Annotated in this window: 127 protein-coding genes, 3 pseudogenes and 4 riboswitches (1 of these 134 running past the window's edge); of the genes and pseudogenes, 39 read left to right on the forward strand and 91 right to left on the reverse strand. The window is 42.0% G+C overall.

Annotation, left to right across the window (positions count from 1 at the left end):
- Positions 1 to 108: 108 nt before the first annotated feature.
- Positions 109 to 525 carry a carboxymuconolactone decarboxylase family protein gene (locus tag PBF_RS09010; RefSeq protein WP_035329391.1) on the reverse strand — a complete coding sequence of 139 codons (417 nt, stop codon included), beginning with the start codon at positions 523 to 525 and terminating at the stop codon, positions 109 to 111.
- A gap of 121 nt (positions 526 to 646) precedes the next feature.
- Here PBF_RS09010 and PBF_RS09015 point away from each other — a divergent pair, with 121 nt between their 5' ends.
- A complete protein-coding gene (locus PBF_RS09015) occupies positions 647 to 1,084 on the forward strand; it encodes an Lrp/AsnC family transcriptional regulator (RefSeq protein ID WP_035329392.1) in 438 nt (145 codons plus the stop codon).
- A gap of 126 nt (positions 1,085 to 1,210) precedes the next feature.
- Here the strand turns inward: PBF_RS09015 and PBF_RS26105 are convergent, their stop codons facing one another.
- From PBF_RS26105 to PBF_RS09050, 8 genes are all read right to left on the reverse strand, one after another.
- Positions 1,211 to 1,363 (reverse strand): hypothetical protein, encoded by a 153-nt coding sequence (locus PBF_RS26105; protein ID WP_160169251.1) that lies wholly within the window; start codon positions 1,361 to 1,363, stop codon positions 1,211 to 1,213.
- 178 nt (positions 1,364 to 1,541) lie between these two features.
- Positions 1,542 to 1,961: a protein-tyrosine phosphatase family protein gene (locus PBF_RS09020; protein ID WP_035329393.1), complete on the reverse strand. Its 420-nt coding sequence runs from the start codon at positions 1,959 to 1,961 to the stop codon at positions 1,542 to 1,544.
- Between the two features lie 79 nt (positions 1,962 to 2,040).
- Entirely contained in the window at positions 2,041 to 3,810 is a 1,770-nt protein-coding gene (arsA, locus tag PBF_RS09025) for an arsenical pump-driving ATPase (RefSeq protein ID WP_035329394.1), read from the reverse strand.
- Positions 3,811 to 3,830: 20 nt separating this feature from the next.
- Positions 3,831 to 4,184, reverse strand: a complete 354-nt coding sequence (gene arsD, locus PBF_RS09030) for an arsenite efflux transporter metallochaperone ArsD (protein WP_035329395.1) — start codon at positions 4,182 to 4,184, stop codon at positions 3,831 to 3,833.
- Positions 4,185 to 4,274: 90 nt separating this feature from the next.
- Positions 4,275 to 4,694, reverse strand: coding sequence for an arsenate reductase (thioredoxin) (gene arsC, locus PBF_RS09035; protein ID WP_035329396.1), 420 nt, complete (start codon positions 4,692 to 4,694; stop codon positions 4,275 to 4,277).
- Positions 4,695 to 4,723: 29 nt separating this feature from the next.
- Positions 4,724 to 6,019, reverse strand: a complete 1,296-nt coding sequence (locus tag PBF_RS09040) for an arsenical efflux pump membrane protein ArsB (RefSeq protein WP_035329397.1) — start codon at positions 6,017 to 6,019, stop codon at positions 4,724 to 4,726.
- Between the two features lie 14 nt (positions 6,020 to 6,033).
- Positions 6,034 to 6,378 carry an ArsR/SmtB family transcription factor gene (locus tag PBF_RS09045; RefSeq protein ID WP_035329399.1) on the reverse strand — a complete coding sequence of 115 codons (345 nt, stop codon included), beginning with the start codon at positions 6,376 to 6,378 and terminating at the stop codon, positions 6,034 to 6,036.
- Between the two features lie 258 nt (positions 6,379 to 6,636).
- Entirely contained in the window at positions 6,637 to 7,755 is a 1,119-nt protein-coding gene (locus PBF_RS09050; RefSeq protein ID WP_051488849.1) for a DUF2515 family protein, read from the reverse strand.
- A 79-nt stretch (positions 7,756 to 7,834) separates the two neighbouring features.
- On the opposite strand from PBF_RS09050, the gene shc reads away from it, so the two are divergent.
- Positions 7,835 to 9,697: a squalene--hopene cyclase gene (gene shc / locus PBF_RS09055; RefSeq protein ID WP_035329644.1), complete on the forward strand. Its 1,863-nt coding sequence runs from the start codon at positions 7,835 to 7,837 to the stop codon at positions 9,695 to 9,697.
- 110 nt (positions 9,698 to 9,807) lie between these two features.
- Here the strand turns inward: shc and PBF_RS09060 are convergent, their stop codons facing one another.
- On the reverse strand, positions 9,808 to 10,230 hold the full coding sequence (locus tag PBF_RS09060; protein ID WP_035329400.1) for a VOC family protein: 423 nt from the start codon (positions 10,228 to 10,230) through the stop codon (positions 9,808 to 9,810).
- Between the two features lie 221 nt (positions 10,231 to 10,451).
- Here PBF_RS09060 and PBF_RS09065 point away from each other — a divergent pair, with 221 nt between their 5' ends.
- Positions 10,452 to 11,876, forward strand: coding sequence for a Na+/H+ antiporter NhaC family protein (locus tag PBF_RS09065; protein ID WP_081757256.1), 1,425 nt, complete (start codon positions 10,452 to 10,454; stop codon positions 11,874 to 11,876).
- Positions 11,877 to 12,316: 440 nt separating this feature from the next.
- On the opposite strand, the gene PBF_RS09070 is transcribed toward PBF_RS09065, so the two are convergent.
- The gene (locus PBF_RS09070; protein ID WP_035329401.1) at positions 12,317 to 14,221 is read right to left on the reverse strand and encodes an endonuclease MutS2; all 1,905 of its coding nucleotides are present in this window, start codon (positions 14,219 to 14,221) and stop codon (positions 12,317 to 12,319) included.
- A 436-nt stretch (positions 14,222 to 14,657) separates the two neighbouring features.
- Positions 14,658 to 14,807 (reverse strand): hypothetical protein, encoded by a 150-nt coding sequence (locus tag PBF_RS26745; protein WP_235192226.1) that lies wholly within the window; start codon positions 14,805 to 14,807, stop codon positions 14,658 to 14,660.
- 622 nt (positions 14,808 to 15,429) lie between these two features.
- Between PBF_RS26745 and PBF_RS09080 the strand changes: the two genes are divergently transcribed.
- Positions 15,430 to 15,618 carry a hypothetical protein gene (locus PBF_RS09080; protein ID WP_035329402.1) on the forward strand — a complete coding sequence of 63 codons (189 nt, stop codon included), beginning with the start codon at positions 15,430 to 15,432 and terminating at the stop codon, positions 15,616 to 15,618.
- Between the two features lie 50 nt (positions 15,619 to 15,668).
- Here the strand turns inward: PBF_RS09080 and PBF_RS09085 are convergent, their stop codons facing one another.
- The 15 genes and pseudogenes from PBF_RS09085 to PBF_RS09155 all read right to left on the reverse strand — a co-directional run bounded on the left by PBF_RS09085 (position 15,669) and on the right by PBF_RS09155 (position 28,705).
- On the reverse strand, positions 15,669 to 16,364 hold the full coding sequence (locus tag PBF_RS09085) for a copper homeostasis protein CutC (RefSeq protein ID WP_035329403.1): 696 nt from the start codon (positions 16,362 to 16,364) through the stop codon (positions 15,669 to 15,671).
- A gap of 219 nt (positions 16,365 to 16,583) precedes the next feature.
- Positions 16,584 to 17,441 carry a PhnE/PtxC family ABC transporter permease gene (locus tag PBF_RS09090; RefSeq protein ID WP_035329404.1) on the reverse strand — a complete coding sequence of 286 codons (858 nt, stop codon included), beginning with the start codon at positions 17,439 to 17,441 and terminating at the stop codon, positions 16,584 to 16,586.
- The gene (locus tag PBF_RS09095) at positions 17,441 to 18,226 is read right to left on the reverse strand and encodes a PhnE/PtxC family ABC transporter permease (protein WP_035329405.1); all 786 of its coding nucleotides are present in this window, start codon (positions 18,224 to 18,226) and stop codon (positions 17,441 to 17,443) included. The genes PBF_RS09090 and PBF_RS09095 overlap by 1 nt, the downstream gene beginning before the upstream one ends.
- Positions 18,216 to 19,004 (reverse strand): phosphonate ABC transporter ATP-binding protein, encoded by a 789-nt coding sequence (gene phnC / locus PBF_RS09100; RefSeq protein WP_035329406.1) that lies wholly within the window; start codon positions 19,002 to 19,004, stop codon positions 18,216 to 18,218. Before phnC ends, PBF_RS09095 begins: the two co-directional genes overlap by 11 nt.
- A 230-nt stretch (positions 19,005 to 19,234) precedes the next feature.
- Positions 19,235 to 20,269: pseudogene (gene phnD, locus PBF_RS09105) on the reverse strand (phosphate/phosphite/phosphonate ABC transporter substrate-binding protein).
- A gap of 118 nt (positions 20,270 to 20,387) precedes the next feature.
- Positions 20,388 to 21,092: a phosphonate C-P lyase system protein PhnL gene (locus PBF_RS09110; RefSeq protein ID WP_035329407.1), complete on the reverse strand. Its 705-nt coding sequence runs from the start codon at positions 21,090 to 21,092 to the stop codon at positions 20,388 to 20,390.
- 29 nt (positions 21,093 to 21,121) lie between these two features.
- Positions 21,122 to 22,300 (reverse strand): phosphonate metabolism protein PhnM, encoded by a 1,179-nt coding sequence (phnM, locus tag PBF_RS09115; protein WP_035329408.1) that lies wholly within the window; start codon positions 22,298 to 22,300, stop codon positions 21,122 to 21,124.
- A gap of 44 nt (positions 22,301 to 22,344) precedes the next feature.
- Positions 22,345 to 23,190 (reverse strand): ATP-binding cassette domain-containing protein, encoded by an 846-nt coding sequence (locus PBF_RS09120; protein WP_035329409.1) that lies wholly within the window; start codon positions 23,188 to 23,190, stop codon positions 22,345 to 22,347.
- Positions 23,191 to 24,045, reverse strand: coding sequence for an alpha-D-ribose 1-methylphosphonate 5-phosphate C-P-lyase PhnJ (locus PBF_RS09125; protein ID WP_035329410.1), 855 nt, complete (start codon positions 24,043 to 24,045; stop codon positions 23,191 to 23,193).
- The gene (locus PBF_RS09130; RefSeq protein ID WP_035329411.1) at positions 24,038 to 25,171 is read right to left on the reverse strand and encodes a carbon-phosphorus lyase complex subunit PhnI; all 1,134 of its coding nucleotides are present in this window, start codon (positions 25,169 to 25,171) and stop codon (positions 24,038 to 24,040) included. The genes PBF_RS09125 and PBF_RS09130 overlap by 8 nt, the downstream gene beginning before the upstream one ends.
- Entirely contained in the window at positions 25,159 to 25,779 is a 621-nt protein-coding gene (gene phnH, locus PBF_RS09135; protein WP_035329412.1) for a phosphonate C-P lyase system protein PhnH, read from the reverse strand. Before phnH ends, PBF_RS09130 begins: the two co-directional genes overlap by 13 nt.
- A gap of 18 nt (positions 25,780 to 25,797) precedes the next feature.
- The gene (gene phnG / locus PBF_RS09140; RefSeq protein ID WP_035329413.1) at positions 25,798 to 26,220 is read right to left on the reverse strand and encodes a phosphonate C-P lyase system protein PhnG; all 423 of its coding nucleotides are present in this window, start codon (positions 26,218 to 26,220) and stop codon (positions 25,798 to 25,800) included.
- 123 nt (positions 26,221 to 26,343) lie between these two features.
- Positions 26,344 to 27,045: a GntR family transcriptional regulator gene (locus PBF_RS09145; RefSeq protein ID WP_035329414.1), complete on the reverse strand. Its 702-nt coding sequence runs from the start codon at positions 27,043 to 27,045 to the stop codon at positions 26,344 to 26,346.
- A 125-nt stretch (positions 27,046 to 27,170) separates the two neighbouring features.
- Positions 27,171 to 27,806, reverse strand: a complete 636-nt coding sequence (locus PBF_RS09150) for a DapH/DapD/GlmU-related protein (protein WP_035329415.1) — start codon at positions 27,804 to 27,806, stop codon at positions 27,171 to 27,173.
- A 35-nt stretch (positions 27,807 to 27,841) separates the two neighbouring features.
- The gene (locus PBF_RS09155) at positions 27,842 to 28,705 is read right to left on the reverse strand and encodes a PHP domain-containing protein (RefSeq protein WP_035329416.1); all 864 of its coding nucleotides are present in this window, start codon (positions 28,703 to 28,705) and stop codon (positions 27,842 to 27,844) included.
- A gap of 378 nt (positions 28,706 to 29,083) precedes the next feature.
- Here PBF_RS09155 and PBF_RS26110 point away from each other — a divergent pair, with 378 nt between their 5' ends.
- The gene (locus PBF_RS26110; RefSeq protein WP_160169252.1) at positions 29,084 to 29,242 is read left to right on the forward strand and encodes a DUF1682 domain-containing protein; all 159 of its coding nucleotides are present in this window, start codon (positions 29,084 to 29,086) and stop codon (positions 29,240 to 29,242) included.
- A gap of 67 nt (positions 29,243 to 29,309) precedes the next feature.
- On the opposite strand, the gene PBF_RS09160 is transcribed toward PBF_RS26110, so the two are convergent.
- Together PBF_RS09160 and PBF_RS09165 are read right to left on the reverse strand one after the other, a co-directional pair.
- Positions 29,310 to 29,543 carry a hypothetical protein gene (locus PBF_RS09160; RefSeq protein WP_343299423.1) on the reverse strand — a complete coding sequence of 78 codons (234 nt, stop codon included), beginning with the start codon at positions 29,541 to 29,543 and terminating at the stop codon, positions 29,310 to 29,312.
- Positions 29,544 to 29,704: 161 nt separating this feature from the next.
- On the reverse strand, positions 29,705 to 30,547 hold the full coding sequence (locus PBF_RS09165; protein ID WP_035329417.1) for an STAS domain-containing protein: 843 nt from the start codon (positions 30,545 to 30,547) through the stop codon (positions 29,705 to 29,707).
- Between the two features lie 275 nt (positions 30,548 to 30,822).
- Between PBF_RS09165 and PBF_RS09170 the strand changes: the two genes are divergently transcribed.
- Positions 30,823 to 31,569: a YqcI/YcgG family protein gene (locus PBF_RS09170; RefSeq protein WP_081757257.1), complete on the forward strand. Its 747-nt coding sequence runs from the start codon at positions 30,823 to 30,825 to the stop codon at positions 31,567 to 31,569.
- 25 nt (positions 31,570 to 31,594) lie between these two features.
- On the opposite strand, the gene PBF_RS09175 is transcribed toward PBF_RS09170, so the two are convergent.
- From PBF_RS09175 to PBF_RS26750, 3 genes are all read right to left on the reverse strand, one after another.
- Positions 31,595 to 32,284, reverse strand: coding sequence for a YetF domain-containing protein (locus tag PBF_RS09175; protein WP_035329418.1), 690 nt, complete (start codon positions 32,282 to 32,284; stop codon positions 31,595 to 31,597).
- Between the two features lie 73 nt (positions 32,285 to 32,357).
- A complete protein-coding gene (locus PBF_RS09180) occupies positions 32,358 to 33,179 on the reverse strand; it encodes a manganese catalase family protein (protein WP_035329419.1) in 822 nt (273 codons plus the stop codon).
- 64 nt (positions 33,180 to 33,243) lie between these two features.
- Positions 33,244 to 33,441 (reverse strand): hypothetical protein, encoded by a 198-nt coding sequence (locus PBF_RS26750; RefSeq protein WP_235192227.1) that lies wholly within the window; start codon positions 33,439 to 33,441, stop codon positions 33,244 to 33,246.
- Between the two features lie 371 nt (positions 33,442 to 33,812).
- Here PBF_RS26750 and PBF_RS09190 point away from each other — a divergent pair, with 371 nt between their 5' ends.
- The 4 genes from PBF_RS09190 to PBF_RS09205 are packed head-to-tail and all read left to right on the forward strand — an operon-like array spanning position 33,813 to position 38,446.
- Entirely contained in the window at positions 33,813 to 35,939 is a 2,127-nt protein-coding gene (locus tag PBF_RS09190; protein WP_035329420.1) for an MMPL family transporter, read from the forward strand.
- Between the two features lie 40 nt (positions 35,940 to 35,979).
- Positions 35,980 to 36,651 carry a response regulator transcription factor gene (locus PBF_RS09195; protein WP_035329421.1) on the forward strand — a complete coding sequence of 224 codons (672 nt, stop codon included), beginning with the start codon at positions 35,980 to 35,982 and terminating at the stop codon, positions 36,649 to 36,651.
- Positions 36,648 to 38,042, forward strand: a complete 1,395-nt coding sequence (locus PBF_RS09200; RefSeq protein ID WP_035329422.1) for a sensor histidine kinase — start codon at positions 36,648 to 36,650, stop codon at positions 38,040 to 38,042. The genes PBF_RS09195 and PBF_RS09200 overlap by 4 nt, the downstream gene beginning before the upstream one ends.
- Positions 38,043 to 38,047: 5 nt before the next feature.
- Positions 38,048 to 38,446: a hypothetical protein gene (locus tag PBF_RS09205; protein ID WP_035329423.1), complete on the forward strand. Its 399-nt coding sequence runs from the start codon at positions 38,048 to 38,050 to the stop codon at positions 38,444 to 38,446.
- 154 nt (positions 38,447 to 38,600) lie between these two features.
- Here PBF_RS09205 and PBF_RS25805 read toward each other — a convergent pair whose 3' ends face one another.
- The 8 genes and pseudogenes from PBF_RS25805 to PBF_RS09240 form a co-directional block, all read right to left on the reverse strand.
- Positions 38,601 to 38,969, reverse strand: a complete 369-nt coding sequence (locus PBF_RS25805; protein ID WP_081757258.1) for a DUF5661 family protein — start codon at positions 38,967 to 38,969, stop codon at positions 38,601 to 38,603.
- Between the two features lie 418 nt (positions 38,970 to 39,387).
- Positions 39,388 to 39,582: pseudogene (locus tag PBF_RS25810) on the reverse strand (arsenate reductase); the annotation flags it as partial.
- Positions 39,531 to 39,680 (reverse strand): annotated as a pseudogene (locus PBF_RS25815) (ArsB/NhaD family transporter); the annotation flags it as partial. The pseudogenes PBF_RS25810 and PBF_RS25815, both read right to left, overlap by 52 nt.
- Positions 39,681 to 39,729: 49 nt before the next feature.
- Positions 39,730 to 40,227, reverse strand: coding sequence for an arsinothricin resistance N-acetyltransferase ArsN1 family A (locus tag PBF_RS09220; RefSeq protein WP_035329424.1), 498 nt, complete (start codon positions 40,225 to 40,227; stop codon positions 39,730 to 39,732).
- A gap of 14 nt (positions 40,228 to 40,241) precedes the next feature.
- Positions 40,242 to 41,492, reverse strand: coding sequence for an MFS transporter (locus tag PBF_RS09225; protein ID WP_035329425.1), 1,251 nt, complete (start codon positions 41,490 to 41,492; stop codon positions 40,242 to 40,244).
- A 26-nt stretch (positions 41,493 to 41,518) separates the two neighbouring features.
- A complete protein-coding gene (locus tag PBF_RS09230) occupies positions 41,519 to 41,728 on the reverse strand; it encodes a hypothetical protein (RefSeq protein WP_035329426.1) in 210 nt (69 codons plus the stop codon).
- A gap of 39 nt (positions 41,729 to 41,767) precedes the next feature.
- On the reverse strand, positions 41,768 to 43,141 hold the full coding sequence (locus PBF_RS09235; RefSeq protein ID WP_035329427.1) for an FAD-dependent oxidoreductase: 1,374 nt from the start codon (positions 43,139 to 43,141) through the stop codon (positions 41,768 to 41,770).
- A gap of 63 nt (positions 43,142 to 43,204) precedes the next feature.
- Positions 43,205 to 43,654 (reverse strand): MarR family winged helix-turn-helix transcriptional regulator, encoded by a 450-nt coding sequence (locus tag PBF_RS09240; RefSeq protein ID WP_035329428.1) that lies wholly within the window; start codon positions 43,652 to 43,654, stop codon positions 43,205 to 43,207.
- A 214-nt stretch (positions 43,655 to 43,868) separates the two neighbouring features.
- Here PBF_RS09240 and PBF_RS09245 point away from each other — a divergent pair, with 214 nt between their 5' ends.
- The 5 genes from PBF_RS09245 to PBF_RS09260 all read left to right on the forward strand — a co-directional run bounded on the left by PBF_RS09245 (position 43,869) and on the right by PBF_RS09260 (position 48,219).
- On the forward strand, positions 43,869 to 44,384 hold the full coding sequence (locus tag PBF_RS09245) for a PadR family transcriptional regulator (RefSeq protein ID WP_035329429.1): 516 nt from the start codon (positions 43,869 to 43,871) through the stop codon (positions 44,382 to 44,384).
- Positions 44,385 to 44,596: 212 nt separating this feature from the next.
- Positions 44,597 to 45,787: a CynX/NimT family MFS transporter gene (locus tag PBF_RS09250; RefSeq protein WP_051488859.1), complete on the forward strand. Its 1,191-nt coding sequence runs from the start codon at positions 44,597 to 44,599 to the stop codon at positions 45,785 to 45,787.
- 81 nt (positions 45,788 to 45,868) lie between these two features.
- Entirely contained in the window at positions 45,869 to 46,063 is a 195-nt protein-coding gene (locus PBF_RS25400; protein WP_235192228.1) for an EamA family transporter, read from the forward strand.
- Positions 46,064 to 46,228: 165 nt separating this feature from the next.
- Positions 46,229 to 47,272, forward strand: coding sequence for a YeiH family protein (locus tag PBF_RS09255; protein WP_051488851.1), 1,044 nt, complete (start codon positions 46,229 to 46,231; stop codon positions 47,270 to 47,272).
- A 59-nt stretch (positions 47,273 to 47,331) separates the two neighbouring features.
- A complete protein-coding gene (locus PBF_RS09260; protein WP_035329431.1) occupies positions 47,332 to 48,219 on the forward strand; it encodes a selenium metabolism-associated LysR family transcriptional regulator in 888 nt (295 codons plus the stop codon).
- A 159-nt stretch (positions 48,220 to 48,378) separates the two neighbouring features.
- Here the strand turns inward: PBF_RS09260 and PBF_RS09265 are convergent, their stop codons facing one another.
- The 4 genes from PBF_RS09265 to PBF_RS09280 all read right to left on the reverse strand — a co-directional run bounded on the left by PBF_RS09265 (position 48,379) and on the right by PBF_RS09280 (position 50,499).
- Positions 48,379 to 48,948 carry a hypothetical protein gene (locus PBF_RS09265; protein ID WP_035329432.1) on the reverse strand — a complete coding sequence of 190 codons (570 nt, stop codon included), beginning with the start codon at positions 48,946 to 48,948 and terminating at the stop codon, positions 48,379 to 48,381.
- A 36-nt stretch (positions 48,949 to 48,984) separates the two neighbouring features.
- Positions 48,985 to 49,476 carry a MarR family transcriptional regulator gene (locus PBF_RS09270; RefSeq protein WP_035329433.1) on the reverse strand — a complete coding sequence of 164 codons (492 nt, stop codon included), beginning with the start codon at positions 49,474 to 49,476 and terminating at the stop codon, positions 48,985 to 48,987.
- 98 nt (positions 49,477 to 49,574) lie between these two features.
- Positions 49,575 to 49,811 (reverse strand): hypothetical protein, encoded by a 237-nt coding sequence (locus PBF_RS09275; protein WP_035329434.1) that lies wholly within the window; start codon positions 49,809 to 49,811, stop codon positions 49,575 to 49,577.
- A 67-nt stretch (positions 49,812 to 49,878) separates the two neighbouring features.
- On the reverse strand, positions 49,879 to 50,499 hold the full coding sequence (locus PBF_RS09280; RefSeq protein ID WP_035329435.1) for a YitT family protein: 621 nt from the start codon (positions 50,497 to 50,499) through the stop codon (positions 49,879 to 49,881).
- 248 nt (positions 50,500 to 50,747) lie between these two features.
- Here PBF_RS09280 and PBF_RS09285 point away from each other — a divergent pair, with 248 nt between their 5' ends.
- A complete protein-coding gene (locus PBF_RS09285) occupies positions 50,748 to 51,392 on the forward strand; it encodes a 2OG-Fe(II) oxygenase (protein ID WP_035329436.1) in 645 nt (214 codons plus the stop codon).
- A 335-nt stretch (positions 51,393 to 51,727) separates the two neighbouring features.
- Here the strand turns inward: PBF_RS09285 and PBF_RS09290 are convergent, their stop codons facing one another.
- Positions 51,728 to 53,218 carry a flavin monoamine oxidase family protein gene (locus PBF_RS09290; protein ID WP_035329437.1) on the reverse strand — a complete coding sequence of 497 codons (1,491 nt, stop codon included), beginning with the start codon at positions 53,216 to 53,218 and terminating at the stop codon, positions 51,728 to 51,730.
- Positions 53,219 to 53,557: 339 nt separating this feature from the next.
- On the opposite strand from PBF_RS09290, the gene PBF_RS09295 reads away from it, so the two are divergent.
- Positions 53,558 to 54,256: a glycosyl hydrolase family 18 protein gene (locus tag PBF_RS09295; protein WP_035329438.1), complete on the forward strand. Its 699-nt coding sequence runs from the start codon at positions 53,558 to 53,560 to the stop codon at positions 54,254 to 54,256.
- 88 nt (positions 54,257 to 54,344) lie between these two features.
- Entirely contained in the window at positions 54,345 to 54,656 is a 312-nt protein-coding gene (locus tag PBF_RS09300) for a polysaccharide deacetylase family protein (protein WP_035329439.1), read from the forward strand.
- 30 nt (positions 54,657 to 54,686) lie between these two features.
- Here PBF_RS09300 and PBF_RS09305 read toward each other — a convergent pair whose 3' ends face one another.
- Positions 54,687 to 56,123 (reverse strand): glycoside hydrolase family 1 protein, encoded by a 1,437-nt coding sequence (locus tag PBF_RS09305; RefSeq protein WP_035329440.1) that lies wholly within the window; start codon positions 56,121 to 56,123, stop codon positions 54,687 to 54,689.
- A 231-nt stretch (positions 56,124 to 56,354) separates the two neighbouring features.
- Between PBF_RS09305 and PBF_RS09310 the strand changes: the two genes are divergently transcribed.
- From PBF_RS09310 to PBF_RS09320, 3 genes are all read left to right on the forward strand, one after another.
- Complete coding sequence (locus PBF_RS09310; protein WP_035329441.1) at positions 56,355 to 57,080, forward strand: MurR/RpiR family transcriptional regulator; 726 nt, start codon at positions 56,355 to 56,357, stop codon at positions 57,078 to 57,080.
- 63 nt (positions 57,081 to 57,143) lie between these two features.
- Positions 57,144 to 57,527, forward strand: coding sequence for a VOC family protein (locus tag PBF_RS09315; RefSeq protein WP_035329442.1), 384 nt, complete (start codon positions 57,144 to 57,146; stop codon positions 57,525 to 57,527).
- 136 nt (positions 57,528 to 57,663) lie between these two features.
- On the forward strand, positions 57,664 to 58,899 hold the full coding sequence (locus PBF_RS09320) for a Bcr/CflA family efflux MFS transporter (protein WP_035329443.1): 1,236 nt from the start codon (positions 57,664 to 57,666) through the stop codon (positions 58,897 to 58,899).
- 27 nt (positions 58,900 to 58,926) lie between these two features.
- Here PBF_RS09320 and PBF_RS09325 read toward each other — a convergent pair whose 3' ends face one another.
- Together PBF_RS09325 and PBF_RS09330 are read right to left on the reverse strand one after the other, a co-directional pair.
- Positions 58,927 to 59,268 (reverse strand): hypothetical protein, encoded by a 342-nt coding sequence (locus PBF_RS09325; protein ID WP_035329444.1) that lies wholly within the window; start codon positions 59,266 to 59,268, stop codon positions 58,927 to 58,929.
- Between the two features lie 27 nt (positions 59,269 to 59,295).
- Positions 59,296 to 59,838 carry a GNAT family N-acetyltransferase gene (locus tag PBF_RS09330; protein WP_035329445.1) on the reverse strand — a complete coding sequence of 181 codons (543 nt, stop codon included), beginning with the start codon at positions 59,836 to 59,838 and terminating at the stop codon, positions 59,296 to 59,298.
- Positions 59,839 to 59,983: 145 nt separating this feature from the next.
- Between PBF_RS09330 and PBF_RS09335 the strand changes: the two genes are divergently transcribed.
- Positions 59,984 to 61,393, forward strand: a complete 1,410-nt coding sequence (locus PBF_RS09335) for a vWA domain-containing protein (RefSeq protein ID WP_235192229.1) — start codon at positions 59,984 to 59,986, stop codon at positions 61,391 to 61,393.
- A gap of 47 nt (positions 61,394 to 61,440) precedes the next feature.
- Here the strand turns inward: PBF_RS09335 and PBF_RS09340 are convergent, their stop codons facing one another.
- The 3 genes from PBF_RS09340 to PBF_RS09350 all read right to left on the reverse strand — a co-directional run bounded on the left by PBF_RS09340 (position 61,441) and on the right by PBF_RS09350 (position 63,337).
- Positions 61,441 to 61,626 (reverse strand): hypothetical protein, encoded by a 186-nt coding sequence (locus PBF_RS09340; RefSeq protein ID WP_035329446.1) that lies wholly within the window; start codon positions 61,624 to 61,626, stop codon positions 61,441 to 61,443.
- Between the two features lie 7 nt (positions 61,627 to 61,633).
- Positions 61,634 to 61,825, reverse strand: a complete 192-nt coding sequence (locus PBF_RS09345) for a hypothetical protein (protein WP_035329447.1) — start codon at positions 61,823 to 61,825, stop codon at positions 61,634 to 61,636.
- Between the two features lie 549 nt (positions 61,826 to 62,374).
- Positions 62,375 to 63,337, reverse strand: a complete 963-nt coding sequence (locus tag PBF_RS09350) for a LacI family DNA-binding transcriptional regulator (RefSeq protein ID WP_035329448.1) — start codon at positions 63,335 to 63,337, stop codon at positions 62,375 to 62,377.
- Positions 63,338 to 63,424: 87 nt separating this feature from the next.
- Here PBF_RS09350 and PBF_RS26115 point away from each other — a divergent pair, with 87 nt between their 5' ends.
- The 3 genes from PBF_RS26115 to PBF_RS09360 all read left to right on the forward strand — a co-directional run bounded on the left by PBF_RS26115 (position 63,425) and on the right by PBF_RS09360 (position 64,584).
- A complete protein-coding gene (locus PBF_RS26115) occupies positions 63,425 to 63,586 on the forward strand; it encodes a hypothetical protein (protein WP_160169253.1) in 162 nt (53 codons plus the stop codon).
- Positions 63,587 to 63,681: 95 nt separating this feature from the next.
- Positions 63,682 to 63,924, forward strand: coding sequence for a DUF2164 domain-containing protein (locus tag PBF_RS09355; protein WP_035329449.1), 243 nt, complete (start codon positions 63,682 to 63,684; stop codon positions 63,922 to 63,924).
- A 171-nt stretch (positions 63,925 to 64,095) separates the two neighbouring features.
- Entirely contained in the window at positions 64,096 to 64,584 is a 489-nt protein-coding gene (locus PBF_RS09360) for a hypothetical protein (protein WP_035329450.1), read from the forward strand.
- Here PBF_RS09360 and PBF_RS09365 read toward each other — a convergent pair.
- Together PBF_RS09365 and PBF_RS09370 are read right to left on the reverse strand one after the other, a co-directional pair.
- Positions 64,581 to 65,090 (reverse strand): GNAT family N-acetyltransferase, encoded by a 510-nt coding sequence (locus tag PBF_RS09365; protein WP_035329451.1) that lies wholly within the window; start codon positions 65,088 to 65,090, stop codon positions 64,581 to 64,583. The two genes, PBF_RS09360 and PBF_RS09365, sit on opposite strands and share 4 nt — an antisense overlap.
- 16 nt (positions 65,091 to 65,106) lie before the next feature.
- Positions 65,107 to 65,847, reverse strand: coding sequence for a class I SAM-dependent methyltransferase (locus PBF_RS09370; RefSeq protein WP_035329452.1), 741 nt, complete (start codon positions 65,845 to 65,847; stop codon positions 65,107 to 65,109).
- A 155-nt stretch (positions 65,848 to 66,002) separates the two neighbouring features.
- Between PBF_RS09370 and PBF_RS09375 the strand changes: the two genes are divergently transcribed.
- Positions 66,003 to 67,223 carry an MFS transporter gene (locus PBF_RS09375; RefSeq protein ID WP_035329454.1) on the forward strand — a complete coding sequence of 407 codons (1,221 nt, stop codon included), beginning with the start codon at positions 66,003 to 66,005 and terminating at the stop codon, positions 67,221 to 67,223.
- A 37-nt stretch (positions 67,224 to 67,260) separates the two neighbouring features.
- Here the strand turns inward: PBF_RS09375 and PBF_RS09380 are convergent, their stop codons facing one another.
- The 6 genes from PBF_RS09380 to PBF_RS09405 form a co-directional block, all read right to left on the reverse strand.
- Positions 67,261 to 67,587, reverse strand: a complete 327-nt coding sequence (locus PBF_RS09380; RefSeq protein ID WP_035329456.1) for a YnfA family protein — start codon at positions 67,585 to 67,587, stop codon at positions 67,261 to 67,263.
- A 367-nt stretch (positions 67,588 to 67,954) separates the two neighbouring features.
- On the reverse strand, positions 67,955 to 68,164 hold the full coding sequence (locus tag PBF_RS09385; RefSeq protein WP_035329457.1) for a DUF2187 family protein: 210 nt from the start codon (positions 68,162 to 68,164) through the stop codon (positions 67,955 to 67,957).
- 77 nt (positions 68,165 to 68,241) lie between these two features.
- Positions 68,242 to 68,517 carry a YrhK family protein gene (locus PBF_RS09390; protein WP_035329458.1) on the reverse strand — a complete coding sequence of 92 codons (276 nt, stop codon included), beginning with the start codon at positions 68,515 to 68,517 and terminating at the stop codon, positions 68,242 to 68,244.
- Between the two features lie 67 nt (positions 68,518 to 68,584).
- Complete coding sequence (locus tag PBF_RS09395; protein ID WP_035329459.1) at positions 68,585 to 69,313, reverse strand: ZIP family metal transporter; 729 nt, start codon at positions 69,311 to 69,313, stop codon at positions 68,585 to 68,587.
- Between the two features lie 114 nt (positions 69,314 to 69,427).
- Positions 69,428 to 70,276: a VOC family protein gene (locus PBF_RS09400; protein WP_035329460.1), complete on the reverse strand. Its 849-nt coding sequence runs from the start codon at positions 70,274 to 70,276 to the stop codon at positions 69,428 to 69,430.
- 17 nt (positions 70,277 to 70,293) lie between these two features.
- A complete protein-coding gene (locus tag PBF_RS09405) occupies positions 70,294 to 70,698 on the reverse strand; it encodes a DoxX family protein (RefSeq protein WP_035329461.1) in 405 nt (134 codons plus the stop codon).
- Between the two features lie 161 nt (positions 70,699 to 70,859).
- On the opposite strand from PBF_RS09405, the gene PBF_RS09410 reads away from it, so the two are divergent.
- Positions 70,860 to 71,171 carry a winged helix-turn-helix transcriptional regulator gene (locus PBF_RS09410; protein WP_035329462.1) on the forward strand — a complete coding sequence of 104 codons (312 nt, stop codon included), beginning with the start codon at positions 70,860 to 70,862 and terminating at the stop codon, positions 71,169 to 71,171.
- A 371-nt stretch (positions 71,172 to 71,542) separates the two neighbouring features.
- Here the strand turns inward: PBF_RS09410 and PBF_RS09415 are convergent, their stop codons facing one another.
- Positions 71,543 to 72,412 carry a 5'-methylthioadenosine/S-adenosylhomocysteine nucleosidase gene (locus tag PBF_RS09415; RefSeq protein ID WP_035329463.1) on the reverse strand — a complete coding sequence of 290 codons (870 nt, stop codon included), beginning with the start codon at positions 72,410 to 72,412 and terminating at the stop codon, positions 71,543 to 71,545.
- Between the two features lie 125 nt (positions 72,413 to 72,537).
- Positions 72,538 to 72,641, reverse strand: a riboswitch (purine riboswitch).
- A 135-nt stretch (positions 72,642 to 72,776) separates the two neighbouring features.
- Positions 72,777 to 74,129, reverse strand: coding sequence for a branched-chain amino acid transport system II carrier protein (gene brnQ / locus PBF_RS09420; protein ID WP_035329464.1), 1,353 nt, complete (start codon positions 74,127 to 74,129; stop codon positions 72,777 to 72,779).
- 286 nt (positions 74,130 to 74,415) lie between these two features.
- Here brnQ and PBF_RS09425 point away from each other — a divergent pair, with 286 nt between their 5' ends.
- Positions 74,416 to 75,075 carry a GntR family transcriptional regulator gene (locus tag PBF_RS09425; protein WP_035329465.1) on the forward strand — a complete coding sequence of 220 codons (660 nt, stop codon included), beginning with the start codon at positions 74,416 to 74,418 and terminating at the stop codon, positions 75,073 to 75,075.
- A 43-nt stretch (positions 75,076 to 75,118) separates the two neighbouring features.
- Here the strand turns inward: PBF_RS09425 and clpP are convergent, their stop codons facing one another.
- The 8 genes from clpP to PBF_RS09470 form a co-directional block, all read right to left on the reverse strand.
- Positions 75,119 to 75,700, reverse strand: coding sequence for an ATP-dependent Clp endopeptidase proteolytic subunit ClpP (gene clpP, locus PBF_RS09430; RefSeq protein ID WP_035329466.1), 582 nt, complete (start codon positions 75,698 to 75,700; stop codon positions 75,119 to 75,121).
- Between the two features lie 26 nt (positions 75,701 to 75,726).
- Positions 75,727 to 76,401, reverse strand: coding sequence for a sigma-70 family RNA polymerase sigma factor (locus tag PBF_RS09435; RefSeq protein ID WP_035329467.1), 675 nt, complete (start codon positions 76,399 to 76,401; stop codon positions 75,727 to 75,729).
- Between the two features lie 193 nt (positions 76,402 to 76,594).
- Positions 76,595 to 77,794, reverse strand: a complete 1,200-nt coding sequence (locus PBF_RS09440) for a phosphoglycerate dehydrogenase (protein ID WP_035329468.1) — start codon at positions 77,792 to 77,794, stop codon at positions 76,595 to 76,597.
- A 68-nt stretch (positions 77,795 to 77,862) separates the two neighbouring features.
- Positions 77,863 to 77,941, reverse strand: a riboswitch (ZMP/ZTP riboswitch).
- A 346-nt stretch (positions 77,942 to 78,287) separates the two neighbouring features.
- Complete coding sequence (locus tag PBF_RS09445) at positions 78,288 to 79,001, reverse strand: polymer-forming cytoskeletal protein (RefSeq protein ID WP_035329656.1); 714 nt, start codon at positions 78,999 to 79,001, stop codon at positions 78,288 to 78,290.
- A 17-nt stretch (positions 79,002 to 79,018) separates the two neighbouring features.
- On the reverse strand, positions 79,019 to 79,642 hold the full coding sequence (locus tag PBF_RS09450) for a YhbD family protein (RefSeq protein ID WP_035329469.1): 624 nt from the start codon (positions 79,640 to 79,642) through the stop codon (positions 79,019 to 79,021).
- A gap of 198 nt (positions 79,643 to 79,840) precedes the next feature.
- Positions 79,841 to 80,599 carry a GNAT family N-acetyltransferase gene (locus PBF_RS09455; RefSeq protein WP_035329470.1) on the reverse strand — a complete coding sequence of 253 codons (759 nt, stop codon included), beginning with the start codon at positions 80,597 to 80,599 and terminating at the stop codon, positions 79,841 to 79,843.
- A gap of 20 nt (positions 80,600 to 80,619) precedes the next feature.
- On the reverse strand, positions 80,620 to 81,171 hold the full coding sequence (locus PBF_RS09460) for an MEDS domain-containing protein (RefSeq protein ID WP_035329471.1): 552 nt from the start codon (positions 81,169 to 81,171) through the stop codon (positions 80,620 to 80,622).
- Between the two features lie 181 nt (positions 81,172 to 81,352).
- Positions 81,353 to 81,691, reverse strand: a complete 339-nt coding sequence (locus PBF_RS09470; protein ID WP_035329473.1) for a YolD-like family protein — start codon at positions 81,689 to 81,691, stop codon at positions 81,353 to 81,355.
- Between the two features lie 144 nt (positions 81,692 to 81,835).
- Here PBF_RS09470 and PBF_RS09475 point away from each other — a divergent pair, with 144 nt between their 5' ends.
- The gene (locus PBF_RS09475; RefSeq protein WP_051488852.1) at positions 81,836 to 84,013 is read left to right on the forward strand and encodes an FUSC family protein; all 2,178 of its coding nucleotides are present in this window, start codon (positions 81,836 to 81,838) and stop codon (positions 84,011 to 84,013) included.
- A gap of 28 nt (positions 84,014 to 84,041) precedes the next feature.
- Here the strand turns inward: PBF_RS09475 and PBF_RS09480 are convergent, their stop codons facing one another.
- From PBF_RS09480 to PBF_RS09525, 10 genes are all read right to left on the reverse strand, one after another.
- The gene (locus tag PBF_RS09480; RefSeq protein WP_200870031.1) at positions 84,042 to 84,299 is read right to left on the reverse strand and encodes a hypothetical protein; all 258 of its coding nucleotides are present in this window, start codon (positions 84,297 to 84,299) and stop codon (positions 84,042 to 84,044) included.
- Between the two features lie 293 nt (positions 84,300 to 84,592).
- Positions 84,593 to 86,716: a heavy metal translocating P-type ATPase gene (locus PBF_RS09485; RefSeq protein WP_081757259.1), complete on the reverse strand. Its 2,124-nt coding sequence runs from the start codon at positions 86,714 to 86,716 to the stop codon at positions 84,593 to 84,595.
- Positions 86,709 to 87,077 carry an ArsR/SmtB family transcription factor gene (locus tag PBF_RS09490; RefSeq protein WP_035329474.1) on the reverse strand — a complete coding sequence of 123 codons (369 nt, stop codon included), beginning with the start codon at positions 87,075 to 87,077 and terminating at the stop codon, positions 86,709 to 86,711. The genes PBF_RS09485 and PBF_RS09490 overlap by 8 nt, the downstream gene beginning before the upstream one ends.
- 120 nt (positions 87,078 to 87,197) lie before the next feature.
- Positions 87,198 to 87,467 (reverse strand): DUF1450 domain-containing protein, encoded by a 270-nt coding sequence (locus PBF_RS09495; RefSeq protein WP_035329475.1) that lies wholly within the window; start codon positions 87,465 to 87,467, stop codon positions 87,198 to 87,200.
- 27 nt (positions 87,468 to 87,494) lie between these two features.
- Entirely contained in the window at positions 87,495 to 88,346 is an 852-nt protein-coding gene (locus PBF_RS09500) for a 2OG-Fe(II) oxygenase (protein WP_035329476.1), read from the reverse strand.
- Between the two features lie 293 nt (positions 88,347 to 88,639).
- The gene (locus PBF_RS09505; protein ID WP_035329477.1) at positions 88,640 to 90,010 is read right to left on the reverse strand and encodes a TrkH family potassium uptake protein; all 1,371 of its coding nucleotides are present in this window, start codon (positions 90,008 to 90,010) and stop codon (positions 88,640 to 88,642) included.
- 43 nt (positions 90,011 to 90,053) lie between these two features.
- Positions 90,054 to 90,710: a potassium channel family protein gene (locus PBF_RS09510; protein ID WP_035329659.1), complete on the reverse strand. Its 657-nt coding sequence runs from the start codon at positions 90,708 to 90,710 to the stop codon at positions 90,054 to 90,056.
- Positions 90,711 to 90,788: 78 nt separating this feature from the next.
- Positions 90,789 to 90,938, reverse strand: a riboswitch (cyclic di-AMP (ydaO/yuaA leader).
- 388 nt (positions 90,939 to 91,326) lie between these two features.
- The gene (locus PBF_RS09515; protein WP_035329478.1) at positions 91,327 to 92,490 is read right to left on the reverse strand and encodes an endonuclease; all 1,164 of its coding nucleotides are present in this window, start codon (positions 92,488 to 92,490) and stop codon (positions 91,327 to 91,329) included.
- A gap of 160 nt (positions 92,491 to 92,650) precedes the next feature.
- Entirely contained in the window at positions 92,651 to 93,175 is a 525-nt protein-coding gene (locus PBF_RS09520; protein ID WP_035329479.1) for a DinB family protein, read from the reverse strand.
- 31 nt (positions 93,176 to 93,206) lie between these two features.
- Complete coding sequence (locus PBF_RS09525) at positions 93,207 to 93,656, reverse strand: GNAT family N-acetyltransferase (RefSeq protein WP_035329480.1); 450 nt, start codon at positions 93,654 to 93,656, stop codon at positions 93,207 to 93,209.
- 116 nt (positions 93,657 to 93,772) lie between these two features.
- On the opposite strand from PBF_RS09525, the gene PBF_RS09530 reads away from it, so the two are divergent.
- The 6 genes from PBF_RS09530 (at position 93,773) to PBF_RS09555 (ending at position 98,933) form a co-directional block, all read left to right on the forward strand.
- Positions 93,773 to 94,297: a GNAT family N-acetyltransferase gene (locus PBF_RS09530; protein ID WP_035329481.1), complete on the forward strand. Its 525-nt coding sequence runs from the start codon at positions 93,773 to 93,775 to the stop codon at positions 94,295 to 94,297.
- A 106-nt stretch (positions 94,298 to 94,403) separates the two neighbouring features.
- Positions 94,404 to 94,589, forward strand: a complete 186-nt coding sequence (locus PBF_RS09535; protein ID WP_035329482.1) for a hypothetical protein — start codon at positions 94,404 to 94,406, stop codon at positions 94,587 to 94,589.
- 111 nt (positions 94,590 to 94,700) lie between these two features.
- A riboswitch (cyclic di-AMP (ydaO/yuaA leader) is annotated at positions 94,701 to 94,844 on the forward strand.
- 151 nt (positions 94,845 to 94,995) lie between these two features.
- Positions 94,996 to 96,219, forward strand: a complete 1,224-nt coding sequence (locus tag PBF_RS09540; protein WP_035329483.1) for a dicarboxylate/amino acid:cation symporter — start codon at positions 94,996 to 94,998, stop codon at positions 96,217 to 96,219.
- A gap of 168 nt (positions 96,220 to 96,387) precedes the next feature.
- Entirely contained in the window at positions 96,388 to 96,759 is a 372-nt protein-coding gene (locus tag PBF_RS09545) for a MerR family transcriptional regulator (RefSeq protein WP_035329484.1), read from the forward strand.
- Between the two features lie 123 nt (positions 96,760 to 96,882).
- Positions 96,883 to 98,193 carry a hemolysin family protein gene (locus PBF_RS09550; protein ID WP_035329485.1) on the forward strand — a complete coding sequence of 437 codons (1,311 nt, stop codon included), beginning with the start codon at positions 96,883 to 96,885 and terminating at the stop codon, positions 98,191 to 98,193.
- 137 nt (positions 98,194 to 98,330) lie between these two features.
- Positions 98,331 to 98,933, forward strand: coding sequence for a DedA family protein (locus tag PBF_RS09555; RefSeq protein WP_035329660.1), 603 nt, complete (start codon positions 98,331 to 98,333; stop codon positions 98,931 to 98,933).
- Between the two features lie 253 nt (positions 98,934 to 99,186).
- On the opposite strand, the gene PBF_RS09560 is transcribed toward PBF_RS09555, so the two are convergent.
- The 3 genes from PBF_RS09560 to PBF_RS09570 all read right to left on the reverse strand — a co-directional run bounded on the left by PBF_RS09560 (position 99,187) and on the right by PBF_RS09570 (position 101,123).
- Positions 99,187 to 99,951 carry an aminoglycoside adenylyltransferase domain-containing protein gene (locus PBF_RS09560; RefSeq protein ID WP_035329486.1) on the reverse strand — a complete coding sequence of 255 codons (765 nt, stop codon included), beginning with the start codon at positions 99,949 to 99,951 and terminating at the stop codon, positions 99,187 to 99,189.
- A 115-nt stretch (positions 99,952 to 100,066) separates the two neighbouring features.
- Complete coding sequence (locus PBF_RS09565; protein WP_035329487.1) at positions 100,067 to 100,420, reverse strand: VOC family protein; 354 nt, start codon at positions 100,418 to 100,420, stop codon at positions 100,067 to 100,069.
- 181 nt (positions 100,421 to 100,601) lie between these two features.
- Complete coding sequence (locus tag PBF_RS09570) at positions 100,602 to 101,123, reverse strand: hypothetical protein (RefSeq protein WP_035329488.1); 522 nt, start codon at positions 101,121 to 101,123, stop codon at positions 100,602 to 100,604.
- A gap of 243 nt (positions 101,124 to 101,366) precedes the next feature.
- Here PBF_RS09570 and PBF_RS09575 point away from each other — a divergent pair, with 243 nt between their 5' ends.
- Positions 101,367 to 101,756, forward strand: coding sequence for a DUF3231 family protein (locus PBF_RS09575; RefSeq protein WP_235192230.1), 390 nt, complete (start codon positions 101,367 to 101,369; stop codon positions 101,754 to 101,756).
- A 310-nt stretch (positions 101,757 to 102,066) separates the two neighbouring features.
- Here PBF_RS09575 and PBF_RS09585 read toward each other — a convergent pair whose 3' ends face one another.
- The 7 genes from PBF_RS09585 to PBF_RS09615 form a co-directional block, all read right to left on the reverse strand.
- The gene (locus PBF_RS09585; protein WP_035329490.1) at positions 102,067 to 102,504 is read right to left on the reverse strand and encodes a hypothetical protein; all 438 of its coding nucleotides are present in this window, start codon (positions 102,502 to 102,504) and stop codon (positions 102,067 to 102,069) included.
- 223 nt (positions 102,505 to 102,727) lie between these two features.
- Positions 102,728 to 103,228, reverse strand: coding sequence for an RNA polymerase sigma factor (locus PBF_RS09590; RefSeq protein WP_035329491.1), 501 nt, complete (start codon positions 103,226 to 103,228; stop codon positions 102,728 to 102,730).
- A gap of 15 nt (positions 103,229 to 103,243) precedes the next feature.
- Positions 103,244 to 105,463: a sensor histidine kinase gene (locus PBF_RS09595; protein ID WP_035329492.1), complete on the reverse strand. Its 2,220-nt coding sequence runs from the start codon at positions 105,461 to 105,463 to the stop codon at positions 103,244 to 103,246.
- A complete protein-coding gene (locus PBF_RS09600) occupies positions 105,441 to 106,133 on the reverse strand; it encodes a response regulator transcription factor (protein WP_035329493.1) in 693 nt (230 codons plus the stop codon). The genes PBF_RS09595 and PBF_RS09600 overlap by 23 nt, the downstream gene beginning before the upstream one ends.
- Positions 106,134 to 106,554: 421 nt before the next feature.
- On the reverse strand, positions 106,555 to 107,682 hold the full coding sequence (gene dnaN, locus PBF_RS09605; RefSeq protein WP_035329494.1) for a DNA polymerase III subunit beta: 1,128 nt from the start codon (positions 107,680 to 107,682) through the stop codon (positions 106,555 to 106,557).
- A 69-nt stretch (positions 107,683 to 107,751) separates the two neighbouring features.
- Positions 107,752 to 108,207, reverse strand: coding sequence for an NUDIX hydrolase (locus tag PBF_RS09610; protein WP_035329495.1), 456 nt, complete (start codon positions 108,205 to 108,207; stop codon positions 107,752 to 107,754).
- 20 nt (positions 108,208 to 108,227) lie between these two features.
- Positions 108,228 to 109,040 carry a pentapeptide repeat-containing protein gene (locus PBF_RS09615; RefSeq protein WP_035329496.1) on the reverse strand — a complete coding sequence of 271 codons (813 nt, stop codon included), beginning with the start codon at positions 109,038 to 109,040 and terminating at the stop codon, positions 108,228 to 108,230.
- Between the two features lie 149 nt (positions 109,041 to 109,189).
- Here PBF_RS09615 and PBF_RS09620 point away from each other — a divergent pair, with 149 nt between their 5' ends.
- The 3 genes from PBF_RS09620 (at position 109,190) to PBF_RS09630 (ending at position 111,882) form a co-directional block, all read left to right on the forward strand.
- A complete protein-coding gene (locus tag PBF_RS09620; RefSeq protein WP_035329497.1) occupies positions 109,190 to 109,531 on the forward strand; it encodes a hypothetical protein in 342 nt (113 codons plus the stop codon).
- A gap of 301 nt (positions 109,532 to 109,832) precedes the next feature.
- On the forward strand, positions 109,833 to 110,762 hold the full coding sequence (locus tag PBF_RS09625) for an ABC transporter ATP-binding protein (RefSeq protein WP_035329498.1): 930 nt from the start codon (positions 109,833 to 109,835) through the stop codon (positions 110,760 to 110,762).
- On the forward strand, positions 110,722 to 111,882 hold the full coding sequence (locus PBF_RS09630; RefSeq protein ID WP_235192231.1) for an ABC transporter permease: 1,161 nt from the start codon (positions 110,722 to 110,724) through the stop codon (positions 111,880 to 111,882). Before PBF_RS09625 ends, PBF_RS09630 begins: the two co-directional genes overlap by 41 nt.
- Positions 111,883 to 111,966: 84 nt before the next feature.
- On the opposite strand, the gene PBF_RS09635 is transcribed toward PBF_RS09630, so the two are convergent.
- Both PBF_RS09635 and PBF_RS09640 read right to left on the reverse strand, forming a co-directional pair.
- Positions 111,967 to 112,977 (reverse strand): DUF3231 family protein, encoded by a 1,011-nt coding sequence (locus tag PBF_RS09635; protein ID WP_035329500.1) that lies wholly within the window; start codon positions 112,975 to 112,977, stop codon positions 111,967 to 111,969.
- Between the two features lie 140 nt (positions 112,978 to 113,117).
- Positions 113,118 to 113,837: the 3' portion of a TraB/GumN family protein gene (locus PBF_RS09640; RefSeq protein ID WP_035329501.1), read on the reverse strand. The gene runs 447 nt beyond the window's last position; 720 of the gene's 1,167 nt are visible here — the last part of the coding sequence; its start codon lies off the right edge, out of view — the gene reads right to left on this strand; the stop codon is at positions 113,118 to 113,120.

Below are 113,837 nucleotides of genomic sequence, written 5' to 3' on the forward strand. Positions count from 1 at the left end.
GGGCACTTTTTTATCAGTGTCCGCTATCCGGGGTATAGTTCAGGAAAAAGGTCTTTTTAATTTGTATTTACTAAAAAATCATGTTTGGAAGGAGCTGTACCCTTTTTGTTATGTTGTTGCAGGCTCTAATTTCATAATTGCACCAAAATATTGTGAAGCAGTTGTGAACGTTATAAACGCACACAGTTCACTGATTTCATCATCAGATAAATAGTCTTTCAAAACATCAAAAGTGGCATCTGGTATATTGCCTTTTAATTTTAGGAATACCTCTGCGAATCCCACAGCAATTGAGATCTTTTCATCGAAAAGATGGGGTTCTGGTTTACCTTTAGCCTTACAATACTCACATCCATTGCCTTGTGCAAGCGTTCGCCTCACTTGCTCTTTTAACTTTTCTGTAAGTTTCCCGTCCTTCCCTAATTCATCTCCTAGCTGATTCCATAAATCCATTATTCCTTTGTTGTGCCCTAACAGTTTTTGAAAAGGGCTTTCCCCATTCGTAGATTCAGTAATTCTTGCCATATTTATCCCCTCCTTATAAAATTAATCTTATCGAATTATTTTGCTGATTCACATTAAGTTTCGAATTCAATTAACACTATTTATTTAGATAAATAACTAAAAAGGAGGATTCACTTTAAATATGAAAATTGACTCCATTGATAAGAAAATAATTGATGAATTAAATGAAAACAGTCGATTATCGATGAGTGAGCTTGGACGAAAGATCAGTTTATCTTCTCCGTCTGTTACAGAGCGTGTAAGGAGGATGGAATCCTTTGGAATAATAAAAAAATATACATTGGAAGTGGATTACGAAAAATTAGGGTATCCAATCCAATGTATCATTGAAGCAACAGTTAAAAATGGTGACTATAAATCTTTTAAAAGATTTATTGAAGCGTTACCTAATGTGGAATTTTGTTATCGAATAGCTGGTAATGCTTGTTTTATGCTTAAAATGCAGTTTGAAACTTTCTCAAAAGCAGAAGAGTTTATTGAAAAAGCGAATCCCTATGCCCATACCGTAACGCATTTTATTTTTTCGAGTGTGCCTACAAATCTTAAGATTAACTCTTAAACTCAGTTTTTTTCCTTGGAATTTTGATAAAAACCGATTTTAGTATAGTCCCGCCTTTTGTGGGAAAAGCAGTAATTCTAAATTATAGAAAAAAGGAGCTGGTTTTACCAAGCTCCTTTAAAGTAACTAGCAACAATCACTTTCATTTCCTACTAGAACAAGTCCATTTGCTTCTTTGCTGAAATCCAGTACAAGATCCTGTGTCACACTTTCAATGTTAGGATCAATCGCCACTGTGATTCCGTTAATCTCAAAAATATTATCCTCTTCACCTGGCACATCCAGAGCCAGTCCTACTTTGGGCTGTCCTCAGCCAAATCCTGCAAAATAAAAACGCACGTTTTTGGCATTGTGTTCTTCAAACAACTGTTTCAAGAAATCACGAGCCTGATCTGTGATATTCATGTTCTCCTCACCCCTGCTCTATATTTAAATGAAAACTCAAACTATTTTACCGTTAAGCATTAGGAAAAAGACGATGAAGAGAAGCTTTCATTTCTGGTTTTACATTGATTTTTGGACGTGCGGCCTTTGCCATCTCTTCCGCTTCTTCAATTGTGTTAGCTTTTCCTAGCGATAACAATGATCCAATTGCAACAGTCCCCGTGCGGTTGCTTCCTCCTGCGCAGTGGAAGTATACTTTTTTCCCCTCATTAAAGGCATTCACCACATGCTCAATAGACTGTTTAATGGATTCATCCTGATTTTCTGCATCATCCACAATGGGACTATGAATCCGATCATAGCCCGCTTCCGGAGCCTCTGCCCGCAAATCGAAAATCACATCCGCTTTTTCACTTTTCATCATCTCTTCTACATCATCTGCACCGCCAATGTAGATACGATCTTTAATTAATTCATGATAGTTTTTTGTCATGCTGCTCCCGCCTTTATTATGATTTGCTCGAATCGTGTGTTGCCGTTCTTTTTCCGTAACCCATCCTCTTTTAAACTCGCTATTGATTGATAAACTTCTTCAATTCCTTGTATCCAGTGCCTTCTTCACTCTGTAACGGAACGATGGCGCATTTTTCACTTAGCTCATTAGTCACTTTTTCAATCCAGTTGATCTCAGCACCTGCTCTTCCTTTTAGTACAGGATCTTTTGTTTCTGTTGCATATAGACTTTGATTAATCAGCCACCACTTAGGAATGATGTCTGCCCGCTTTAAGTCATCCTGCAAACGTCCAGCTTCCAGTACAGGAGTCGCTTCAGCCAATGTCACGATCACGACACCTGTTTCTTTTGGGTTTCTTAACCTTGGAAGCAGCATTTTTACACTTTCAGGCACCTCGCCCGTTGAGCGCGCAAGCTCTTTATGATAGGACTGGGCTGCATCCAGCAGCAAGAGGGTATGTCCTGATGGAGCGGTGTCAATGACCACCACTTCATCCTTCGATTTCTCAACTACTCCTGCAAATGCCCGAAATACCGCAATCTCCTCTGTACATGGGGAATTTAAATCCTCTTCTATATAAGCTAAAGACTCATCATCCAGTTCATCACTTACATTGGAAAGGACCTCGGCTTTATAAGCCTCAACTTCTTTTTTCGGATCGATGCGGCTGATGCTCAGGTTCTGATTCAGCTGGCTATTCTGGAAAACAAATTCGAGATGAGCTGCTGGATCCGTTGTGGTCAAATGGACTTTTTGACCTTTTTCTGCTAAGCCAACCGCGATAGCCGATGCCATTGTTGTTTTGCCGACTCCGCCCTTGCCCATTGTAAAGATAACTCTTGTATTAGTAGAAGAAAAATCTTCAATGACTTCACTTAGTCCAGGCAAACTGATCAATTTTTGCTCCATAGCCAATTCAGTCTGCGGAAGGATAAACTGCTTAAACAAATAGCGCAGATTTTTAATTCCTGTAAGGGAATAGGAGACGAATGGCAGTGAATAAGTCTCCACTTGCTTCAAATTGTCTGGCATCCGTTTTAAAGCGTTCCGCTGACGATGGAAGAATGACTCTGAAACCTCATCACCATGAATATGAGACTGCATTAATCCATTTATAATCAGACTCTGGTTTTTGATGCCAATCTCTTTTAATTCTTTAGAGGCACGGCTTGCTTCAACTAAAGAAGATTCATCTGGTCTTGCCACCAGAATTAATGTGGTTTGGGCCGAATCAGCAAGTGCTTCCATTGTAATGGAATAAATCTGTTTCTTTTCCGCAAGTCCTGAGAGTGGTCCAAGGCATGAAGCATGAGTGCTTTCTTCTAAAAATCCGCTCCAGGCGGTTGGCAGCTGAAGGAGACGAAGAGTATGGCCTGTTGGTGCGGTATCAAAAATAATGTGATCATAAGCCTCTACAACTGAGGTGTCAGAAAGCAAACTGGTGAATTCATCAAATGCGGCAATTTCAACCGTACAGGCACCTGATAGCTGTTCTTCCATTGTCGACACAACTGAATCTGGGAGTTTGCCGCGATAAGGTCCAATCGTCTTTTCGCGATAAGCGCGGGCTGCTTCCTCTGGGTCAAGGTTACACGCAGAAAGATTCGAAACCCCAGGCACAGGCATAGGTGTGTTTGTTAGCTCCACCTCTAAAACATCCTGCAAGTTGGAAGCAGGATCCGTACTGACGAGCAGAACCCGCTTTCCTTCATCCGCAAGCTTGACAGCCGAGGCACAAGCCGTTGACGTTTTCCCTACCCCTCCTTTTCCTGTAAAGAAAAGAAATTTCGTATTCGTTACCGCCCTTGTATCAAATGGTTGAAACATGCTTTTTCTCCTTCCAATTTTCAGATCAGCTTGAATTTTACGTTTGGCTTTTTAAGAGCGAGATCTTCGACGTTCACTTCAAACCATTGTGCAAGTTCATCGTTTGATGGATACTTGCCTTCCTTCACGACTGCTCCGTTTAATAACGTAACTGGCAGTGCATCTGGTCCCTTTTCATGAAGTACCTTATTTACCTCTTTATTGTCTGCAAACACAGCTGGTTCATTGGCCAGGTTGTATCGTTTAATATCAAAGCCTTTTTTCTCCAATGCGAAGACAGCCGATGCCATTCTGGTTAGTTCCGGGTCTACACTCGGACCGCACACACCCGTTGGACAGCATAGTGCAGGGTCAAAGATTTCAATTTTATTCATGATTTTCGCTCCCTTACAATTAAATAAGCATATACTTATATATAAAATGAAAGGATAGCCAAGAGAGTGATTTCTCTTGGCTATTTTCTTTTACTTCCCTGTTTCGGCAAACGTTTTAATACGGTCAGCTATTTCATCACGCACACGCTGGAAGAACGCCCATTTTTCTTCATCTGTTCCTTCTGCTTTTGCAGGATCATCAAATCCCCAGTGTTCGCGTTTTACATGAGGAGGAGTCAGCGGGCACTTATCTGCTGCATCACCGCAAAGTGTCACAACCAAATCAGCATTATTCAGAATTTCAGGATCAATAATATCAGAAGTCTGATTGGAAATATCAATGCCCGCTTCTTTCATTGCCTTTACCGCATTTGGGTTCAAACCATGTGCTTCGATTCCTGCACTATATACATTCCACTCATCCCCTAAATGCTGCTTTGCCCATCCTTCAGCCATCTGGCTGCGGCAAGAGTTACCTGTACATAGAAAGTAGATTGTTTTTTTAGTCATGTTGAGATTCTCCTTTTAGGTAAGTTTTTTTAAATGATCAGTAACCAAATATATAGACCAGCCAATGTAATGAACAATGTTGGAATGGTTAAAATAATGCCGGTTTTAAAGTAAGTTCCCCAGGAGATTTTAACTCCCTTTAAAGACAACACATGAAGCCATAGTAAGGTTGCGAGAGAACCAATCGGTGTAATCTTCGGACCTAAATCAGATCCAATGACATTCGCATAGATAAGTGCTTCCCGGATCACACCGCTAGTATTGGTGTCAGCAATAGCAAGCGCGTCAATCATAACAGTTGGCATATTATTCATCACAGATGAAAGAATAGCCGCAATGAATCCCATGCCGATTGTCGCTGCAAATAGTCCCTGGTCAGCAGTCAGCTGGATTAAATCAGCTAAAACATTGGTAAGACCTACGTTTCTCAGCCCGTAAACTACTACATACATTCCGATGGAGAAGAACACAATGGCCCAAGGTGCACCTTTTATTACGGTACGCGTATTGACTGCTGGGCTTCTGCGCGCCATGAGCAGGAAGAAAATCGCTACAATTCCTGCAATAATCGAAACCGGTACGCCAATAAATTCACTTGCAAAATAGCCGATTAATAAGATTCCCAACACGAGCCAGGACAAACGGAACATTTTGTTGTCACGAACAGCCTCTGTTGGCTTTTTCAAATGTGATAGATCATAACTCTTCGGTATGCTTTTTCTAAAGTATAAGTATAAGACGATGATGCTGGCTCCCAGTGAAAAGAAGTTGGGAATAATCATTCTGGATGCAAATTCCACAAACCCGATTCCAAAAAAGTCAGCCGAAACGATATTAACGAGGTTGCTGACAACCAAAGGCAGTGATGTCGTATCAGCAATAAACCCGCTAGCAATAATAAATGGAAAAACCATTTTTTCTTCAAACTTCAAGTTTCTTACCATCGCTAGGACAATTGGCGTCAGAATCAATGCTGCTCCATCATTCGCGAAAAATGCCGCAACCAAAGCTCCCAATATGGAAACATACACGAACATCCTTACTCCGTTTCCTTTTGCAGCTCTTGCCATATGAAGAGCTGCCCATTCAAAAAATCCAATCTCATCTAAAATGAGTGAAATGATGATGATGGCAATGAAAGCCAGCGTTGCATTCCAGACAATCGATGTAACATCTATCACATCATTGAAGTCAACTACACCTACAATCAAGGCAAGAATAGCGCCTCCACAGGCAGACCAACCAATCGATAAACCTTTTGGCTGCCATATTACTAAAATGAGGGTGATCAAAAATATCACCGATGCTAATACAATTTGAGTCAATGTGATACCCCCTCTTACTCACAAGAAATTCTTAGTCCCTGTTCTTCCAGTTCTGATAGTTTATAATCCTGGCTTGGAAGGTGACCCAGCAGGTTATGCACCATTGGATAGTAGTCACTGTCCTTATTCAGTGAATAGATAATCCATTGTCCTCTCCTGGCTTCCCTTACCACGCCTGCATCTTTTAACTTCCGAATATGCTGGCTGATGGCAGGCTGGCTCATTTTAAATATCTCCACAAATTCACAAACGCAACAATCGTTGTTGTCTAGAATTTTTACCATAGTTAATCGCGTTTTATCGCCCAATAATTTTAAGATGGCTGCTGCTTTATCGATTTCAACTGTGGTTAATCTCATCCTGTGTTCACCTCCGACTTTCCGGTATCAGTATATAATAATTCACTTATATAAGTAAATGCTTTTTTTCTTATTTACAAAACCTTTACATTTAGTTTGCTTTTATCATAGTAAATTATTAAGTGATTACCATCAAAATTGATTAGCAAACAAAAAAAGGCGGCTAAATAGCAGCCACACCTTTTATCAACAAATTGCCATTATATAATTAAAAATTTTTTCCATTGCGATGCCGGCAGCATGGCAGGCATACAAGCTTTAATTCCAGACTGCCTTTTTGGCAAGGGCTGCAAGCTCAAGCCTTTCAAGTGTTTCACAGTATACCTGCAGGATCTCTCCATTAATCAATTCGTCCAGCTTCAGAAAATACTCCAATACTTGATCATTTTCAAACCAATCTCCAGATTCTGCTTCATGCTGGTTCGCATTTTTCCAGGCATTTTCAAGGCTCGGGCTATAAATTCGCCGGCCGCCCGGCCGAATCCGGCACGACTTTAATTGAAATTGATATTTCCCCCCCGGAAGACCTTCATGGACATCATTAAAGATATGCGGCCAATAATCTTTCCTTGATCCAGTATGGGGCTGAGTATATGCCCATTGTTCGGTTAGGGTCAGCACCTCTTTGTCCTTAAACAGGACATCATACAGCTTTTTCCCTAAAAGGATCCGCTCCTGGAGCGATTCAAACTGATTCACAGTCTGGCCTTTCAAATGTATAGTTCCATTCTTCTCAAAGGGGAAAAGGATGTGATTCAAGGACAGAAGTTCCTGCAGCTTAAATTCAAGCTTATGAAACACCTCATGTTTATAAAAAGAGTTTTGTAGCACCCTTTTTTCTATATAGTTTTGTTCATTTATGATAAAAGCAGTTGTCAGTATATAATGATCTTGCCTTTTCCAGAAACAGCTCCAGACTGTTTCCATGAAGAAGGAAATATTAAGGTGAGAAAACAGGGTAAATAATGGCCGGTTCCTTTTCAGGCTTTCCCGGTAAATTAATAATTGCGGATAGGCATCTTGAAAAATGAGCCAGTTCCCTCTTTCCAGAAAAGAAAAAAAGGAGTGTTTTTCTCGATCAGATAATAATCGGGACAGGATCTCCCCTTTTAAATCGGTCATACTCCAGCCGCCATTGCGGGAAACCATATGGGCCAAAAACGCCCAATGGACTTCCGGATGCTGCCGGTAGAAATCCAGATAGGCTTTTGTCCGGGTGACATTATTTAGGTTACATTCTTTTGTCTCCTTTTTCACCTGATCCAAAATCCCTTTTTCTTCATCTGAAAGATTTACCGGCTTATGCACTGCTGCCCCTTTCTTTAATTCTTCTTTTAACCAGCCCAATGGGTGTTTCTTTTGAAAAAAGATAAGCATCCCTCCTCCATGAATTCTCTCTCTGTCATGTGAATATGTATTTATAGGAGCAATTTAACCGGAGAGGAATGTGCATGAAATGACCAATATCACCGCTGGCATGAAGCGTCTCATTGCCGCATTAAAAAGAGGCCAATCTTCTGATGGTTCATGGAATTATCCTTTTGAAACCGGCATCTCAACAGACGCTTATATGATCATTTTATTAAGGACACTGGAGATGCATGATGAAAAATTAATTCAGGGACTGGCAGCAAGAATTCTAAGCAAGCAGGAGGAAAATGGCGCCTGGAAGCTTTTCCGGGATGAACAGGATGGAAATGCAAATGCCACACTGGAGGCTTATTATGGACTTCTATATTCGGGCTATATTGAGAAGGAAGATCCCAGAATGAAAGCTGCCGGAAATTTTATAAGGGAGCACGGCGGATTGGAGAGCGCAAATGTTATTACCAAAATTATGCTATCCACTACGGGACAATATCCATGGCCTGAATCCTTTCCGATTCCCGTTGAGATTATGCTCCTGCCACTCTCCTTCCCTTTCAACTTTTATCAGTTTTCGGTGTATGGGCGTGTGAATCTGGCTCCGATTCTGATTCTTACAGAGAAAAAATTCAGCATCAAAACGGAAAACAGCCCAGACCTTTCTGACTTGCTGTTAACAAGAGCCCGGTGGGATATTCAGCCGGAATACCGATCATTCTTATCATTCATTAAAGAAGGTGTGGAAGATCTTTTGGGGCTGCCAGAACAGCTTCACTCATTGGCAATGGACCGGGCAAAGGATTATATGCTTGAGCGGATTGAGCCGGATGGAACATTCTATAGTTATTTCAGCTCAACCTTTTTAATGATTTTTGCACTCCTGTCTCTTGGCTATTCGAAGGATGAACCTGTTATAAAGAATGCGGTTGCGGGACTGAAATCGCTGCGTACTGATATAGACGGGCTCCCTCATATACAATACGCAAACTCCAGTATATGGAATACATCTCTCATAAACACAGCCCTCCAATTAGCCGGTGTTTCTCCCGATGACCCTGCAGTAAGGAAAGCAAACACCTATTTACTGATGCGTCAGCATGATCAGCTGGGGGACTGGGCTATCCATAACCCCCATGGAAAGCCCGGCGGATGGGGATTTTCCGATGTCAACACCCTCAACCCGGATGTCGATGATACCACCGCTTCATTGAGGGCGATCGCCAGAAGTGTCGAGGACAGTTCTGAATATCAGGATGCCTGGGATCGCGGCATTCAGTGGCTGGTATCCATGCAGAATGATGATGGCGGCTGGCCATCCTTTGAAAGAAATACCGAAAATCCATGGCTCGCCTTTCTTCCAATTGAAAAGGGTAAATATATGTTTGGAGACCCAGCCTCAGCCGACCTGACCGGGAGAACACTTGAGTTTTTAGGAAACTATACGAATCTCCCAGCTGCTGACCCTTTGATAAAAAATGCGGTTAACTGGCTGTTGGATCATCAGGAACAAGATGGGTCCTGGTATGGCAGATGGGGCATTTGCTATATATACGGGACATGGGCATCGGTAACAGGGCTTGTTGCGGCAGGCCATTCAAACCATCCTTCTGTCAGGAAGGCTTGTGGCTGGCTGAAGAAAATACAAAACGAGGATGGTGGCTGGGGAGAATCCTGCCTGAGTGACAGCCAAAATTCATATGTTCCCTTGAATGCAAGTACCCTTACAGACACGGCGTGGGCAGTTGATGCTCTAATTGCAGCGGAAGACCAGCCAAATGAACAGATTCAAAAAGGAATTCAGTACTTGCTGAACTCGATTGAAAAAGAGGATTGGACGACAGCCTATCCAAAAGGGCAGGCCATGGCCGGAAGCTTTTACATTCATTATCACAGCTACCGGTATATCTTCCCTCTTATGACTTTGGCTCATTATCGGGGGAAGTTTGGGGAATGACGCAAGTAGTTCAGATAGTGCGGACAAAATGCTAACTAAATTTCATATATATAAAAACGCTTGGATTTTATACCAAGCGTTCTTAGTTGAAAAGGAGGTTATATAAAACCTTATTCAGCAATTTCCCAAGCTGGATTATAAACTACTTCCCACAAATGTCCGTCAGGGTCCTGGAAGTATCCAGAGTACCCTCCCCAAAAGGTATCGTGTGCTGGAACTGTTATAACTGCTCCAGCTTTATATGCCTGTTCCATTACTATATCGACCTCTTCCTTACTCCCTACGTTATGACCAAGTGTAAATTCTGCAGGGCTTTTTGGTGACTGTTTTAAGTTTGTATCATGGGCTATATCCTTACGATTCCATATGGCAAGTTTTACTCCATATTGTAAATCAAAAAACGCAACAGCCCCATGCTCAAATTCTTGACCTACTATTCCTTCTGTTGATAGGCCAAGTCCATCCTGATAGAACTTCAATGACCTTTTCAAATCATCTACACCCAATGTTATTACTGAAATTCGCGGTTTCATTTAATCCCTCCTAAAAAATGTACTCTGTTCATTTTAAAATACGTGGGCTAACAAATCGAATATTTATTGAACTAACATTGGATGTCCCTGCAAAGTGAATAACCCTAGAACCTTTCACCGAAATATCAGGCTGACAGTACTCTTGTCAAAATTTCAGGAATTTACAGCCCTCCCCTGGAAATACTAAACAGGTAACGGCATTTTCATTGGAGGGCATTAACTTGAACAACACCTGGCTATCGCTCATACCATTTATTATCGTAATCGGAATGTCCATCTGGCTGAAGAATATCCTGCCAGGATTGGTGGCAGGCATCCTTGTTGGTTCCATAATAGTGTCCGCGGACCTGCTGTCGGGCACGGAACAGTCGGTCACATATATTGTAACCACGCTTTCCGATGAAACGAATATCAAGATAGTCGGATTTTTATATCTGTTCGGCGGGCTTGTGGGAATGATGAATATTGCGGGCGGCATTAAGGGCTTTTCCGAATGGGCCGGCAGACGGATCCGCTCTGAACGCAGTCTTCTTGTGTTCATCTGGATCACTCTCCCATTCACCTTCATGATGCCGATGTTTCGGATTATGATGATCGGGCCCATTATCAAATCCTTAATTAAAAAAATGAATCTCTCCAAACAGAAAGTCGGCATGACTCTCGATATCTCAACCGAATCAGTGATTGTGCTGCTTCCGGTTGCGACAGCTTTTGTAGGCTTCATGGTATCCCTTGTTGAAGGCGGTATCAGCGGGCTGGATCTGGATATGTCCGCATATGAGATTTTTTTATTAAGTATTCTGTTTAATTTTTACGCGATCATTATGCTTCTGATTGGGATTGTGCAGACTTTTTGGAGCCGGAAAAAGACAGGAGAGCAAAAAGCTGAAGTCCATACCGATTTGGAGGAAAAAGAGCATGAATTCCACCGGTTGGGAATTAAAAAAGAATTATCGCTCGTAAAAGCCCAGCCATGGCATTTAATTTTCCCCGTGGTTTTATTACTTTCCTTTTCTCTTTTTCTATTATGGCAGGACGGAATGTCGCAGGGTGCAAATACGATTTTCGAGGCTTTTTCCATGGCCGACGCTACATTTGTGATGCTGCTGGCTGTTTTTATTACCCTTGTCCTCACCTTTATTTTCTACATAATCAGACGGGAAAAAATGAACGAAATTCTTTATCACTTTTACGATGGAGGCAATCAGATGATGGAAGCGATCAGCTTGCTCATCCTGATTTGGGCTCTGACACTGGCGGCGGAGGATCTTGGTTTTTCGGATTTTATCGGGAGCTCACTCGGAAGCTTTCTGCCAGCATTCTTGACACCGGCTGCCATATTTGTGCTCGGTTCAGTGGTCGGCTATTTTATCGGAAGCTCCTGGGGAACCTGGGGATTATTCATGCCGCTCGGAATTACCCTCGCGGTTTCAACCGGCGCTTCCATTCCGCTTACCGTTGGAGCCGTGTTCGCAAGCGGGGCATTCGGAGCGCTGTCCTCACCGCTTGGAGATACGACCATTACCACTGCTTCGATTTTAGATATGGACCTTGTTGACTATGCACGATATAAATTGAAGATTTCAGCCATTGGGGCTATGCTTGCTGCCGCACTATTTATTGCTTCAGGATTGTTAATTTCATAGACAGTCTGTTCCTTTTGCTAAAAACTTAGGTCATCCAGCTTGGCGCTCATTTGGGATCCGTGAGATTGGGAGCAACTTCGGACACAGGAAGGGGAAATCCAGCTGGCGTCGTCGGAAACCGAGTCAACTTCGGACTCAGAAAACCGGCAACCCTGGGTCTGTGTCAGAACCCGAGGCTACTTCGGACTCAGAATGCAGGAAACCGCGGTTCTGTGTCAGAACCCGAAGCTACTTCTGACACACAAAGCTGGAAACCCTGGTTCTGTGTCAGAACCCGAGCCTACTTCGGACTCAGAATGCAGGAAACCCTGCTCCTGTGTCAGAACCCGAAACAACTTCGGACACAAAAAGCAGGAAACCACAAATCTGTGTCCGAACCTATAAACTTCAGAATGAGAAAACACTAAAAGGCGATCCTCCACCCGGAGAATCGCCTCATTTTATTCCTGTTTCCTATTCCTAATCTCCTTTTCAACCTTTCGCAGTGCCTTTTTCGATCCTCTCTCCAGATCATGCTGCAGCTTCCGTTCATGGTAACTGGTAAATAGGGTAGTCCTGTCATACCCTTCCGGATACAGCTCGCTTGCTTTAATGTCCAGTTCAATCCGCTTGCTGTTCACTTCCACTATTTCATCTTTATAGAACAGCTTGATGTTATTGAATTTATCTATTGGCTCATATACAATGGCGTAATCATCCTGGCTGATCAGTTTTACACGGTCACCGATTTCATAAGGATATTCGTCTATGTTCTGCTTCACTTCAATCACTGGCTTCTTTATTTTGTTCTCTCTTACTGCTTCCAGATTATAATCCTTGTTTTCAATATACATTTGCGCGCGCTTCAGGACATGTTCGCGGATATTCATTTTTCTGGAAATCCAAAGCGCATTGCTCTCTCCAGATTCACCTATTAAGAGCGTATACATCGGCTTCAATTCCGCGCTATCGAATAGCATGGCAGCGTTCATAAAATCATTATGCATTTCAGAATAACGTTTAATCTCACCGTAATGAGTAGTGGCAACTGTGATGCATCCCATATGATAAAACTCTTCAAGAATCGCAATGGCCAATGCAGCACCTTCATTCGGCTCTGTTCCGCTTCCAATTTCATCGAATAAAAGCAGCGTATTATTAATGGAAGCACTCATAATCTCTGAAATATTTTTCATATGGGAAGAAAACGTGCTTAGCGCGTTCTCGATGCTCTGATTATCGCCAATATCAACAAAGACATTGTCAAAGATGGCGATTTCACTTCCCGGCTTCGCCATAATATGAAACCCGGACATGACAGCCAGAGAGAGGATTCCGATTGTCTTTAAGACGACGGTTTTCCCGCCAGCATTTGGGCCGGTTATAACTAAGCTTCTATAGTCCTTCCCGATTTCAAAATCCAGCGGGACAACGTTTCCTTCCAATAAAGGATGCCTGCTGCTTACTAATTTGATGTACCCATGATTATTAATCCCCGGTTCTATGGCGTCCGTACTTTTGCTGTACTTCGCTTTCGCAAAAATCATGTCGTACTGGCTTATGCATTCAATATTGATGCAGATCTCATGAATGGACTCAAGAATCGCTCCGGAAAGTGTGGCTAAAATTTGATATTCCTCCACCGACTCCTCCGATTTCAGCATAGCCAATTCCACATTAAGCTTTGAAACGGCATCAGGTTCTATGAAGACAGTGGACCCTTTTGAAGATGTTTCGATTACTGTTCCGGCTACCTGATTCTTAAAGGATGCTTTAATGGGAATCGTAAAACGGTCATCCTTTTTGCTTATATAAAATTCTTGGATGTATTCCTTATTTGCACTGCTCCGCAGGAACTTATTCAATCGTTCTTCAATTTTCTCTTCGGTTTTGGCAATATGATTTCTAATCCGTTTCAGGTCTTTGCTGGCACCTGAGTCAACCATGTTTCCTTTGATTGCAAATAAGATCTCTTCTTCGATATTCCTGAATTCCGTCATAGATAAAGCATAGGTGTAGAGAACTGGCGCAAAAAATTCTTTATCTGCCATAAACTTTTTGATTTTCCGGCAGCCTCTTAGAAAATCGGATACAGCGTTTAACTCTGATGGAGTTAATATGATCCCTTTTTCCACTTTTTCAATAATACTGGTGATATTGGAAATGCCGGTTAATGGCAAATGCTTTTCGGCGTCCAGCAGCCTTCTCGCCTCGCTTGTTTCATTTAAGCGATTTCGGACGGCTTTTATATTTGAGCTCGGCTCCAGCTTATCGATCAGCGCTTTCCCTAAACTGCTGACGCAATGCTGCTTTACTTTATTCTTCAATTCATGGTATTGCAATTTATCAAAGGTCATTCCATTCATTATCTCTGCCTCATTCCAAATAAAATAGCCCGCGTAAGCCTTCTCCTACTCCAATGTAAATTGGGCAGAAAGCTTCCGCGGGCGTTCTACTTTTCGAACAGGCATAAACAAACTAAACCCTTAAGCAGGCTTAGTGTCTAAAGCTACACGAATATATAGAAATGGAAGCAGTCTGATAGCAGGTATTCAAACAAAACATGTTTGAAAAAAGGCATTCCTAATAAACTGGCGATAACCAGAAAATCAGCACCTTATTCAACTAAATAATTAGTTGACACCTGCAATCGACATACTTCACCACACCTTTTAATAATATGAAATTAATGTAGCACGGAACTGCCAGTCTCGTCAAACTGCTTTTGGAAATTATTTGTACATTTATTCAAAAAGAAAGTGCACCTTTTCCAAAAGGCGCACTTTCTTTGAATTTGATTCTTTACTCAGTTTCTTCTTCAGTGCCTTCTTCAGTTCCCGTATCTTCAGTTTCTTCTGTGTTAGTCTCGTCAGTATCATCTTCATTGCTGCAGCCTGTCGCCACACCTGTAATCATTAAAACTGCCATCATAGCTAATAACCATTTTTTCATTTCCAATTCCTCCTTGGCTGCTTTATTTGTTACAGTAGTAATCATAGAAGAATCTGGACAGAAATAGAAGGTCTTAATCCATATTTTTACATATATTAACCTTCTTTTAAGAAAGTTAATGAAAATAAAACATAGGTTTTTCATATAGCGGGACTAATAGCCCTTCACAAAGTGGTACTTTGAAACTCATGGTCTAAGCTATTTCCGGGTAAAATGCCGGCACTCATTCTCCCCCGTCATCTTCACCATCATCACTGTCTCCTGTATTAATTTCATCGCCGTTCCCGGAATGATCGACTTCATCAAAAATCCTTTAATAGAATCACGAATATTTTTAATTGTATCTGCACAATCATTCCAGTAATTTGCATTTAAAAAACTCTCTAAACAGCTTGTTTTTTATATCTTGATATAAGGTAGAGGCAAAGTACTGCTATAAAAAGAAAAGTTAGTATCAGACCCCAGTTTTTAATCATTCGGCAGCAACCCTACATAATCTTTTTTATTGGTATGAAATTACTTAGTCGAAGATTACCTATTTGGAAGTGTTGCCTCTCAAGGATTCTGTTAAAATATATTTATTTGAAGGAATACGGCAATTCTTTTAGGAGAGGGATAATCATTGAACATTGGATTAGGACTTTTACTTGCACCTATCGCATTCATTTTTATGGCATTGGGGACCATCTCACTTAAAAAGAGGGATAGACTGATTGGCAATGGCTTGTTAATAGCGGGAGCCATCTTTTTACTCGGAAGTGTTATCCTGTTGGCTGGCTTATATGACCCTTATTCAAATCATATTCGTTAAAGATTTTCCGAAAGAACGCAAAAAAGCATCAAACAATTTGATGCTTTTTTCTATAACGCCACGCGGCCTATGATCCTCTTTAACTCCTGCACTCTCTCAGGATCAATCGCATGCTCATAGCTTGATTGGATACGTACTCCTGTACCAAAGTGAACTTCAGTAACTGGCACCTCATTCATAAATCTTTTGATATTTTCAACAGAAAGCCCTGCCCCTGCCATAATCTTTATATGACTATCTGCAGTAAGCTCATGGAGGCGCTTCAGTCTTTCTGCTGCATCTGCAGCACTTCTCCGGCCTCCGGATGTAAGGATCCTCGAAATTTGTGGATACTGCTTTAGGCTTTCCAAAGCTGCAAATTGATCATCGGCTTCATCAAAGGCGCGGTGGAAGGTAATATCCATTCCTTCTGCGGCATTGATTAATTGCTCTATATGATCGTTATGTACGTGATAGTCAAGTGTAAGAACGCCAAATACTACACCTGCTACTCCTAATTTTTTGCAGACTTTTATATCCTGAATCATTATTTCGATATCCTCTTCGGAATAGTAAAACCCGCGGCTGTGCGGACGTATCATCACATTTACTGGGATTGTTAATTCCTTGCACACTCTTTCAATGACACCATAGCTTGGGGTTAAACCGCCCTCCGCCAGCCCGGTTACCAGTTCAATTCTGCCTGCGCCGGCTTCCTGGGCAATTAGCGCATCACTCAGGGTGTCTGCGATCACTTCTATTAACATGTTTATGTATCTCCTTTAATAGTGAGTTCTCATTAGTTGACCTTAATCAATTTAAAGCAATTTCTCCCTAAAGCTCATATATGAGTAATCCCGCTATCTACCCCATCTCATTATACACTTTGTTCAAAGCACAGAATACCAAGTTAGTAAGCTGGAGTGACATAGTAATGCAAAAATAAAAAACCAGGCACATCAGGACCTGGTCAAAATTGACTTATACTATACTGTTTTCAGCTTTCTCTTAATCTTAGCAGCAAAGATTTCAAGGATTACAGCAACGGCCAGAATAAAATAAGTAATAGCGCCGATCTCCCGCATATCCAGGTAAAAGCTGCTTGCCATGAACATGTCAAATCCGATTCCGCCGGCTCCTGCTGCTGCTCCCATGGCAACCGCGACGGCGAAGTTAATTTCAAAGCGGAGAAATGTCCAGGAGATCATATAAGTGATGGAAGATGGGATAACTGCTTGAAAGACAATTTGCCACCAATTGGCTCCGCTCGCCTGCAGCGCTTCAATTACTCCCCTATCCAGTTCTTCAAAGGACTCTGAATAGGCTTTGATTAGATAACCGATCGAGTGGAAGGTCATTCCAATCACTGCAGCAGTACTCCCAAGGCCGGCTGCAACCGCGAAAATCAGCACCCACAGGACGGTCGGCACAGCTCTTATAAAGGCTACCATGCTTTTAATGACTATTGAAACCCTTCTCGAAGACAGATTCTCAGCGGCCATCAATCCGAATAGGACTGCAATTATGGCTCCAAACAAAGTTGTCAGAAATGCCAGCCCGAGTGTGACCATAACTTGGTAAAGGGCATGTCCAAAGGAGAAATGCTTCAAATGCGGTTCAAGGAATATGGTTTTTAAATTGGCGAATGTGCCGAGAAGCGCATCCATAAAGTCCAGTTCTTTATAATCAAAGCTGTAAAATGCATAGACTGTCAGCGCAGCCAGAATAAAGAGAGTTAATCTCGTCACAATGGCCGCTTTGTTCAAAGGCTTTGCCGGTATTCTTTTGCCGAGCAAATGAACGGATGGTGCTGTTACATTACTGAGCTGTTCCTTTACCTCCATTACAATATCACCTTCCTTACATAATTGGATGCATATTCGATCAATAGGATAGCAGCAATGATGACAACAACGACCAGACTTGCTGTGTCATAAGCCAAACTCTTATAGTATAAGTTGAATGTAAATCCGATTCCAGATCCTGTAAGCAGTCCAATTAATGTGGCACTGCGGATATTCGTTTCGATCATGAACAAAATCCAGCTGATTAATTGCGGAATGCTTGATGGAATCACCGATTGAAAGATGATGGAAAAGTAGCCTGCGCCTGTCGCTTTTAACGCCTCCACAGAACCCCCGCTTACTTCATCAATTGTTTCGGTAAAAGCTCTGGTTAAGAATCCAAATGACCCAAAGAACAAAGCAAAATAGCCAGTTAACGCGCTTTGTCCAAATGAAAACAGCAAAATCAGCGCCCAGGCGGCAACATCAATGTTACGAAAGACAGTGGCAATTCCTCTTGTAATCGCTCCAAAAAAGGCATTTACCCTTGTTGTATTCGAACCGAAAATGGAAAATAACAGGGCAAATACAGCAGCTGCTGTCGTAGCCGCAATCGAAACCAGGAGTGTTTCCTGCAGCTTATCAAGAATAACCGGCAGCTTTTCTAAGGATTCTGCGGTTGGATAAAAGTTCGCCATTCCCCATTGAATGGCTTTCGGGATAGAAGTAAAGCCCTTTAATACATTGTACTCCGTAATGATCATGGCAAGGATGGTCAAGGCTCCCAGGAGTAATAGGAAGGCAAGGGTGTTTCGCTTTTTCTTAGCAAAGATATCAGCCTGCATGTATGCCTCCAATGTCAAAGATTAAATCTTCAGCTTCCGATCCATATATCCGCTGAATATCTTCTGAAGTCAAGGCTTTAGCCGATCCATTATACACTACTTGCCCCTTGTTAATGCCGATGATCCTGTCAGAATATTTGATTGCTACATCAACCTGATGAAGATTTACAACTACGGTAATGCCCATTGTTGTTGAAACCTTCTTCAAGTGATCCATGATTACTTTTGCAGAATTAGGGTCCAGGGATGCAATGGGTTCGTCGCACAAAAGCATCCGAGGATTTTGAATAAGTGCACGGGCGATGCCTACCCGCTGCTTTTGCCCGCCGCTCAATTGGTCTGCACGCTTATAAATCATTTCGTTCAGGCCAAGCACATTCAAAATCTGGATTGCCTGCTTTTTTTCTTCATTGCTGTATAGCCCAAGGACACCAGCCCATGTTGATTTGGTTCCGAGTTTTCCGTGCAGAGTGTTCTCGATTACCGATAAACGGTTCACTAAATTATAGTGCTGAAAGATCATGCCGATTTTGGTGCGGACCTGTTTTAATTCTTTTTTCTTCAAGTCCATTACATGGTGATCCTGAAAGCGGATTTCCCCGCCAGACGCATCAATCATGCGGTTGATACAGCGGAGGAGTGTTGATTTCCCGGCTCCTGATGGGCCGATAATGGAAACGAACTCCCCTTCCTGAACCGAGAAGCTTACATCTGTTAATGCTTTCGAATCTTTGCCAAATTGCTTTGTAAGGTGATTAACTTCCAATAATGCTGCCAAGAGTTAACCCCTCCTATCCAATTGTTTTTTCCCGCTATCGGGCGTAAATGTACAAAACCTTAATCTATCTGCAAATGAATTTGGCCAAAAATCAAATAAAAACTATTTATCGCAAATATTTCGTTATTACAATCTATCCGCAAAGATATTATGGGAAAATCATTCACATACCGATATTTCAGCCAGCCATCAAACGGGGAATGAATCCCCGGCTGATGGAAGTTTAACATTTATTTTGCAAGCTCACGGATCGGGTTGAACCACTCATCTTCTACTTCAACCAAACGCTCATTTCCGGATTTTTTGCTGAATAATCCGGAAAATTCGGAGTCCTCGGGAACGAAGATTTTTTCGTTATTTGCTACTTCGTCTGAAGTCATAATTTCAAGCATCTGTTTTTGGTCTTCTTCGCTCAATGTACCGGAATTGATTACAAATGGTGCATTTAATACAGGAGTTACTGAGATTAAGCTGAATTCTTTTCCGGCAACCGTGTTTAATGGCTCAGCAGCATCATCTTTCACTTTATAAACTGAGCCCTGCTTGTTCACTTCACCTTCTGCCAGCTCCACATAATTGTTCACACATGTATCACAGAATGCCGCCACGTCCGCTTTGCCGCTTAATAGATTGACTGCAGAACCCTGGTGTGAACCGCCAAATTATACTTCACTGAAAAACTTGTCCTCTCCGCCTTCAAGCAGATCCTCTGCTGTTAAACTCTTAAACTCTTCTTTCGCACTGAAATAATCCGTAATGCCTGTAGATGGTACCTTGAATCCTGATGTTGAACTGTTCGAAACAAAGGAGAACCTCTTTCCTTGAATATTGTCTATGGCAAACTCCCCGCCATTTTTGTATTCATCCGCATGTTCCTTCTGAACAGCCAGCCAGCTGTAATATACTGCATCCTCCAGAGTGCCTGACTCGCCGCTCGGAACAGCTAATGGAAGAACTTTTTCATTTTTGTTATGTGCTTCTATGTAACCTTGTGCCCCAAGGAACGCCATATCTGCGTTGCCGTTAGCAATCGCTTCAATTGCCACTATATAATCAGTTGTTGTTTGATGCTCTACTTTCTTGCCTGTTTTTTCTTCTATCAGTTTCCCAATCTCGTCACGGGCTTCTCCTAAATCAGCGCCTGATTCGTTTGGAAGCCAGGCGATCGTCAGCGTATCGTCCTTCTCTGAGTTCGCTGTAAACGAACAGCCTGCAAATACCACTGTAATAGCCATAGAAAGCAGAAATAACGCCATTTTCTTCATGATTTCTTCCCCTTTCATATTTGGAAAAATTTTAATGCTTCCATCGACCTAACTATAGCGAACGAATATTAACCTGCTAATAAGGCAATATATGAAATCATTAAGCATTGGTAAAGAATTAATGCGCCAATGTAAAAACACCATTCTGCATGTTGTATTCCCTATCACATAAGTTGTTCATAAATTCAAGATCATGGAAGATTCCCAGCATCGTCGTGCCTTCATGCATTAGCTGCTCTATTAAGACTTTCACCTTCATTTTAGATTCATAGTCCAGGCTTGCGGTCGGTTCATCCAAAAGAAGCAGTCTTGGTTTCTTGACCATCGCTCGGGCAATGTTCAGCCTGAGTTTTTCTCCGCCGGAAAAGGTTGCAGGATAGCTGTCCCATAGCTCCGGGTCAAGCTCGAAATGTGAAAGGATTTGCTCTGTCTCTTTTTCGGCATGAACCTGGTCCCGGCCCATTTCAACAATGGCCTGCTTTACAAGCTGTCTGGCAGTCGTTCTGGGCATTACATTCAGAAATTGAGATACATAGCCTATCTCATGCTTGCGCAAATAGATCATCTGTCTATTTGTTGCCGCTGCAATATTGAGAGGACCGAACTTTCTGGAATTGTACCAAATGCTTCCATTCTGAAGTCTGTATGTTCCAAAAATGCATTTCAGGATGGTCGATTTCCCGCTCCCGCTTTTACCGGTAATCCCTACAAAGTCTCCTTCCCCCAATCTGATATCAATTCCGCTCACTGCATGGATATTCTTACCGAGATTATGAAGGGTAAATGATTTGGACAGTTCTCTGATTTCCAATAGATTTTCCACCGATCCACCTGCTTTCATTCAAAGTAGTATTAAATTCTGTAATTTGTTTTTTGGATTAGCTTCCCATCAACGAATACCCCCGTGATGACCGGAAAATCATCTGCCAATTGTTCAATGATCAGAAGGTCTGCTTTTTTCCCTTCCTCTATCGAACCAATTTCTTCATCCATATTCACGGCTTTAGCAGGATTAATCGTGACAAGCCTGATCATGTCTGCCAGACCCATCCCATAATTCCTTGCCAGTTCAAAAATGGCATGAAGCATGGCTGCCGGATAGTAATCACTGCACAAGATATCAATTGAATTTTTTTGAATCGCGTCGGCTGCACCCAGATTACCGCTGTGAGAGCCTCCGAGCAGGACATTTGGGGCTCCGGCCACCGTGTACATGCCAAGCTCCTTTGCTTTGAATGCTACCTCCTGGGTAATCGGGAATTCACTGATGGTCGTGCCAAAGCTTTTGACCAGTTCCAGCTTATCGAAACTGTCATCATCATGTGAAGCAACTGCTATATTATGTGCCTGTGCGTGCTCTGCAATCTCCTTCATATCCTCAACTGAAAGCTTTTCCTTCGTTTGGTGATTCCGGATTAAAACATCTATCGCGGCATCGCTCATGCTGTTATAGCTTTTTACCGTGTTCCGGTAAATTTCCAGATGGCGATATTGCCCTTGTCCAGGTGTATGGTCCATAAATGAAATCAGGTGCACTTTATTTTCGCTAATATAGCTTTTAAGATTTTCGATTGCATCTACATTATCAATCTCCATCCTTGCATGAAAACGATGTCTTACAAGATGCTTCATACTGTGGGTCTCATCAATCAGGTCAATGAGCTTTCTGACATTTTCCGGTTCCCGAATCGGCTTGTATGCATATTCTGTTTCTTTATAGAGGGAAAGTGAATGGAACATCGTTGTGATCCCATGGGATATGAGCTCCTTCTCTGCTTCCCTGAGACTTAAATGAAAGTCCATTAAAGACGTTGGCCTAGGTGCTGCCATATGTTCAATATAATCGGAATGGATATCGATAAATCCCGGTGAAACATACCCGCCCGCTGCATCGATCACCTCCAGGGATTCTTCAAATTTCATTTCTCCCTTTGGTGCAATTCTGCTGATCCGATCATCCTCTATCAGAAGATCATAGCCTTGCAGAATCGTATCCTCTGTAATTAGTTTTCCGTTTGTAATAACGTACAAGTGTGCTTCCCCCTAATTTGAAATGAGATTTTTTCCGATTAGCCTTAAAGAAGCGAATGAACCAAGCTTTGAGTAAATGGAGCTTGAGGGTCTTCAAGTATTTGATCTGTCAGCCCCTGTTCAATGACCTGTCCCTCCAGCATGACCAAAGTTCTGTCCGCCAGCATCCGAATAACGCCCAAATCATGTGAAACCAGCACAATGCTAATATTCATTTCCCGCTGCAGGCTCTTAATTAAATCCAGAACACTTGCCTGTACAGATAGATCCAATCCCGTCGTAACCTCATCCAAAAGCAGAATCTGCGGCTGATTAGAAAGGGCTTTGGCAATTTGCACACGCTGCTGCATTCCTCCGGAAAAATTCTTTGGAGCTTCCTTTCGGCGATGGACGGGAATATTCACCTTGCTGAGCAGCTGTGATCCCCTGTCTTCCATCCTTTCCACATTCCTGCTGCCTGCCGCAATCAATTTTTCGGCAATATTTCCAATGGAAGAAAAGTCGATTTTTAATCCTAATAGAGGATTTTGATAGACTTTCCCCATTAAATGGTTGCGGATATACCTTTTTTGCTGGGAAGACTCCTCAAAAAGATTCTTCATCCCGTTCTGATAGGAAGAAATATATGCTTCCCCTGAGGTCGTTTCCTGGTCAAAGTACAGGCATTGCATTAAGGTGGACTTGCCGCTTCCGCTTTCCCCTACAATCCCAAGCACCTCTCCCGGGTAAACATCGAAGGACACATCCCTGCACGCATACACCGTTCCGCACACACTGCAGTAATTTTTGATCAGGGTCAAAGGCTCAAGGTTCGTGCAATGGTCGCAGCCAGGACCGAATTGCTTGTTTAAGTTTTTAATAGATAACACCGGAACCTCAAATTCAGTCATTTAATTCACTCCTGCCTTTTCAGCTTCGTTTAAAATTTCACAGCAATAGCTGGTATCATTGCATTGGTAAAACGTCTCTCCTGTTGCCTCATCGATCAGTTCGTCAAGGAACACGCCCTCAGATCCGCACAATCTGCAGCATTTCCCATGAAAGCTTTCCCCTTCAAACGGATAATCCTCAAAATCGAGTGACACAATCCTCGTATAGGGCGGGACTGCATATATCTTCTTCTCCCGTCCTGCTCCAAGTAAAATAAGTGCTTCGTTTTCATCCATTTTCGGATTATCAAAGCGCGGGATCGGGCTTGGTGCCATTACATAGCGGCCGTGAACCATGACCGGATGATCTGCACCTGTTGTCATGCTTCCGTATTTCATGATCTGTTCAAATAGCATAAGCCAGGCTCCGCTGTATTCTTTTTCAGCATGCAGCTTTTTTGTTTCATGCTCACTCGGTTCAAAATACCGGAGCGGTTCAGGAAGCGGCACCTGCAAAACAAGGATTTGGTCCGTTCTCAGCGGCACCTCAGGAATTCTGTGACGTGATTGAATAATGGTTGCCTGCGAGGTATGGTCCGTTATTTGAACACCAGTTGTATCCTTTACTAGCTTTTTGATGCTGACTGCATTGACAGATTCATCAGATCCCTGATCGATCACCTTCAATACATCCTCTTTCCCGATCAGTGAGAGTGTCAGCTGCAGGCCTCCTGTCCCCCACCCCCTTCCAATCGGCATTTCCCTTGATGCAAATGGTACCTGATAACCCGGGATGGCAATCGCTTTTAAAGTGGCTCTTCTAATTTCCCGCTTCGATCCTTCGTCAAAGAAAGCAAAATTATAGGCGTTATTCATATGCTTGCACCTCTTCCTGTTCTTCTGCTTTCGCTTTTGTCTTTCTCACACTGTCAAGCTTCGACTGGAACGTTACATAATGCGGCATCTTCAAGTGTGATATAAAGCCGGTTGACTCCACAGAATCAATATGGAGGAGGACAAATTCCTCATTATGGCTGGGGAAGCTATTATCAGGATGCTCGAGGCAATTATCGAGAATGCCCATGGCGATCGCTTTCGTCTCATTTTGTCCGAAACACAATCCATATCCGATTTCAAACTCCAATTCCTTCTTGCCTTTTTCCTTTTCTGCCATGAACGGCATCAGCATTTCTGCTTCTGTTGTTTTGATATCACCAATGTAATATTCATCTTCGTCATTGCCCTCTTCATTCGGATGGCCCACATATATTGGCAGGTTTCCTACTCTTAGCTCACCAACAGTCGGATGCAAAGCGCCATACCCTCTGATAACCGCATAGGCGAGTGAAGTAACAGCTCCCGTCTCTCCTCTTGTCAGAATTTGCAGGCGCTGGCTTCTGCTTGATGGAAACTCAAGACTTTCCCTGGTCACATCATCAGGCTCAGCATCATTGTTTTCGAGAGGAGGTATCAGTCCTTCTTTCCTCAAATAATCCAGCACTTTTGGAAGTACAAATTCAGATGCATGCTGCAGCATTTCAATTGTCCTATTTTCCAAAGCATAATTTGACAGCCATTCGCTAACCGACTCTTCCGTTTCCTTCATTAGATTGAAATCCAGGAGGCGGTGGGTATAATCAGTGGTAGCGCCAAGGATCTGACCGCCCGGAATATCCTTGAAACTGGCTGAAATCCGGCGTTCCACCTTCATCTCCCCGGTTTCAATGATATTCGAGCAGTACTTTCTCGGCAGGGTCGAGCGGTATGCACGAAGCAGGAATACCGCTTCTTCGGGATTTCCTTCAGCCTGCTTGATCGCTAATGCTGCAAGCTTCTCATTATATAAGCTGCTTTCTGACATCACCTGATCGATTAACCCTCTCATCCCTGCTTCAATCTGTCCGGTTTCCAGCACTTGCTCCTTATGCAGCCTTTCATATTTCAAGCGTTTAATCGATTCTTCAATGGCCTGTGTTCCGCCTTTTACCGCTACATAACCCATTCCTTCTCCACCTCCCTGCTTTCTGTTATTTGAGTCGTTCTTGGCAGTGATAAAAGCTGATGATTCCGGTCCACGAATACCAGGTCGACCCCTGTTGGATACTCCTTATTTTTTTCATTGCGTTTTTCAATCCAATTTCCAGCCAGTTCTATATTGATTCCTGTGCTTGTTTGAATACCAGGTCCACTTAATAGCAGTTTGTTCCCTTCAGTAATAATTCCTGTTTCTGCTATAATCGTTGCGGATTTGTGCGGATTTATAAACGTTCCCGGATCCGCCATTTCAATGGCATGTTCCAGAGACCCTGCCCCGGCATCTTTCAGGAGAATTAAATAATCGGCCTTGTCTGCTTGAACCGCTTTTGCAAAGGTTAATTGATTTATTTCCTTTTCAAATGCTTCAGCATCACCGCCGTATACTTTAAACGTAACCTCAGGATCAAGCAGCGTTAATGCCAGCAGTAAAATTGAGCGGGAGCAGCCTGCTGGATTCTCTCCGTCCAGCAGCGCAGCCTCCTTGCCGAGGTCTGATATCAGCCCTGGCCTTGAAGTGCTATCGACCAATTTTCTATATACAGATTGCAGGTCATGAACAACATCTAATTTCAACACCTGTACCTCCTTCTATTAAACATCCATCGTCTCAAAGCTGACTTTTGTTCTTAAAATTTCTTCATTCTTTGCTTTTCTTTTTTGATCTATATAGTACTTTTCAATTTCGAGTATCCCGGCCCATGGTTTGGTTTCGGGAAGATCCCCTAGAAACGCTGCGTCAATCACGGCAAGATGATAAGCCAAATCCTGGTGATCTCCTTTCACAATCCCAATTCCGATCTTCCCTTCCACCTTAGCCTTGCATTCTGTGACGAGTACTTCTCCTAAATAAAACAGGCTTTTCCTGGAAGTTTCCCGAACCTTTAACATCACAAGTCCCTGTTCCGGCTCCTGTAAAACAGAAACTGAATATTTTTGTTCAATCTCATTCGCTAAAGATTTTGCCAACTCATGTGAACCTTCAATCAAAATTTCTGTACGCTGTTTTCTTTTCACCTTTTGGCCTCCATCTGTTTTTGTTCTGCATCTTAAATCTATCTTGTTGCCAAGCTGGCAGATGTTAAAGAAGTGTAAATTATGTAAGAGTTTTATTAATCTGATATTTGCACCAAAGCCAGTTTAAATTAAATAGGTAAAGCAATCGCTTCTATACTTTATTCTTGAGAATTCCAATACTGTTCCCGTCTCCTTATCCATACAGTGGGACTCCAGGAGCAGAAGCGGAATTAAACTTGAGCATTGCAGAATTTTCCGTTCAGGCTCTATTGGGAAAAACACACTCAGCTGGCTTTGGCCCGATGTAAATTCTTTATAGCCGTGGGATCTATAGTAGTAAAAAATAGATTTGATCCCAGGACCATCTCTATCAATTTGGGGAAAAACAGATTTGGCTGCATAGGATGTGTGCAAGGCAATCGGGCAGCCGTCCACTATTCTTAGCCTGGAAATTTTATAGACTTCATCCTGCGGATTGACTTTTAGCGCATGAAAGACTTCAGAATCAAACTGGATTTTTTCACAGCAAATATTCTCCGACCTGAAGTCAAACCCAAGCTCATTCATCTTTTCACTAAAACTGATATCCCCTGTTAAAATCAGCGGAATCTGCTGCTTCCTATTTTGGACATAACTGCCCCTTCCCTGCTTTGAAAAAATGAACCCCAGATCCTGTAATTGTTCATACGCTTTCCGTACAACAATTCTTGGAATCCTATATTGATCCGCCAGCTCATTCTCCGAAGGAAGCTTTTCATTTGGTTTGTACTTCCCTTCCTTTATTTGTGTAATCAGCTCGTCTACCAGCATCATTTTTTCACTCATACAGCCAGCTCCCTTCGATACCCAGTCTAAAAAAAGAATTTAGATGGAGAGTTACGTGATTGTAATGTTTTTATAAAAATGAAAATAACCCAATCTTTTTGTGACTGGGTCTTGTAAGGCTATGGTTAGCTCCCGAATTTCCTGATGAAAGCTTCCGTATCATTTAATTCTTCAAAATGGGCTTCCAGCTTTTCTCTTGGCCAATCCCACCACGCAATTTCAAGCAGTTTTTCAGCTGTCTTTTCACAAAACCTTCTTTTTATTGGCTTTGCCGGCACGCCTGCCGCAATCGTATAGGGTTCAACATCCTTTGTAACGACAGCACCGGAGCCGATGACTGCCCCTGTGCCAATTTCAACACCCTTCATGATGATAGCACCGTGCCCAATCCATACATCATGGCCTATATTAACCCGGTTTGTACGGCGCCAATCAAAAAATTCATGATCATCCTGATTGCCGAAACCATAATCAACTTTCCGATAGGTCATATGGTGCTGACTCACCCGGTCCATCGGATGCTGAACAGGATTAATGCAAGCATGAGAAGCAATGGAACAGAACTTGCCGATTTCAGTATAGTTGACTGTTACATCATCCATCGTATAAGTGTAGTCGCCAAATTTCGATTCGATAATTTTATTTCTTTCTCCAATTGACGTCCATTCTCCCGCATAGCTGTCAATGATGAAGCTGGATTGATGTACAGCAGGAGAAACAGAGAGCTTTTCATCCTTTTTTGGTTTATAAATCATTGACATGTGCAAATCTCACTCCTTTTTTAATGTGACGCCTATTAACGCTGGCTTTTCAGTCTCATCCGTCTCGCAGCTAATTCATGCACTCTCTCCACCCCCGGAGACATGCTGCCCAGCACAACCGGTTTCTCACCGTAAGCACCATGAAAATCAGAACCTCCAGTCATGGTCAATCCATAGTGTATGGCCAGTTTCCTTGCCATTTCTTCATGCAGTCTGCTGTGAAGGGGGTGCCAGACTTCTATCCCCTGCAGGCCGGCTTCAGCCAGCTCAGGCACCTTTTCAAAATTTCCGTATTGGCCAGGGTGGGCAAGGACAGGCACACCGCCTGCATCAAGAATTGCCTCCACAGCAAGCCGCGCATCCACATATTCCATTGGGATAAAGGCAATGCCTGGCGATTCTCCATTTTGGCCGCGGCTAAATATTTTTTTATAAAGAGAACCATAAATGGAATCAGCATATCCAGCCTCTATAAGAGCTGCCATGATATGCTGCTTATACACTCCGGTTCCACCCTCAGAAAGCTCCAGACAGCGGTCCCATGTAATGCTGTATCCTGCTAAAATCAGCCTTTGAACCATTTCAAACGAAAGCTTATGCCTCCGCTCAACAATCGGCTGGCACAGCGATTCAATTGCCTTATGCCCTGGTTCGATAAAATAGCCCAGAATGTGAACACGGCGTCCTCTGTCAAAATCAAAAGCAGAAATTTCAATACCGGGGATCACCTCCACTCCATACCTCTTTCCACGATCAATTGCTTCCTGCAGCCCTTTTGTCGTGTCGTGGTTCGTAATGGCCAAATGTGTAACCTCATTGGCAATGGCCAGATTCAATACCTCATCAATCGATAGCGGGCAATCAGAAACATTCGTATGGCAATGCAGCTCTGCTTTCATTTTCATTCCTCCTATTCATAGCCTTTTTTTCTAGAATAACTTGGTGCCAAGCCGGATAGGTTAATGGGATGTAAATTTCTGTTAAGAATTTGTAATTTCATTTTTTAGTTGATAAATTCCCGCAAAGTGGAGCCGGTCCCGACAAATTTCGGCGGCTTCGAGAGGGCATATTGCCGGTTCGATTGAAAATGGTGAGAACGCAACGATTGCATTTAATTCTCTGGGTACCGCAGATTTGGCCGGAGGAGAAAATCAATTTCAATGAGCGAAAATAGGTAAAAGTCTAGCATGCGTATTGTCTTCATCTCCATTCGGATTGTTTATTTCCTTTTAAAAAGGAAACATTAAAAACATATAGGAAAAGGGGAGGCAAATATTATGAGCGAAAAAACTCCAGAGGATGTAAACCGCATTCAGGAAGAAGCACAAAAACAGGATCGGGAAGCGAAGAAAGCTCAGGAAGTTGTGGAAGATGCCATTTCCAAAATGACTCCGCAGCGGCAGTATGAAAAAGAAAAGGAACAGAATAAACGATAAAAAGGAAAAGCCTTATTCCTGCCCTCGAGCAGGGATAAGGCTTTCATTCTCCGCGGACTCTTTTTGTTCAGCTCTCTGCAGATAATGCATAAGTAAACAAGCTATAAAAAAGACAAATAACAGCAGCCTCTAGTGTTACATAGTACCAGACACCATTTCCGAAAAATGAAAGCAGCGTTTTGGTTTCTGTCGGGCTCGCCAAATAGAAGGAAGTGGTCTCCAGCAGCAGATTCAAAAAGAACACTGGCACCGCAATTACGTTAAGTGTTAAAAAGCTGGTCAGCACCGCTTTTTTCGGCACCCTGTATCCTTCAAACAAAATAAAATATAGTTCAGCTAATGGAATGGCTGAATGATGGAGAAAGTATTGATGTAGAATTGAATTGATGCCCACTGGCAGAAAGGGCATAAAACTAAAAAATAGCAGAGGAACTCAATTTGAATTCCTCTGCTATTTTCTATTTATCCATGCAGTTCTTCAAAAGCCTGATACACATTGGCCCTTACCTGAATGCCATTCAGATTAATGCCGAGCGTGACGATCGTCTGCGCCACTTCCGGTCGGATTCCTGTAATGATGGTCTTAACTCCGACAAGCGATAAGGCTTCAATTACCTTAAACAGCTGATCTGCGACCATGGTATCGACAATCATTACACCGGAAAGGTCTAAAATTAAATGTGACAGCTTTAGGTGTGCAGATTGTTTTAATGTTTCTTCCATTAACAGCCGAGCTCTCTCTGTATCAATATTCCCAATTAACGGCAGGATGCCCACCCCTTTAGAAAGGGGAACAACCGGGACAGATAACTCAAGGAAAGCCTGCTTTGCATTCTCGAGTGTTAACTGATGGAATTTGACATAAGCCATGCTGAAACAATGAATGGAATGATCCAGCAGGGGATCTATCAAATAGACAACCTTTATAACCTCTGTTGCCGTCATCTCAAGCTCCATCATCGTTTCCTCTAGATCTTTCCAGATATATTTCCGGTAATAGCCCGCATCCATTAAAGCTTCATCCAAAGGGATCCCGAGCTTAAAGAAATACTCGCCTGTCTCCTTGCACCATTTTTCAATCTTTTCCATTGCTTCATTTTTATTCTCATGATTCAGCAATGCTTCACCGAACAATTCAATAAACTCAGCACGAATCTGAATAATGTGCCCTTCCATTTTGTCAGCCTGCACTCTCTCTGTTTCTGTCATTACGACACCGCTCATTCGATCCTTATGCAGCTTTTTCGCAATTGCATCCTTCTGTTTTAAAATCTTTTCCCCTAATAGACGCATCTGATTATTCATGTTCTCCCCCTATAGCACCTGATTTTAATCCTTCAAGAATGAGTCCGCTTCATCCTAAACATATTTCTTTACCCGGTTTTTTATAGAATAAACCTATGAATTTAAATAATTTAAGGACTTCATTTGGATTAACCTACTATTTTTCTGCAGCACTCCGGTTTTTGGCCGTTAATTCTTTTCATTAACTACCACACCCCCGCCTCTGTCCGCCCATTTTCACCAAGGACACTCACCCGCCTTATCCCGCTTTGAATATAGTGTAGGAGTTAGAGGGGGTGACTAAGATCAGCCATTTATATACTGCCAGCTCCTCCAGCCTGCAGAGTTTAGAAGATTGGCAGCTGAATGCCTTAGATAAATTCCAGAAAAAAATGACGGATAAAGAAAAACCCTTTCCCTGCATCCCTGCGACCATCGGGTTTGCCAAAAATCAGCTTCGTTATGGATTTGCGGCCGACCCAGGAGATCCGGCCTCCATCCAGCAGACAGCATCCATCCTGAAGGAATTCACAAAGCACTCAAGAGACTTCGGAAGCTACACTTCCCTGATCATTTTTTATAAACATAAGGATAATTTGAATGTGGAGGAATATGAGCAGCTTTTTTGGGACCAGCTGACGGGGCTGTCTGAGATAGATGAAGTGGATTGGCCAAACGAAACCCCAAAAGACCCGTACGATCCGCTTTGGGAGTTCTGCTTTCACGGGGAAAAATACTTTATGTATTGTGCCACTCCTGCGCATAAAAATCGGCAGAGCCGCCATTTTGATACGATGATGCTTGCCATCACGCCGAGATGGGTTCTGCAGGAGTTCATGAAAAAGGGAACATTAGCATCCCGCATTAAAAATCAGGTCCGCAAACGGCTCCTAAAATATGACGCCATCCCTATCCATCCTGACTTGAATAGCTATGGCTCCGATGACAATTTTGAATGGAAACAATATTTTCTCCGGGATGATGACACCGCCATTTCCAAATGCCCTTTTCATCGGCTCCCAGGTACTTTAAAGCATAAATAGGGAGGACAGAAAAAGCTTCTGTTCTCTATTTGTTTTTTCTATCAATATATAGAGTGCCATCCTTCTGGACTTGTGCAAAAAATACATCTTCTGCTGAGTGGACCCCCGCTTTTTGCAGTTCTATGTCAAGCCAGTTTTTGTCTAAATGTAATTTAGATAGATTCCCTGGATTGATCTTTCCATCAGAAATGACTTCTGTTGGTAAAGGAAATAGATCTTTTTTTGGACACATAATATTTAAATCATTTTTCGTAACAGCTTGTTTACTTTCCTTTTTCAAAACGGACAGGTCTCCGTTTGTTTCCAGGATTGCGTAATCGACATCGATAAGCGAAAAGATGTCCTTTTGTCTCAATAACGCCTGCAGCTCATCAAGGTCCACCCTCGATATTTTAAGTGCCCCTTCCATTATCTTGCCTTCTTTGATAACAATCAACGGCTCACCTGTTGTGACTGTCCTCCCCTGTTTTGATTTAAGGTCGATCATGTCCATTGCCATGGTGAAAAGCGTCCAGACAATTAGGGCGATTACCCCATCTTTAATGCGGGTACTCTCATTTACAGCCAGGTTTCCAGCGATAGACCCTATTCCAATGGCTGAAGCCCAGTTGAAAAAGGTCATTTGCCCAATTTCCTTGCGCCCCATCAGTCTGGCTAATAAGAAAAGCACTAAAAACGAGATAGTTACACGGAGTATCGTCTCATTCACTGGCATAATAAAGCCACTCTCCTTTCAAGATAAACATGTTATAAGAAAGAAGCCCCCAGTCTCCCGGGAGCAACTCGCATTATTTTACAGGAGGCGTACCATGAATATAGCCTGGTGCAGGATCAAGTACAGGTGCTTGTCCAGTTGCTGCTGGCTTGGCTTCGTATTTGAATTCCGCTAATCCATCCATGGATGGACCGTTTGCCCAGCGCCCCATCTGGCTTTCTGTACCTTCAGAACAGCTCATGAACGTATAAGCCACATCCGATTTTTCGTATTCTCTGTTAAATGTGCTTGGGACCACTAATCCTTCTTTCTCCTCCAGCTCAGCGATAGCTGCTGCCCACTGATTCTGGTGGTATGAATCACGGGCAATCAGGAATGAAAGCATATCCCTGACCCCAGGGTCATCCGTCATTTCATATAACCTGACGACCTGCAGGCGTCCTTGTGATTCTGCATTCAGGTTGGCTCTGAAATCTGCCAAAAGATTTCCGCTTGAAATGATATAACGGGCAGTCCATGGGAATCCCACTGCATCGTTGGGACTTGCGCCAAGACCGTTTACGATAGCGTGCTGTACGTTCATTCCGCCCATCACACTTGCAACAATCGGATCCTTTGCAGCTTCCTCCTGCTCCTCCACTGGCGCTTTATCCAGAAGCTGAGCAATCATGGTTGCGAGCATTTCTACGTGAGCTATCTCTTCCGTACCGATATCCATCAGCATATCGCGGTACTTCTGCTCCCCCCTGCAGTTCCATCCCTGAAAAAGATACTGCATCATAACGGATATTTCACCAAATTGTCCGCCCAATACCTCCTGAAGCTTCTTGGCATATACAGGATCAGGCTTGCTTGGTTTTGCTCTATATTGTAATTCCTTTACGTGAAAAAACATAAATTAGACACCTCCGTGTTTGTAATACAGACATACATAGTTAGTTTCTCTTTCCCGCCATTATCTATGCTCTGGATTGATCTTTAAGGTGATTAATCACTTCATCAGCCGTCACAATCACAGCAAACTCTTTGTGCAATGCCGCAAGCTCCAATTCCTGCACTGTCTCAACCGAATGGACAACCCTCTTATGATCAGTGATATCAAAAGCGGCAACCGCATCTGACAACAAATAAGTTATAAACCCTAAATTAGCACTCATTCTCGTTGTGGTTGATACACAATTCTGTCCTCACCGTTTTTGTGATAAAGAGGCGATTGCGGGTCAAGCGACAAATGCTTTGAAAAGAAAATGGGCCACTTGCCGCTTCCTCCATTCTTTCAGCAGGCGAAAAGCATTGTTTTCAGCCTGTGGATTGTTACGTTTCCCCCAGTAAGGGTCGTCAAATCCCCAATTGCATGTCCAAATTCAAAAGTGCTGTTTTCATCCTCGTTTCTCCTCTTGCTAATATGATTATATTTTCTATATACACCGCTTGTTTCATACACCGGGTAATTGTAAACAGAAGTTGATGTTCAGTTTATTTTCATTTTGTAAAATAACCATTGAAAATAGTTTTAGGAGGCATTTGTGTGAAAAAATTGCTGCATGGGGTAACAGATTGGGTTTCCACCAAACGGGGAATGTGGATTACGATTATCGGCTGGCTTGTGCTGATGATCGGCTTTAGTGCAGGTCCGATGCTGGGGGATTATAAAACAAATAATTTCCAGTCACTTCCTGATGAGGCGAAATCCATTATTGCCCAGAATAAAACAGAAGAATATTTTCCAAACAAACAAGGAACTCCGGGCATTTTGGTTTTCCATAATGAAAATGGCGAGGTACAAATCGAAGAAGCTAATCAGATCCTGGAAGGAATCATGAAGGAAGATATTGATGGAATCAAGACGATTGTCGATATCAGCAAGCTTCCGCCGCAAGCTCTCGGTTCTTTTATTTCTGAGGACAAGTCCACCTTGATTGTGCCGATGGAGCTTGAACAGGGACTTGGCAATGACCAGTATGCCGAGATCAATGATCATGCCTCAAAAGTAGGCAATAAAATTGCGGAGGATCTCGAAAGCACATCCTTTTATATCACCGGTCCAGCCGGCATTGCCGGAGATACAGTCAAGCTGTTCGAACAGGCGGACTTTGTTCTCCTGATTGCCACTGTTGTCATCATTCTTGTACTGCTTATAGCCATTTACCGTTCTCCATTGCTTGCCATCATTCCGCTTCTCGCGACGGTTATTGTCTACCAGGTCGTGAACCAGAGTATTGCATTAATGGGTGCCGGCGGACTTGAGATCAATAACCAGACGACCTCCATCATGAGCATTTTGCTGTTTGCTGCCGTGATAGATTATTCTTTATTTGTTTTCTCACGTTACCGCGAGGAGCTCAATCATTTCGAAAACAAATACGAAGCCATGAAACATGCCATGCGGGCAACCGGCGAGCCTGTTTTCTTTGCTGGCGGGACGGTTCTTGCTGCGATGCTGGTTCTGTTCTTTGCGGATTTCCGTGATTATCAGAACTTTGCCCCGATTTTTGGAACAGCGATGTTTTTTATCATGCTGGCTTCCGTTACATTGGTTCCAGCACTATTCACCCTGTTTGGACGCAAAGCGTTCTGGCCGAAGGTTCCTGAATATGGTGCTGAAACAGAAGTTAAACATAGTGTCTGGGGACCCATTGCCAGATTCGTTGTGAACAAGCCCGGCCTCTCAGGCGGTATTGTCGGCATTATCATGCTGATCACAGCGTTTAATATTTTTAACCTTGATTATGAATTCGACACAGTCAAGAAATTCCCGGAGGACCTGCCATCTCGGGTCGGATATGAAATTGTGGAAGCCAGATATGACAAAGGAGAGCTGGCTCCTTCGACACTTCTGATTATCAGTGATCAGAATTTGGCTGAAAACGATACAGCAGCGATAAGTGAAAAGCTGCAGGAATATGATGAAGTTGCCTCTGTCCGCCTGTCTGCCCTATCAGAAGACGGCAAGGCTGCCAAAATGAGTGTCGCATTATCCATCAATCCATATTCAAATGAAGCCATATCCTTTATGAAAGATTTGCGTGAGGACACAACTGAGCTATTAGATGAAATCGGTGTGGAAGCTGAGTCCTACTATAGCGGAGTCACTCCGAAAATAGTGGACGAACAGGATGTCAACAGCGATGATATAATGAAAATTGTCCTGCTTGAAACGGTCCTGATACTTGCGCTTTTATTTGCGCTTACAAAATCCATCAGGATGCCGATCTACATGATGGCAACTATTTTGCTTTCATTTGTCTCGGCTTTAGGGCTTGGGATTTTCCTGGTTGATGTATTATTCGGCTTTGAAGCCATCAGTTCGCGCGTTCCTGTCTATTCATTTATTTTTCTTGTAGCATTGGGAATTGATTACAACATCATCCTGGTTTCGCGTTTTATGGAGGAAAGGAAGCAACACCGGGTGAAGGACGCTCTTGAAATTAGCATCCGCAATACAGGAGGTGTTATTTCTTCGGCAGGCCTTATTCTGGCTGCTACCTTTGCCGCCCTTATGACCATGCCAATCGCAGACTTATTCGTCTTTGGCTTCATCGTTGCCATGGGAATATTGATTGATACCTTCCTTGTGAGAGGAATGCTGCTTCCGGCATTGATCTTATTTTTCGAAAAAGATAAGGAAACTTCCCGGCAAAAAGTTTCGGAATAGAGTGAGGATCCCTCCCTATTCCATTTAAGGAGGCCCTGCTATGAAAATACTAGTCGTAGATGATGATGTTCATATACAGAAGCTTGTTGCAATTCATCTGAATCATGAAGGCTATCAGGTGCTGAGAGCAAATAATGCCCAAGAAGCATTAATGCTCCTGGAAGATCAAACGGCAGATTTAGCTGTTGTGGATGTCATGATGCCCGGCATGAATGGATTCGAACTCACCAGGCTTCTGACAGACGACTTTGGAATTCCTGTTATTCTTCTGACGGCAAAGGGACAGCTCAGTGATAAAGAACAGGGCTTCCTATCAGGTTCTGAAGATTATATTGTCAAGCCGTTTGAAGTGAAGGAACTGCTTTTCCGGATAGCGGTAGTGTTAAGAAGAGCCGGGCGGGCGATGGAAACAGTCGTTAAAGCCGGTAATCTGTCCATTGACAGAAAAAGCTTTGAAGTGGAAATCAATCAGGAGACCATCCTTTTTCCATTAAAGGAATTTGAGCTCCTGAGCCTGCTTTCGGCACGAAAAAATAAAATAACACAGAGGGCCGCATTGATTGAACAGGCGTGGGGAGCGGATTATGAAGGCAGCGAACAGACTTTAAATACCCACATTAACCGAATTCGTGACCGGTTAAAAAAGTACGGGGCAACCGTTGAGATCCAGACTATCCGCGGCATCGGGTATATACTTGAGGAAACAAAATGAGGACGCTCTACCGGAAATTCATTGCAGCCACACTTGTGATTTTAGCTATAAGTATCCTGCTTTCCTTCCTTTTAACAAACTGGGTCTATATGGCTTCTACAAAAGGAAAAATCGATAGACACAATGTGGTGATTGCAGAGGAAATCGCGAATGGCCTTGAACATATGCATTCCTCTGGATCCACATATGAAACGTACTTAAATTCAATGAGCAAGCTCGGCTATCAGCTCTATATCGTAAGTGAATCCGGAGATGGAGAATTCTTCGGGCAGCCTTTCAATAAGACAGATCTGCCTGAAGAAGCTGAAAAGGTGCTGACTGATCAGAAGGTTTATCATGGGATGGATAGCTTTGCCGGCCAATTTCTGATGATGGGCCATTTTTCGAACGACCTTGAAAATACGGTCGGCGTCCCTTTTACCATGGACAATCAGAATTACGGGCTATTTCTCCGGCCGGATAATAAGCTGCTTTTCTCGGACATTCACATGATCTTCGCGTGGTTCTTTGTCGCCATTGCCGTTGTCAGCATTACCGGAGTGATCTGGTTCGCCAAGCACCTGATCAAGCCGATCACGAAGCTGACGGAAGCAACCAGGGAAATTACCCGTGAGAATTTCAACTTTCCATTGAATATTGAACGACGGGATGAAATTGGACAGCTTGCGGAAAGCTTCGGCCGCATGCAGGCTCAGCTGCAGCATAATGATGAGGCCCGCAAATCATTCATCAACAATGTGTCCCATGACTTTCAGTCCCCTCTTATGAATATTCAGGGGTATGCGGAGCTTCTGCAGACACAGAAACTGTCAGATGAAGAACATGGCGAATACGTGCAGATTATCGACCAGGAGTCAAAGCGGCTGTCCAATCTGACCAAACAGCTTCTGCTATTGACTTCCCTTGACCAGAAATCCTATCCGATGAAGCTTTCGGAGGTGAAACTGGACGAACAGATCAAGGAAACCATCCGCAGGCATCAATGGCGGCTGGAGGAAAAAGAAATTGAGATTTCCTACAAGCTCGCGCCAGTCATTTTGAAGGGAGACCCGGAGCTTTTGGTGAATATCTGGGACAACCTTCTGACGAATGCGATAAAATATAACTCGCATGGCGGCAGCATTCTGATCAGCCTGTCTCAAACCCAAACAGCGATTGAAGTTGTTTTTAAAGATACCGGGATTGGAATATCAGTAGATGCGATCGGCCAGATTTTCGAGCGCTTTTACCGGGTGGACTCTGCCAGAAAAAAAGATGGCACAGGGCTCGGGCTATCGATTGTAAAACAAATCATTGAGCTTCATAATGGGGAAATCAAGGCAGACAGCCAGGCTGGCAAAGGCACCACCTTTATCATTACATTTTTCAGGGAGAAACAACGGGAGGAATAAACATTATGGAACAAAAATGGAGTATCAGATTAATAAGATTTGCAGCCGTCTTCGGCATTATTGGAACATACCTTGGATCGCATATGTCCGGGCAGATGGATTATTCGTTAAGGCCCATTCATGCCCACATCCTGCTGGTAGGATGGCTTTCCGTATTTGCATGGGGAATCTTTTATAAAGTCTACCGCGTAAAAAATAAAAAGCTCGTTTCCATTCACAGCATCCTTGGAATGGCAGGGTCGCTGGGGCTGACAATCGGCATGTGGATGTACACATTAAATCCATTTAATTTAGGAGATACCTTTGTTCTGGTCTTCTTTATTGTCGGTGGAACGCTCCTATTGCTTGCCTTTGCACTTTTTGTGGCAATTACCTTTTTAACTGAGAAAACAGCGGATCAGTAAGTTATAAAAGCAATGCAAACCTCTTTTGGGGGGCTGCATTGCTTTTTTAAAATGATAAGAAATGGTAAATTTTAACTTTTGGAACTGTTTAGCACAAGCAGTCTACCCCCTCGAGGTATCGGGGGTGACCAAAGCGCTTGCGCTTTTCTTTAAGTCAGCCATTCTGCAAAGAATTCCAATAGGCTTTAGCTTCCGCTTCCAGAACTTTTAATCTCTTATAATAGTCTGGAAACTCGTTAAGATGCGCCATGGCAATTTTCCCCGTAAGCAGCGGGTCATCTCTAGTAACATCTGTTTGGCTTGATCGTTTTCCATGCTCCAGTTCTGTATTAACACCCATCCAGAATTCATTCAAATCAAACTGGGTTTTCGTAAAATCGATGCCCATAAGCAGTGCAATGGCTGCTGCCTCTTCTTTCGAAAAGCCCGCTCTCTGTCTGCTGGTATTGGGAAAACCCTGATGATTAACATGTCTGCTGCTAAAGTGATGCCCGTAAGGATTATAAGAGTAATACAACAACATTCACCTCTCCATGCCAGATACCATAATGTATGTGAATGATTTATTTAGGAGCATGGACCTGGTCAAATTAAAAAGGGCCCATAAAGGCCCTCTCTTAACAGCATCTTCCCGTATTCCCGATCATCGAGATCCCGCTTCCGTTACCGTTACCGCTCCGCTCTAAAACAAGGTCTTCGGTGTTTGGTTCAATAATCGGGTCGATTGCTACTTTGATTTCATTGATTGTGACAATAATATCATCTGCTGCCGGCTCATCCAGAGCCAGTCCAATTCTTGGCTGTCCTCAGCCATAGCCGTCAAAAAAGATGCGGACGCTGCTGGCATTCTGTTCTTCCAGCATTTTTCTTAATTCGTCACGCGCATTGTCTGTAATTTTCATGCCTGATCCCTCCCTTTGGATGTTTTTTAAGTATATTATTTACTTTCCAGTTTCGGCAAATGTTTTAATCCGCCCGTCGATTTCGTCACGGACACGCTGGAAGTAAGCCCATTTCTCTTCTTCTGTTCCTTCTGCTTTGGCAGGATCATCGAATCCCCAGTGCTCGCGCTTTACATGGGGAGGGACAATACATGAAGCCACAGCAAAGTTGCAAGGGACCCAATCGGCGTAATTTTCGGGCCTAGATCCGATCCAATCACGTTCGCATAGATAAGGGCTTCACGGATGATTCCGCTTGTATCGGTTTCAGCAATGGCCAGCGCGTCAATCATCTACGCAACCAAACAAAAAGCGGCTAAAACTCTAGCCGCAAACATAATATTACAGAAGTTTTTCCATAGCCATCACGTCCACAAATTCTCCGTCCAGCACACCCTGGTTTTGAAATATACCTACTTCGCGAAACCCCATTTTCTTATACAGACTCTGTCCCAGTCCATTAAATGGAAAAGTAAACAAAACCAGCTTATGGAACTTGTTTTCTCTTGCTTTCAGTTCGAGTGCAGAAAGCAGCTTCCCGCCTGCCCCCTTGCCTCTGAACTCCCTTGCGATATAGACTGATAGATCTGCCACTCCGGCATATGCACAGCGGCTGCTATAAGGATTAAGAGAAGCCCATCCGATTACTTGCCCCCCTTTTTCTGCGGCAAGCACACAATATCGTCCCCGATGCTGATCAAACCAGACTGACATATAGGAAAGATCTTTTTCCTCTGTTTCCAATGTAGCGATGCGATCTTTTATTCCCTGATTATAAATCTCGACAATCGCGTCTAAATCTGTCTTTACGGCGTCACGAATCAAAGTCTCACTTTCCATAACAGGTCCCCCGCTTAATAAGATTTATAGGTCTCTATTTTTTTAAATTTATTTAAGCTCTTTGCTAAAACCGACCAAATTGCAGCCAATATAAGCAGAATGAACGAACCGCCCCAATATAAAATTGTAAAACCAGCCTCTAATTGGATTAATATGTAACTAATGGCCGGCCCTAGAGCTGCCCCTACATCTTGAAAGATGGAGTATACAGTAAGGAAAGAAACCACGTTTGCAGTTTTTGCTGTATCCAGGGCAATCGTATCCAGAATGGTTGATAAAATAGTAGCACCGGCCATCACTAAAAGAGTAATTGCCACCCAAAGCCATAATGGAAGTTTAGCAGATACCAAGCCAAAGACAACCCCTGCAAAAATCAGGGAAACAATAAAAATCGGCAGCCTCCCCTGCGCCCCATCAGACCAGCGTCCCACTGTCCTTCCCAGAAAAGGTTCCCATGTCCACCTTACCGCTTGGATTATGCCTGATAAAAATGTAACACTTACAGCCACATTCCATAGTGATATACTCTCTCCGTAAAAGTGTTCTATCACTGAACTCAGGGTGGATGTCACTATTCCTTGATATAGCATGGCAACGAGAAAGCCAGAAACAATAATCGCTGCTTTGTATGAGGCCCTGCTAATGACAGGCTTCTCATCAGCCATTTTATCTATTTTCTCAGGTGCCTCCTCAACTTGGTTAATGTTTGAATTCAGTATTAGAGGAAGCCCCAAAAGGGACAATAACCCAAATGCAATTGAAACTGTGCTCAAGCCTATAACCGGAATAAGCAAGCCTCCAAGCAGCATTCCAACCAGACTTCCTGTTCGGTAGAGCCCGTTATATAAGCCCATAGAACTTCCACGCTTATTGCTTTCAGCGTATACGGCAACAGCCGCCAATCCTCCGATTCGAAAAAATGACCAGGCAATCCCCCATAATGCACGGAGTATCACCCAGGCCGTAAACCCTTCGAAAACACCGTATCCTATCGTTGTGAATCCGCCTAACAGAACGGCAATGATCAGGCCAGCCTTTAATGAAATGTGTTTATATATCCAGCCTGCAAATGGATTAAAAGGCAATCGTATGAAACGGTTTATGGAAAGGAGCACACCCACTTGCCAAATTGACTCAAGCCCAGCAGTTTCCCAATAAATAGGCAAGGCAATGTACAGCATGGAATCTCCTAAGAGACTTAAAGCTGTGACGATGGCGACTATTATAATTGGCTGTGAAGATAATTGCTCTTTAATAGTCACCATGATTCATCCTCTCAGGTTATTTAAAACTAATCATTCGAATGATTCAGTAACTCCCGATAAGCTAAAAGAAATTGTGTATACGTTTCCTGCCCCATTTCACTTTCCTGGAATCGAAACAGCCTTTCAAACGTTTTATCTTTTGCTTCCTCAACAGAACACCCAAAAGCATTCATGATTAATTTCATATAGGAAATAAAGTATTCTTTTTTGAGTACTCCGGCATGATTTATGGTCATTATTATCACCTTTTCAATCACATTTTAAGGAGAAGCGAATCAATTGCAGCAGGATGATGCAGACCCTTTAAAGGAACTTTTTAAATTAACGCTGCATACACCCGTTTCCGGCAAATCCAGCTCCACTTTTTCAGCAGCAGCGAAATCCCCGCTCAAATAAGCAGCCACAGACCTAACCTGCTCATAGCCTGTCGCCATCAAGAAGGTTGGAGCACGGCCATAGCTTTTTGAACCCACGATATAAAAATTTCTTTCAGGCTGTCTTAATTCCTTTTCTCCATGTGGGCGAACCGTACCGCAGCTATGAATATTAGGATCAATTAATGGTGCTAATGCTTCTACGCTTTCAGTTGAAGAATCAATGGAAGTACGAAGTTCACTTATGATTGAAAAATCTGGACGGTTTCCTGTATTAACAATCATTTCGTCGATTCCATCCAGGCTTCTCTGCTTCCCGTTTTGGCTGCCTATTAACTCGATTCCCGTTTCCGACTCTTTGACGAGCTGGATGCGAAATGGAGTAACTGCCTCCACTTGCCCGATATCAACCAAGTGATGGATTCTGCTTCCGAGGCGGCCGCGTGCTTCAAGTGCATCTTTTTCTTCTCCTCCGTAGGCATCCTCAACATGATTTCTTCTCATAATCCATAAAATCTCCGTTTCGGGATAGGACTCTTTTAAATCGGCTAAATCCAGCAAGGCATTAATCGCTGAATGGCCTCCGCCGACAACTGCAATGCGCTTATTCCGATAGCGCTGATGCTCACTCCCTAATACATCGGGTATTCCATAAAATATCTTTTCCTTCAGTTCCTTCTCATCTGCCAGCCAAATTCCGCTTGATGAAGCCGGATTTGGATTTCCCCAGATACCTGCAGCATCAATGACTGCTCTTGACTCAAAGGTTTTGTACTCTCCATTCTGCTCAGCATGAATAACAAAAGGAATATCATCCCGGTTTGCCGTTTTCATTTTATCAGTGTCTTTTCTGCCAACTGACAAAACATTCGTATTCAGGTGGATGAAAGGTTTTATTTCAGGTAAACTGGACAGTGGCTTTAGATAGTGTTCAACAAGTTCCTCCCCGGTAGGCAAAGCTTCCAAATGCGGCTGTACCCAGCCATTTGCGCTTAATAACCTGGCAGCAGCTTTATCAATATTGTACCGCCATGGTGAGAATAAACGAATATGTCCCCAGCTTTTAATATTAGCTCCCGCTTGCTTCCCTGCCTCAAGCAAAAAAAATGATTTCCCCCTGCTTGCCAGGTGTGCAGCAGCTGCGAGCCCCACCGGTCCGGCGCCAATTATAGCCACAGGCAGCTCTCTTGCTTCCCCCTTGCTAAGTGAATTCTTTTCTGACCCGTATTTCTTAGGCGTGCAGCATCCTTTTACAAGATCATTCTGATTAGTCATATTTTCTCCTCTTTTCTCCAATTATTTTTACTTGCAAAATGCAAGTAATATACCCAAGGGCATTTACCCCTGAATTGGCTTGCAGCATGCATTGGACTTTGCCATTGCATTATTTAACAAATGAATTGAGCGGATGACTGTTTCTTTTTCAAACTCATTCATTTGTGAAAAAACCTCCTGTAAAAATGAATTCATCTGCTGATCTATTGACCCTGCAATAAATTTTCCTTCAGCAGTCAGCGATAGTATACTGATTCTTTTATCAGCAGGATCCGGCATCTTCTTAACTAAATTCATCTTTACTAAAGATTGCACCTGCCGGCTGAAAGTAGTGATATCGGTCCCTAAGGTATCTGCAATCTGCTGCATGGACGGGTTATGCTGATTATCAATCTCATAAAGAATATGGCTTTGAATGAGGGAAATATCGCATCCGCCGACACTGCAGCAATTTTTATTAAGTAAGCCAAAACGGCGCGTCATTACTTGAAACAAACTGCGAAGATTTTCCATTATTTTCACCTCTTGGTTATATTATAGTTAATAAACTTGCATATTACAACTAATTTCTAAAGAATTTTAAAAATTTGTTCACAAATCGGGCCGACACCTGTTTTTCAATAATTAACTTCAAACTTTCTCCAATAATGCTGCTTGCATTAAAATGACAGTAGGGTAAAATCCTGTATTTAAGCAAAGGAATTGTCTTAAGAAGGAGTTACCAATCATGTCTATCCAAATTGTCATTCTTGGTCTGTTAAAAGAAAAAAAGTACCATCCCTATGAAATGAAAAAAGTCATTTTAGAACACAAATGGGATGAGCTTTTCCCTGTTACGGACGGCAACATATATCACGCCATCCGCAAGCTTGAAAAGCACAAATGGATCCATGCGGAAAAGCAGGAACAGGTGAATAACCGGCCAAACCGTACCGTGTACAAAATTACGGAAGAAGGAAAAAATCAGCTATCAGAAGAAATCATTGAGGTGTTTAAAAAGCGGATGCCAGAACCGCGCTCCCTTTATCCTGCCCTATTGTTTGTTCAATCATCCCAAGTTCCTGAAGCAGCTGAACATATAAAAAACTGGATTTCTGACTTGAAAGCAGAAGTCAAAGTACAGCATGACTACCAGGCGGTCATTCCTAATCTGATACAGGAACATTATAAGGGCTTAAATGAATTTTATATGAATTGGCTGACAAAGATACTCCAAGTATTAGAGTCTCCGGATGAGAGGTAAGAGGGTATTATCCGCTTACCTTTCTTTAATTCCATCCCAAAACACTGTAAAAATTTTACCAATTCCCCCAAAAGCTATGTACTTTTCACTCGAAAGCACTTATACTATTCTGAATATTGTCTTTTCGTAAAGCGAAGGATGCTCGAAATACCTTTAGGGAGTGTCTAAATTTGAGAACTTCAGGAAAAGTTGATTCAAAAACCCTTTTACTAATGGCCGGCATTATTTTTGTGGCATTTAATTTACGTCCTGCGATTACATCAGTTGGGCCATTGATCGGAGCAATCCGGGCTGAAACGGGAATTTCCAATGGTGCAGCAGGCCTTCTGACTACCCTTCCGCTAGTGGCCTTCGCCCTTCTCTCTCCTTTTGTTCCGAGGATTGCCCAAAAGCTTGGCAGTGAATGGAGCATTCTTTTAGGTTTGAGCATTTTGGGAGCCGGCATTGCGGCCCGTTCTTTGGGAATGCTTCCGCCGCTGTACATAGGAACTATTTTAATAGGTTTAGGAGTAGGTCTTTGCAATGTGCTTCTTCCTGGAATGGTCAAGGAAAAGTTTCCGCAGAAGGTTGGCCTGCTGACAGGCATTTATACATTTTCAATGGGCATTTGTGCGGGACTTGCGCCAGGTTTCAGTGTCCCGCTTGCTGAGGGACTTGGGTTGGGCTGGAGGCTCTCACTTGGAGCATGGTCCGTCCTGATATTAATTGCCATCATTGTCTGGCTTCCGCAGCTCAGGATGAAAAAGAAAAAAACTGAAGTATCTGCGGTTTCTGCACCAAAGTCTTCCATTTGGACCTCCCCCATCGCCTGGCAGGTCACACTGTTTATGGGATTGCAATCAATGGTCTATTTCAGCACCACCACATGGCTTCCGGAGATTCTTCACAGCCAGGGACGAGAAATCGCAGCAGCTGGCTGGATGGTAACCGTTCTGCAGTTTTCCGGGCTTCCTGTCAACTTTATTATTCCTGTCCTTGCAGACCGGCTCCCCAACCAAAAAGCTATCGCTTTGGGCATCGGCATTTTCACTTTTGCCGGCATTACAGGTCTGCTTTTGAATGTTAATGGCATTATCACTAACATCAGTATCGTTCTAATCGGAATCGGGCTTGGCGCTGCAATCAGCCATTCCTTAACTCTAATCGGCCTTCGTGCCGAAAATGCGAAACAGGCTGCGAGTCTTTCAGGTATGGCGCAATCAGTCGGCTACCTCCTCGCCGCAGCTGGACCGATTCTCATCGGCTCACTGTATGACCTGTTCCAGTCATGGACCATTCCGCTGGCCTTGCTTTTGGTCATAACTGTCATCTTTACGCTTTCCGGAATAGGAGCGGGGCGTGACCAATTTGTTCTGCAGGAAAAAAAGCATAAACAGAAAAAGACAGCCTCAACCATTGCGTAATACTAGTGTTACTACAATTCGTCCCGAAGGTGGAGCGGGTTCGGACTCTGAACTAAGGTTTCCCGCTTTCTGTGTCCGAAGTTGATCCACGTTCTGAGGGTTTCCTTCTTTCTGTTCTATATAGGAAGACTGAAGTATATTTCCCCCACGGAAACCAGTCTTTTATCCAGTATGGAGCCGCTTGTGACAGCTTGGATAGCCTTCCTGTGGCTAAAAGAAGCCTTCGGTAGTTTGCTCGGCTGTGTTTTCATCATTACAGAAGTACTTTTCCTATAATGAAAGAAAAAGAAGAGGAAAGCATTATTTTGCAGCAAAAAGGGGCTTAATCCTTACACTTTGAATCATTAAGAAATCCAATAAGCCTTATTAAACAATCGGTGAAGCGGTTCTCCTTTCCTATGGTACGGTTAAGGTATCAAATGAACGAAAGGGGAACTATCTGTGGAAGCTCAAAAAATTCAAGAATATGTAATAGAAGAACCTAAAAAAAAGCAAAAGGCTATCGGATTTGCAAAAGGATTATCACTGACCCTTTTCCTTGCGGTTCTGGCTGGCCAAATTGCCAATCTTCCCTTTTTCTCCATTCTCGGAATTATGATCCTCTCCATTCTGCTGGGAGGCATTTGGGGAAATACGCTATCTGTACCTGCGGACGCTCATTCAGGTGTACAGTTCTCAAGCAAGGTATTGCTTCGTGCAGGGATTATTTTACTGGGCTTTAGTCTGAATTTGCAGGAAATTATATCAGCAGGCTTTTCCATCATGATCATCGATGTAGTGGTCATCGTCTTTACCATGAGTTTGATCCTGCTTTTGGGCAAAGCGTTCAGAATCAATAAGAAATTGTCAGCTTTACTTGCTGCAGGCACTGCTATTTGCGGAGCCGCAGCCATTATTGCGATTGCGCCAATTGTCAAAAGCAAGGAAGAGCAAACCGCTGTTGCAATATCATGCATCGCCGTTTTAGGGACCATTGGGGCGATTTTGTATATTGTTTTATTTCCCTTGCTCCCTATCAGCGAGCAGGAATATGGTGTATTAGCCGGGGCCACACTGCACGAACTTGCCCATGTAGTGGCGGCAGGGGTTCCGGGCGGAGATGTCAGCAGTGACTCTGCCATTCTTGTAAAACTGGGAAGAGTCCTGTTGCTGATACCAGTTGCCCTTATCATAAGCTTTGTTTACAGCAGAAAAAACAGCGGCAAGAGCCGAAATATAGGGAAGCTGCCAATCCCATGGTTTATTTTCGGATTTCTCCTTACAAGCCTGATCAATACTATCTTCTCCATACCCGGCAGTATCATCAGCATCTTTTTATTGCTTAGCACCTACCTCTTGGCAATGGGAATGGCAGGGCTTGGGCTTAATATTAAATGGAAGGACTTCGTGAAAGTAGGCTTTAAACCAGTGGCTGTTGCTATAGCAGGCTTTCTGGGTCTTCTTGCCATAACCCCTCTGCTTCTCTTACTATATAAAATTTTTTAAATGTCCCCTGATCAATTACAATAGAAAGAGAGAAGTTACATGATTGAAGGAGGATACCTATGAACCTCGACTATTTAAAAGTATTTTATGTCACCGCAAATAATAAAAGTTTTTCCCAGACTGCCAAGGATCTTCACCTCTCTCAATCCAGTGTCAGCCTTCAAATCAAACAACTTGAAGAACAGTGGGATTGTCAGCTCTTTGAACGGACAACAAAAAAAATCTCGCTGACACCAGCAGGGGAAATCCTTTATCATAAAGTCAAAAAGCTGATAGCTTTAATGAATGAAACTGAAAATGAACTGGAAGAATTAAAGGGAAGTGTTCATGGAGATTTAAAGGTCGGAGCAAGCTTAACGGTCGGGGAGCATGTCCTCCCCTTTATATTAGCCGACTTTTCGAGTCTTTATCCAAAAGTAAACCTGCATTTAAATGTATATAACTCCAGGCATATTGTTGAGAAGCTATTAAATCATGAAATCAATTTAGGGTTCATTGAATCCATGCTCTCCTACCCAGCCTTCAAGCAAGTTCCTTTTGCCAAAGATGAGCTGATTATCATAGCCTCTCCTGAAAATAAATACATTAAGACGGACAATATAACCATCGAGGAGCTGCTGTCAGTTCCTATTATTATCCGTGAAAAAGGATCAGGAACACGGCAAGTGATGGAGGATTCCTTTAGAAAATGTCATGTAGATGCATCCAAATTGAATGTCATTATGGAACTTAAACACACCGAAGCCATTAAATCCTGCGTAGAAGCGGGTTTAGGCATTTCCATCATCTCAAAGTCTGCTGTAAAAAAAGAACTTCGGCTCGGGACTTTAAAACAATTACACATAGAAGGAATTACAATGCAGCGCGACTTCTACATGATCTATCATGAGGAAGCCCTGAAACATACCAGCAGGAAGCTGATGGAATTTATATCATCAAGGCAGTGAGAATTAAGAGTGTACTGTAAAGCTCAAAGTACAGACTTGGAGTTCAGGGCTTATGAAAGTCATAATAAATCTGAACCCAGCCCTTCTCCTGACTCTGCACGGGCTTTTCCCGCATTTTGCGTCCGAACCACTTCCCTGGTGCAAACCACAGATCCGGGCTCATTCACCTTGCATATTCTCACTCATTCTTTTAACAAACATCGTCAAAAAATAGGCTGCATAGGCAATCACGACATCGACCAGAAAGATATTTAATTGATTCATTCCCTTGTTAAAATGGACCATACCGGCCCATTCTTCAAGAGTGGCGAATCCAAAGGCAAAAACGGCACTTGCTAAAATCGTGTAAAGCAGAAAGCTTTTCCTGTGGTTGGTGCAGTACTGATAAATCAGCAGGAAACCGACCGGTAAAGCTGATGCTGTCATGTTCAGGGCATAGGGAAACATGGGAAATAAAAAATGGGTGTGAACAAAATAACTATATCGCTCCAAAAAGCTGTCGGCGTAAGTCCAAAGAATATGCACGGTATACCCAAAGAAGAAAATCTCAAAAATTCTGCTGCGATCAACGGCAAGATACACAAGAACAAGCGGGAGGATCATCAGAGCCAGAACCACCCAAAACTGCCATGTCGAAAGACCCGAAAACTCTCTCCAATATGTAGTAATAAGCGAATTCATCTTTTCACTTTGTAAATATATTTGATCCCAGTACTCGCTATAACTCATAAAACAACCTCCCGGAACACATAATTCTTAAAAGAATTATGCATAATCATAGTTTTCCACTCTTGCATCAATCAGCATTTTTCTAAAAAGATCTCCTTTTTGAACCCCCAATATTTTCTGGCCATATTCAAGGAAAGACATCAGTTCGTTTTCCTGTAAATGACTCATAGTCAGCGGAAAATGTTCCATCTCTTTTACCTCATCCATAATCTGATCCAATAGTTCCTTTCCGCTTTTGGAAATTGCTACACATTTATAGCGGAGCTGCTCTTTATTGGCTGTGATTTCGATCAGGCCTTTTTCTTTCAACGGTTTTAATAGCCTCGTTACAGTCGAAAGATGCCAGCATCCCAATTCACTTATTTGGGTCGGGCTTAGCTTTTGATTATGAGTGCCAAGCAGAAACAAAATATGCTGCTGAGCAGGCGTCAGCTTGAACTTCTTTTCAAGCTCTGCCCATTTCTTTTCCATGCAGAAGTACAGTGCCCTTATGACAAGTAATGTCTGCTGTTTCAGTAAGATGTTCATCCTTTTCCCCCTCACTTGCAAATACAATTGTATTTACACGTATTGTTTGAGAGATGGTTAATATTATGCAAAAAAAATAGAGGCACACTTTCCTGCCTCTATTTTAGTTCTATTCTATTTTTCACATCCTCTCTAATGAGCCCAATCATCTCTTCGGACAAATTCGCAGGAAGCGAAGAACCATCATTAAATACCCAGGCGTTGATTACCTCAAGATCTGCTTTTTTAAATGTGATGCTATAAGTATTGTTTCCATGGAGAAATTCTGCTGTCACATATTCTTCCCCATCGAATTCATCATCCACAATCATGCCGGTTATTTCGTAAGGATTCACTTGGTAATCTCCTTTTAGCTTTTTACAGTTTAGGATGCACGAAGCCCATCATATTATTCGAAAATGTTTATGTCTTCATTATAATGGTATCTATGGTTTTAAAAGCAACCAAAAATGTAGCAAGGGAGTATGCCGCTTCGGTGATTCCGAATAAAAAAACGGAACTCCCAAAGAGTAGGATATTCATAATCAGGATGCATTGCCCGATGGTGAACGGCAAACGCTCGCTGAATAATATCGCCAAAACTTCTGTTCCGTCCAGGCATGCTCCGAACCGGATAATGAGCCCCACTCCCGTTCCGAGAAAAAGTCCTCCAAGGATAATGATCAGCAGGGGATGGTTAGTCACTTCCTCAACTGGAGCCAATATGTATGTTTCCCCTGCCAGCACGGAACTGGCAAACAGGCTTAACAACAAAAATCTTCCCCCTAAAAAGAAGAAGCCTGCCAGTAAAAACGGAAGATTCAACAGCAGGATCAAAGCACCTACATTTACATGAAAAACATGTGAAAGTAGCATGCTCAATCCAACAATGCCGCCATCAATGACATAATTTTTCACAAGGAATAATTGGAGTGATACAGCCACAAGTGTTGCCCCGAGTATGATAAACAGCCCATTTTTAAATGCAGAAAATGTGCCGTTCCGCCTTTGGCCAAAATAGTATGGAACTCTATTTCTATACACCGTCCATCTCCTTTTGTTCAGTCTGTCTTATGTATTGAAATATATTCCGCCAAATCAATAAAATGCGGACGCTTTCTTTTAAATTTTTAATAGATTTCCAGAAAAAAAAAGATAGAATTCCTTCATATCAGAGTGTAAAATATATTCAGCCAGAAGAAAAACTGGTAAGGACGCAAATATAGAAATACGTCACGCAGCACAAAAATATATTGAATTTTCAGAAAACTAAATAAAAGAGGTTGATGTACATGGCAATGGATGCATCTATTAAAGAACCAACGATTTTTGATCATGCTGGAAATAAAATTATTACAGAAGATCGGGAAATTCAAATAATCGCTAAATTCGCAGAACCATTAATAGTGGTATTGGGAAATGTTTTAAGCGATGAAGAATGTGACCAGCTGATTCAGCATTCAAAAGATCGCATGCAGCGTTCAAAAGTTGCCAACTCCCTTGAAGTGGATGAACTCAGAACCAGCAGCAGTACGTTTTTCGAGGAAGGGGAAAATGAACTCGTCGCCAGAATCGAAAAAAGAGTATCCCAAATCATGAATATTCCAGTTGAGCATGGTGAAGGACTGCAGATTCTTAATTATAAAATTGGACAGGAATATAAAGCACACTTTGACTTCTTCTCTTCGACCAGCAGAGCAGCAAGCAATCCAAGAATCAGCACGCTTGTCATGTACCTGAATAATGTGGAACAGGGCGGGGAAACGTATTTTCCAAAGCTTAACTTCTCCGTATCTCCACAAAAAGGCATGGCTGTGTACTTTGAATATTTTTATAATGACCAGAACTTAAACGATCTGACACTTCATGGCGGAGCACCTGTTGTCATTGGTGATAAATGGGCTGCCACGCAATGGATGAGAAGAAAGAAACTATGAAAAAAGCGCTTGGGAAATTTATTCCCAAGCGCTTTTTAGGTCCTGCTTTCTTTAAAACCACAGTCTCTTATGATAGTCATAATCAGAGGTATTGAAATTCTCTTCCCCTTCTTTATTGGGGGCACACTCTTCACAAGGTCCTTCCTGCTGGCCATGTTCACATTGCTCCATTAAAAGTTCCACCTGAACGCATCCCCCTTTCCTATCTGATACTTCAATTATAATTGAAAGCGTTTACACCTGTCTTGTACAATTTGTTGGAAAATCGTAAAAAACTGCCTATCCAATGTCACATTTTAACGTCAAAAACAGACATTTCTGTCGCTTTTTAGTCTTTATGACCACTTATAATAGCCTCTTGGCAAATCTGTCACTTCATTAGCAACCCTTATGCCTGATTGAATCGCTCCTTCTATCCAGCCCGGGGCTGTGGAAGTATGTTCCCCGGCGAAATGAACTCTTCCTTCAGGAACAGGAATAGACGGGTACAGCTCTGTTTCCTGGCTCGGCTTGAACATGGAGAAGGCTCCGCCGGAAAATGGGTACTGTGACCAGCTATGGGAAGCTCCTGTTAAGAAATGCTCGTAGACCTGATTGCCATGAACAACAGCCAAATTGTCAAGGGCATTCCGGATCCGATCCCCTTCTATAAGGTTATCCCAGGATAAAGTATCATCTTCCCAGGTATAGCTTGCCATAATGACCCCCGAACCAGAAGATCCGATCAGATGACTTGGGTAGGCAGCGTAGCGAATGGGCAGATCTGTCATCAGCTTCCCTCCATGCAGCCCTTCACGTTCCCAGAATCTCTGCTTGAACTGCAGTCCGATTTTCGTTGAGGAAACATAATGCAGTTCCCGAATGGCTTTCCATTTATTATGGGAAAATGAATGCCGGGGAACGACATCAACGAAGGATAACAAAGAAAAAGGTATGGTGATAATGGCCAGATCACCAGTTACGGCCAAAGGCCTTTGGCTCAAGGTATGTCTGGCATGAATGGTAACCTGCTGATGATCCTGTTCTATTTTTGTCATCTGATAGCCGAAATAAAGATCTTGTTTTAACTGAGGCAAAAAAGCATTTGGAAGCTTATCATTGCCTCCCTCTATTTCATAAAAATGAATGTCCGGGGTAAATAACGGAAGCAGCTCCCGCAGAATGGCCGGAAAGCTCATCTCAGGAAACCCTTCCAGGCCCAGCAGAACTTTAATGCTTTCCAGGGCTCCAGGCGATAAGCTGGGGCCTACTGGATTGTATCTGAGAAAAAAACTCATGGGATATCTGTCAAACTCTCTAACAACGATATTCCAATTTTGTGCGGGGTTTTGGTTAATAAAATCTGCAACTGGCTTTATTGCCATCATAAGCAGCTCTTCCGCTGTCTTTCCTTTTTCATGCGGAGCAACCGGGTAGCGCAGAATATCCGGATTCTTCTGATAGGCAGTTCGATTGGTTTTTATTCCATTGGCAAAGATCAGGTCCTGGGGAGTTGTGTTCCTGAATTCATTTACTTTTAAACGGAATTTTTTAATATACTGAAGGACTAATGGATGAATATGTGGAATTCGCATGGCGCCCACATCCAAATACAAGTCGTCCATGAACGGCTCTCTCATCGTAAAAATCCTGCCGCCAACCCTTTGCGTTGCTTCTAACACCGTTACATCATGACCGGCATCCTTCAGCAGTGAAGCAGCCACCAGCCCGGACATACCGGCTCCGACAACAATAATCTTCTTCTGAACCTGTGAAATGCCGAGTCCGTTTCTGATGATGGAAAGCATTTCTTCTGCTGATAACTGCAGATCCCGATAATAGGCCATTCCGATTCTCCTTCCGGCGATCTGTCAAATAGCTATTACTTCATCATACTGCCGGACAGCTTTACGATATGCTTCTTTTTTGATTAATCTGTTTGAACTGCCGGCATTATTCAGAAAATAGACTCAAAGAATAATAGTTTTACTCCCCTTTTTTGACAGCAGGAATTTTTACCATTAATCAGCGCAAAATTTATGCCCACCCCCAAAACCATCGAATGAAAGCCTAAATTTTTGTTGATGGTCATTTTTTGTAGAAATAATGGATGTTTGGGTGTACAGGCGTCCCCCCTATTAACTACTAAAGCTCACATACTTAACATTACATCTTGGGAGGAATAAATGTGGATCGTTTTTTCAGGTGGATTGTCAGATCTCTGTTTGCTCCTGTCTCGGCTTAACAAGATTGAACATAATCAAGAATTGTATGGATTTTATGTCAATTGGGGCGAAACCAGTAAAATATCTTTCAAGAAAAATAAAGAGTCTATAACTACTTTGGTACCTGAATGGATTCAGGTTACACCAGATCTAAAGGTAAAGTCCTCAATTGACCAGTCCATTGCAAAAGAAGCCAAGAAACATCAAATCAAGGTTTTGCCATTAGTCAATAATTTTATAGACGGCAAATGGAATTCAGATGTTCTGCACAGGTTATTCACTGTTCCAGGGGCTGAAGAGCGCTTTATTAAAGAAATGCTTTCCTATGTGAAAACAAATAGCTTCAATGGGATTAATATTGACTTCGAAGCCATTAAACCTTCTGACAGGGAACATTTTACACATTTCATGAGTAAGGTGTACAAAGACTTTCAGAAAGAAGATTTAATGGTGACATTGGATGTTCCGCCAAACGATGATAGCTATGATTATGCTTCTTTGGCAAAATACGCTGATCGTGTCATTGTAATGCTCTATGATCAGCATTATTCCATGAGCGCACCAGGGCCTGTAGCTCACACGGATTGGGTAAAAGATAACTTGAATCAATCTGATATTCCCTCCGAAAAATTGGTTGCCGGCCTGGGAACATACGGTTAAGAAGGCTAATGAAGCCGAAAAACCATCTCAAATTCTTAGTACCTTTGATAGTCATATTTCAGCCCTTCACACTGGGAATGGAGAGGTATTGGAAATCGCTTCACAAACAGAAAAAGGAAGAAGGACAATAGAAATGGATTCCAATGGAATGATAAAAAAGGAATCCTATGTCAAATATCCAAAGCCATTTGAAGTAATCCGCCACGGAAAATCAAGTAAAAAAGAAGTCGTCCTCACCTTTGATGACGGTCCTGATCCAGCCTACACTCCAGAGATACTGGACATATTGAACAGGTATAAGGTGAAAGGCACTTTTTTTGTCGTTGGGGAAAATGCGCTGATGCATCCTCAGCTTATTAAAAGAATTTATGATGAGGGGCATGAAATTGGAAACCATTAAAGGCTGCCCCCAGGCAGCCAGTCATGTTTGCTATAGTTTTTCACCGTTTGACTTGATCACATCTTTATACCAATAAAAAGACTTTTTCTTCTTCCGTTCCAATGTTCCGCTTCCGTCATCATGCTTATCTACATAAATATAGCCATACCGTTTTGAAAACTCTCCTGTTGACATGCTGACCATGTCTATGCAGCCCCAGCTTGTATAGCCCATTAACTCGACGCCATCTTCTATTGCTTCACCCATTGCTTTTATATGCTCGCGAAGATAGTCAATCCGGTAGTCGTCTTGGATGCTTCCATCCTCTTCTGCCTTGTCATAGGCCCCAAGTCCATTTTCTACGACAAATAGCGGCTTCTGATAGCGGTCATATAACTTGTTCAAACTGATCCGCAAACCTTCAGGATCTATTTCCCAGCCCCAGTCACTTGTTTCCAGGAACGGATTTCTAACCCCGCCAATGATGTTCCCTTCCGACACATCTCCATCTGTTTTAACCTTTTTTTCGGTTCGGGACATATAATAGCTGAAGCCAATATAATCGACAGTGCCGTCCTTTAACAAATCCAGGTCGCCTTCCTGTATATCCAGACTGATATGATGTTCCTTAAAGTATCTTTTAATAAAAGCAGGATACTCCCCTCGTACCTGTACATCAGCACAAAAGTAATTAAAAAGCTGTTCTTCCTGCAGAGCATACATGACATTTTCCGGGTTGCTGTCATAGGCATACACAGGCGCAAATAGTATCATGCAGCCAATTTTTGAGTCAGGAATAATCTCATGACATGCCTTTACCGCGATTGCGCTTGCGACCAATTGGTGGTGATAGGCCTGAAAGGTTGGCTGGTATTTATCATCTTCACTTTGATAGGAAAAGCCGAGTCCATTAATCGGCATGACCAATCCGCTATTGATTTCATTAAAAGTCATCCAGTACTTTACTTTATCTTTATACCGGCCCAAAATCACTTTAGCGTACCTCTCAAAAAAACTGACAACTTTGCGGTTTCTCCACCCTCCATACTCTTTCACTAAATGAAGAGGCATTTCATAATGTGAAATCGTTACAACCGGCTCAATTCCATATTTCTGCAATTCATCAAAAACACGATCATAAAAAGCCATCCCTTCTTCATTTGGCTCTGTCTCATCACCATTCGGAAAAATGCGGGTCCAGGCTATCGACATGCGGAATGCCTTGAAGCCCATTTCGGCAAATAAGGCAATATCTTCTTCATACCGATTATAGAAATCGATTGCTTCATGATTGGGATAATAAAATTGATCCTCATGAATTTCGAAGTCAAACCCGGGCTTCATTAAGATATTGTATCGTTCTTTTCCTCCGGGAAGAACATCCGCAATATTCAAGCCTTTATTCCCTTCATTATAACCTCCTTCAATTTGATTCGCTGCAGTGGCTCCGCCCCATAAAAAATTTTCAGGAAAATTGTATTTTTTCATTTACTCCCCTCCAATACCTGTTATTTTTTAATATTTGTTTAAATGGAATTTTTATGTTACTCGAAAAGGGATATAGAAGAAGCTTAAATCGAGTCAAACGGTATGTAAATAATTAGAGTTAATTATGTCTTGTTTAACCGCATTTTGATATTTGTTACATCAAAGTAACATATTGTTTCTTCGTGTGATAGAATTAGCCTACCTATTTTTACGCCGGAGGATTAATAAATCATGTTTTCAAACGAAATCATCGCATCTTTCAATGATTTAGAAACATCCATATACCATTACATTTGTCAAAACAAAGAAAAGATCCCTTATATGCGGATTCGTGAACTGGCAGATGAAACCCATGTTTCGACTGCCACCATCCTGCGGTTCTGCAGAAAGCTGAATTGTGAAGGTTTCACTGAATTTAAGATAAAGTTTAAATTATATTTGCAGGAAAATAAAAAGACTTCTATAAAAGGTTCCAATCAATCCATCGTCGAATTCTTCGAGCGAACCCTAAGGGGTAATTTAGAGGAAAAAATCAGAGAGGCAGCAGAACTTATAAATACGGCAGATAACGTTATATTTATTGGAATCGGAAGCTCTGGCATACTCGCTGAATACGGAGCCAGATATTTCTCCAGTCTTAACAAGTTTTCACTGTATATTAAGGATCCTCATTTTCCGATCCATTCCAGCATTCGCAGCAGCAGTGTCACAATTGCCTTATCTGTCTCAGGGGAAACTCCATTTACAATCACCCATCTTAACCAGCTGAAGCAGGAAGGAAGTAAAATCATCAGCATAACAAACAGCCGGCTCTCAACTATTGCAAAGGTTTCTGATGTGAACATCGCCTATTATGTGACAGAGGAAACATTTGAGCAGTCCAATATTACGACTCAAGTTCCAGTTGTATACATTTTGGAAGCAGTCGCCAGGGAATTACACCAGCTAAACTCTTAAATTAAAGGGATTTTTTCACGCATAGAGAATATGTAAAACAATCACAATGAAAGCGGTGAGTAGATGAAATCAATTGCTTCCCCGATTGCAGGCAAAGTGAACAATGTGTTTATTCATGTCAGCGATCTGAAAAAGTCGGCTGAATGGTATAGCAGCCTTCTTGGACTGCCTATTAATATGGATGATGTGGAATCGCCGGTATACAACATTCCCGTCACATCTGAAACTGGTCTTACATTGGATGATCACACCTTTGATCCATCCTTCAGTTTGGGTCCTTCCGGTCATGTTTTATTTAATTTTTTCTCCCGGGATATTGACGAGGCTTACGATTTTGTTAAAAGTCAGGAAATCACGATTGTGAGAGAAATAGAGCGTATTGGAGATTTTGCCTATTTCAACTTTCAGGACCCGGATGGCAATGTATTGATGATCTGCAATTGTTAATGATGGAATCTGTGGCCAGATGGCCATGGATTTTTTTATTTGCAGCATTCTCCACTGGACAACCCCCTTTTCCTCGCGTATACTAGCGATATTTATGTAAAAGATTAGCAGCATCATAGAAAGTAAGGTGTTTAATATGATTCACAATCCGACTGGAAAAGAGCGGCTGGCGCTGGCCTTTCTCCTCAGCATGCTTGGCATATTGGGGCCATTCAATATTGATATGTATTTGCCGGGCTTCCCGGATATCGCTGATGATTTCAGTGCCCGAGCTTCACTTGTACAGATGAGTTTAACAGCCTGTTTGATTGGACTTGCGGCTGGACAGGTTATTGTCGGACCGCTAAGTGATTCGCATGGCAGAAGAAGACCACTTCTAATCGGGATTTCACTCTTTGCCGTATCTTCCCTTTTATGCGCTATTTCACCAAATATTGCAGCCTTTATTGCAGCCCGCTTTCTGCAGGGATTAACCGCCTCTGCCGGAATCGTCCTGTCCCGGGCAGTTGTCCGTGATGTGTTCAGCGGAAAAGAGCTGACGAAATTTTTTGCTTTGCTTATGGTGATTAATGCAACCGCTCCGATGATTGCGCCAATGACAGGCGGTGCACTGCTTCTGATTCCTTTCGCAAGCTGGGAAACCATCTTTTATTTTCTAAGCTTTTTGGGATTATTTATTACCATTGTGATCTATTTCCGATTAAAAGAAACCCTTCCTCCAGAAAAAAGGATCCCAAGCTCCATTGGCAATTCTGTTAAAAGCATGGGGGGCCTTTTCAGAGACCGTTCCTTCATCGGATATGCCCTTATCGTAGGATTCATACATGGCGGAAGCTTTGCTTATGTGTCAGGGACACCGTTTGTCTATCAGGGGATTTATGGGGTATCGCCTCAGGTGTTCAGCATCCTTTTTGGCATTAATGGATTGGCGATTATTACGGGGAGTTTCCTGATTGGCCGCCTGGCAGGGGTCATTCCGGAAAGAAGCCTGCTCCGGACAGCCGTCTGCATTGCGGTCTGTGCCACTTTGTTTCTTTTAATCATGACCATTATTAAAGGGCCGCTATACATGCTTGTCATTCCGATTTTCATCTATATGACTTCAATGGGGATGATCATCACCAGCTCGTTTACATTGGCGATGAAAAATCAGGGGCATCGTGCCGGCAGTGCCAGCGCCGTTATTGGAATGCTTCCTTTAGTGCTGGGTTCGGCTGTTTCCCCATTGGTGAGCATTAATGAAACCACTGCAGTGCCAATGGGTGCCATCTTGTTTATAACATCATTCATCGGCTTTGTTTTCTTCTTCACCCTAACGAAAGAAAAAACAAAAAGAAACCCGCAGAACCTGAACCTGCATGCGGAGGGATAATTCCCTCCGGCTTCCATGCAGCCTGCTTTATTCTTTTACTTCCTCGATAATCGACTGTCCTTCAGTTCCTTCAGCATCCATCCATTGCCATTTTTCATGCAGCCTGATTCGGCCGTCCGCCAATATTTCAGGGGTGGAGAGACATTTTCCGCCTCGCAGCTGATTTTTGTTATTCACATGGTTATACCTGAATTCTAAACATCCGTCTTCATTGGCAATTCCAATCAGCGTCCCCTGAATGATCTCTCCCCCGCCATAAGCAGCAGATATAATATTCCCTTCCTGTTTATAATGAAAAAAGGTTTTTGAAGAAACTTCACCATTCTCTGTATTTTGCACAGAAACAAAGGTACGGCCATTATAGTTCATAAAAATATCCTCCTGGTATGTATCGATCTATAAATCCCCTTTTAAAATGGAGTACATATACAAATCATCAAATTTCCCGTTAGTATATTCATAATGCCTAAGCAGTCCTTCTCTCGTGAAGCCCTGCCTTTCAACCAGCTTCTGGGATGAGAGATTTTTTGGCTCGATCAAGGCTTCTATCCTTTCAAGCCCAAGGTGTTCGAAGCCGAATTGTAAAACACTCTCAAGGGCTTCATTCGCAATTCCTTTTCCCCAATGCTCCCTGCTTAGTTCATAACCGACTTCACTTCGGTAATGTTTCGGATTCCTATTCAGGAAACCGCAGCTCCCAATGACCTTCCCTGAATCCTTCAGGGTGATGCCCCAGCGAATTCCTGTCCCATTTGTATAAATAGATTTATACCATTCTATTTCTCCAAGCACCTCCTCTGGAGTTTCACAGGCTGAGATTCCCATATGTTTTACAACCAGCTGATCTGACAGATATACATACATATCTTTTGCATCTTCTTCAGTTGCTTCTCTTAAAATTAATCTTTCTGTTTCAAGAATCGGAAATGCTTTTTCCAACGGACTGCCTCCTCTGCAAAATATCTATCTTCAACTATACCAAATTGCTGTAAAAAAATCCTATCATATGGAAATTACTTCAAAACCAGCTTTATCCATGTTACACTCTATAATTAGTAAAATATAAACAATGAGGAGAATTTCTGTGAAACGTTATGGTCTATGGCTGCTGTCTGCCGGATTGATTCTTTCCGCCTGCAGCAATGACAAAGAGAAAACAGCCGCTGATTCACCTATTAAAGAAGAGCAAAAGAAAGAAGAAAAGCAGGATGTAATTTTAATAAACACAGATGCAATTAATCTGGAGGTCTCTGAAGAAAGCCTGCTGAGTTTGCCGCCTGGAACACTAATGGAAGATCTTACATACGAAAAGGATATTGAAGCCATTGAAGTCATACCGGAAACGGATCCTGAACTTTTACGGGAGATGACCCCCAAACTGGAAGAGCTGACGAAAGAAGCCAAAGATACTGAATCGATCAAAAAAGGGCTTCTTTCCCTGCTTGCGAGTCCACATTATAAAGACATCATTGAAAAGTCCAATGCCTACCAGCCGGATTTTGAAGAACCTTACCTGCCGGATCCCACCAAGTCAGAACCCGGAGAAGAAGAAAAAAAGGCAGCAGAACAGGCCATCATTCTTCTTGATGCCAGCTCCAGCATGCTGCTTCAGGCAGACGGCAAAGTGAAAATGGATATTGCCAAAAGCGCCGTCAAGAGCTTTGCCCAGACGATTGGCCAAAGCAGTGATGTATCCCTTGTGGTATATGGCCATAAAGGCTCTGAAGCAGACGCTGATAAAGAAATTTCCTGCTCAGGTGTAGAGGAAGTCTATCCTATGGGCAAATATTCCAAGAAGGAATTTCACGTAGCTGTTGATTCATTTGAAAGCAAAGGCTGGACTCCCCTTGCCGGCGCCATTCAAAAAGCAGCAGAAATGAGCAGCGGCTATGACGGCTCAACCACGATCTACATTGTCAGCGATGGTGCCGAAACCTGTGATGGCGACCCTGTCGAGGCCAGTAAAAACCTTGTGAAAAATAACAGCAGCAATACTGTAAATATCATTGGGTTTGATGTAGACGGCAAGGCCGAAGATCAATTAAAAGCAGTAGCCGAGGCGGGCAAAGGGGAGTACTTTAAAGCAGACAGTCCAGACGATCTGAAAGACACCATTCAATACGAGTGGCTTCCGTCTGCCGGTGATCTCGCATGGGCTTTTACAATGGCACCCAGCCCATGGGAAATGATGGATGAGTATGAAATCGGTGAAGTTTATCCCCGCCAATTATTTACTGCCGGCAGGCGTGAAGCACACCGAATGCTTGATGCCGTAACCATTATGGGAGATAAGGGCTGGATCACGGATGAGCAGCGGTCCGAACTCCGTGAATGGGGTTATGAACGCAGCGGCCAAATGAAGGATCTGTATATGAAACTTTATGAAAAAAACCGGACTACAGCTGAAACGGAAAGTGATGAAATCAGGCAGAGAGTAGACGTATGGGTTGAAAAGATGAAGGCTCTGAAGAAAGAACGCGGGGATATCTGGTGACAAATTAGTAAGAATGCTCGGGGCGGCATGCTCTGAGCATTCTTTATTTACTCTTTGGGTATGAATGTGAAATTCCTCTTCAGCTCGGCCTCATTAATTGAGATCCGGTACGATAAATCTTTTGTCCGCAGTACATATTCTTTAATGCCAATAAATTCAGATTCAGCAATCAAGTAAAAGTGCGTTCCCTTTTTTAATCCTTTAAATTGATTCTTTAATTTATATTTTTTCATGATGCTCCTACATTCTATATTTAAACTTCTCCGGCTTCTTCACATACCCTTCAATGATAAAACCGCAGCTAGTGCAAATAACATATTCAATATCAGAACCGAGACTCATCTTATCCACAGGAAACATGACCCCATAACCCGAATGCTTCCCTTTCCCCAGCTCATTTGATCCGCACTTTGGACATTTTTCTGCTTTCATATTGATTCTCCTTTCAGCTTCTTTTAGTAAGTTATACGTTCAAAAGCAGGAAAAAGTTTCATGAAAACAGTAAATCCGGCCTAATGAGGCGAATAAGAAATAGTATAAAACATCTGTCACTTCATAATTATTTTGATCAATAATCTTATAAAAATTGGTTCTGCCCCCGCTATTGTAAAATCATAAAGTATCCCAATATCCATGCCCCAAAGCAAACTCAGCACTCTGATCTGCTTCGCAAAGCCTGTCCGGCCTACTTATAAGGAGAAAATAAACAAGATTTGGCGGGCAAGGGGGATAATTACTCTGTAGCGGCTCCCTTTAGCTGTTTTACTGGTTTGAAAGAAAGCTTGATTTTTTACTCTATGTCCGAAGAAGGGGCTCGGTTCAGACTCAGTTACTGTGATTTCGGCTTTCTGTGTCCGAAGTTGAACCGGGTTCTGACTCAGATCTCTGGTTTTCTGCTTTCTGTGTCCGAAGTTTGACCGGGTTTTGACTCAGATCCCGGTTTCCAGCTTCCACACCCGGCTCCAGCTCCCTCCCGCAATCCTAAACAGTCTGCCGTTCAATCAGCTTCACTGATACCTCCTCATGAGTACGGCTTTCACTATCTATCGCTTGAAGCAGCAGCTTTTTTCCCATTTGAACCAGCGGGATTTCTAGTGTGGTGATGTGCATGATTTTGGCTATCGGCTGGTTATCAAATCCCATAATCGCGAGATCCTCAGGAATTCGAATCCCTTTTTCCCTGCAGGATGTGACGGTTCCGGCAGCAGCAAAATCACTTGTTACCAGCAGTGCACTTGGGGGATTATCCATGTTCAATAACCGCTGAACCACTTCTTCGCCATGCTCAAAATTCAGACACTCATAAAAGATATATTCTTCATTATAGGACTCCCCAATTCGGCTTAAAAAATCAGCGTATGCCTTTCCGCGCTGCCTGCTGTTGGCGCCGGACCTTCTTCCAATGCAATACCCGATTTTTTGATGCCCTTTATTATGTAAATACTCTAAAGCATTAGTGAACGTCATATAATGATCGATAAAGGTTGAGGACACATTCTGACTCCTTGCATCCTCACAAAAGACAATGGGACCATACCCGGTAAACTGACTGATGACCTCCCAGCCGCAGATTCTTGAACAAATGATTAATGAATCAATTTGCTTATGCTGCAGCATTTTCAGAGCTTCGATTTCCCTCTCTTCCTCGTAATTCGACTGAAAAAGAACTAATTTATAGTTGTTTTTCATGGCTTCATTGGCAACCCCTTCCACCAGCAGACCGAAATAAGGATGATTGGTAAATGGAACCACCACTCCAATAAGAAGGGTTTCCCCTTTGCTCAAATGAACAGCATTGATATTCCGCTGATAATTGAATTCCTCCATCGCCTGCAGGACCGCTTCCCGCTTGTCTTCCCTCACATAGGGATGATTATTGAGCACTCTCGACACAGTTGTAACCGACACTCCTGCTCTTTTAGCGATATCTTTAATATTTGCCATAAACCCACCTGTTTTTTACTTTTTTTCTTGCTATGAAATGCGTTTCATAAATTAAGCTTTTTTTAACAACTAAAGGAGGTTTCCTTCATGTTCATTCTATCTGGAATATTCTATCTGTTTTTATTATGCAGTTCTATTCTTGCCCTGTCATTTATTCCTATTTCCCTCTATCCGAAAAAGACAGCCAGGAACACTTATGTAAAAGATTACTACAGCTCTTTATTCGATGTCTACGGAGATGAGGCATAACCGGCAGGAGATTCCCTATAAAAAATGTAACCCTCCCATTTTAAGAAGTTTCCGTGTATAGTAACATGTATCCTAACCCGAAAGGAAGGCATAACGTGTTTATGAAAATAACAAAAGAGCAGCAGCAAAAGATGATTGAGGATATCCAGATTTTCTTTTCTGAGGAGAGAGATGAGGATCTATCTGAGTTCGCTGCAGAAAGATTTTTGGATTTTGTTAAGGCGTCTTTGGCCCCGCATTTCTACAATGCAGCAATCGCTGATGTAAAGCATGTTGCGGCACAGCAATATGCTTCAATGGAGGATGAAATCCTGACGCTCGAGCGTCCCATAAAGTAAAGTTCAGCAAAGGAATCACCTATAAAGGGGTGATTCTTTTTCGAGTTTGCCAGAAACACTCCTGTAAATAAACTTTAATACTATGTCATCCACCTGTTATTTTTCTGAAAGTGATCAGTGATATGATTATTTTGACTGCTGTATAGATTTTATAGAGAGCGAGCAAGAAAAATGAACATTACTGATGCTGTGGCACAATTGCATAAATCTGGAATAAAAGCGAATGGCGAAGATGTTGAGCGCTGGATAGAAGAAGGAAAAATAAAAGCGGAACGCAGCGCGAGGAGGCAAGTCAGCTACACCATAAAAATGAAGGATCTCGCTGATTTCATCATTCAGGAAAAAGAAATGCGGTATCTCCAAAAGCTCGAAGGAGTCCAGCTTCAGGTTAAAGACCTGAAAGGGCAAATCGAAATCCTGAATACCCGTATCCAAATAGAGGAATCCAAAGTGAAATCATTGAAGAAAATGATTCAGGCACAAAAACTGATTGCCGATGAAGAAATTCATCCTGCAAAGCTTCTGGACCTGAAGCCTGATGAGGATCTGCAAATTATCCGAAAAGAATTCAAAAAACTATTAAAAGCCCTCCACCCCGACCGCGGTGGAGATGAAAGACTTTTCAAGGTGTTTAATGAACATTATAAAAACATCTTTTAACTGTTGGTAATCGAATATACATGCATCCTATTTCCCGCTCTATGGAAGGTCTTTTCCTTTTTCATGCCTACTTTCTCTGCAACCCGGATAGATGCAAGATTATGAACGTTAATAATGGAAACCAGTTTCCTGTAGTTTAAGCTGGTGAACCCATACTCTTTACAGGCTAGTGCAGCTTCCGTGGCATAGCCTTTTCCCCATTCACGCCTGGCAAACAAGTAGCCTATCTCCATTTCCGTAACCCCGCCAGTATCCTGCGGGGTAATCCCGCACTGCCCCAAAATCCTGCCTGAAGCTTTCTCTTCCGCAATCCAAAGGCCCACACCATAGGACCGATAATTACGCAGCGTCCAGCTGATCCAATCTTCAGCCTGCTCTTTTGTTTTTGTGGAGCGATAAAATCTCATGGCCACCGGGTCTGAAAAGATTTCCATCAAATTAGGCAGATCAGTTCTTTTCATTTTTCTTAAAATCAATCTGTCTGTTTTTAAGACAGTACTGGTCACTCTTATCCCCCTCCCATTATTTCGCACATTCATAAACCGGAAAAGATTGTCCATCTCCATATCCATCTCTAACTTCATGAACTGCGATTTTATTAAATCCGCTGCTTTTGAGCACTTTCTCGAATTCACCCGGTTCATAGAGCCGTATAGGAAAGTCCATCATCTCTGTTTTTTCCGTGATCCCCTCTCGAATGGCTTCATACTTCAGCTTGATCTGAAGGATTTTCGTTTCTTCCCTATATGCTATTTTTCTATATTCTATAATGGTCTGCCCGTCAAACTCTTTCCTGTTCGTTTCAGCCCATTCGGAAACTTCTTCTATATCATGCTTTTTTTCCACAATAGTTAGGAGCATTTTTCCGTTTTCATTGAGGGCATTCTTAAGATTTTTAAGACTTTTATATACCAGGGAATCAGTCAAAAGCGAAAAAGAACCATAAGGAATCAATACTAAATCGTATTTTTTTTCACTTTTAAACTCTTCTATTTTTTCCTGAAAGATAGTGGGCTTTAAGTTTAATGCAGCAGCTTTTTCCCTGCAGACCTTCAGCATGTCTTCTGAGATATCAAAGCCATCAACCTCAATTCCATTCTGCATGAAAGGAATAAGCATTCTGCCATTGCCGCACATCGGCTCCAATACTTTCATTTCACGGTCTTTTACATATGACAGGTAAAAAATCAATTCCGCACCCTCTGCCATTGATTTATCACTTTCATACATTTTTGTACAAAGTTCACCGTAATAGGCAATCATCCATATCCCCCTGCTTTCGCTTTCTATGTCATCACTTATTCCACATCACTGTGAGAATATCCTTTTTAACATTAATCTGAAATTTCGTATTGCGAATTAAATTCAAAATCTTTAAAATAAAACAGAAATCATCTTTGAAAACCAGGGAGACACACATGAACCGCAAAATATTTCTGTATGTAAAAGCCTTTTCTGATCTGGGTACGTTCATGGACTTGATTGCCATTAATGTGCTCATGTATGCGGCCACCGGCAGCTCTGCCTGGCTTGCTGCCACAATGGCCTTCAGGACACTTGGCGGCGTTTTATCCAGCCTTTTCTCAGGGATTCTCGCCGACCGGTATGACAGGCGGAAAATTATGATTTGGACAGATGTTTTCCGGGCCGTTATCATTCTATGCTTAATTCCGTTTCCGAATCCCATCATGATTCTCATTGTCTGCTTCTTTATTGGTTTGACCTCAAGCTTTTTTGCAGTAAGCTACAGCGCCGAAATTCCGCAGATTTTTGGCCAGGATAAAGTGCTGGAGACAAATGCTCTGATTTCCAAACTAACATCTATCAGCCTGGTGTTTGGTTTTATCGGTGCTGGAGTTATCACTGATCTCCTCGGATACGAGGTTACTTTAATTCTTGATGCCGCAACCTACGTTATTTCGGCACTTGTTTTGGTGAAAATGAAGTGGCAAACATCTGAACCAGCCCTGAATGAAGGAATCAGCAGCGGCTTTAAGGAAAAGCTGGCCGGCATTGGCCGGGATTTGAAGGAAGTATATTCATTTATATTGCTTAAACCGATGCTGCTTCTTGTCAATATTGTCTTCCTTATCGGAGCATTTGCAGGGGCTTCGCATAATTTAGGAATTCCGCTGCTGGCAGAAGAGATCGACAGCAGCAAACAAAGCTTTTATTATGGGTTAATCTGGGGTGTATGGGGAATCGGGTCGGTCCTCGCAACCATCATTCTGCCAAGATTGAAAAGCCTCCAGGGGAACCGCTTTTACTTTGCCTGCTTTACAGCAGCCATGCTAATGTCCGCAGGATTTATCACCTTCCTGTCTAATACTGGCTTAGCGGTCATTCTGCCGTTTGCCTTTTTAACCGGTATTTTTGATGCGTGTTTCACGACTCTGCATGCCACCATCCTGCAAAAGACTGACAACCATATCAGAGGCAGAATCTTTGGAGTCGGCATGCTTTTAAAATCATTGGGTTTTGCCCTCGGATTCGTTGGAGCGCCACTTGTACTTGAAGTATTATCATTAGCTGAAATGGTTTGGGTCTTCCATGGGACCTTAATATCCGCAAGTATTTTCGTCCTCATTATTGCTGCAGGGATGCAGAAAAAAGGCAAGAGATTGAGTGAAAGTGTATAAGAAATAGCCCAGCTCATCAGCTGGGCCAGTTTCGTTATTATTGACGAGGTGCAAACAGGATTACAGATGCCCCTATAAGGCAAATCCCTGCGCCAAGCCAATCATAAAAGTCAGGTGTTTTTTTATCTATGCCCCATCCCCATAAAATGGACAGAATGATAAAAACACCTCCATATGCAGCATACACTCTCCCGAATGAGGGGAAGGCCTGGAATGCTGCAATAACACCGTATAATGCAAGGATGACCCCGCCGGCAATTCCCCAGGAAAAAGGCTTTCCTTCGCGTATCCATTGCCAGATTAAATAGCCTCCGCCGATTTCAGCTAAACCGGCCAGTATAAATAAAATAATTGCCTGTAACATCTTTTCACTCCCGGAAACATTTGTTTCAAGTTTACATGTTCTTACTCACAAAAGTAGGTAAGCATGATTGCGATCCAAACCAGTCCATATTTCATTACATTCATTTATTCGCGCTTTCCCCACGAAAGCTTTTCACAGGATAGCGGACAATGTCCCTAATATATCCAATCAGCATGTTCACTCCCCCTTGCAATAAAAAAATCCATGACAGCTTATTCGTCTATCATGGAAATCATATTATTGCGGGCGTTTTGTTTGCCGCTTGGCTTTTTCATCCCTGTCTGATCTAATAATTTTTTCCCGGACATCTGGAGGTATGGAGGCAGAGCTCTGTTTCGACTCAGGTTTCATTTCTGCACCTCCCCCTTTATTTAACGACTTTGTAGCGCTTATGACTGATCACCGTCTTGATGGGCTCATCCTTTTTCGGATTGACACCGAGCTCTACAATGACTGAGTTATCCCGGACCACGACCACTCTGCCTTTTTTCCCTTTTTCAGAACCGCTTATAATGCTAATCGTATCGCCAACATCCGCTTTCTTTCCACTGCTTACCTTATCTGTTTCTTCAGCCATCTCGATTCTCCTTTAAAAATAATATATTTTTAACTATGTCGCTAGTATTGCCGTTTTGGCGTTCAGCAAAACCCGTTTTATTTTCGTGATATCTTATTAATATGAAGATCCTTCAATAAATTTAAGCCTGCCCGGATGATCATCATGATACTTCCAGCAAGGAAAAACGAGATGGAAACCATCTGGCTGACATCTATCAAAAATAGTATACTTCCGATTAAATAAAGAACACCCAGGAGCATGTCATTTACAAAAGAAACAGCCTGATACCGCTTTTCGATGACCATTTTGTAGCTGCCGATCTCAATTTGTACATCCTCCTGCTGCTCTCTGACAATATTTCTTATCTTCATGAATAACACCCCCTGCTTTGCCTTTTCCACATGAGGTGCCAAACATTCATGATTTTTCGGAAAGATGTTAAGAAAAATAATCCAGGACCAATGAAGCCAGCAAGCCGATCGCTGCAACTAATCCGGTCACCGGACCGCTGTCCTCAAAGGCTTCAGGCATCATTGTGGATGCAACCATCGCAATAATCGCTCCCCCTGCAAATCCCGCAATCCCTGATAGAACCTCTTCTGTTGCTCCATCCAAAAATATGTATCCGGCCATTGATGCCATTCCTGAAATAACAAATACCGAACTCCACAGGAGAATGATTTTCTTTTTTGAATAACCGCTTTTTTTCATTCCTGAAGTACTTGAAAGGCCCTCAGGAAAGTTGCTGATAAAAATGGCGGTGACCAAAAGAAAGCTGACCGAATCTGCTTCAAGCATGCTTGTTCCAATCATGATCGATTCCGGTATGGCATCCATAATGGTTCCCGCGAAAAGCACAATTCCGCTGCTGGCTGCTGCTTTATGGCCGGACCTTTTCCTGTGCTGCGCTCCTTTTTTGGAAATCATAATATCGAAGAGGGTAAAGGTGACAGCCCCCGCCATAAACCCAATGCCGGTCGGCAATAAACCGCCTTTATGGACAGACTCACCAAGAAGCTCAAATGAGGCTGCACCAATCAGGACACCTGTACCGAATGCCATAATGTAACCGATCACTTTTTTCCTAATTGGTAAAAACATGGCTGCCAATGCACCCAGCAGGACCGCTGATCCTGAAACTGCGCCCCAAAATGCAGCATTCCACACCAGGACCACCCCCTTCTTTTTGTTTTGTTTCATTATTTCCTTTTGAATCTCCAAGAAAACCTTTCTTACCGACAAAAAAGAGCAGGACCAACAAGGTTCTGCTCAAACTTCCTTTTATACTGTTAAAATTATGCGATTTCCAGAAGGGTCTGCAGTGATCACCTGATTATTTTCAATTGCTCCAGCCGCGCCAAGCTTTTTCAAATTTTCTACTGCCTGATCGATAGCTGCTTCATTTTCAAAAATGAGCCTGAAGGATTGAAGTCCAGCACTATTCTCAGAAGGCTGCGGAGCTCCCACTCCATTCCATGTATTCAACCCAATATGATGGTGGTATTTTCCGCTTGATATGAATAATGCCTGTGTTCCATATCGGCAGACCGCTTCAAACCCCAGACCCTCTGTGTAAAATTTTTCAGTATTCGCCAGTTCAGCCACATGTAAATGAATATGCCCCATAACCGTACCGGCGGGCAAGCCCTTCCAGAACTGCTGCTGCCCAATTGAGAGCAGATCAGGAAAGTCCAGCGGATCAACGGTCATCATAACTTCCCCTTTTTTCCATGTCCAATCGGAAGGACTGCGGTCAATGTAAATTTCTATTCCATTGCCATCCGGATCTGACAAGTATAGTGCTTCACTGACAAGATGGTCGGATGATCCAAATTGCAGACCGATCTCAACGAAATGACGCACTATTTTAGCCAAATCAGAGCGTTTTGGAAGCAGCAGCGCGAAATGATACAAACCCGTTGTTCTTCCCATTTTGGGTTCAGCGTTTTCCGGCTGTTCGATCCTCAGCAATGCCGTTTTGCCATCAGCAGTCAGCTCGGCAGTTCTATCTGTTTTAGATAACACTTTAAATCCAATTACCTCTTTATAGAAAGCCAGGGACCGCTGCAGATCCTGAACTTTTATATTAACCTGCGCAACAAAGGTTATCGGTTTTTGATGAAAGTTCATGTTAATTTCTCCTCCAGTTAATTTGCTTTTGATTGTGTTAATTTGTTCTCAAGTGACAATGGTGATTCCTTAGCTAAAACAAAATAGATCGATGCAGCAAGCAGTATTAAATCCAATTCATAGCCGGCCACTTGACCATTTCCAAGCAGACCTAAAGGCAGCTTAGCAGTAAAGATTGCTCCGAGCATGATGAGAGCAAATAATACAGAAACAATTTTTGTCCCAATTCCCAGAATAAGCGCTATGCCTCCTGCCAGCTCGATACCGGCAACAATATAAGCCATAAAGCCTGGAATCCCGATACTATCGAAGAAACCAGCTGTATTGCTGATCCCTCCCTGAAATTTTGATAATCCATGAATAAAGAAAATAAATCCTAAAATTGCACGCAGAATGAAATGGCCAAATTCGTTTTTGTTCATTTTTTTCCTCCTTGGTTAGTTAATTTTGCTATTTTGTTAGTAACTTACTTTATGTAAGTTAGTATATTATTTATATCTAGTATCGTCAAGTAATTATTTTATTAATAGTTATTTAATTATTTTTGGTTTATGATTATAATAATAAACAAGGAGTGATACGGATGGAGAAATCACTAATTTGTCCAAGATTTGAAAAAGCCATTGGCATATTGAGCCAGCGCTGGACCGGATTGATCATCTATCAATTACTAAACGGGCCACAGCGTTTCTGCAGCATCGAATCCTCAATCGGGATAAGCGGCAAAGTTCTTTCAGACCGGCTAAAGGACCTGGAAAATGAGGGAATCGTAAAACGCAATGTATTCCCTGAAACTCCTGTAAGAATTGAATATTCCCTAACAGAAAAAGGCCTTGCCATGGAGCCGTTAATGAAAGAAATAGAAAAATGGTCGCAGACCTGGTTAGAAGCATAAAAAAGAGCCTTCCCGCTTGGGGAAGACTCTTTTTTTGCGTTATCATTTTGGTGGCAGGTTTTGATTGGAGGTGTGACGGGGTTCGGACTTAGGCTTAATTGGATGGGCGCTGGGTTCGGACTCAGACTCCCGGATGAAGGTGCTTTAAGTTCGGACTCAGTACCCTGGATTTTTGCTTTTTGTGTAAGAAGATGGACCAAGTTCTGACTCTAACTCTCTGTTTTCCTCTTTCTGTGTCCGAAGTTGCACCCGGTTCTGACTCAGTACCTCAGATTTTCGCCTTCTGTGTCCGAAGGTGCACCAGGTTCTGACTCAAATCCCCGGATATCCTCATTCTGTGTCCGAAGCCGAAACCAGGTTCCAACTTCAACTTATTTTCCATCTATCTCACTAATATACTGTTTTACAACTTCATACACATAATCCTGATTTGCTGCCGCGGTGTTAGGATCGTACTTGCCCCCGTTTGTCTTGTTATTGGAAAGGACGCGAATTCCCAGGAATGGAACATCATATGCTCCGGCAATCTGTGCTGCTGCGGCACCTTCCATTTCTTCTACCGATGTTTCGTAGTTTTCGTGGAACCAGTTGATGCGGTCCACTTCATTATTCCATAAATCTGCTGAACCAATAGTTCCTTCGACTACTTTGCCCTTGGTGTACTTATCTTTTACAGCGTTGGCTGCGGCCAGCAGATTTTCATCACCTTCAAAGTAGCGGATCTTTTCCGCATCAGGGTCTTCCCCTGCACTTCCTTCAGAAGCCATCAGGTCCATCGGAATCCAATTGGTTGGTTCGATTCCTTCTCCTTCTTCCAGATGCCCAGTTTTCATTGATCCGATATTGACTGTTCTTTCGCCTAATACAATATCATACACATTCAAGCTCGGATCATGGCCGCCGGATGTTCCCTGATTGATGATTGCAGCGGGATCATATTTTTCAATGGCAATCGCGGTAGCTGCAGCTGTATTTTCCATGCCCTTTCCTGTCTTGGCAACGATGACTGGATACTTGTCCAATTTTCCTTTATAGAAAACAAAATTCCCTGATTTTTCAACCTTAACCTTGTCTAATCGCTCGGCAAATTTTTCAGCCTCGATTGGCATTGGTCCTTGAATAAGAATTGGCTTTTGGGCCCCTTCTGCTTCTGTTTCAAATTTTGGTGCTGAAGTGCACCCCGAAAGCATGGATAAAGACATGACTGCGATGGCAGCGATTGATGCTAATTTTCTTTTCATAGTACGTTCTCCCCCTGTTGTCTGATTCACCCGAAATCCTGGTAATAGAAAAAGGCCTGAAAAAAGCAGAATCTTTTCTACCTTCCAGACCATAGAGTTAAAGCAGCTGCAAAAAGAGTACAGCTTTTTCCTATACTTTAACCCGTAGTCCGGTTCTTTCATTGGGAACCAGGTAGAAACGCTCAGACCATATTACCGAGCATATACGAGTGATGTTTTTTATGATATTCCTTTGCTAATATAACAAATAACCTCTACAAATTCAACCAGAAAACGAACATTTAGTTCATTATTACTATTTAATATTCGTAATTATGAAATCCACAAAAATCCTCCAGCTGAAAACTGGAGGTCGCAAACATTATTATGCCGCTTTTTTCACTTCAGAAGAATGTGATTGGCTGCCGCCCTTTATTACTGCAGCTGCAAGACCGATCAGACCGCCTGCCAAGGATGGGACAATCCAGCCTAAACCAACATCATATAGAGGAAGGATAGCATTAAATAGGTCATTGATTGGCGCGAATGTAATGCCTGCTGCGTTTAAGCCATCAAACAAACTTACCACGAATGTGAAAAGCATGCTTCCCTGATAAACTTCTTTCCTGCCTTTAAAAATCGGATGAAGGAATGTAAGAGCCATCAGTGCAATCGCCAATGGATAGATTCCCACCAATACAGGTACAGAAATGGTGATCAACTGGCTTAAACCAAAGTTGGCAAAAACGGCGCTGAAGATGGACAAAACAACTACGAACATTTTGTAAGAAACCTTTGGCATCAGTTTATTAAAATAGGAAGAACAAGCTGTGATCAGACCGATGCTTGTGGTCAGACAAGCACCAAATACAATTACACTTAGAAGCAATGCCCCTAATGAACCAAAATAATGCTCGGACGCACCTGATAGAACAGCTCCGCCGTTATCCAATGCTCCCAGACCGCTGACACTTGACGCTCCAATAAAGGAAAGCGATGTATAAATGACTGCTAATAGACCGGAAGCAATTAAACCTGCTTTGGCAATCGATACCATGATCTCCTTCTTGGTTGCAGCTCCTTTTTCCTTTACAGCATTTACCACAATAATCCCGAATACAAATGCTGCCAATGCGTCCATCGTCAGATAGCCTTCCTGGAATCCTTTAAAGAATGCACCGTTCATATAGGCTTCAGTAGGAGCCTGGAATGCACCCATTGGATTAAAGAATGCCGCACCAATCAAAACGGCAATAACAATTAGAAGAATAGGTGTTAAATATTTTCCTACAATATCAACAATTTTTGATGAATTCAAAGAGAAAAATGCTGTAATTCCAAAGAAAATAATTGAAAAAATGATTAAGCCGACTGAACCGCTTCCTTCTGACAGATAAGGCTTAATGCCTATTTCGTATGAAACGGTAGCTGTTCTCGGAATTGCAAAAAGCGGTCCGATTGATAAGTACAGGGCTACTGTAAAACCCAGTCCGAACAATGGATTGACACGGCTTGCCAGCGATTGCAAATCACTTTTTCCCGAGAAGCCCAAAGCCAGGATGCCAAGCAATGGCAAACCCACACCCGTAATAATAAAGCCTGCGTTCGCTGACCATACATTCGTTCCTGCCGATTGGCCCAGCATTGCAGGAAAAATTAAGTTTCCTGCCCCGAAAAACAAGGCAAATAGCATAAAACCAACTGTCACAATAAATGAGAATGGTATTTTGTTCGTCATGTTTATTTCCTCCTATTAACAAGGCTTCAAACCTAACAATCTATCAAATTCAAATTTTCTGAAATTATATCACAATAATATTTTTATTTTTGCACTCTAGTAATATATTGCATAACTCAAGATAACATATTCAAAATACTTATGCAATATATCACATAAAACTTTTTGTCGAATCATGCGATATATTGAATTTTTCAGGATACTTCTATATACTAAATTTATTATCTATTGGAAATAACTATAAGTTCGCAGGAAAATTGCTATAAATGAAAAGGTGGTCACAGCTATGCCAATACCCTCTAATTACTCATCACCTACGCGTGTATCCGCTAAAGATCGCGCCTTCTCCCAGATTCAGGAGTGGATTATTGACGGGACACTGCAGCCGAAGGAAAAATTGAACGATGCTGATCTTGCCAATGCGTTAGGAGTCAGCCGCACCCCTATAAGGGAAGCGCTTCAGCTGCTGAATGTTCAGGGGTTTGTCGAAATGTTTCCGGGTGTGGGAACTCAAGTCACTTCAGTTAACCCGGAAGATATCAGCAAGATCCTGCCCCCTTTAGGCGTACTTCAGGCCCTTGCTGCAGAATTGGCAGCACCTGTTATCAGCCAGGAGACAATCAATATTCTTAGGAACATCAACCATAAATTTGCCAAAGCTCTTAAGGCGGGAGATACCTTCTCCGCTTTGAAGCAGGATGAGAAGTTCCATAATATCATTATCGATCTTGCCCAGAATCCTTATATTTCGAATACAGCTTCCATGCTGCAGGCTCATGTCATGCGGTTATACTATAATAAAACTATTATTTTAAAAGAACGTTCTATTGAAGAACATGAAGATATATTAAAAGCTTTTGAACAAAAAGACAGAGAAAAGGCCGGAAATATCGCACGTGTTAATTGGCTTCGGGCAATTGACGAGTATTACTCCGAAGAAAAATGATCAAACGGAAAAAGCAGCCACCATCGGCTGCTTTTTCTTTTACCTAGCTTTTATAGATAATTTCATCAATAATCCCGTATTCCTTTGCTTCTTCGGCAGTCATGAAATAATCACGGTCCGTATCCCGAGCCACTTTTTCTGCAGGCTGGCCAGTTCTTTCTGCAATAATTCCATTGATGTGCTCCCTCAGTTTTAAAATCCGCTTCGCCGAAATTTCGATTTCGGTCGCCTGCCCCCTCGCTCCGCCAAGCGGCTGATGAATCATGATTTCACTATTCGGCAAACTGTAGCGTTTTCCTTTTTTCCCTGCCAGCAGAAGCATCGCCCCAAATGACGCGGCCATTCCAGTACAAATCGTTCTCACATCAGGCTTTATATATTGAATCGTGTCAAAGATGGCAAACCCTGCGGTTGTCGAACCACCCGGACTATTAATATAAAGAGAGATATCCTTTTCAGGAGATTCCGCTGCAAGAAATAGCAGCTGGGCAATCACACTATTGGCAACCACATCATTAATTTCTTCACCAATCATGATAATCCGGTCTTTTAAAAGCCGTGAGTAAATATCGTAGGAACGTTCTCCCTTGCTGGACTGCTCAATGACATATGGTATTGCTGTCATCTTTATCCCTCCTGTTCTTTGCGAATCTATGCCGCCGTACAGAGAGTATTAGAAGGAGATGAAACGGGCACAACAGGCTTCTTCGCATGGCTTTCCAGGGATTGCAGGAAAGGGATGGACTTTATTAAAATGGACGGGTCTTCAGCTGCCACTGATTGCTGCAGCAAATGATAAATCACTTCTTCTTCCTCATTTGCAAAAGAATCTTCAGGCTTATTGTCGACCGGGTGCTGCAGCTGCTTCCGCGCACGGTTCAGCGTAGACTTCACTGCAAATTCTGTAGTCTGAAGGATATCAGCAATTTCTTTAGTTTTGTATCGAAACCCTTCCTTCATTGTAAAAATAACTGCCTGCTTTAATGTTAGACGATTAATGAGGTGGCTGATTGCTTCTCCTCCACCAGAGCTGGGATTCTTCATTTCACCTTCAGGAGACTCTTCCAGCTGCTCCCGCTTCCTGTTTCGAAGAGTGTCGATCCAGCAATTATAGATCACCTTTTTTAAAAGAGCCTGGTTAATTTTCTCAGGCGAATAGTATTTATAAGCGCGGACGATTGCTTCATGGGCCAGATCTTCCCCATCCCAGCGGTTCTGTGCAAGAAACCGGCTATATCGCTGCAGTGAAGGATAGATATCTGCTATACAGCTTTCCTTCTGCTTTAAGGAATTCCTTGATTCTGCCTGAACATTCCCATGTTTCATAAACCTGTTCACTCCTTTAATACATCTCTGCTTCTATAACGGAATAAGACAACAAAAAGATACGGGGGATTAAAATTTTTATCAGTTTATTCTAAGGATATCTGATTTTATACTGCTCCTATCCTATTTTTAGTTTTGTTCCTGTGTGCATTCAAAAGAAAGCCCCAATCCCGGCAGAATTGAGGCTGCTTTTTTATATAATCCGTGAAGTAATAATTCCTTCTATTTGATTAATCTGCTCAAGCAGTCCAGGGATCACATCGCCGTTCACCTTATTATCGATGTCGATCATGGTGTACGCATATTCACCGCGGCTGCGGTTCACCATGTCAGCGATATTCAGCTGGTAGCTTGAAATGGAAAGAGTGATTTGGCCGACCATATTTGGAATGTTTTTATGAAATGCAGTGACACGCCGCTTGCCAGTGTAAGGAAGAGCAGCATTAGGGAAGTTCACTGAGTTTTTAACATTACCTGTTTCAAGGAAGTGCTTTACCTGTCTTGCTGCCATGACGGCACAGTTTTCTTCCGATTCCTTCGTTGATGCGCCAAGGTGCGGAATAGCCACCGCATTTTTCATTTTCAGGATATTTTCATTTGGGAAGTCTGTAATATACTTGCCAACTTTTCCGCTTTCAAGGGCAGCTGCCATAGCTTCTTCATTCACAAGCTCTCCGCGTGAGAAATTCAGAATGTGAACACCATTTTTCATCAAGCTGAATGTATCTTCATTGAACATTTCCCTTGTATTATCGGTTAATGGAACATGCACAGTGATATAGTCGGATTCTGCAAACACCTGCTCGATGCTCATGGCTCGCTGAACATTGCGGGACAGGTTCCAGGCCGTATCGACAGAAATGAATGGATCAAAGCCAACGACATCCATATCAAGTTCAAGTGCATCATTAGCCACAAGTGCCCCGATTGCCCCCAACCCGATGACACCCAGTGTTTTCCCCTTAATTTCTTTTCCGACAAATTGCTTCTTCCCTGCTTCTACAAGCTTAGGGATCTGATCTCCTTCATCTTTCAGCGTTTTGGTCCAGGCAATACCGGCAAAAAGATTCCGGGATGAAGCCATTAAGGAAGTAAGCACCATTTCTTTTACTGCATTCGCATTGGCGCCAGGTGTATTAAAAACGACAATTCCCTGCTCAGTGCATTTCTCCACCGGAATATTATTCACACCTGCACCTGCACGGGCGATTGCTTTTAATCGATCGCCCAATTCCATAGAATGCATATTAAAGCTGCGAAGAACAATCGCATCAGGATTGCCGCTTTCATTATCGATTGTAAAGTGATCTTTGTTAAACACTTCAAGTCCGCTTGGCGCTATGGCATTCAGTGTTTTAATTGTCTTCACTTTGTCTAAAGTCATGGTACTCACTGGATTCTCCCCTTTTCAACTAACTTTGTCAGATTTTTAAAACAGAAAGAGGCAAGGGTAGAATCCCTTACCTCTGCCCAGGCGAACGGCTTCGACACTATGTGCTCCCCCGCGGTGATCCGCGTCTCGCCAGTTACACACAGCCTTTTCGGTTTTTTAAATCTTATCAAAGTCTTCTGAAAACTTCAACCCTTTAAAGCGCTTACATTAATAAAATTTATTTTTATTTTTCTTGCTTTTTTTACAGTATATTTTTTGCATTTTGTACATTATGCTTTCCCCGTCCCGATAAAATTATATAAATAAAAAAATGTTAAACCTATTGATCTTCTTATTTCAGCAGGTGAAGCAGGTGCTTTGGATACAGGAATGGCTATCTGGAAAGCATTATGAAAAGTGTATGGAACGACGTTTTCTTTTTTATGAAAACTTTGTTGAGAGAAATACCTCTTTCTCAACAAGCTGACCTAACAATCAGGTTAGGCACATTATTCTATATTAACCGGAATTCTTTCACCTCTGAATCTGGTGAACATTCGTATTCACCTGAGTATTCCACAAGTCCAATCTCGCAATTTTTGCCGATTTTGACATTTTTGCCTCTGACGACAAGAGCTGAGGTGCCTTCAAGTTCGATGTCATCCCCTTCAATTAATTCTGCCTCGAGCTTGAGGGGAAAGAGCGATTTGATCAATTTAAACAGGCTTTCTCTATGCTGTGCAACTTTTATCTTTCTTCCGCCAATCTCTTTCGCTTTGCTTTCTCCAAATAGTTTAATATCGATCGTTTCTGCGTTAAGTAAACCATCTATCTTAAAAGCCCCTTCCGCGCGGAAAACCTCCGCTTCACAGTCTCCAGCAATCTTTGCTTTCCCGTTCACTGCCATTTCATCGCTTTTTACAGAACCTCCTATAGAGGAATTCCCGGCAACCTCAAGCTTTTGACTGTGGACAGCTTCTGAAATGGATGCGGAGCCATTGATATTTAAAGATTCAGCTTTAACTGCTCCATGGATCTGGGCTGCACCGCTGATCTTTCCTTTTTCGGTTTTTATGTTTCCATGGATCGTCCCCGTACCGTTGCAATTGAATCTCTCGCATTCTATATCACTATTTACCGTGCCCTTTCCATTGATTTCAACTTTATTAAAAGTTCCTCCATTAACCGATCCAACTCCATTAATGATTAAGTTCCCCAGTGTTTTCATTTCCACAGCATTTCCTCCTATGCCAATTTGGATTTTAATTCCTCAGCACATTGCTCTACCGATATAGCGGCAGCCAATTTTGTCCCTTTTTCGAGAAGGACCTGTTCCCCGTTCATTGAAGCCAGGCAGCTGGACATGCCGAGTTTTCGAATGAAGCAGATCACAGCTTTTGGCTCCTGCAGAATCTCTTGATGATCATTTAACAGCTGAAGGAGCATTTTCCCTTCTTCGATATGGATATCCCCCAATTCCAGCAGGCTGGAAAGTATATAAAGCTTTAAAATCTCATAATAATTGAATTCATGAAGCTCCCCCTGTGTGTCCAGAAAGATATTCATAACCGGATCAGAAGCTATTCCTTTAGCCACCAGACTTTCCTTTGTAAGCTTCAGGTTCGAAGCATTCAAGGAAAACAAATCAGCCAGCTCATCCAGAGAAAGGCGATCCTTCATCTTCTGTATCTTTTCAACCCGCTCGAGGATTTTCTCTTTTGGAAAAAAAGTCTCCTGCCCTGTAAAGGTTGATTTTCTGACAAACCAGTCCTCAGGTATCAGGTTCTTCCTTTTCCACCGGTAAAGCTGTCCATATGAAATCCCAGTTAAATCCAGAACTTCTTTTTTTGAAATTAATTCATCGCTCAATTCCAGGACTCCTTTCTGATGATACGATTGTAACATAACACTGTTACGTGCGAAATGTGTTTTTATTCTTTTTTTCCTGATTTTTTTCGACAAATCTTCCGGAATTCACCACGAAATCAATATTGTTCACGCTTTTCACTGTAAAACAATGTTTTATTGACACAAAAAAACCTGGCTCAAATTGAACCAGGTTTCCCTTCATTCGTATATTTTTAGTAAGTTATACTGCTTTCCAATATACCGGTAATTTTGCCTGCGGTACATCTCTTTTGGAGTATCTTCTCCATCCGCCACAAGAATGATCGTTTTATCCTTATACTGATCCATCACGGATTTCTGAAGGGAGCTGCCGATGCCCTTTTTTTGAAAATCCTCATGGACCATCAGTCCATCAATTTCAGCTGTTCGTTCCTTAATAATGACATCAACAGATCCGGCTGCCTTTCCTTTATAAAATGCAATAAGCTGCTGAATACTTTCATCTTTGTAATTTCTTAAGTGCTGAGCTTTCTTTTTCTCTGCGAAGTTTTCCCCATATACCGAATCCTGCTCATACTGAAATTCCAAATAATCGTTCCATGTTTTATCCGTAACATTTTCGACTTTAATTTCTTCCCTTTCCTGGACTTCCGGAAAATCAGCCGGAAGAATCGCAAATAACTCCAGGAACCCAACCGTATAATCTTTATCCTGCTGAAAGAAAGCCACAAGCTCTCCAGAAAGCTCCTCATCATCCGGAAAATAAAATCTTACATGCTTTTGGCCATTTTTCTGATGAAAATCTCTTAAATATTGATGTGCCTCCTCAAACTCCTGAACGGAAGGCATTCTTTTAAAGGCAATAAAATTGCTGTCATACTGAAGGAGCATGTCAGGATTATGATTATGAATAAATAGGTCATTTTCCAGAACAGCGTGTCCCGGTTTATAGATATCATGAAATGTGATCTTTTCCATCGGTTTCTCCTAAAAACATTTTATAAGTATTTATACTCTCTATCTGTTATGAGCACATCATGGCAGCGCATTAAATTCTCCTTTAATTCTGGAGGGGTATTTCTATTATCATACGCACACAGGGAAATTAGGCCAAGGTCAGAAACGGCATTGCCCAGATTCTTTTCATATTGTTCCACCAACGGAATATAGTCCTTCACGTTTCCCCACTCAACCAGACCCCACGTAAATATTTTAGAATGGCTTTCTATATAAGGCTGAATGTTATTTTGAAAAGTTTTCAACACTGTATCAGGATTAAAATTCCCGTTCGAATAATAAAAATCAAAATTATTCATAAAATGAACCCTGTTTAATTCCTCTTTTCCCAACAAATTAGTTAATTCTTTATCAATAAGAAAATAATTCCGGTCATTCTCCACAAACAAAACGTGTCCGCCGCATCTTACACCAGCCGTTATGTATGAGACCGCATTTTGAATATAGCATTCCATTTGATCATAGTGGTATAGAATATGGCCACCGTTTGACTTTTGCAGATCATCAATTAAATCTATTAATAATTCATTCATTGATAAGTCCCCTTAGAACGAAAAAATGTTTGATGTAATATACCGCTACTCACTCCCAGCTGCTTTTCCTTTATTATATCTAAAAATTGAAATAAATGGGGGATTTTCAGCAGGTTTGTCCGGTCCGCATAAAAAAACGGAGGTGAGTTCCTCAAGTCTGCTGCCATTTTAAAAATATTATTCATTCTTCCACTACCGCCCCCGCTATTTCATCAAAATTAATTTTCTCAAGATCCCCGCTCTCCAATTGCAGATATATTTTTCTGCTGATGCCATCCAGTCTGTTTACTCTTCCTTTGTATTCGCGGAAAAATCCTTCCCGCCATACTTTTACTTTCAATAAAAAGGAAAATTCCATTGCATAATGAATTTTGTTTTCATATTCCTCCAATTCATATTCATCTATAAGCGGCTTGTTTTGCGCCATTTGTTCCCTATCCAACTCTCTTAGCATCGCCCTGTGTTCCGGCATGAAGTGAGCAGGCTGCCATTTTATTTTCCCTCTGTCTTTTAGCGGCATAATAAATCCCTCCATACCCTATTATAGAACATTTGTTCTATTTTAAAACCTAAAAAACAAAAATGCTTAAGTTGGTTCATTTGGATAATAAAAGTACGAATGGTAAAATACTCTTTAACTCTCTAAAAAAAGATTGGTGAAATAATGAAGCAGCTGCAAATCAAACATCTGTGGATCGGACGCTTGCTTGCATCCGACCCCGGCCTTATCCGATTTCAAAAAGCCGGACGAGCCACAATAAGTCTAATGGCGTCGGTCTTTACAACCTTATTTCTTATGCAATTGGCTGGTGCTGATTCCGCTTTCGCACTTACTCCGGCCATTGTTTCCGGAATGGCCGGCATGCTTGGCATCATGATTGTGATGGATGACTCTAAAAAAGGTAAAATGCTCACAACTGGCCTGCTGGGATTTTCAGCAATGGCGGGGGTATCGATCGGTTCACTGCTGGCAGAAAGCACAATCTTTACCGATATTTCAATGGTTGTATTAATATTCTTAAGCTTTTATTTGACCCGCTTTGGGGTCCGCTATTTTTCTCTATGCATGATCGCATTCATGACACTTTATTTCTCATCTATTCTGCAATTATCAGGCAGCCAGCTTCCCTCTTTTTACTTTGGGGTCTGGATTGGGGTCGCGTATGCTTTCCTGTTCAATTTCATCCTTTTTCAGGACACTGCGAAAAACCTGAAAAGAAGCATCCGCTCCTTTCATTTCCAAAGTAATTTTACATTCAACCTCTTAATTGATGGGATGCAGCAGGAGAGTATGACTGCTCATCAGCGGGAAGAATTGCGGAGAAACGTTCTGAAGCTCAGGGATTATGCTGTAATGGTTTCTGAGTATATCAATGAGGATGATGTACAAAAATTATGGCCCGGGCTGACCCCTTCCCAGCTGAGGTTATATATCTTTGATACAGGCATGCTGATTGAAACCCTGACTGACTCCATCCGGAGCTTAAAAAAAGCGAATGCACTTGACATAGTAGAGCTGAAAAACCTCCTGGTCTGGGTCACCCGATCTCTTCGTGACGCTGAAGTTCTTGCTCACCAATATGAAGAACAAAACCTTCGTGAAGCAGAGCTTGCTGTACAGGCACTTCGCCTGCTTATTATGGATTTGTTCAACAGGGAAGACAAACCTGCAGGATGGCTTTACTTGATCAGAAGGATCGAGTCCCTTGCAAACCATGTCATTGAGGGCGGCATAACCATACAGCAGGCACTTCATAAAGTTAAAGACAATGAAATAATAGCATCTGAAGAGACGCATGAAGAAGATGAACCATCTGAAGAAGATAAGAGCCTCAAGCCTACCACCAAAAAAGCGTATCAGGCAATGACTGCTGCGATCATATCCATCATTGCCGGACAGATACTGTCGCCTGACCAGCCTTATTGGGTTCTTTTGACAGCCTTTATCGTTTTGCTCGGAACCGAGTCAATCGGGCGCATTTATACAAAAGGTTTTCAGCGGTCAGTTGGAACGATTATCGGGGCAGTGATTGGATTTACGCTTGCCAGATTGGTCAGCGGCCATTCTGTACTGGAAATCACGCTCATTTTTGCAGCAGTTTTCTTCTCTTTTTATTTATTTGAAGTCTCTTATACATTAATGAGCATGTTTATTACGATGCTGGTCGCTTTTATGTATGACCTTTTACTTGGCGGAATATCATTCTCCCTTATCAGTGCCAGGGTTATTGATACTATAGCCGGTGCCGGCATTGCATTCGGCGTTTCTCTATTTATTTTTCCAAAGAAAACGAAGGATAAAGTGGCCGATACGGTAAATGATTACCTTCAGGAACTGAAACCGTATGTCACGGAGTATGTGCGAAGCTTCCGGGAAGATGTGAATGTTAAGGAGCTTTCAGGCAAAGGCTTCTTATTGGATCAAAAGCTTAAAACCATAAACGTCGAAGCGCAATCGCTGATAAAGAAACCCGGGTCTCCGCGCCATGCTGACGTTAACAGATGGATCACCCTTTTCTCAGCCATCAATTACTATGCAAGACATCTGGTGGCTTCCTCCTACCGGAAAGGATTCGACTATCCTGATGAGCTGGTCGATGTTTTCATTAGGATTGAGGAGAAACTTGAATTAAATATTGAAACATTAATGGACCTGATTAAAGAAAGCGGAGACGGCACGCTTGTCTATAGTCTCGACAGGGAAAGAGAACAAATTGAACGAATGGCTCCAACAAGACAGCAATCCCAGCGTGATTTGATTCATCACCTTTATTTCGTCTGGAGAATCAACAAAGCCATTGTGGAATTGGCAGAAGAGCTTGGTGCAGGGAAGGAGCAATAATGCTCCTTCTTTTTTATTTCTATACTGATTAATAATAGTAATATGGAGGATATGCATAATACGGATATCCATAATAAGGGTACGGGTATCCATACCCGAATGGCGGAGCCAGGGCACTTCCCAAAAACAGACCTCCCAGAAAAGGAAAACCGAAGCCAAAACCGAATGGTCTTCCGAATCCAAACGGTCTTCCAAACCCAAATGGCCTGCCAAACCCGAAAGGTCTCCTAAAACCAAATGGTCTCCTCAAGTCATGTTCCGGGCTAATCTGCATGATTTCATTAATTCCATTCTGCATGTTTAGACCTCCTCAAGATAATTTTCTGTATTAGCTTATGCAGATATTTATTTTCAGAGTAGGCAGTCACCCATACACAGAAATCCAAAAATACGGCAAAAAAAGAGCCATGCCCGAAGCATAACTCTGAGTTTTTTCATTTCTTTATCGCAGTCTAACGGGCAGTAAGACCCCCACTTCAAGACTCAGAGGAATCATAGGAGGATAAGTGGGGGTCAAACTGCCCGTAAAGGCCCGATTGGTTCAACTAACAATCAGTGAAACCCCCACTGATTGAAGTTTCACTTTATTTTGAGAAGCCGCAGGCTATTCAAGGTGACCAGCAGTGTTGCTCCCATGTCCGCGAAAATGGCAATCCATAAGGTCAGCCAGCCTGGAACCACCAGCAATAAGGCAACCGCCTTGATTCCAAGTGAGAACGTAATGTTCTGTTTGATGATCCTTAACGCTTTTTGGCTGAGTTTAATCGTATAAGGCAATTTGCTCAGGTCATCTGACATTAGCGCAATATCTGCTGTTTCGAGTGCAGTGTCTGTTCCGGCACCGCCCATGGCAACCCCAACAGACGCAGCAGCAAGAGCAGGGGCATCATTGACCCCATCCCCGACCATTGCCACACTTTGATGGCCGGTACGCAATTCTTTTATATAAGCCAGTTTATCCTGCGGCAGCAAATCAGCTTTAATCTCAAAAACACCTGCTTGCTTTCCGATCTCCAGAGCCGTTCTGTGATTGTCGCCTGTCAGCATAACCGTTTTAATCCCCATATCATTTAGTTTGCCGATGACCGTTTTCGAATGCTCCCGTATTTCATCTGCAACAGCTATTAACAGCAGAATTTCGCTTGCTGTCCCCAGAATCATAACGGTTTTACCCTGGGTCTGCAGATCTGCTATTTGCTTTTGAAGAGTGCTTTCCATGCCGCTATGAAGCTCTTCAAACAGATTGGGGCTGCCGGCATAATAGAGGACACCATTCACTGCAGCTTTTACTCCCTTTCCAGTAATAGAGGTGAATTCCTCTGTGCCCACCCCGGTAAAATCAGCGCCCATTTCTTCTGCTTTTTTCATGATTGCTGAAGCAAGGGGATGCTGTGACCCTTTCTCAATAGCAGCAGTGATTTGGAGAAGCTGTCTTTCATCACCATTAATAGTGATGATATCTGTAACGGCGGGAACACCTTTTGTTAATGTGCCTGTTTTATCGAATGCAATCGATTTAAGTGCCCCTGTTTCCTCCAAGTGGATGCCGCCTTTAATCAGGACACCGTTTCTTGCCGCATTTCCGATTGCCGTAACGACCGCTACCGGTGTAGACACGACAAGCGCACACGGACAGCCGACAACCAGTGCGGCAAGCCCCTGGTAAATCCACTCGCTCCAATCCCCGCCAAACAGCGGAGGAATCACTGCTATTAAAAATGCTAAAACAATGATTGCTGGCGTATAATACCTGGCAAACTTATCGACAAACTGCTGGGAAGGCGCTTTTTCCGCCTGGGCCTCTTCAACTAAATGGATTATTTTTGCGATGGTGGTATCTTCAGCATACTTCGTGACTTTTACCTCAAGCAGTCCCTCTTCATTAAGAGTACCTGCAAAAACCTCATCACCTGCTGTCTTAACAGCAGGCACGCTCTCTCCTGTAATCGCTGCCTGGTTCAGGGAAGAGGTTCCTTTTATGACCACGCCATCCATGGCCAATTTTTCTCCAGGCTTCACAATCATGATGTCACCAATTTGAATATCATCCACATGAATCCGCATTTCTTCATTGTCCCGTTTGATCATTGCTTCTTTCGGGGCAATGTCCATCAGTGATTCAATGGACTGGCGCGCTTTTTCCATTGAGAAGCGCTCAAGGGCTTCACTGATGGCAAAAAGGATGACCACCATCGCTCCTTCTCCCCACTCGCCAATGATCGCTGCTCCAATAATGGCGATCGTCATCAGGGTGCTCATGTCAAAATTCAATCTTGCGAGATTTTTGAAGCCTTTCAGAAATAAAGTATAGCCGCCTATGATGATCGCTGCTGCATACCCTGAGATCGGGTATAGATGGTCCTCTCCATACTGTTCGCTTAAAAACCAGCTCATAATAAGAATAAAGGCTGACATATACACTTTATAGTTAGATTTCTGCTTCCAGAATGGCTCGCGCTCCACCGCCTTTTCATTTTCTGCACGCAGCTTCAGGTTTTCAAAGGCTCCGGCTTTTTCGACCGCCTTCATTGAAGCTGTCCCTGTGACAGTTATCTTGGAAGCTCCAAAATTTACATTTGCATCTAAAACGCCATCCAGGCGTTTCACGTTCTCTTCGAACGTCTTGGCACAGCCTGCTCAGGAAAAGCCCTGAACACGGTAGGTTACCGTCTCTTTCTCTGCAATTCCAGCTTGTTCAGACATTGGATTTCACCTCATTTCTGTGTTCAAGCGCAATCATCATTAATTGCCTGATATGATCATCATCCAATGAATAAAAAGCCAATTTCCCTTCTTTCCGAAACTTAACAATTCCCTGCTTATGCAATGTCCGCAAATGGTGGGATGCTGTTGCCACTGTAGCGCCAATGATATTGGCAATATCACAGACACACAGCTCTTCATCACGGCATAGTGCATAAGAAATTTTTGCTCTGTTCTCATCAGCAAGAGCCTTAAATAATTGGGCAGCACCCGAAAGGTCTTCCTTCACCAGTTCTCCCTGAATGCGGTTCACTTTTTCTTCATCAAAGCAGTAAATATCACATGTATCTTTAGAGCCCAATTTTATTCTCTCCTCTTTATTCAAACATTCATTTGAATATATTATACCTCGCCTGTAAACTTATTCAAACAATTATTTGAATATTGTATGAAAAAAGGAACCGGATTGCTCCGATTCCTTTTATTTCTTTACTTCTTCTTTCAGTTTTATTAATAATTCATCCGAATTTTCCGCTGCAATCAGTTTCCCGTCCACTACAGCATAGGGAGATAGCCTGCATTCTTTGCATTTGCTCTGGCATTCGTATTCTTTATAGTTAATATTCTTCCGGCTCAAGAATTGATTAAATTCAGCCAAACTTTCTTCTTTTAAAAATTCATCCAGATTCCTCTGGCAAAATTCAATTGAATACGTTTTATGCTTTGAGAATAGATTGTTGATGAGTTTCACCTGATCAAACTTCCTTTTGATTTTACTTTAATAACGCTGGTAGATACTGCTTTCCCTAATCCATTTGGTTGCCGCCCATTTTTCTCCCTTTTTAACAGGAACACTGCTATGAACTGACAATCTGTCCAGCTGTCCCTGCTCATTGGCATAATGAAAGTAAATGGCTGACCCCTTTTTGGGAACAATCGAAAGTCCGGCTTTAGAAAAAACAGTTTCTCCGCCCTCAGCCACATCGTTCAAATAAATGAGGAAGGTGCCAACCCGCTGTCCGCCTTTGCCGGCATCCACCAGATGGGGAGGGAAGAAATCAAAATGAGGCTTATATTCTTCACCCAATCCATAGTTTAGGATCTGAAGACCTTCGCCATTTTCTGCCGGATAACCCGTCAATTCGGCGATCCTCATTTCAATCCTTTCAACCAGCTCATTTTCCCTGAAGCGGAAAGCCATGCTCCTGCTTGTTCTGCCGGAACCTGCCCGTTCTTCTCCAGAACCCGTATCTACCACCCGGGATGGCTTCAGGCGGCTCCTTGAAAGACTGATGATCTCATCACATTCTTCTGAGCTGAGCACAGAATCCAAATGGAGGACAAACGGCTTTTCATTCCTGGAAAGCACTTTGACGACCCTGTCACTGGCATGCAGGATATTCCCCTTCCTGCCTATTTCGGGCACTTTATAATTATATCGAACCTGCTGCCTTTCTGTCGTCCCAATCGCTTCATTTCCAACAATTTTAAATAAAGTCTCATAAGCAAACCGGTTATCGAACCCCTTCTTGATCAAAGCATTCGCCAGTGCAATTGGACTCACTTCATTTTTTAGCGCATCCATAATCCAATCCTTCAGCTCGTCTGATATCTGCATAATCTTCGCCATCATCTTCCCCCTGTATGACTCACTGAAAATCCTATCGGCCGAAAATAGAAATATATGTATTTTATTATACTATTATTATAGAAGGAACTGAACTGAACTGAATTGATTTAGATGGATGAAATTTGGTATTCGCACTTGCATGGCGACCATTTTTCGTTTCGCTGGACTCATTTTCTGCTTCAAGCTTCACAAAAAAACAGGAGGAGCATCCCGCTCTATCCTGCATAATCTCATTTATTATTTACTTATTACCGTCTACATTTCTTTCTCATTTTCATTAAATCATCATCAACTCATCCAATCATGATTTTTTCTTCAGCATATTTGAAATTAGCTTTTTCTCTTCTTCTGGCAAGTGCGAAAGCAAGAGTTAAAGGACCCACCCTGCCTGCAAACATCATGAAGGAAATTAATGCCTTGCCAACTGGACTCAACTCCGGGGTTAATCCAAGAGACATCCCAACAGTGCCGAAAGCAGAAATCACTTCAAATAGGAGCATATTCAGAGGTGCATTCTCTGTTAAAGAAAGAAGGAATAGAACCAATGCTATTAATCCCATAGAGTACACTGTAATCGTAAAGGCCCTAAAGATTAATTCCTTCGGGATTCTTCTGCCCATAAGGTTTACTTCTTCATCTTCTTTAATGAGTGCTCTGACAGCAAGCAGGATCAAAGCAAAGGTTGTTACTTTAATGCCTCCTGCCGTTCCGCCTGATCCTCCGCCAATAAACATTAGAAGCATGGTAATAAGCTGTGAGCCCATTGTCAGCTCACCCGTATTAAGCGAATTAAAACCAGCTGTTCTTGGAACGACTCCATGAAAATAAGACCCTAACAGTTTTTCCTTCATTCCCAAGTCACCAATTGTCGCTGGATTATTGAATTCCAAAAAGAATATGAAAACTGTGCCTAAAATATTTAGAATCAGTGTCATCAGCAAAACCAATTTCGTATGCAGAGAAAATTTCCGCAAGCTTTTATTGATTTTTAAATCAAGCAGCACGATATAGCCAATTCCTCCGATGATAAACAGCGAACTTAACGTCATAATGACTGTAAAGTCACCTACATAACCGGTGACGCTGCTAAAGTCGCCCATTATATCAAACCCGGCATTATTAAAGGCTGAGACCGAATGAAAAGCCCCATAATATAAAGATTGCGGAAATCCAAAATCTTCAGCCCAGCGAACAGCCAAAATGATGGCACCAATTGCTTCAACAATCAGAGTAAAAGCCACCACGAATTTTACAAGACGAACCATCCCTTCAATTGTAAGCTGATTTAATGATTCCTGTATCATGAGCCTCCCTTTTAAGCCAATATTTTTCCCAAGCATAATGGCAATGAGAACTCCAAAGGTCATAAAACCGAGTCCGCCTATTTGTATAAGGGCCATAAGAACTACCTGACCGAAAACAGTAAAGGTTGTCTGTGTATCCACGACGACTAAACCTGTCACACATACAGCAGAAGTTGCTTCAAATAATGCATCAATAAAGGATAGGTGATGCCTGTCACTAGTGGAAAAAGGCAGCATAAGCAGCAGAGTGCCAATCGCTATTAGTATTAAGAAGCCAACAGACAAAGCCTGAGCAGGATTCATTCTGATCCATGTGCTGGGCCGCTCAATTCTTCTTCTCCTTCTGGTTTCTTTGTACATGGTCCATAATCTCCTCATTTAATTGTCAACATAATTAAAAAACTTAAACTCCATGCCTCTCAAATCTGCCAATACCTTTATTGTGTCCCATTACAATCAGGACGTCTCCCTTTAAAATGACCTCTTCAGCAGGCGGGGTAACGATTATTTCTTTGTCGCGCTGAATCCCAACGATATTACAGCCATACTTAGCCCGTATATTCAATTCAGATAGGGATTTGCCCGCGATTTTATCTGTAGCAACAATTTCAACCATACTGTAATCCTCAGACAGCTCAATATAATCAATCATCTTTTCTGAAACAATGTGGTGGGCGATCCTCTTTGCCATATCCCTCTCCGGGTGAATTACACGATCAACTCCAATTTTTTCGAGCACTCTGGCATGATACTCATTATGGGCCTTCGCCCACACCTTTGGAATTCCCAATTCTTTTAACAGCAATGAAGTCAAAATACTGGACTCAATGTTTTCACCAAATGAAACAAATGCGTGATCAATATTTTTGATTCCCGTCTGTTTAATAGCAGCTTCATCAATACCATTGATTTGAACGGCATATGTCACAAACTGTGCGTATTGGTCCACTTTCTCCTGATCTACATCAATCGCAAGCACTTCCACACCCAATTCATGAAATTCCTTTACAAGACTGCCGCCAAAGCGGCCTAAACCAAATACTGCATACTGTTTTTTCATTGAAGAAATTCCCTTCTTTTTAAAAAATGAACACAAAAAAACCACTCTTAATAAAGAATGGTCAATGGTTTCCATTAACCCTTCTCTCGATTTGGCTTACGGAGTTAGCTGTCGGATTAGGGATTGAGAGTATCCCTTCTTAGCCTTAATATGCTAAGATTCACCCCAAGATAAACTAGGTTTATCAAAATTGGTTCCCCCGCTCAAATGATTCAGCAAAAAGGTTTACTATTAAATTAATAAATATAAATTACTCCCATGGTAATCTCTTGTCAATCTTTTTTTCATAAAGCGGGAGTAGCAGGACAGGTGAGACCCCGCAGACGCGGAGTGTCGAGGAGGCTCACCGCCTGCCCCGCGGAAAGCGAGCAGCCTGGAGCGAAAATCAACGGACAACATTGATAGGGGAAAACAATAATTTATACGAAATGAGCCTTTCTTTATTTAAATAATTCATTCTCAGCACCCTCGCCTTTTTTAAAATTGAAAGGAGGAATGAAAACGCTCTCTCCTTTATTTCATTATAACCGTTTAATACCCTCATTCATTTCAGAATATATTGATAATTTGTGAAACATAAAAAAGCACTCCCTATAAAGAAAGTGCTTTCCAATGATTATTCCCAAATCGCAGATGCCCACTCAGGATGATCTATAAACGGATTGCGGTTATGCTGGTAGTCAGAGTAGATGATTTCGTTTCTTCTCCTCTCCGCCTCGCTAACCGGGTCTGCCTTATGCCACTCGAGCAGAACAGACATTTTGCCATGGTAAGGGGCAGAACCGTTATTGACTGCATTGTTTAGCTCCAGATCCACTTCTCCGCTGTCTCCTTCATAGCGGACAGCCATATAAAACAGCATCCGGGCTACATCGCCTTTTACAGCATCCCGTGGTTCCCAGGAATCGGAGTCATAGTAATTTCCAAGAGCTTCAGAATGCCGGGATCCCCCATTATCAAAGTCGAGATTTCCTCTCGAGCTATTTACAGAAGCATCTGTTGGCCGCAAATGATGAAGGTCAGTTCCCGCCCCCATCACTGTGCCAAAGTCCCCGTGCGATTTAGCCCACACATGTTCCCTGTTCCAATCATTGACTCCAGATCCATTGGTGAATTTGCCCTGAGAACGGCCGGTATATAAGAGAATGACGTTATTCGAATTAGCCGGGTCTTCGTCTGTCTCACGAAGAGCTTCCCATACATTAGAATAGGAAATTTCAGTATGGTCATCAATGATGTTATGAAGAGCTGATTTTAAAGACTCACCTGTTTTTCCATTTGCAGCATTATAATACCCGCCAGGTCCGGGTTGCGGGTCAGTTGTTCCGCCGCCATCAAGTTCAAAAGCGGTTCCGTCCTTAAGCCCCGGATGAGAAAAATAGGCAGTCAAAGTTCCGGTTACTTTAATTTTCTTTCCCATCAGCGATGGATTTGATTTCAAACCAAAGCTTGAGCGAAAGGAGGTTGGGATTTGAACATAAAGCATCTTAGCCAAGCTGGTTTCTGATGGACTATCCGCCAGGGCCAAAGCATAGTCATTTGGAAACCCGCTGGTGATAACCGTATTTGTGGCAGTCGGCTGTCCAACCACATAGCCTTGAACAGTTTTGGCAGCGTTATTTTGAGAATTGATTCCCTGTGTTACCGAATAAGGTGATGACCATGAGCCATCTCCCGCAGCTGCCCTTGTTTTTGAATCTTGAATGGGCTGCATTACAACCTGAATGACAGCAAATAGTATCATAGAAAACAGCAGACCTTTTCTCTTACGATTCAGCATTCATTCGCCTCCATATTGTTTTGAAAGAACTTTGAAAAATCAGAAAAGTCACAATCAACCACTAGTATAAATGAACACCTTCGGCCATAGCATGAGGTATTGGTCCCAAAACTTTACAGTTTTACAATACTTAACAATAATAAAATTTAATTTAAAGTGCTTATTTCTTTAAAATGCCTAAATACTCTATCCAGGGACCAACATCTGTCCTGTACCTATTTGCCAATACTCTTGAAATCTGTGAAATATGCGTAAGATCATGAACAGCCCAAGTGGAAATCAATTCCCTGACTCTTACTGGACCAAATACCGGATGAAGCCCTTTCTTTTCGAAATGAGTACCCAGATCAGGCATCCCCCTCAGTGTGGCCAGATTTTTTATTCTAAGTGTCTTAAAGATTTCAAGCTTTTCTTCAAGTGATAGATCCCCTGACAAACTTAGATGAGCAAAACGGTCAAATGGAGGAAATGGCTTGCCTCCCCCTTCCTGCAGAATAAATGTCAGCCGCGGAATCCAATTTTTCTCCTCGCCGTCAATCAAATGATCAACCACTTCAGCTGCATTCCACGTGCCTTCCCCTTCATTGCCATTAAGCCATACTGAAGATAGACCGCTTAGTAATGCATCCAGCGTATCGGGTGTACGTTCAAGAATCTCAATAGCCTCTCCTAGATTAAAATTCATATAGCTTCTCCTCTCCACCTTAAAGGCTTTCCTATAATATTTTCTCAAAAGCAGTAATAGTGAGTGCTTCATTTATTTCCTTTTTATCAAGCTCTTTAAAACCATTCTTTAAATAAAAATTAACAGCAGGTGTATTCTTAGAACCTGTTGTCACAATCAATTTTTCAATCATCGGCATCCGTTCAATGAAGTTCAGCAGCTTTTGTGCAATTCCCATTCTAAAATATTCAGGATGCACAATGAGTCTATGTATATCTAAAACGCCTTTCTCCTGTTTAATCGAAATCACCCCGCATAATATTTCGCCAGTAAAATACCCCAAAAAGGTCTCTCCGGTAAGTTGCAGGGTATTAGCGGTATCTTTTAAAGGCGGTAAATCAGGAAATCCAATGATATCAGCCTCAATCTTATAGGCAGGAAGCTGTACGCCCAGAACCTGCTCAGCCGCTTTTCGGTCATTAATATTTATTTCCTTAATCATGATCTTCCCTCTTTTTATATTAGTTTTAAAAATAATTCTCTATCGAAAAAAAATCCCCTCTTTTTTTTGGACCAATGAGTCCCTTCCAATATAAAATAATTTAAGGGGTGAATTAATTGAATTTAAAATATGAAGTGATAACAGAAGACAATATCAGCCTTTGCCGGGATTTATGCAATGAACTGATGGCTTTTCAGAAATCAAAGGCACATATAACACCAGAGCGCTTTGACAGCATGAATTTTGAAACAAGAATGGTTCCATCCGTAAAATCTGCTATACATAATTATATTGTGATCGTAAAAGATGTTGAAGAAATCGTGGGTTATGTCTACTCCAATGTTTCTCCGAAGGAAGCCTACTCCAATGATTTCGCCACTTTTTTTGATTTATCTACTGTTAAAAAAGACAATGTGGGCTGCTTATCACAATTCTTTATTAAAGATGGCTACCGCCAATTCGGAATTGGTTCAGTTCTTTTTAACATGTCGATGGAATGGTTACGTCAATTTAATGATGTGGAAGATTATTTTATTTATGTATCAAATGGGAATACAGAGGCCCTTGAATTTTATGTAAGTAAAGGATTTACTGTGAGTCACGATATTCTGGACGGTTTTATTACAGTTTTGCGAAAATAGGATTGTTTTCCCATAATGCATATATCTATTTTCTTTAAAAATATAGTGGACATTGCTATAAATCTTGTTATAATTCAAAAAGAAATTACTTTGAAAAGGGTGCATTATGGGAAATACATGCAGATATGTTGTGAGTGCCACTGGGAAAAACGGGGAGACTTATTATACGCAATGCAAGGATAAAGATGAGTTAAAAGAGTGGCTGGCAGAACACGAAGACAAGCTGAATAAGAAGGAACTGAAAGTGAAGGACAAGAAAAGACACCCTCTTTTAAGCTGGCTAAACTTCTGATCTTATTTGGCCTTTTCTATAAAATTACTATTTAATAAATAGTAAACATGGATAAGAAAATCGTATGATTTACAACTTTTATGATTATTGTTAATATATTAAAAAAACATTAATAAGTTTTCGCTTAATCTTAATTGAGCGGGGGAACCAACTGTACTTTTTCATAAAAGTACCTGGGGTGAATCCTTTACAGGTAGGGTATTCTCAAGACCCGAATCCGACAGCTAACCTCGTAAGCGTGTTGAGAGGGAAACACTGCATAAATGCACAGTGGTTTTTACCTCTGTGTTTTTTTGTTGCCCTTTTTAAGTTAGGTTTATGTTTTTTGGGGGTAATATAGGGAAGGACATTATTTTTCGTGTCTCTATTTTACATTTTTTTACAATTATTCATTGGAGGAACGCGTATGAAATTATCTACTAAAATTATTATTGCTTTGATAGCAGGGGGAATAACTGGTCTTCTGATTAATTTGTTTGCTCCTGGGATATTCCCCGAGCTTGACAAGTTTTTGTTTACACCGCTTGGAAAAATCTTTTTAAATCTCATTAACATGCTGGTTGTCCCGATCGTATTTTTTTCCATCGCTCTTGGTACAGCCGGACTTGGTGATCCAAAGAAATTAGGAAGAATAGGTGTAAAAACGATATCCTACTTTTTAGTTACTACAAGTATAGCCATTATCATCGGACTTACTTTAGCATCCGTTTTCCAGCCAGGAAACGTTGGGGAATTTGACGTAACAAACGTGGAGTATGAATCCGAAGAAGCTCCTCCAGTGTCAGAGACACTATTGAATATTATTCCGACCAATCCGGTAAAAGCATTCACTGAAGGAAACATGCTTCAGATCATCACGTTTTCCATTTTTGTCGGATTCGCCTTAACGATGCTTGGCAATAAAACAAAAGGCATTTTAAACCTTATTGAACAGGGCAATGACATGATGATGTACCTGGTCAATCTGGTTATGAAATTTGCCCCATATGGAACATTCGGTCTTATTGTTTCTGCTGTTGGAAGCCAGGGTCTTGATGCCATTAAGGCAATGGGACTATATATGATTGTGGTAGTACTTGCCCTTCTTATCCACGCCATTATCACCTATGGTGGTTCTATTGCACTCATTGCAAAAAGAAATCCATTATCCTTCTTTAAGGGATTTGCACCTGCCATGGGAGTAGCGTTCAGTACTTCAAGCAGTAATGCCACATTGCCGATTTCCATGAGTACTGCCCAAAAGAATCTGAAAGTTCCTGAATCAATCAGCAGCTTTGTTCAGCCGCTGGGTGCAACGATCAACATGGATGGAACAGCCATCATGCAGGGTGTTGCCACTATATTTATCGCACAGGTATTCAATGTGGATTTATCACTAACCCAGCTTATAACAGTTGTGCTCACGGCTGTTCTTGCAAGCGTAGGTACTGCAGGTGTGCCTGGTGTCGGCCTTATCATGCTGGCCATGGTCCTTAACTCAGTTAACCTGCCGGTGGAAGGTATCGCATTAATTATTGGTATTGACCGTCTGCTTGATATGACGCGAACTGCTGTCAATATTACAGGCGATGCTGCTTGTGCAGTGATTGTCGCGGAAACAGAAGCAAAGAAAGAAGCTGTAAAAGCCTGATTACAAAATAACACCGGTTATCCGGTGTTATTTTTTTCGTAGCTCTTCATCCCCTTCTTCATTCAATTTCATTGCTTTTCTATGATAGTTTAGTATAATTAGATTCATAACCATCACGTAACAGTTTGGAGGAAACCTCATGGGGCTGAGAAGTTAAGAATAGGAGAATTGGCTGAAAAAGCAAATGTTACGAAGAGAACGATTGATTACTATACTTCCCTGGGTCTTTTAGAAGCAGAACGTTCACCTTCAAATTATCGCTATTATGACCAATCCTCCATCGAACGTATTGCTTTCATCGAGAAATGTAAAGAAGATGGTTTGTCACTGGAGGAAATTAAGAAAAAAGTCATCAGCCAATTTTCTGAAGAGGTAGATGTACTAGAGCTAAGGCTTAAAATTCAGGATCTGGAGGAGGATGTGACAAAAGCACTTTCTCAGCTGAAAAAATCAGATCCGGAAAAATATGAATACGTTAAAAAAAATATTTCACATGAAAGCTTATCTTTAATTCAGTCACTGCTTTTATTGCTGAACTGATATTGGTTTTTTGATTTTTGGAGCATTATGGATATTTGTTTGGGCACAATTTAAGTAGTGAACTTATTAAGTATTATTACCATTTTAGGAGGTGTATGTCTTACTTTTTAGTAAGGCTGCTTGTTGACAACCATAAATTTATTATTGATTGCATTATTAATAGCATTAACCGCATTCTTCGTAGCAACCGAGTTTGCGATTGTAAAGGTCCGTGTTTCCCGAATTGATCAGCTGATTGCTGAAGGGAATAAAAGGGCTATAGCGGCAAAGAGAGTCGTCACGCACCTGGATGAATATTTATCGGCCTGCCAATTGGGGATTACTATCACCGCATTAGGTCTCGGTTGGCTTGGTGAGCCAACCGTTGAAAAGTTATTGCATCCGTTATTTGAGAGGTTTGAAATAGCAGAGTCCCTTACCCATATTCTATCATTTGGTATTGCCTTTGCTTTAGTCACCTTCCTGCATGTTGTAGTAGGAGAGCTTGCACCTAAAACCGTTGCCATTCAAAAAGCGGAAGCAGTCACAATGGCGTTCGCAGCACCGATTATTTGGTTCTACCGAGTGATGTTCCCATTCATTTGGTTCTTAAATGGATCAGCCCGGGTACTCGTTGGCCTATTTGGTTTAAAGCCGGCTTCTGAGCATGAAATGGCCCATTCTGAAGAAGAGTTGCGAATTCTTTTATCCGAGAGTTACAAAAGCGGTGAAATTAATAAAAATGAATTGAAGTACGTGAACAATATCTTTGAATTTGATGAAAGAATTGCAAAAGAAATCATGGTTCCGCGTACGGAGATGATTACAATTGCTTCGGATCATACACTGGCAGAAATCATGGAAACCATCCAAACAGAGAATTACACCCGATACCCTGTTGAAGATGGGGATAAAGACAATATCCGCGGGTTTATTAATGTAAAAGAATTTCTGACAGCCAGTCTTACAGACAAGATTACACCGGAGAACCTTGATTTAGACTCCTTTATTAATCCGGTTATCCATGTCATTGAAAGCATTCCAATCCATGACCTGCTTGTCAAAATGCAGAAAGAACGTATCCATATTGCCATTTTAATGGATGAATATGGCGGTACTTCCGGATTGGTGACGGTTGAAGACATTCTTGAAGAAATAGTCGGTGAGATCCGTGATGAATTTGATGAAGATGAAGTTCCTGAGATACGAAAGCTTAAAGATGATCATTATATCCTGGATTCCAAGCTTCTTATAGAAGATGTCAATAATCTGCTTGGCACGGATTTTGAGCATGAAGACGTAGATACCATTGGCGGCTGGTTCCTAACACAGCATATGGAAGCAGAGATAGGAACAGAGATTGAAGCGGATGGATTTACATTTAAAGTCCACGAAAAAGACGGACACCAGCTTCATTATCTGGAGGTTTTTAAAAGCAAGCCCCAGTTAGCCTAGAAAAAATGGCGGCTCCGATTTCGGCAGCCGCCATTTTTGCGTCTATATATAATTACTTGATTGTTTTCCTATTACCCGTTAGACTGACTTATGTACTTGAAGAATTACCTTTTTATAAATTTACAGGATGTGTGGCTATGTCAGAAATTGTTATCAGCTTAATTGAATTTTTAAAACAGTTCTCTTATTTTGGAATATTGCTTGCACTTTGCTTTGAATTTGTTCCGGCAGAAGTGGTGCTCCCTTTGGCAGGCTTTTGGGTCTTTCAGGGTGACTTTAATTATTATCTGGTTGTATTAGCAGGCACTGTGGGAGGAACGATCGGGCCGCTGACATTATATGCGCTGGGCCGATATGGCGGCCGTCCCATGGTTTTAAAATACGGAAAATACTTCTTAGTTTCACAAAAACAGATTGATGCATCGGACAAGTTCTTTGAAAAATACGGTTCAGGGGTCGCTTTCTTTGCCCGCTTTTTGCCGGTTGTCCGTACAGCGATATCGATTCCATGCGGAATGGCCAAAATGAATGTGTGGAAGTTCTCAATCTATACGTTCCTGGCAATGCTCCCGATTACCGCATTCTATGTTTATCTGGGGTTTAAACTTGGCCCTCATTATAAAGAAGCAGAGGAAATATTCAATAGCTATGCCCTTCCTCTAGTCCTGATTATCCTTGCGGGACTCATTATTTTCTTTACTTACAAATTCATCAGCAAGCGCAAGAGCGAAAGTATCTAAATAGAAAACGGCACTGGATGAGCAGTGCCGTTTTTCTATACAAAAAACTTTGAAGCCCACACAATATAACAGGCCCCTGGTATAAACATGATCTGTGCAGGGACGTGCCTCGCCGTTTTGGTCGTTATTCACTTAGATTAACTACCGTTTTCCTTTGACCCTCGCAATTTTGGTCATTATTTACATCGGTTAACTACCATTTTTTAAAGACACTGGTCATTTTCACCGTCGTTCTTCCCGACTATGCGCCAAACTAGCTTATCAGCTTTTGGACTTCACCATCAATATAATCTCTTAAATCATAAAGCTTAGTAAAATCTATGTCAGGATGATCATTTGCAGCTGAACTATAAATTCCCACTATTTTTTGAATAGCAGGCCTAAACCCATCTGGCATTGACTTCAGTGCCCACTCTCCTGCTTCATACTTGGATGATATAACTTCTTCCTTGAGATACCAATAAACCCGAATCATATTTAATACACTATAAACAGGATCCTCTTCAAGATTTTCAAGGCAATCAAGGTAATCCCCCAAGATAGAAGCTAGGTAGTCCTCTCTCGGCACATTAGGAAAAGTTGCACTTATCGATTCGCCTGCAGCACAGATCCCGCGATGTTGAACGATCGTAATATGGGCAGCCAAATCAGGATCAAATCCAGAAACGATATACGGATTCATTTCTTCTTCAAATCTCTCCCGCCAAAATTCACTATAGTGAAAATCAAACGGACATGGATGCTGCCAATTGCTGAGATCTTTTTCATTCAAAAAGCTGACTTCTATGGGAAACGGTGCATTGGAGCACCTTAAGAATAACTTTGCAATCTTTATTTTTATTACAGAAGACAAGGAATGGTACGTTACAATTAAAATATCAACATCACTTTTCTCCGGGTTAAATCCGCCCATCGCCAATGAGCCATGCAAATAAAAACCTTTGAAGTTATCCTTTAATAGTAACTTTACTTCTTCTAATAAATGATTAACAATTTCCATTACATCAGGCTTACTCATGCCAAAAGCTCCCCCGCTTCGTTTCAAGTAATCATACCAATACGTGCTGCTATTCCATCTGAACGCTCTCCTTTACCATGACAGAAAACAAGGTATGCACCGTAAACCTTTCCATTTATCGTTTTTTCTGTATAAGTCCGAATCCCAGCCCAACCGGATCCGCCAAATAGGCAAGATAAAAATCAGCAAATTCCATTTTATCTCTCACAACCATTGCTCCATTCTCTGTTGCAAGTGATATGGCTTCATCGATCGATTCTACTTCAATCTGAATCCGGGTTCCATGCGGGTAATCACTTGGTCCTTTACTGATTCCCCCATTAATTGTTTGATTTTGAGCTCCTTCAGTATGGACGGGCCGATACCCCCACTTCGGCTCTTCTATCTCCCAGCGAAAAACTTTGGAATAAAACTCAGCTGCTTTTTCCGGATCCTGGCAGTTTAATTCGAACCCAACTACTTTTGCCATTGTCATCTCCTGCTTTCATCTATTATATATATATTTTCAAAAAACCATTCCGATTGATAGACACCACTTATTCAGCTAAAGGCCAAACAAGCTGCTTCAAACCACATGACCAATTAGATTGATTCCACCAATACTATATCGTGTATGTTCTATATGCTCACCGTAATTTCCTGCCATCTGCTTATAAATTCCCCAGCCTCTTAAATTCCTTGCTCAAACAAGCCTGCTTAAAGCGCTTAGTCTGTTTAAGGCTGTTAATATCAGAGCGATTATCATAGGATAGCTGAATATGAAAATAGTTGATATATTCCAAAATGGCAAAGACATATATAAATCCCGCAATCACAAGCCCAAGCGGAAATGCCGGATGCCATATCATGTAGTCTGCCACGAATGCACATGGAATCCCTGTAATCATCCCCAGATTCCATTTATTTGAAACCCTTAGCCACAGTACAAGCCTCATCGGGGCAACTGACGTATTCTCTCTTTTTAATCGCTTCCATTTTACAAACCAATAAATGGAGCCTTGAAGCAATATGAACTCCAGCAGCAGAAATGATGACCAGAAAGAAAAAAGTGAATATAAATGGAGATCCGGAAAGGTATAGTTCACCAGGTAACTGATGGATACAAATATGATCAGACTTATTGATTCTCCAGTAAAAAGATATGAAAGTCTCTTCAGCATTCTATTTCTCAATCTGAAATTCCCCTTTTCCGAGTAAGAACTTCCCCTAATGTATTACGAATATTCTCAAAAATTGTTTCAAAAAGTAATAAGTCCCTTCCTTAAAATCGAATGAAATTGAAAATATAGGTAAAACTAAAAAAAATACATATTATGGGGTGAAATAATGCGAAACCCTTTCGAGGCAATTAAGGAAACCATTAAGAATTTTGCTGATAACGAACCCCCAAACCGCCGCTGCATGTCGGGGAGGTTATGGATTTATGGACTCTGTATACAGCATTCCATGAAGCCCATTCCCTTTACTATATTGCCTTAAATATGACCACAGATCCTGAGCTTTTGCATACCATCCGCTCTTCCATTGAAGGAAGCAGGACAGACACAAAAATGATTGAAGATTTTCTGCTTAAAGAAGGGGTGCCGCTGCCTTTAACTAATGCAGAAAAACCACTTTCCAACCCGGATTCTGTTCCAGAAGGTGTAAAGTTAACGGATGATGAAATAGCTAATTTAATATCTGTAAAAATCGCAGCAAGCATCACCTTTTGTGCACAAGCTATGATTAAAACAGTCAGAACAGATGTGGGGTTAATGTTATTTTCCTTACAGGTGCATTTAATGGAAATAGCATCCCCCCCTTAAGAATTTAATGAAAGAAAGAGGCTGGCTGAGAATCCCGCCAAGCTATATGCCGCCTGGCACTCCTGAAAGAAGTTAATATCCGCTGAAAGACTGCTGCCTCTGATCACCGGGGCAGGAGTCTTTTGTTTATTTCTGCCGATACACGGACTGGCACAAAATATTGTCTTCCGCGTATTCCTATAATGGTGATGAATATGAAAATACTAAGAACGATCAGAAGTATGATAAAACACGAGGCCCGGAAATTCTTCGATAACAGAATGGAAAGGAATAAAAAAAGGCTGAGAGCTTCCGGCAACAGCAAGAAGCTCTAATTTGACCTGATATAATGCAAATGCCAGCGAACGAATAAAAAAGCAGCAAAATAGTAGAAGGCAGAATACCACCATTTCCAGGAGATATAATTGATAAAATTCATCTTAACCGTACCCATTTCGAAAAGAACCGAAAAAATGACCCAGGCTGCAGTATAAAAGAAAAAAGAACGCCTGTTTTCCGGCATGAAATTCAGAAAGATAATTCCAAATGATGCCCCAAGAGTTAGTTCAATGATATGAACCCACATCTGTACTCCCCCGCCGTTTAACTCATACAGCCGAAAATATAAGCTTAGCATTACGTCTGTACTTAAGTTAATCAATGCAATGACAGCCCAGCTTATATATATTTCTTTATTCGTTAAACGCTTTGGCATAAACCAGATTACAATGAGATTAATGGCCAATGAAAGATAAGGAAACCAATACATACAATGGACCGCCTTTTAATATTTATATTTCTAAAGAACTTGCCTCCTCGAGCCGAAACAAACTAAAACGAGAGGAAGCAAAAGACTTCTCTTTCCTTTTTCGTCATTCAGATAAGCAGATATACAGTTTTTAAAGATAAATGTATATTACTTTCAAAAGATTTTCCCGAAAACAAATAAAAGAGAGCGGACCAGTAAAGGTACTAGGTCAACTCTCTTTCAATTATGCTCCTAAACCCGTCAAGGCTCTCATCTGCTTTCTTGCCCTGAAAATCCTGGTTTTCACAGTTGAAGGCTTTAAATTTAGAACAGTGGCGATTTCCTGTTCTTTTAATCCTCCATCAACCTTGAGCAAAAGCACTTCCTGGTAGTTCATTGCAAGCTGCCTGATGGCTGACTTGATTTCCATAAGCGCAAAACCTGATTCAACTTCCTGTTCGACATCTTGCTTTGTAATGAGGCAGAAGCTTTCAAGAGTGTCCTGCTCCATCGGCACTGCAGCCTTTCGCTTTTCGCTCCGAATCATATCCAGTGCGGTTCTTCTGGCAATGACAGACAGCCATGCCCCTGCTTTTTCTTCATCTATAATTGTTTCCGCCTTCTTCATGGCTTTAATAAACGTTTCCTGAACGATATCTTCTGCAAGATACGCATCTCTTGTCATTGAAAAGCATATATGATAAAGCCGTTTATAATGGCAGGAATACAGCTCTGCAATATCCATAATTCCCCTCTTCCCTTACTCCTCTAATTTCAGTGAAATGCTCACCTTGAACAAATCACCGTCTGTATCTATATCAAGATTCCCTTCATGAAGGTCTATGATCGACTTGGCAATGGCAAGGCCCAGTCCTGAACCATCTGTATGCCTTGATTTATCTCCCCGCTTAAAACGCTCATACAATTCTTCACTCTGGTCATCCAGCTCGTATTTGGAAACATTTTTAAACGTAATGACTGCCTGGCCTTTGACTTTCGCAAGGGCAATATAGACCCGTGAATGTTCCAATGAATATTTAAGAATATTGCCTATTAGATTATCAAACACGCGCCAGAGCTTTTGGCCATCCACATTAGCGATTGCCGGATGATCAGGCTTGGTGACGCGGAACTGCAGATTCGATTCCCTAATGGCATTATCATGCTCTGCAAGCGCCTGCTGCAGCAGCTGAACCAGGTCCACTCTTTCCTTTCGAAGCTCAATATTGCCGGTTGCCATCTTTGAGACCTCGAATAAATCATCAATCAAAACTTTTAACCGTTTAGATTTCCGGTCAATAATCTCAAGGTAGGCAGAGCGATCATCTTCTGATGCCTCGCCTGACTTCAGCAGCTCCGTGTACGTAATAATGGAAGTTAATGGTGTTCTTAAATCGTGGCTGACGTTTGTAATCAGTTCCGTTTTCAGCCTTTCGCTTTTTGCCTGCTCACTAAGGGACGTTTTTACGCCCTGCTTCAATACATTCATGTTTCCTGCGAGTGAAGCCAGGACGCTTTTTCCTTTAACAGGCAAGTCCTGTCCCATGTGGCCAGAAGCCAATTCATCGGCAGTCTCAACAATACGGTTGAAATAGCCAACGCGTCTGATTAATGCCATAACAAGAGGAATACCCGCAAAAGCTAAAGCCGTTATATAAAACAGGACAAACAGCGGATGGAAGAACATGATAATGGAACCCATTCCCATTCCAAAGATGATTAATAGAACAACAAACAGCTGCGTTCCTGTGCTCCGGTTTAAAAAGGCTTCCTGGAGGCTGGTTTTCAAACCGCTGGCTACCCTATAAACCAGACTCTTTTTCAAAACTGACTTTGCACTATCCAAGTCCTTAAATTCACCTGCAATATACTTGAGCTGAACAATTGTCAGGCCGCAAAGAACCGATGCTCCAAGGAGAACAATAATCAATTCCATCATACGCGAAAGGATGTTATAGCTGTCTATAAGAAAATCGTTTACCAGAAAAAGCGCCAAAATACTTCCAATTGCTGATAACCCTAAGAAGGTGATTCGTAAATCAATAGGCATCTTATTGTATAATGGCTCCCACCTTTTGATTTCAGCTGACAGGGCCTTTGACTTTCTGCCGGCAATTAATGCAGCGATAAATGCCAAAACAGCTGAACCGCCATAAATTAATAATACAATCTGTTTTTGCTTGAAATGATTTTTCTGGTCAATGAACATATTTGATTCAGGAAGGTTTTTAGCCAGGCCTATTTGCCCCCTAAAGTAGCCTGCTTGCGATTCGACCAGTGCCTGATCAAACTCCTCATATCCCCCCATAATAAAATAAAGGAAATAATCTTTATCCATCGTGTAATCGGTATGAAATAGCATCTCTTTTTCCATGACTTCATCTGGAGATTCATTCTTGGATAAAGTTAAATTGGTGTATACATCACCAGTCGAAGTGTCTTTGAAATAATAGGTAAATGAATCCTTATAGTAATCATACTGATCCCTGAGCTGCTCTTTCTCTTTATAAAATTCTTCTAATTTCTCTTCTTTTTCTTTAACCACTTTGGTGCGTACATGTTCATCACTTTCAAAGTTTTTCGTGACATCTTCAATTTTTTTATACATTTGATTTTTTAAAGATTGTGCTATTTCACTGCTGTTCACCGCTTTTGCTTCTTCAATCCTGGGTTCATATTGGTTCTTTATACTATCAATTTGTTCAGGAAGTGTTCCATAACGATAACGATGTTCATTAATTTCCTCTTCCGTCACCTCAATCGCTTCTTTCGCTTTTTCAATAGGCATGTTATTCAGTTCATACAATTCCAGATAGCCGGCATATTGATCTATTTCACTTCTGAACTCTGCTGTGTGAAAGTAATCCGGGTTTGCATATTCCCTGCCATTAATCAGAACTGACAAAACGCCGCTTGCTCCGAAAGCAAATAAAACCATAATCATCGCAATGATGAACCTATTTTTCCATTTTGTATCCAATTCCCCATACCACCTTTAAATATCTCGGATTCTTCGGATCGATTTCAATCTTTTCACGGATTTTCCGAATATGTACCGCCACCGTATTTTCCGCGTTATAGCACGGCTCGTTCCATACCCGTTCATAAATTTCATCTATAGAGAAAACGCGTCCGGCATTCGTCATTAAAAGTTCCACAATTTTATACTCGATTGGTGTCAATTTCACCGGCTCTCCATTAACACTCACTGCTTTCGCTTCCTTATCCAGCATGAGGCCGTTTAGATCAACGACCTTTTTAACTCCTTCAAACGTTCCGAATGTCACATATCTTCTCAGCTGGGATTTCACGCGGGCAACCAATTCCATGGGATTGAAAGGCTTGGTCACATAATCATCCGCCCCAACCTGCAGACCCAGGATTTTATCGGTATCCTCTGTCTTGGCACTCAGTATGATAATCGGAATGTTTTTCTTCTCGCGAATTTTATATGTAGCCGAAATGCCATCCAGCCTTGGCATCATGACATCTAAAATGATCAGATGCACCTCGTGCTCGTTCAAGATCTCCAGAGCTTCGATTCCATCCTTTGCTTTTAAAACGGTGATGCCTTCATTTTTAAGATAAATTTCAATGGCGTCCCTGATCTCTTTTTCATCATCTACGACAAGTACATAATAGTTATCCATAATCCCCCTGCTTTCAAAGGTGCTCGTTTTCATATTTTTATACTAAACGTAAAATCTTAACATTAATGTAATAGAAATCTTAAGAATTTCTTAAGATTGGATTTGTGTTTTCTAAATTTTGCCCGTTGATTTCCGCTCCAGGCACGCAGCGAACCCGCGGGGAGGAATGCGAGCCTCCTCGGCTCCGCCTGCGGGGTCTCACACTTCCCTCACTTCCCGCAGGAGTCAAGCGCCCTCCGCTCCAATCAACGCAGAGGTCAAATGTTGTTAGCTGCCTTTACGAGGATTGGATTAATCTTATCTCTTCTATTTTATATAGGGTGGAAATGGAAATATAGACTTGTATTTGCAGGACGCAAAAAAGCACCACCCTCCAGCTGAGTTTGCTGATGGATGGTGCAAAAAGAATAAAATTCATCTTTTAATAGGACCGGACAGGCGAAACCAGCTGAATATAAGAGTCTCCGCTGACAGGCTTGATTATGATTGGTCTCATTGAACCGCTGAAGCTTAAAAGAACCTGTTCTTCCTGTATAGCTTTTAAGGCATCCATTAAAAAGTTCCCATCTACCGAAATGGATAGTTCTTGTTCGCCAGTGATTTCTAATAGTTGCTGTGTTTCTTCAATTTTTCCGATGGCAGAGGAAACAGAGGATATTTTCAATGCTCCTTCTTTTATCTCCAAAAGGACATTATTGTTTTTCCACTCATGTGCAAAAAGGCAGGCGCGGTCAATACCCTTTAATAGTTTCTTTGCATCCAGTTTTATAACTGTTTTAGCTTCCTTTGGGATAAGTCGGGTTACATCCGGATACTTGCCTTCAATAAGCCGTGAACAGAGCATGATTGATTTTGTTTTAAAAACTAAATAGCTCTCTGATGAAAAGATTTGTACTTTACTTTCTTCCTGATGAGCCAATAGCTTTAAAAGCTCCTTAAGGCTGGGGCCAGGAACAATGAAAGAGCCGTATGATTGAGAAAGGATCTTTGTCTCCAGAAATGCTAATCGATGTGAGTCAGTTGCGGCACATGAAAAGCTGTTTCCGTTGAAATTTATATGCACACCGGTAAGTGCCGGCCTGGTATCATTCTTTGAAACAGCAAACACGGTTTGCTTTATCATTTCTATTAATTTTGCAGAAGAAAATTCAATTCCTTGAGAATCTTCAAATTCGGGAAGTGCTGGATACTCTTCAGCAGGAAACCCATTTAATGAAGTGAGGATTTCGTCTGACATTATTGTCATGCTATTCTTTTCATCCACTTTGATATGTATGTCACCCGGCAGCTTTTTAATGAGCTCTGTGAGGTATCTGGATGTTACAACAGCACTTCCAGTCTCTGCAATCTCAAGTCCGGTTTCTTCATCAGATGCAGGAATGACCTTTTCAATCACAATATCCGAATTGCTTCCGGTGAGTGTTAAATGCTCCTCACAGGCAGTCAGCTTTATTCCTGTCAAAATAGGAAAAGGAGTCTTAGCTGAAACTACACTGCTTACTTCTCCAATTGCTTTATGAAAATATTCGTTCTTAATTGTAAATTCCATTCATTCCCCACCTATTTTTTTCGATAGGATATTCTTTCGACAAAATTCCTGAAAATCCCTTTCAGCCTGTCAGCTTAACTTAGTGTGAAACAGTTCGAGAGGATAAAGCTTACCAGCTTTTACGGCATCAAGGATTTGCCTGATAACTTTGGCATCACGCAGTTCCTCGTCCTTGAAGCTTTTAAAGTTTGATAGATTGACCCACTTGCTATCAGCTATTTCTTCTTCCTGAAGGCTCAAAAACCCCCCTGTTATTTGACCAATAAAATGAAATAAGATGACCTGATGGTCCGTACTGCTGATAAAGTTATAGATTCCAGTTGTATGAGTCAGTTTAACATCCAGGCCTGTTTCTTCTTTAACTTCCCTGCAGGCAGCCTCCAGGATATCTTCCCCTTTTTCAACATGGCCTGACGGGAAATTCCATTTATTCTTTACGGAGGCTTTATTCTCTTTTATCATCAGCACTTTGCCTTCTTGTATAATTGATGTACTGACAACAAGCACGATTTCATTCTGTGTCATTCAGCGGCTCTCCTTTGCTATTAATTCACCCAATGCTCCGGTCTCTGTAATCCCTTAGGCAGCTTCGTATGCATATCCCCTTTTGCTGAATTAACCTGAGCCTGTGTGAGAAAAATACTTCCCATTAGATTGGCTCCGCTTAAATCTGCGTCCCTGAAGTCCGCACCAATAAGATCTGTATTTCTCAAATCAGCTTTGTGAAGGTCAGCTGCAATAAACAAAGATCCTCTTAAATTCGCCCCGCAGAAAACCTCACCTCTTAATTTTGCCCCGATAAAATCTCGCCGGCCGTTATTATTTTTCGAAGATTTGTGATTTAATCCTGAATTCCTCCTGACAATCTCACTGGCTTTCAGAAGCAGCTTATTGACTTCTTCCCTAAGTTCCTGAACATCAATAGCCAAAATCAACCCCGGTTCCATATTAGTTAAATCCTCTGTTTTATCCAAAATTCCTCTGACTTCACCATGAATAGGCCCGGCGTCTTCCAAATGCAGAATTTCAGTTAAGTAGAAAAGCATTTCATGAAGCTGGTGCATAACGGGAAACACATCGAACATCTCTTTCTCAAGTCCTGGATGGCTGCGCCAGTCTCTATTCTTAAAGGTGTGTTGAGATACTTTCTGGCCTGCTCCAAAGCATTCAAATGTGGTGCAGCCCCTGAAGCCCTTTTTTCTTAGGTCGGCATGTATCTGACAGCGAAAATCAGCCTGCAGATGGGGGCATGGTTTACCAGCATCCTTTTCCATAGCAAAGTCCGCAGATTTTGTATAGGGAAGGGCCACACAGCAAAGCCCAAAACAATTTTCGCAATCGGGAAATAAATTACTCATTTAAACAAGCACTTCCTTGCGTTCATAGTACAGGAAAGATTTCATCAATATTTTTTCTATGATACTGTTCTTGACTTTCCTTACGGGAATGTTTATTCTTTCTGGAAATGGAAATTATTCTTAATATCTCATTATGAAGGAGTGACTTCATGTCCAGAAATAAATATAAAGAAAAGGCAATGAGTGCCGTAAACAAGCTAAAATCCAACCTTAAAGGGAAGCTTTATGAACTGGCAGACATTCCTTCCGTGTCTGTTAAACAGCTATCAGAATTCATCCAGCAGCATCCCGATACACAAATAACAAAGAAAGAGCTCCTTGGAAATACCTACACTTTCTACCGCTTAAATGCGAATGATGACTTTCTGTATATGGAGACAATTAATGAACGTATCCTTCAATTGGATGGATCCTCACATGGAAAAAGATTTGTCTCTTATCGATCCTACCGGGATTCCCATAATTTGAATACTCCGATGAGGTTAACATAACGGCCTTCAGTAAAGTGAGCTTCACACAAGGGAAGCTCACTTATTCCTATTTGCTGCTGGTTGGTCTATTAGATATTATGAGAGTTTAATAGTCTCTCCGTTTCCCGCTCTCTTACCTGTATAATGTTTTCTCTCCCCTATTTTTTACTTCATAAATTTGTCCCATATTATGGTATCATCATCGATATTATTAAGTTTACTAAAAAAGTGAATTTTTTCAATATTAGAAACGTATTAAATAAAAGGTTAGGAATTTTGCAGGATACCAACATCCAACTTGTCATGAAAGAGGGGAAAATGAATGACTGTTTTAGAGGTAAGAAATCTGCAAAAATCCTTTGGGTCCATTAAGGCTGTCAAGGATATCAGTTTCTCGGTTCATGCCGGTGAAGTTTTCACCATAATAGGACCTAACGGAGCAGGTAAAACGACGACACTGGAAATGATTGAAGGCCTGGTTTCACCAGACAATGGCGTAATTCATTTTGGTGATCTCGATTGGAATAAGCATGCAGTTTCGATAAAAAAGAAAATTGGTGTTCAGCCTCAGTCAAGTGCCATGTTTGATTTGCTGACACCGGAAGAAAACCTTAATCTTTTTGCTTCCTTTTACGACGATGCCCGGCCAACCGAAGAGATTCTTGAAATTGTTAGCCTGACTGAGCACCGCAAAAATCACGTAAAAAAACTTTCAGGCGGCCAGAGGCAAAGGCTCGCCATTGGGCTGGCCCTGATTAGTGACCCGCAGATCATTTTTCTGGATGAACCGACAACCGGCCTTGATCCCCAGGCCCGAAGAAATATATGGGATATTATTCTCCATCTAAAGGAATTAGGCAAAACAACTATTTTAACGACACATTACATGGAAGAAGCAGAAAAGCTAAGTGACCGTGTATGCATTGTGGACCAGGGGAATGTGATTACACTCGATACCCCTTCCGCACTCATTGAGAAGCTGACGGATGAGCGGGAAATAAGAATGAGCTTTCTTGATGGAGAAAAGGCAGCTGAGGACGCTGACAGGTTTTCAAAGGAGCTGGAATCCGTTTCCAAAACAGAACGGGAAGGGGCGGCTCTGAAAATATGGGCATCAAAACCGGAAGAAACCCTTTTGGACTTATTTAAATTTACTAAAGAAAACTCATACGGAGTGGAACAGGTCTCCATAAGGGAAATGAGTCTGGAAGATGTGTTTATTGCATTTACGGGCAAAGAATGGAGGGATTAACATTAAATTTAATCAATTTAAAATGATGTTTCTGGCGCAGCTGAAATTAACTCTTCGTGAAAAACAGGCATGGTTCTGGGGCATCTTTTTCCCAGTTATTTTAATGGTCATCTTTATGGTCATTTTCAGCGGAAATTCAGATGAAGAGTTTAAAACAGAGGTTGCTATAGTGGATCCGAGCCCGAATCCAGCGTCCGAAATGATGTTATCACAAATCAGTGGCCTTCCTGTTTTTGAGGTGAAATCAGGAAAGCCGGTTACAAGGGATAAAGCGGAGGAATGGGTAAAAGAACAGGAAGTGGATGCCGCGATTATCCTGCCGGAGACAGCGGAAGAATCTTCTGTGTTTCTTGTTGTCAATAAAGAAAATGAACAGGGTGCAGCAGCCCAGGCCGTTTCCGGCATTCTGGATAAGTTTGTGCAGCAGGCCAATTTACTGGCTGCAGGTGCTTCTCCAAAATATGATCTGCAATATGAATCGATTACATCAGGCACCAATGAATTGGATTATACCGATTTCCTTTTAACCGGAATGATTGCTTTATCCATTGCCCAGGGCGGCATGTTTGGCATGGTGGACCTGGTGGAAATGCGCAGAAAGGGATTAATTAAAAGACTGCGCATGACCCCGGCCAATATGGGGATATTCGGGTTAAGCGATATGGCTATGAGACTTTTGTTCAGCATTGTGCAGATCGTATTGCTCTCGTTAATAGGAGTCCTCGTATTCGGCGCCAACCTTTATATTAATCCTTTTACCCTGATTATCATATTTTTGATCGGCGCTCTATCCTTTAATGCCCTTGGCTACTTCTTCTCCTCTTTCAGCAAAACGACCGAGGCTTATATGGGAGTAGCCAATATCTGCAGCTTTCTCATGATGTTTTTAAGCGGCGTGTTTTTCCCTATTGAAACGATGCCTGAATGGATTCAGCCGATTTCGGCTGTTCTGCCGCTCACCTATTTCGCTGATGGCTTAAGAGAAAGCATGGTTTATGAAGCCGGCATAGCTACGGCGTCACTTTGGGCAGGAATTGCCGTGATGGTTATTTGGGGTGCGGTTACCTTTCTTCTGGGATCTGTGCTTTATAAACGGAAGGCGATTGCTGCAGATAGATAAAAAATGAAGGGGCCGGCTGCCTGGTATCAGGCGGCTGGACCACATTTAGAATCACACTGGGAGATCCACTTAATAACTTTTACCTCACTTCTTCTTTGACAGATCTTCATGGTCAGTAGCCATAGGCGGCTTTTCAAACCATCCTTTTTCTATCATAAGATTCATCCCATCCTCTGCCAACAATCCAATTTCGACTATCATGCGTGCATAGTCTGCTGAAATGTCCCTTCGCTGCGCCATGGACATCGCTTCCCCGTAATAGCCTATAGAAGCTGATAGAAGAGTTGAGATATGATATATCATAAGTTTATCCGAAAAGGGAGGAATCGTTGAATCCGTTACCTCTGCCTCAAATGTCCTGGGGATATTCAGATTTGACTGGGTTAATATCCCGGATAAAATTTCAAGATGTTTGCGGCATAATTGTCTGCTTCTTTCCATATATTTTTGAACCTCTTTAGATTGGGCGACTTGTCCAAATCCAAGTTCTAAAACCATCTTCATCATTATTTTTTGCATATTCAGGTAGATTCCGCTGATTTCAATCGCATTTACAGGTCTCCGCTTCCCGAACCATCCTGCTAAGTAACTCTGTTTCCCTACAAATTCAATTTCGTGATTGTTATTTAATATCGGCGGTTTGACCATTACCCCTTTCTCAATTAAAACATCAGCAGAACGATCAAATAACTCCATCGTTTCATCTATAACCTGCTTTATATACTTCCTAATGTCTGCCCGCGTAGCATTGCTTAAGGCACCTGCATATCTTGTCCCCCCATGTATTGCCATAATGTGTATGTACATCCCCATAAAAATATCAGTAAATAGTAACGGTGCATCCACATTAACATCTTTGTCAGTAAAACCAATTGGAATTGGCTGATTCTCTCTTGATAAAAACCCATTAATTTTTTTCATGTGGCTTTTTGATAATTTGAGGGCAAATTCAAGTACTTTGCGGATCTCTTTGTCCTTTACATGGTTCAAAAAATGCCGCAGGATACAAACAGCAAGGCTGTCATTCACATATTGTGACCAAAGTGTTGCATGTTCAGCTGCAGTAAGCTTATCTTCATAATTTCCGCCAGGCATACCTTTCCCTCCTGCATTTTGTCTGATATATGGTTCCCCACCCTACGCAACTTTATTAAAAAGATTTCCTGGTTCATATTACGTTTGATAAAAATGATGAAAAAAGGTGAAACCACCTGGGTTTCACCTCAACCTCGCCATTATATATTTTCAAAAAACACTCTGATTACATCGGCTCCCCCAATAAAGGTTCCCAGTGAGCTGCCCAGATTGGATAGGACAACAATCAATAAAATCCGGCTCACTTTGTTTCTCCAGAATCCTTTAACACTGAATACATCTTCAGTTAAGGTCTCAAAATCTCTTACGTTGGGCCGTCTCATATAAGCTTGTGTCAGTCCGGCAAACCAGCCTGCCGCAAGAAGGGGATTCAGTGATGTAATTGGTGCTGCAACAAATGCAGTTAATATTGTCAGCGGATGCCCCATTGCAATGGCAGCCCCCAGTGCTGACAAGGACCCATTCCATATAATCCAGCTGATAGTCTGCGCAAGACCCGCAGATGGATTTGCGAAGAAGGTATAAGCTATGATGGCTAAAATAAACACCGGAATACTCCAGCCAATGATCTTTGGTACATTGGATTTTGGAGGGCGCTCAGTCAATTTGGCCATATCCTGCTCTTTTTTGATTTCCTCTTTGATCCCCGGTACATGGGCTGCCCCCAGCACCGCTACAATTTTTTCTCCTGGCGCATCTTTTATTTTCTGGGCCAGGTATTGATCCCGCTCATCAATGAGCGGTTTTTTCAACCTCGGAAAACTTTCTGTAAATTCATTTAGAATTGCATTTATCGTATCCTGATTTTTCATTTTCTCAAGTTCTTCTTCAGTTATAGTATCTTTGCTGAAAATACTTGC

Origin of the sequence: Cytobacillus firmus DS1, from assembly GCF_000565285.1 — a bacterium.
Classification (GTDB): domain Bacteria; phylum Bacillota; class Bacilli; order Bacillales; family Cytobacillaceae; genus Cytobacillus; species Cytobacillus firmus_A.

Bases quoted from the DNA above. Each gene is read 5' to 3' on its own strand.
- PBF_RS09345 (WP_035329447.1), bottom strand. From the start codon at position 61,825: ATGAAAGCAGAAAAATGTCCAAAGTGCGGATCAAATGAGCTGGGGAAA.
- PBF_RS09155 (WP_035329416.1), bottom strand. From the start codon at position 28,705: ATGAAAGCAGAGCTGCATTGCCATACGAATGTTTCTGATTGCCCGCTA.
- PBF_RS09180 (WP_035329419.1), bottom strand. From the start codon at position 33,179: ATGTTTTTTCACGTAAAGGAATTACAATATAGAGCAAAACCAAGCAAG.
- PBF_RS25805 (WP_081757258.1), bottom strand. From the start codon at position 38,969: ATGTTGTTGTATTACTCTTATAATCCTTACGGGCATCACTTTAGCAGC.
- PBF_RS09045 (WP_035329399.1), bottom strand. From the start codon at position 6,378: ATGAGATTAACCACAGTTGAAATCGATAAAGCAGCAGCCATCTTAAAA.
- PBF_RS09235 (WP_035329427.1), bottom strand. From the start codon at position 43,141: ATGACTAATCAGAATGATCTTGTAAAAGGATGCTGCACGCCTAAGAAA.
- PBF_RS09070 (WP_035329401.1), bottom strand. From the start codon at position 14,221: ATGAATGGAATGACCTTTGATAAATTGCAATACCATGAATTGAAGAAT.
- PBF_RS09635 (WP_035329500.1), bottom strand. From the start codon at position 112,977: ATGCCTGGCGGAAATTATGAAGATAAGCTTACTGCAGCTGAACATGCA.
- PBF_RS09270 (WP_035329433.1), bottom strand. From the start codon at position 49,476: ATGAACATCTTACTGAAACAGCAGACATTACTTGTCATAAGGGCACTG.
- PBF_RS09120 (WP_035329409.1), bottom strand. From the start codon at position 23,190: ATGACTGAATTTGAGGTTCCGGTGTTATCTATTAAAAACTTAAACAAG.
- PBF_RS09520 (WP_035329479.1), bottom strand. From the start codon at position 93,175: ATGAATTTTAATCTAGGAGAGGCTATTGAGATTCTTGAACGTACACCC.
- PBF_RS09375 (WP_035329454.1), top strand. From the start codon at position 66,003: ATGAACCGCAAAATATTTCTGTATGTAAAAGCCTTTTCTGATCTGGGT.
- PBF_RS09150 (WP_035329415.1), bottom strand. From the start codon at position 27,806: ATGTCAATGATTTATAAACCAAAAAAGGATGAAAAGCTCTCTGTTTCT.
- PBF_RS26110 (WP_160169252.1), top strand. From the start codon at position 29,084: ATGAGCGAAAAAACTCCAGAGGATGTAAACCGCATTCAGGAAGAAGCA.
- PBF_RS09250 (WP_051488859.1), top strand. From the start codon at position 44,597: ATGGCCGGCATTATTTTTGTGGCATTTAATTTACGTCCTGCGATTACA.
- arsA (WP_035329394.1), bottom strand. From the start codon at position 3,810: ATGTTTCAACCATTTGATACAAGGGCGGTAACGAATACGAAATTTCTT.
- PBF_RS09340 (WP_035329446.1), bottom strand. From the start codon at position 61,626: ATGAAAAAATATAAATTAAAGAATCAATTTAAAGGATTAAAAAAGGGA.
- PBF_RS09505 (WP_035329477.1), bottom strand. From the start codon at position 90,010: ATGTACAAAGAAACCAGAAGGAGAAGAAGAATTGAGCGGCCCAGCACA.
- PBF_RS09415 (WP_035329463.1), bottom strand. From the start codon at position 72,412: ATGAAAAGAAAATTAGCATCAATCGCTGCCATCGCAGTCATGTCTTTA.
- PBF_RS09525 (WP_035329480.1), bottom strand. From the start codon at position 93,656: ATGATTAAGGAAATAAATATTAATGACCGAAAAGCGGCTGAGCAGGTT.
- PBF_RS09405 (WP_035329461.1), bottom strand. From the start codon at position 70,698: ATGAACAAAAACGAATTTGGCCATTTCATTCTGCGTGCAATTTTAGGA.
- PBF_RS09085 (WP_035329403.1), bottom strand. From the start codon at position 16,364: ATGTTAATAGAAGTGATCGCAGACACCCTGAGTGATGCGCTAATTGCC.
- PBF_RS09060 (WP_035329400.1), bottom strand. From the start codon at position 10,230: ATGAAACCGCGAATTTCAGTAATAACATTGGGTGTAGATGATTTGAAA.
- PBF_RS09165 (WP_035329417.1), bottom strand. From the start codon at position 30,547: ATGAATAATCAGATGCGTCTATTAGGGGAAAAGATTTTAAAACAGAAG.
- PBF_RS09200 (WP_035329422.1), top strand. From the start codon at position 36,648: ATGAGGACGCTCTACCGGAAATTCATTGCAGCCACACTTGTGATTTTA.
- PBF_RS09350 (WP_035329448.1), bottom strand. From the start codon at position 63,337: ATGGCAAATATTAAAGATATCGCTAAAAGAGCAGGAGTGTCGGTTACA.
- PBF_RS09560 (WP_035329486.1), bottom strand. From the start codon at position 99,951: ATGAGTAAGCCTGATGTAATGGAAATTGTTAATCATTTATTAGAAGAA.
- PBF_RS09400 (WP_035329460.1), bottom strand. From the start codon at position 70,276: ATGAACTTTCATCAAAAACCGATAACCTTTGTTGCGCAGGTTAATATA.
- clpP (WP_035329466.1), bottom strand. From the start codon at position 75,700: ATGACAGCAATACCATATGTCATTGAGCAGTCCAGCAAGGGAGAACGT.
- PBF_RS09425 (WP_035329465.1), top strand. From the start codon at position 74,416: ATGCCAATACCCTCTAATTACTCATCACCTACGCGTGTATCCGCTAAA.
- PBF_RS09265 (WP_035329432.1), bottom strand. From the start codon at position 48,948: ATGAGTTATAGCGAGTACTGGGATCAAATATATTTACAAAGTGAAAAG.
- PBF_RS09090 (WP_035329404.1), bottom strand. From the start codon at position 17,441: ATGGAGGTAAAGGAACAGCTCAGTAATGTAACAGCACCATCCGTTCAT.
- PBF_RS09620 (WP_035329497.1), top strand. From the start codon at position 109,190: ATGTCCAGAAATAAATATAAAGAAAAGGCAATGAGTGCCGTAAACAAG.
- PBF_RS09510 (WP_035329659.1), bottom strand. From the start codon at position 90,710: ATGAAAAAACAGTATGCAGTATTTGGTTTAGGCCGCTTTGGCGGCAGT.
- PBF_RS09320 (WP_035329443.1), top strand. From the start codon at position 57,664: ATGATTCACAATCCGACTGGAAAAGAGCGGCTGGCGCTGGCCTTTCTC.
- PBF_RS09500 (WP_035329476.1), bottom strand. From the start codon at position 88,346: ATGGCGAAGATTATGCAGATATCAGACGAGCTGAAGGATTGGATTATG.
- PBF_RS09515 (WP_035329478.1), bottom strand. From the start codon at position 92,490: ATGCTGAATCGTAAGAGAAAAGGTCTGCTGTTTTCTATGATACTATTT.
- PBF_RS09125 (WP_035329410.1), bottom strand. From the start codon at position 24,045: ATGAATAACGCCTATAATTTTGCTTTCTTTGACGAAGGATCGAAGCGG.
- PBF_RS09240 (WP_035329428.1), bottom strand. From the start codon at position 43,654: ATGGAAAATCTTCGCAGTTTGTTTCAAGTAATGACGCGCCGTTTTGGC.
- PBF_RS09575 (WP_235192230.1), top strand. From the start codon at position 101,367: ATGGATTTATGGACTCTGTATACAGCATTCCATGAAGCCCATTCCCTT.
- PBF_RS09020 (WP_035329393.1), bottom strand. From the start codon at position 1,961: ATGACAAAAAACTATCATGAATTAATTAAAGATCGTATCTACATTGGC.
- PBF_RS09220 (WP_035329424.1), bottom strand. From the start codon at position 40,227: ATGGAAAGTGAGACTTTGATTCGTGACGCCGTAAAGACAGATTTAGAC.
- PBF_RS09445 (WP_035329656.1), bottom strand. From the start codon at position 79,001: ATGAAAACACTGGGGAACTTAATCATTAATGGAGTTGGATCGGTTAAT.
- PBF_RS09015 (WP_035329392.1), top strand. From the start codon at position 647: ATGAAAATTGACTCCATTGATAAGAAAATAATTGATGAATTAAATGAA.
- PBF_RS09290 (WP_035329437.1), bottom strand. From the start codon at position 53,218: ATGGCCTATTATCGGGATCTGCAGTTATCAGCAGAAGAAATGCTTTCC.
- arsC (WP_035329396.1), bottom strand. From the start codon at position 4,694: ATGACTAAAAAAACAATCTACTTTCTATGTACAGGTAACTCTTGCCGC.
- PBF_RS09370 (WP_035329452.1), bottom strand. From the start codon at position 65,847: ATGATTGCCTATTACGGTGAACTTTGTACAAAAATGTATGAAAGTGAT.
- PBF_RS09095 (WP_035329405.1), bottom strand. From the start codon at position 18,226: ATGCAGGCTGATATCTTTGCTAAGAAAAAGCGAAACACCCTTGCCTTC.
- PBF_RS09175 (WP_035329418.1), bottom strand. From the start codon at position 32,284: ATGCCAGTGAATGAGACGATACTCCGTGTAACTATCTCGTTTTTAGTG.
- PBF_RS09145 (WP_035329414.1), bottom strand. From the start codon at position 27,045: ATGAGTGAAAAAATGATGCTGGTAGACGAGCTGATTACACAAATAAAG.
- PBF_RS09230 (WP_035329426.1), bottom strand. From the start codon at position 41,728: ATGACCATAAATCATGCCGGAGTACTCAAAAAAGAATACTTTATTTCC.
- PBF_RS09360 (WP_035329450.1), top strand. From the start codon at position 64,096: ATGAACATTACTGATGCTGTGGCACAATTGCATAAATCTGGAATAAAA.
- PBF_RS09590 (WP_035329491.1), bottom strand. From the start codon at position 103,228: ATGGATATTGCAGAGCTGTATTCCTGCCATTATAAACGGCTTTATCAT.
- PBF_RS09470 (WP_035329473.1), bottom strand. From the start codon at position 81,691: ATGCCGCTAAAAGACAGAGGGAAAATAAAATGGCAGCCTGCTCACTTC.
- PBF_RS09455 (WP_035329470.1), bottom strand. From the start codon at position 80,599: ATGGAAAAGATCACATTTCATGATATCTATAAACCGGGACACGCTGTT.
- PBF_RS09315 (WP_035329442.1), top strand. From the start codon at position 57,144: ATGAAATCAATTGCTTCCCCGATTGCAGGCAAAGTGAACAATGTGTTT.
- PBF_RS09475 (WP_051488852.1), top strand. From the start codon at position 81,836: ATGAAGCAGCTGCAAATCAAACATCTGTGGATCGGACGCTTGCTTGCA.
- PBF_RS09205 (WP_035329423.1), top strand. From the start codon at position 38,048: ATGGAACAAAAATGGAGTATCAGATTAATAAGATTTGCAGCCGTCTTC.
- PBF_RS09585 (WP_035329490.1), bottom strand. From the start codon at position 102,504: ATGTATTGGTTTCCTTATCTTTCATTGGCCATTAATCTCATTGTAATC.
- shc (WP_035329644.1), top strand. From the start codon at position 7,835: ATGACCAATATCACCGCTGGCATGAAGCGTCTCATTGCCGCATTAAAA.
- PBF_RS09385 (WP_035329457.1), bottom strand. From the start codon at position 68,164: ATGGCTGAAGAAACAGATAAGGTAAGCAGTGGAAAGAAAGCGGATGTT.
- PBF_RS09410 (WP_035329462.1), top strand. From the start codon at position 70,860: ATGGAGAAATCACTAATTTGTCCAAGATTTGAAAAAGCCATTGGCATA.
- PBF_RS09535 (WP_035329482.1), top strand. From the start codon at position 94,404: ATGGGAAATACATGCAGATATGTTGTGAGTGCCACTGGGAAAAACGGG.
- PBF_RS09540 (WP_035329483.1), top strand. From the start codon at position 94,996: ATGAAATTATCTACTAAAATTATTATTGCTTTGATAGCAGGGGGAATA.
- PBF_RS09130 (WP_035329411.1), bottom strand. From the start codon at position 25,171: ATGGGTTATGTAGCGGTAAAAGGCGGAACACAGGCCATTGAAGAATCG.
- dnaN (WP_035329494.1), bottom strand. From the start codon at position 107,682: ATGGAATTTACAATTAAGAACGAATATTTTCATAAAGCAATTGGAGAA.
- PBF_RS09050 (WP_051488849.1), bottom strand. From the start codon at position 7,755: ATGCTTATCTTTTTTCAAAAGAAACACCCATTGGGCTGGTTAAAAGAA.
- PBF_RS09630 (WP_235192231.1), top strand. From the start codon at position 110,722: ATGTGTTTATTGCATTTACGGGCAAAGAATGGAGGGATTAACATTAAA.
- PBF_RS09325 (WP_035329444.1), bottom strand. From the start codon at position 59,268: ATGAACTATAATGGCCGTACCTTTGTTTCTGTGCAAAATACAGAGAAT.
- PBF_RS09390 (WP_035329458.1), bottom strand. From the start codon at position 68,517: ATGAAGATAAGAAATATTGTCAGAGAGCAGCAGGAGGATGTACAAATT.
- PBF_RS09435 (WP_035329467.1), bottom strand. From the start codon at position 76,401: ATGAAACATGGGAATGTTCAGGCAGAATCAAGGAATTCCTTAAAGCAG.
- PBF_RS26115 (WP_160169253.1), top strand. From the start codon at position 63,425: ATGTTCATTCTATCTGGAATATTCTATCTGTTTTTATTATGCAGTTCT.
- PBF_RS09295 (WP_035329438.1), top strand. From the start codon at position 53,558: ATGTGGATCGTTTTTTCAGGTGGATTGTCAGATCTCTGTTTGCTCCTG.
- PBF_RS09305 (WP_035329440.1), bottom strand. From the start codon at position 56,123: ATGAAAAAATACAATTTTCCTGAAAATTTTTTATGGGGCGGAGCCACT.
- PBF_RS09600 (WP_035329493.1), bottom strand. From the start codon at position 106,133: ATGGATAACTATTATGTACTTGTCGTAGATGATGAAAAAGAGATCAGG.
- PBF_RS09260 (WP_035329431.1), top strand. From the start codon at position 47,332: ATGAACCTCGACTATTTAAAAGTATTTTATGTCACCGCAAATAATAAA.
- PBF_RS09225 (WP_035329425.1), bottom strand. From the start codon at position 41,492: ATGGTGACTATTAAAGAGCAATTATCTTCACAGCCAATTATAATAGTC.
- PBF_RS09310 (WP_035329441.1), top strand. From the start codon at position 56,355: ATGTTTTCAAACGAAATCATCGCATCTTTCAATGATTTAGAAACATCC.
- PBF_RS09010 (WP_035329391.1), bottom strand. From the start codon at position 525: ATGGCAAGAATTACTGAATCTACGAATGGGGAAAGCCCTTTTCAAAAA.
- PBF_RS09555 (WP_035329660.1), top strand. From the start codon at position 98,331: ATGTCAGAAATTGTTATCAGCTTAATTGAATTTTTAAAACAGTTCTCT.
- PBF_RS09285 (WP_035329436.1), top strand. From the start codon at position 50,748: ATGGCAATGGATGCATCTATTAAAGAACCAACGATTTTTGATCATGCT.
- PBF_RS09245 (WP_035329429.1), top strand. From the start codon at position 43,869: ATGTCTATCCAAATTGTCATTCTTGGTCTGTTAAAAGAAAAAAAGTAC.
- PBF_RS26750 (WP_235192227.1), bottom strand. From the start codon at position 33,441: ATGAGTGCTAATTTAGGGTTTATAACTTATTTGTTGTCAGATGCGGTT.
- PBF_RS09615 (WP_035329496.1), bottom strand. From the start codon at position 109,040: ATGAGTAATTTATTTCCCGATTGCGAAAATTGTTTTGGGCTTTGCTGT.
- PBF_RS09625 (WP_035329498.1), top strand. From the start codon at position 109,833: ATGACTGTTTTAGAGGTAAGAAATCTGCAAAAATCCTTTGGGTCCATT.
- PBF_RS09460 (WP_035329471.1), bottom strand. From the start codon at position 81,171: ATGAATGAATTATTAATAGATTTAATTGATGATCTGCAAAAGTCAAAC.
- PBF_RS09380 (WP_035329456.1), bottom strand. From the start codon at position 67,587: ATGTTACAGGCAATTATTTTATTTATACTGGCCGGTTTAGCTGAAATC.
- brnQ (WP_035329464.1), bottom strand. From the start codon at position 74,129: ATGACGAACAAAATACCATTCTCATTTATTGTGACAGTTGGTTTTATG.
- PBF_RS09610 (WP_035329495.1), bottom strand. From the start codon at position 108,207: ATGACACAGAATGAAATCGTGCTTGTTGTCAGTACATCAATTATACAA.
- PBF_RS09195 (WP_035329421.1), top strand. From the start codon at position 35,980: ATGAAAATACTAGTCGTAGATGATGATGTTCATATACAGAAGCTTGTT.
- PBF_RS26745 (WP_235192226.1), bottom strand. From the start codon at position 14,807: ATGAAAAAATGGTTATTAGCTATGATGGCAGTTTTAATGATTACAGGT.
- arsD (WP_035329395.1), bottom strand. From the start codon at position 4,184: ATGAATAAAATTGAAATCTTTGACCCTGCACTATGCTGTCCAACGGGT.
- PBF_RS09565 (WP_035329487.1), bottom strand. From the start codon at position 100,420: ATGGCAAAAGTAGTTGGGTTCGAATTAAACTGCCAGGATCCGGAAAAA.